Origin of the sequence: Paraburkholderia sp. A3BS-1L (genome assembly GCF_051125215.1) — a bacterium.
Classification (GTDB): domain Bacteria; phylum Pseudomonadota; class Gammaproteobacteria; order Burkholderiales; family Burkholderiaceae; genus Paraburkholderia.
In genome coordinates this window covers 512,220-626,547 of the sequence record NZ_CP120446.1, presented here as the reverse complement: position 1 = coordinate 626,547, position 114,328 = coordinate 512,220, and the positions used below count along the sequence as shown (strand labels likewise).

Here is a 114,328-nt window from a genome sequence, read left to right as displayed (position 1 = left end):
TTTCGCCTTCAACCTGATCTGGGTCGGCCTTGCTATCCGACTGGCTGCTCCACCGTACAGTCTGAGCGCAGCTGCCATCGGGCTCTACAGCCTTGCCGGCGTCCTCGGACTCTTCGTCACCCGCATAGCCGGTCGCCTCGCGGACCGTTTCGGCAGCCGTGCAGTTACACTCATCGGACTGGCAGTGGCAGCACTCTCGGCAATCTCACTCACTACGGCGCTCGGCCACCCAGCCTGGTTGGCGACGGCGCTGGCTATTTTCGATGCTGGATGCTTCGCTGCACAGGTGGCAAACCAGGCAAGCATCGTCACCATCAACCCGGCACGCTCCGGCTCATTGAACGCCGCGTACCTCACGCTCTATTACGCGGCTGGCGCCATCGGCACGGCCATCGCGGGGACAATCGTAGCGAACGTTGGTTGGAGCGCAATCACCGTCATCGCGGCCACTGCGGCAGCGACCGCTGCGTCCATTAGCGCCATCCCGTTGGAACCTCGCAGCCAATCACCCTATAGCCATCTATAGCAGGGACTGCGGCAACAACGTTACCGGTACGGCGCTCCCGATCACGCCCGAAGAGCTTGAGCATGCGGACGATTCGAAGTCGTCGCGCCAAGGTCGACAGGAAAACCGCAAACGGCCGGACTCGGCCGGTAAGCAGGCGCTCGCGGGGTGACTGCGAACGCCTCTTCATGGCCGGCTAGCGCCCGACGACCAAGGGTGGCGATCGCCGCGGGCGCGGCTTCTCATGCAAAAGGCATAAAGCGACCCTCAGGCGACATTCGCGAACGCACGGCGGAGGTCTGCATTCAGACAGCGACCAGTCATTGGGCGATTCAAATCCGCTAACCACCGTTCGCGATGCTAGAGATCGATCACCAACTCACGCGAAACAGCACGGGACACGCAGATCATCAGTGACCGGTTTTCCTTTTGCTCGTCGTCGCTGAGCACGTAATCGCGATGGTCTGCCTCTCCTGACAGCAACGCCACTTCGCAACTCCGACAGAGGCCTTCTCTGCAGGAATGTGTAGCGTGTACGCCGTGGCGCTCGAGGCATTCTAGAATTGACTCGTTAGCTTCGACGACGCATGTAAGACCCTGTCTGACGAGGACGACGGAGAACGACCCTTTGTCCGTCGCGCCTTCGTCTTTGACAGGTGCAGCGAATCGCTCGAAATGAATCCGCTCCGGAGGAAGGTTTACTGTCGCGCCATACGCTGCGACCGCGTCCATTAGCCCTGCCGGTCCGCAGCAGTAAACATGCTCTTCCGGTTGCAAGTCATGCATCATTTCGCTGACGCCAGTCAGGAGGTGCCCTGTTTTTTCGTCGTCGGCGAACAAATGGACAATTCCGCCGAATGAGTGCAGTTCATCGAGCCACCCGGCCTTTGCGCGCGAACGCACGCAATAGTAGAGTTCCCACGGCAGTTGGTGACGCACGCACCAGCGGATCATTGAAAGTATTGGCGTGATGCCGATGCCGCCTGCTATGAAACGATGGCGCTTCGCGACAGGAGACAATCCGAACAGCTTTCGCGGCTCACCGATCGACAACGTGTCGCCCAACCTCAGCTGTTCGTGGATATAAGTGGAACCGCCTCGTGACGTCGTCGATCGTCCGACCCCGAGGCAATACCGCGAGCGGTCCCAAGCCTCGTTGCACAACGAGTATTGACGCGTCATGCCATCAGGCAAATGGACATCAACATGCGCTCCCGGTTCGAACGGCGGAAGCGGCGAGCCGTCAATGGAACGTAAATCGATTCCGATTATTCCGTCGGCCTCGATCCTAAGAGCCGTCACCTTCGTCTCGATCATGTCAGTTCTCCGCTCCGGCTCTGGCGCCGGCCTCACGTTCTTCTTCAAGCCGGGCGTTCACGACCGCGCGAAACTGCGAAAGTGCCGAATCAATACCGAAGGGCGTCATTTCAAAGTTGGGATCCAGTTGCAGATTCCTTTGCTGCGCCATGATGATGTCCCGGTCTTCGTCGAACGCGTCGACAACGGACTGGTGGACCGAGCGTGTGACCTCGGGCTTGTCGGTTGCGAAGTTGTGGGGATGCGCGAAGAAGTAATGGGTGGAGGTCTCGGTTTCGGGCGTCAGCGCTTGGCATCCGCGGAATTCAGCCGCATCGACTCGAATACCATCGCGTGCCCCCGTGCCTGTGGGCGCCATGCCTGAGTCCATGCGTAGAATAGCGGGCAGCGTGAAGTCGTAAATATTCCATCGATCTACTTTTCCGGGCCAGCCTTTCACAGCCGCCGCGAACGGCGGTGCATCGGTGTTCAGCACCCAGCGCGTAATCCGCACGCCGTTTTCAATACGCTCGACTTTAGGCTGCGCTTTCGCGTAGTCCTCAGAGCCGCCGAGCGTGGTCGGATGAACGAAGGGCAAGTGCGAGAAGTCGAGAAGGTTGTCGCAGATGAGTTGGTAGTTCACGTGGTAGTGGATATACCCTGGCAGGCTGCGCCATGCAGGATCATCGACCCAATGTGTATCAGGGATGGAGTTCGGGTCGGCAAGCGCGGGATCGCCCATCCAGATCCAGATCCAGCGATGCCGCTCCACGACGGGGTAGCTCCTGACTTTCGCTCGCGGTGGAATGCGCTGCTGCGCGGGCGCTTCGACGCAGGCGCCGGCGCTGTCGAACTTCAGTCCGTGATACATGCACCGAACGCAATCGCCTTCACGACGGCCGACGGAAAGCGGTGCACCGCGATGGCAACACCGGTCTTCAAGGGCGACGATGCCTCCGTCATCCTTGCGATACATCATCACTGGCTTTCCCACGATAACGCGCGAGAAGAGCGCGTCGGACGCGACCTCGTGTGACCAGGCGGCCACATACCACGTGTTCTGAATGAACATGATTGTCTCCATAAATTCTGTGTCTGCGCCGGTTAACCGGTCTCTTGACTGCAAGATAGATTTGGCGCGATGATGCGTCAAGTTAATGACATTAATAGTCGGAATGCATCGCATGCATATCAGAGACCTCGATCTGAACTTGCTGGTGGTGTTCGACGCCTTGCTCCGCGAACGAAGCGTGACGCGTGCTGCGCAAGATATTGGGCTGACGCAAGGAGCGATGAGCCACGCGCTTAATCGACTCCGGACATTCTTCGAAGACCCGTTATTCGTCAAGACAGCGGACGGCATGATGCCCACACCGAAGGGTGACCAATTGGGCGCGACGATCGCGGAAGTCATCGCGACGATTCGGGAAAACATCGTGGCCGAAGCTGGCTTCGACCCTCTCACGGCTCAGCGTGCTTTCGTGCTCTGTATGACGGACATGGGAGAACTGGTCTTTCTACCACCCCTAATCCGCCGCCTCCGCGAGCTCGCGCCGCGTTGCACGGTGCGTTCGGTACAGGTGCCGCTAGAACAGATTGAAGGCATGCTCTCCTCCGCTGAAGCGGATCTGGCGCTTGGCTCGATTCACGCCGCGCCAGAAGGTCTTTATCAGCAACAGCTATTCATGCATTCATTCGTGACCCTGGTGAGTGTTCGAAACAGGAAGGTGGGCAAGACACTGACGCGTGCCCAATTCGAGTCGATGCCGCAGATTGTCGTCTCGCTGACCGGACGAGCCAGCGCGGCGTACGATAGCGCTTTCGACGCGTACGGCATAAAACGAAACATCTTTCTCACCACTCCGCATTTTTTGACAGTGCCGCATCTGATCGATGCCCAACCGGACCTCATCGCGACCGTCCCTCTGGAACTAGGACAAGTCTTTTCGAAGTTGGGAACCGTCCGGATGATGCCACCGCCCGTCGAACTGCCCCCTTTCGCGCTGCGTCAACACTGGCATTCCCGGTTGCATGCAGATCCAGCAAACGTCTGGCTACGCCATCTCATTAAAGAGACGTTTGAGAATTATCCGAAGATAGGTCGATAGGACTAACGCCAACGGCCGCTCTTGTTCTGCAGCCCGACGTTTGTGGAGTCGACGCGAGCGGCACTTCATGGCCGCACTGGAACGTTGCCGCTTCACAGGAGCTCAACCAGCACGAGATTCGGCCGCTCCCGACCGCGCGTTCCCTGCCGACTTCAGTCAGCGCGTCGCATCCTCTGGCTTGGGGCTCCTTGCTGAAACGAAGCGGCTTTGTACAGCGACAAGTTGGTCGTCAGTGGTCGCCACCAGCCACAAGCGTGAATGCTTCGCGATTTGCCGGTTGTGGTCCTTCAATGGGCCCAGTGCGGCAGCGGCCTTCCAGGCCACCGGGCCAATGCGGCTGCTCCTGCCCGACGCCGCGCCTACCAGCAGGCAGTAAGGTCCAAGCGGAAGTGATACGAACGGGAGCGCCGGACTGGCGCGTACGCGCCAGTCGATGAAGGGTGTATCGCTGATAAGCAGCGGCATGGGCAAGCCGTAAAGCACACTGAAATCGTACAGTGCCAGTTGCTCGCGCATGCCCGCGTAAATACGCCGGATATCAGCGACGACCGCCGCGCGGATTTCATCCTCGAACATTGGCTCCTGCTCATAGCGGGCCAATGCTTCACGTGCGTCCAGCTGATAGGCGCTGAACAGCCCAAGCTCCACGCAGTCCTGCACGGCGCGTTGGACCTCGGCCACAGAGCCGGCTTCTTCTGGCTTGCCTAACTGCGCTGCACGCAAGAACCGGGCAAGTCCCGCCTCCTGGATCACAGGGCCAGCCGCAGGCGCATCCCCGTCAGCGTCCTCGTCGAGCGGTACATAGACATATTTTTCGGCCGCAAAGCGCGATTTCTTACCTTCATCGAACTTGATTTCGCCATCGATGCAGTCCAGATAGCGAGTACCGATGCGACCATGCTCCCAGACCCAATTCTTCAGGAGCGGGCGTAGTGGATGCAACGTGTCGTGGTCAGCCATTGAACCTCCCAGTGCCTTCGTATAGTCACACGTGGGCGCCTGTTTTGTCGAGGACACGGCAAGCACTCTGACGGATCGGCCTTTTGGAATCGAAATAAAGCAGCCCTGCTGTCGAAGCTACGACCGGCGTGATCGCTCGACATCGACCCACTGCTGACCACGGGAGCCAACTTCGCCGTCAACGGCGGCATGCACATGCATTGAGCGGCGGGCCGATGTGCCAGGCCAGTTGATGCAGATCAGTCGGGGGACGTTCGCGCGGCGGCGCGAGGCTGAGCCTCCGTCGCCGCGCCACGAATACAATCAAAAGGAACGGAAAGCCGCTGTGAGTCCGGCTGTCGGCTGGTCGCCGTCACCACGGGCGCTTCGACGTCCGCGCAAGACTCGAAGGCGTTCGGGGGGGCGAACTGGGTAAGCGGTTATGCTCTGCAGCGCATAGACGCTTGCCTTGCCGCTACCCCGTCTACGGCCACCAAGACAAAGGTACCCACATTGTCGCCGCGGCGGTCACTTAACCATTCCCCCAACTGACGACGGTGTGCTTTCTCCGCACCTTCCTGGAGTCACAGCCGCGCCGTCGTTCGCGTCGAGCCTTGCGGCGGCTCGACGGGTTGGCGCCGAGCCGGCGTGGCATACAGGAGGCCGGTCAGCAGCAGGCTGGCGATCGCGAGGACCACGTAGACTGCGTAGCCCCGTGCGTAGCCGATCGCCCCCATCGTCTGTGCGACGTGGCCTAGAATCGGCGGTACTACGAAGCCGCCCAGCGCACCTAGTCCGCCGACCCAACCGGCCGTACCCCCCACGGCGTCGGGGACGTAATGCGGCACGAGTTTGAAAACGGCCGCGTTCGCGATCCCCATCCCCGCCGCTACCAGTACCTCGCCGGCCGCCGACATGCCGAAGCTCTGCGACAGCGTCATCATGACGGCACCGGCGAGCAGAAGTCCATAGGCGGCGAACGCGACCTTTTCGCCGCCGAACCGATCCGACCAGCCCCCGGCCGGCACGCGAATCAACGACGAAAAGAGCGAGAAGCCAGCGGTCAGGCCGAGCGCGACCCAGTGCGGCGCACGATAGAACGTTCCCCAAAATGTCGGCAGCCAGGCGGTCAACGCAAGAAATCCTCCGAAGGAGGTGAAATAGAGCGCAACGAGCGGCCAGGTGCGCCAGCTTGCCGCGGAGTCGATCAATGCGCGGGAAATGCTGGGCGCCGGGAACAGTTCCTGTCCATACGTCTTTGCGGCCGCGCTTGCCTGTGCTTGCGGCGTGCCTCGGCGGCGCAACTGGAAGTAGGGTGCATTGAAGCCGAGCGCGACATAGAGGCCGATTCCAGCAAGCACGATGATGAGCGAGACGAAGTAACCGACCCAAAGTCCGCCTGCCGCGATGATGAGCGGCAGAACGATCGCCACGAGGCCGGGCGAGGTATTGCCGAATCCTGCGTAGAACGACAGCGCTTTGCCCTGGCGTTCCTTGGGAAACCAATAGGAGACCTGCCCGATGCCGACCGAAAATGTGGCAATGCCACACCCTCCCAATGCACCGAACAGCAGCAGCCAAGGGTAATGCTCGGGCGTCAGATGCGTCGGATACAGGGAGAGCAACATCCAGTAGAGCCCGCCGATGCCGACGACCGACGCAAGCAGCAACACGAGGAACGGAGTCTTCCCTCCGTTCAGATCGACCCATGCGCCGAACGGAATGCGCAGCAGCGATCCAGTGAGCATCGGCATCGCCACGAGCAGGCCAACCTGTTCGGGACTCAGTTGCATGCCTTTGATGAAGCTTTGCGCTGTTGGCCCGAACAGCGACACGGCGCCAAAGCCGATAAAAAAGCCAACGGTCGCTCCGATCAACGACCGCCGCGTGCTGCCGCGGACGCCTGGCCCGCCTGATGTGCCTGATTGCATGCCTGCTCTCCATGCCGAGGATCGATGCCCGCAACGCGCTTTCATGCATTGCCCAGTCTCAATGACATCCTAGGGGCGAGAGCGTCTATGCCTTTGTTCTATATCAAAAAATGGAGATAGGTGGAGACAGCGATGGAACGGGAAGCCTTCAAGCTATTTATTGAGGTAGCGGAGGCCGGAAGCATCAGGCGGGTTGCCGCGCTCCGGCAGACTGTCCAGTCCAACGTCAGCAGGCAGATAGCCGAGTTTGAGCGCGAATGCGGGGGCCGCCTGTTCGAGCGGACTGGTCGCGGTGTGAAGTTGACCGGGTTCGGAAAACGAATTATTCCGAGAATTCGCGCCTGGATCGCGGACACAGACCAGCTGTTCAATGAGATTCGGAATTCTTCAGGTTCGCCATTCGGCGAAGTGCGAATTGGTATCTTGCCGTCGACGGTCCATCCGCTGATGACGACGCTATGTGAGCGCATCAACACAGCTTATCCAGACATTCGTCTGAACGTTCGCGAGAGCCAGTTAGGTGAGGTAGAGACGTGGCTGGACAGCGGGCGCGTAGACCTCGCTATCCTTTTCCACGCAGAGCGTGCCATGACGACGGAGCGGCTTGCGACTCTCGCGACAATCGAAACCTACCTCGTAGGTGCGCCTGGCTCACCTGTGCTTCAGAAGGAAACAGTTGAATTCCGGCGCCTCGAGGGTTTGCCACTGATATTGCCAGGGCGTCCAAACCGTCTGCGAAATCTGATGGATGACGAAGCTCGTTAACACTCCGTAATATTCGCTTCAAACTGCAGGGAGCCAGAAATAGCCCGCGATCGCGGGATGAGATCTACCCCCCGCTTCGTGCGGGCCGATGCCCCACACTGAACTGCCGCGGTCGATGAGTCTGGCATCGCACTGCTGCGTGGCTGCGCGAACGACGTTTATTGGCCCGCCGCGTTTTTCACTGCGCACTGCGCCTCGACCCTTTCGCCGTCACCGAACTTGAAGGTGGCCAGAATCGACGAGCCGACCGTGAGCGGCTTCGTCGCCTTTTCGAACATCACGTGATAGCCGCCCGGCGCAAATGCGAGCGTTCCATTGGCGGGTACGGTCGCCTTGTCCACCATGACCATCTTCGAGGTGCTGCCACTGCTTTGTGTCTGGTGCAGCATGGACATGCCGAACGCGTCTGTGCCGACGCCTACGAGATCGACGGGCTTGTCGCTCATGTTCATGAGCTTGAAGTAGCCACCCGAGGGCGTGTCGCCTGGCATCGAGCGAATCCAGCAGTCGGACACCATCATCGAGCCGGACGAAGCTGCGAAGGAGGGCAGTGCGGCTGCGACGAGAGGCAGCGCGAAGGCAATACGGCAGAGAGTGCGGCGCATGAGAGGATCTCCTGTTTTGCGTTGACGAAAATATGGTCTGGCGTCCAGTCGTTCGATTGGTGTCAGACGGTTTGCGATACCGGGTTCGGTACGGTAATCAAGGGTAAGGGCGGGCGCTTCAGGCTGCGTCCAGCAGTTCGCGAAGATCGTGAACCCAGGGCGTGGTGACCTGGCCGTCGCGTGCATAAAGCCGCAGCTTGCCGGTCGTGTCGAATACGAGACTCGCGGCGGTATGGTTCATTGTGTAATTGTCGTGGGTCGAGCCGGGTACCTTTTGATAGACCAGATGGAAGTCAGTGGCCATCTGCTTGAGTTGGGCCGCGTTGGCCGGGCGCAGCGCGCGGAACGACGGATTGAACGCGGCAGCGTATTGCGCGAGCACGGATGGCGTGTCGCGCGCCGGGTCGAGCGAGACGAACAGCACTTGCACGCGTTGGGCGTCTTGCGGCCCGAGTTGCTGCAAAGCCTGGGATAACTCAGCAAGCGTGGTCGGGCATACATCCGGGCAGTGCGTATAGCCGAAGACCAGCACGACAATCCTGCCGTGATAGTCGGCAAGGGTGCGGATCTGCCCGTTCGTATCCGGCAGCGAGAAGTGATCGGCGAATTGCCGGTTGCCGGTGATGTCCAGGTTCTGGAACGAGAGCACGGGCTTTTGATCGCAGCCGGCGAGCAGCGTCGTGCCAAGGAGTGCGCCGGCCACCAGGGCCGGGATGAAGAATGGCGCGCGAGATGTTCCGCGCGAAATGCGAAGCCAGTTGAACATGATGTTTCGGGTTGGCCATGCACGCGCTGAGGTGTGCAGCCAGCAAAAATGAAGTTCGAATCGCTAATGCATGAGCGCGCGCGTGAAAACACGCGAGCTGTCCGGGGACGCAAGGCGCAGGCTCACAGGCAGCGGTGCCTCGACAGAGGCGGACGTGTGCTCTGTTCGCGGAGGGCGTAGATGGGTCAGGTGCGACGCGGAGGGTCCCGCGGATGTCCGGCCTGGAAGGTGAACGTGATCAGGACAGCATCGATTGCCGGGGCGGCGAGCGCTCGCTGGCCAGATGGCGGCCGGGGCTGCTCTGTCGCCGTGAGCGAAGAGAGTGCCGGATGCGTGCCGAGAAAGTCGCAGTAGCCACACCTGGCGAGCGTAGCCGTGTGGTGGCACGGTTGTCCCTGCTGCCCAGCGGATGCCGTCGAGCCCGAACAGAGCCTGGCTACCGGCGACTGCGCCTGACGCGACGCCAGAACCTGGCTGGCTGCCGGCAGACAGACGACCAGCCACATGGCGAGCAAGGCAAGCCATGTGGTCAGGCGTATGCGTGCGGCGGCGGACGAGTGCATGGGCGCATGGTAACGCAGTCAGGCGCAGTCGTCCCGGATCGCGGCGCAGCCGTAGCGAATACCCCGCCCTCAGGCGGTCAAGGGTGGCACGATCGCGGCGAAATGCCGCAAACGGGCACACGTTTGCGCCTGGGCGCATGACCATCAGTTATGCGCAGGAACGGTCACGAAGCCGAGCTTTGTGAGACCGCCACGCTGCGCCGCCGACATCACCTGCGCGATCTTCTCATAGGCGACCTTGCGGTCGGCGTTCAGGTGCAGTCCGGGTTGGGTTGAGGTTTGCGCCGCGGCGACAATCTTCGCTCCCGGCGCCTTGTCGTCCACGGCGGCGCCGTCCCAAAGCACGGTGCCGTCCGCTTCGATCGACACGTCGATCCGAGCGGGCCTGGTGTCCTCCTTCCGGCTGCTCGCGTGCGGCAGACCGATCTTCACGGCGTGACGGATCACGGGAACCGTCACCATGAAGACGATCAGCAAGACCAGCATCACGTCGACGAGCGGCGTCATGTTGATCTCGTTCATCTGGCCATCGTCTTCTTCGCGGGAAAATGGGCTCGTTGCCACGGCGTGCCTCCGCCTCAGCGGGCGCGTGCCGCGACGCTCAGCGTGCTTTGGGTGGAAGCCATACGCGCACCGGTCACGAAGAATGCATGCAGATCGTGCGCGATGCGATTGAGTTTCGTGACGATCGCCTTGTTGGCCCGCGTGAGGGCGTTGTAGCCGAGCACCGCCGGAATGGCGACGAAGAGGCCGAACGCGGTCATGATGAGTGCTTCGCCCACGGCGCCAGCCACGGCGTCGATCGAGGTCTGACCCGTCGTACTGATCGTAAGCAGTGCGTGATAAATACCCCATACCGTGCCGAACAGGCCGACAAACGGTGCCGTGCTGCCTATGGAGGCGAGCACCGCGAACCTGCTCTGCATTTTCGCCACCGAGTCATCCATCGTGTCCTTCAGGCAGCGCGTGATCCAGTCCGACACGTCCATGCGGTCATGCAGTTGCGGCTGATGATGATGTTCGGCGGCTTCATGGCCAGAGCGCGCGAGCGCAAGTAACGGATTGTCGTCGGACGTGTCGTTGCCGAGTTTGCGCATGCTGTCGGCAATGTCGTCCGCATGCCAGAACGCGTGGGGACTTTCCTTCGGCGCCAAAGACAGTCGAAGCCCGACAGAATATGCAGACTCGCGGGCGAGGGTTCAGCAATATGACGCCGGGGTGTACAGTCTGTGCTTTGGTGCGCGGCAAAGCTCCCGCTTTATTCTGCATACGACAGTTACCGTTCTGCGCGCAGTGGCCCGCCCGCCGTGGGAATCAGCTATCAGTTCGCGAGCATTTACTCCCCCATCTCCTCGCCGGCGCTCACCGACCGACGTCATGCGATGCTGATGAGGTGCAGCATGGCACACGCTCACCCGCAGGAATCCTGATCCGCGCTCGGCTTGAAGTCGGAAATGGCTTCGACCCTGTTCCGGCCGAGCCGCTTGGCGCGATACATAAGGCGATCTGCGAGCCTCAATGCGTCTGCAGGGGTAGAGTCGTTAAAGGGCCAAACGGTCACCCCTACCGAGATCGTGAGTTTTTCGAATGGTGTCACGCTTGCCTGTTCCACCCGTTCACGAAGTCGCCTTGCGATGGCCACCGCGTCCTTGATCGAGGTATCCGGCAAAATCACCAGAAATTCTTCGCCACCAACGCGGCAGGCGAAGTCGTCATGTCGCAAGCTCTCACGAATAAGGCCGGCAAGACTGATCAATGCGAGATCCCCGGTATCGTGCCCGTGTGCGTCGTTGATACGCTTGAAATGATCGATGTCGATTGCCAGTACTGAGAAAGATCGTCTTCCCTCTTTCAGCAACCTGAGGGTGTCATTGAGCGCCCGGCGATTGAACAGCCCGGTTAGTGGATCAGTCTGCGCCGCCTGACTCAATCTGCTCAGTGTCTCCTGTGTCACGGCAATACCGGCGAGTAACGCACGTCGAATGTTTTCCGCCTCAAAGTACCAGGCATCGATCTTTCTGACTTGCTCCAGGATGCCGGGGGAGGGCGCAGCGTTTGCGCTTCTGGCCAGTTCCTCGAGTGGGCGTGTGATCATCGAGGAAAATAACCAGATCACGAGAACCCCAAGAAATCCGAGCGGTGCCGAACTCAGCAGCATTTTAAGAAGGAGTTCGTCGAGTGGCGCAACGGCCGCGTCAACTGGTAATTCCACGACGACGCCCCAGTTTGCGGCAGAAATTGACGCAAACCCTGTAACCATTTCGAGACCTTTGGCACCCAAAATAAGTCGGCCTCCGCTTTTTCCGGCCAGCACGGCATCAACAACTTCGCTTCTTTCGAGTCTGGTACCAAGCCGTCCCTGATCGGGTGCGTACAACAGATCCCGGTTAGCGTCGAAGATATACACGCGTGCCTCGTTCCGATAAAAATGCCGTGCTATAAGCGTGTGAAGGACCCCCACATCATGGAGATAAATGGCGCCGCCCACGAATCCACGATATTTGTTGCGTCGCGAAATAATCGGATACGAGATGAGCACCATGAGATTTCCGACCGTCGAATGGAAGGCTTGACTGACAAGCGGTCGACGCGCACCTAGAGCCGCTCTCGCACCCGGGGAAGTATTCATTCGGCCGCCAAGTTCAAGTGTGTCGGGGACTGCGTCCAGAATGCGTCCGTATTCATCGACGATCGCAACGGAGTTGAACGCCATATCCTGCGCCTGCAGCCTTTGTACTTCTGCGTGGCGGAGCATCGCGTCATCGAAATGCTTGTCGAGCAGGCCGGAGCTATACGCTAGTCGCCGCTGGGCGTCGCGCAGAAAGCCATCGATGCTCGAAGCAACTTTTTCCACATATGCGCGATTCGACTCGAGCGCATTGCCAATGAGGACGTCTCGCTGTACACGCCTCGCCGCGATCAGACCATTTGCTAACGTGGCAAGTGCGGTGAGGAGCGCAAGCCCAAGGATCAGGCGATGCAGGTCGAGCCTGAACAAACGTGGGTGATGCATGATGCGGCGGTCTCCCGATTTCGAGTGCTTTTCTTCCGCGCAAGGTCGTGGCTTGAATGATTTCTGTAGCAGACTACAGCAAAAATGCTTCCGGGCATCGGTTTGCCACTGCTGAAGCGGACCTTATATCAAGCGGCGTCGGCAGCCGCCCGACTGTACAGCATTATGACGAGCGCTGGTCTTAACCTCACAACCGTGTTCGGCGAAGGGACACGACGCGTGCAGCAGGTGTCGAACGGGATGACAATCCGCCACTTGCCGGAACGGGCGTTCCATGCGAGTGAGAGCGACGACGGGCAGAAGGTTATGAACATCGACCTGTACTCTCCCTGACGTACAACAAGCACGTCCGCGACCGGTGCAACGAACGCCCTCGTTCCCACGGAGTAGTGCGCGGCACGATTACCACTGCGCTGTCTTCCTTTCGGTCCCCGCGAGAGGACTGAACGTATGGCCGGTGCCATATGAGGTGACACATTAAGGCGCCGCGAAGTGCATCGCGAATGACGTCGCCTGCTTGCAAGGCGTGTGCACCTCAGGCTGTCCGTTGCAGCTCATCGAGAAATGTTGCCCGCCACCAATGCACATCGTAGCGTCGTATCGAATCCATGAGCGCTGCATGGCGGCTTACGCGCTCATCGAGAGGCATCGTCAGCGCTCGCTGCATTGCCTGGGCGATACCCTGGATGTCGTAAGGGTTGACATGCAATGCCTCCGTCAGTTGCTCAGCGGCGCCGGCGAATCGGGAAAGAACGAGTACGCCAGGATCGCCCGGGTCCTGGGCGGCGAGGAACTCCTTGGCGACAAGGTTCATGCCATCGCGCAACGGAGTGACCATTGCAACCCGGCTCGCCCGATACAGTCCCGGCAAGCGGCGCCGCGCAACGCTGCGACGTATATACCGTATCGGCATCCAGTCCAGTTCTCCATAATCGCCGTTGATGGCGCCGCAAAGGCTGTCCATTTCCTGGCGCAATTCGTCATATGCGTTGACGTCCTCGCGGCTTGGTGCCGCGATCTGGATCAGTGTTGCCCGACTGCGGTTCTCTGGATAGCGATCGAGCAGCGCCCGAAAAGCTCGTACTCGTTGGGGCAATCCTTTCGAATAGTCGAGCCTGTCGACGCCTACGATCAACTCACGGCGCGAATACTCGTCTCGCATGGTTGCATACATGTCCTTGCTGTCGCGAGCGTCGGCAAGTGCTGCGAACTCGTCGACGTCGATGCCGATCGGGAACGCGCCGACGCGCAACTCGCGACCGAAGGCGCGCAAAATTCCGTCGCCAGGACGTTCGGCGCGCGCCTCCGTTTCCATGTAGCGCACAAGATGAGTCAGATCAGACTTTGCCTGAACGCCGACGAGGTCATAGCAGAACAAGGAACGCATCAGCCATTCGTGCTCGGGGATGGCAGCAATAATCAACGGGGGAGGAACGGGGATATGCAGGAAGAATCCAATCCGGTTTTCGCAGCCCAGCGCGCGAAGCTCCGCGGCAATGGGAATCAGATGGTAGTCATGGACCCAGATGACATCGTCTGGCTTGAGAAGGCGGAAAAGCTGCTGCGCAAACAGCTGATTAACCTGTCGATAGCCAGCGGCGAAACCTTCGTCGAATTGCGCCAGATCGAGGCGATAATGAAATACTGGCCAGAGCACATTGTTTGAATATCCACCGTAATACGTTTCGTACTGCTGGCGATCTAGGTCAACCGTAGCTAACTGGATTTTGCCGCTCGCCTGGATACTTGCGTGCGCATGGCCGGTGTCGGTCCTGGTCCTTTCCACGATGCGTCCGCTCCACCCGAACCAGAGCCCCCCCGTGCGCCGGAGGCACTCCCTGACTGCTACCGCGAGGCCTCCCGCGGCTGGCTTGTTTGGATCCGCAACGCGATTTGACACCACTACTATCCGGCTCATGTGGTCTCCTGCTTTTTTAAATGTGTATATTATTGACTGTTCCCGAGCCGGCCAGGCGTCAGCGGTGAACGGAGCAATTTGCACGATGTTCAGGTCTGCTATGGATTCACGCGCTCTCTTCCTGCGACAATGCATGCCCGTATCATCTGGCGCGTCGTCCTGGACTCGGGGCCGACAAGCACGTGGAACGTGTCGCGTAGGCGCTGATGCCGCCGCGCCGGACGTTCCACGCAGCGAAGGAATGAATCATGCGAAGGCGTTCGTCGATCTTGCAGGCGCGCTCGGTTTGCGATGTGGTGAGGGTTCGAAAGCTAAGGCCAATAGGACGTGGCGCAGGAAGTTGCGATCTTAAGTCAACGCGTTGCAAAGCATGCGTTCCGCCCACCTTCGTTTGCCTGCACAGTCTCTCAAATCGACGCTCGATGGCATTGTGGTCTATGTATTATGACTTTATCTTATCACAGCGTGACATGATCGCATCTGGCGCTTCGTCATGATTACACGGGTATCCAAATTGCTGCACCTGTGCTGGGGCACAGTCTGCGGACTCCTTTGTCGGCAGCATCGTGCCGGTGATCGTTGCTTCTGATCGCGCGGAACCTTTACCTCCGATCGCCGACCAATCGGGCTTGCATTGCAGCTATATGCAGTACGTTCATTGACAAGATTCACGGGGAAACCAATGAAAAGCTGGCTGGACCTCAATTTCTTTCTCGGTATTCCTGCAACCCGCTGGTGCTACGCGCTGGCAGCGACTGCCATCGGCTATCTGGTGCTGGGCATGTTGCTCAGGGTGGCCATCGCACGACTCGATGCATGGTCGAAACGTACTTCAACGTGGGTCGATGATGGGCTCGTCGAAGTGCTGCGCGGTACGCGTCAGTTCCTGCTCTTCGCTGCTGCCGTGCTCGCGGGAACACAGTTTCTCGCGCTCACGCCAGTCTGGAGCAGCAGGATCGACAGACTCTGGTTCCTTGTAGTGGGTTTGCAGCTCGCACTGTGGCTCAACCGGGGCGTGGGGCTGTGGACGCATCACCGGGTCCGGCGAACGCTTGCACATAACCCCGTACTGACGACCATGACGTCATGGGTTTTGCGCGCCTTGTTGTGGTCGGTGCTGCTGCTGGCGATGCTGGCCAATATGGGCGTGAACATCACGGCGTTTGTCGCCAGTCTGGGTGTGGGTGGCGTCGCCGTGGCGCTGGCTGTTCAAAGCATTCTCAGCGATCTCTTTGCGTCGCTGGCCATCGGACTGGACAAGCCGTTTGAGATTGGCGATTTCATTACCTTCAGTGATGTGGCCGGCACTGTCGAATATATTGGCCTGAAAACCACACGCATTCGCAGTATCAGTGGCCAGGAGATCATCTGCGGCAATACCGGGTTGCTGAAGAATGTGATCAACAACTACAAGCGCATGACCGAACGGCGCATCGTATTTACCTTCGGCCTTACGTACGAAGCGACGCCGGAGCAATTGCGCCAGGTGCCGGAGCGGGTGAAGCAGGTGGTCGAGGCAGCGGGCTCCGCCCGCTTTGACCGCGCACACTTCAAGGGATTCGGGGCGAGTGACCTGACGTTTGAAGTGGTGTATTACGTCACTGATCCGGGGTACAACCTCTACATGGACATCCAGCAGAAGATCAACCTGGGCGTGATGGAATTCACGCGCGAACTGGGGCTGGGCTTTGCATTTCCGTCGCGGACGATATACATCGCGCAGCCGCCGGGCGAGAAGGAAGCCGAACAACCCGTTTGCGCTCACTGACAGCGGCTGGAATGCGGCTGGCCACTGTGCGATCGGTGGGGCAGTGGAGAGCTTCATGTAAAATCCGTAAAGGGTGTTAGCTGCATGGCGCAGCGGGACAGGCTATCTGCGCTGGTCGGGCCGCCACGCAGGAGTTCGCACGCCAATGCAACGAGACCTGAAGCCACTGAAACTTCCGCCTGTCGAACGAATTGCCCACAAGGCATTCACCGCGCTCGAGCACTTTTTACATATCGAGGCTGCGAGCGGCATTATCCTGCTCATGGCCGCTGTCACTGCGCTCGTCTGGGCCAACTCGCCATTCGCCCATGCGTACCACGCGCTCTGGGAAACGCCCCTCGTTTTCAGCGCAGGTCATCATACTTTCAGCCATCCACTGCACTTCTGGATCAACGATGCGCTGATGACGGTGTTTTTCCTCGTGGTTGGAATGGAGATCCGCCGGGAAATTCACGAGGGATCGCTAAGAGACGTCAGGCAGGCGATGTTGCCCCTCGCCGCGGCGATAGGCGGCGTTGTTGTGCCTGCAATGGTCTATTTTGTGGTGAACCGCTCTTCCGGGATGGTCGTTGGATGGGCGGTCCCCACCGCGACCGATATCGCCTTTGCGGTTGGCGTGCTGGCGCTGCTTGGCCGCGCAATCCCTGGCAACGTGCGAATTTTCCTGCTGACGCTCGCGATCGTGGACGACATCATCGCTGTACTCGTCATTGCGTTCTGCTATTCGTCCGGTTTCGACTATGTCGGGTTCGTAGTCGCGGCTGCAGGCATCCTGATGGTCCTCGCCATGCAGCGCCTGGGTATCGGCGTGGCGCCTGCGTACATCGTTCCCGGTGTGCTCGTCTGGCTCGGTTTTCATGTGAGTGGCGTACATCCCACACTAGCCGGTGTTGTGCTCGGGCTTCTGACGCCGGTGGTGCCGGGCCGACGGCGGGAGCACGCGCTGGTCGAGTTGGCCCGTGCCGCAGGAAGTGTCACGGATCGGGGCACAGACGCGAACAGCGACCTGGACCGACTTGCAAGCCCAATGCAGACGCTGCGCCTGGCGCAACGCGAGTTGCTGCCGCCCGTCGTGCGGATACAGTGGGCGCTGCATCCGTGGGTCGCTTACGGAATCATGCCGCTTTTCGCGCTTGCCAACGCGGGCGTGAGTTTCACAGGCCTGGATCTGGTGCGACCGGAGTCCCTTCGCGTGTTTGCCGGCGTTGCGCTCGGGCTGGTGATGGGCAAGCCGTTCGGCGTCTTCTGTGTGAGCTGGCTGCTGGTCAAGTCGGAATTATGTCGGCTGCCCACGGGTGTGACATGGTCCGGCATTGGACTCGTTGCGATTCTCGCGGGTGTCGGCTTTACCATGTCGGTGTTCATTGCTATGCTGGCGTTTCACGAACCTCACGTTCTCGCCGTCGCCAAGCTTGGCGTACTTATTGGTTCGCTTTTGGCCGGGATTTTCGGCTTGAGCTGGGGCATCGTGTACCGCAGAGGTCTCTGCAAAGGTATGTCAGAGCCGGCAGGCCGCACTGCGGCCGGGTAACACGCGGGATCGGGAATCCGTCGACATGCAGCGCGGCAGCGCCCCGCTGGTGGGAGAGAGCTTGAAAGCCATCCACATGATCGTGCCGTTATTCGTTTGTCTGGCGCTGGTTGCATGCTCGCGCAAGGAAGGCGTCTTTTCTCTGGCGCCCGCGTTCAGCGCTCTCTCAGATGCGCAGGAGACGATAGTAGCGGAATGTATCGCGTCTTACTGGAAACAATCGACACGGCACCTGACCATGACGTCATCACGAGGCGTGGTGCATATCAGTGCGCGCTCGTACTTCAGGGGGATTCCATTCGGGGCACGACTGCAGCATAAGAGCCATGGAACTGTCGTCGAATTCTATGAGAGGCGCACGGTTCCCCGTCGCTATCTGGCTCTTCTCCGGGGTTGCGTTCAATTGAATCGGGGCGGTGCCAGTGCGGATCGCGCTCAATGAGACTCGTCGCTCGCGGCTCTTCGTGGGGCACAAACCGGAACGACTCTCGTTAATGCATCGCCCGTTGCTGCGGCGATTTCACATGATGCGAGCGTGCAGACGGTGTGGAAACAGGATTGACGCTGGTACGGGTGAGATAGCGGGCATTATGCTGGCAATAGACATGGCCGTGAATATTCAACTCATTGAACGGGCATCGACTCCAGTACGTCTGCCTGCGGCATGCGGGCCGCGATTGGGAAATACCTGGGGAGGCTGCGTTGGACCAATACAGCATGGCTATCACCGTCGGCGTGATCGTGCTCGCTATCGCGGCGGTTGCGGTTGCTGTTCATTATCGTCGCGAACGGCGCCGGGCCAGTCTCCTGCGTAATCTGGATCATCAAGAGTGGTATCGATGAATCGGGTCGGACATCAGGCATCGTTGCGAGCTTGATTGCGAAGTCCAGTTGAGCAGGCCATTTCTGGCGATGCCTTGTGCTTCAGGCACCGATGCGCCCAGGAGATGATTTATTCCTGAACCGGACGACGGGGAGACTGCATTGACCTATGACTTTGCTGAAACGGATCTCGCGCACCTTCGTGACATTGTCTGCCATCTCGAGCATTCAGCGCATGGCGGATGTGCTCCTGACGTGGGCAAGGCATTGGGTGTGAATTACTGGCGCTCAAGGGTGCAGGAGATCCTCGCCACACCACGGGTGCCCATTCATCTCGAGAAAGAAGCCAGGGATCTGCTCGACCGCCTGGATCGCCTGAACTCATGACGCCATAATGCGAAAGTCCGGCAGGGAATATTAGTTTGTTTTTCGCAAATTCCTGCCGTTTCCTGTTTCGAATACTCATTATCCATCCGTCAATCCATTTCGGACTGCGAATGCAGCCGCTTCCGTTCGATTTGCAGAATGGGTCTTGGTCAGTATGGCCCGGATGTGGTTGGCGATAGTGTTGGGACTGACGAAGAGCCTTGCGGCGATTTCGCGATTGCCGAGTCCGCTTGAGACGAGGCGCAGTACCTCAGCTTCACGTGTGCTCAAACCTGCCGGCCAGGCGCGTGCGGGCACCGGTTCAATGGTACGTCGAGCCCTGTCGATCTCCCTGGTCAGCTCATACATGCCCATGCGCTCCGCGGCAGCATGGGCGTCTTGCAGCAGCCCACGAGCAGCGTCGATGTCACCGCCCGCATTGCGGGCGATTCGCATCGACGCGTAGCGCAGGCGTGTGCGCGCGAGTGCCGGTTCGGCACCCTGTCGCATATTCATGGCCAACGCAGACTCGAAATGACGCTGGGCTTCCTGCCAGTTGCGCTGCGTCGTTGCGAGCATGCCAAGCAGGGACGCCGCCGCGCCGAAGCATCCGACCGTCGTCCCGATCAGGAGGTTGCGGCCCGCGTATGGGAGGAGCATGGAATACAGGACACCGGCGTGCGGTTTGTCGTCGAGACGGGCGCACACCTGGGCCAGATACGCCAGGCTTGCTGCACGCAAGGCGTCGTGGCGGATAGCAGCAAATGCATCAACTGCGAGTACCTCGAACTCGCAGCGTGCCTCGTCGAGCAAACCGATTTCGGCGTAGAGCAAAGCGAGACCGGGGCGCCACAGGCCTGACTTGGGAACTGTGCGCACAAACGCCCGCACGAGGGGAGTCAGTTCGCGCAGGTGACCCTGCTCGCAGCGCAGCGTGAACATCTGTATGCCGTAGACGCCAGACGCGTCCAGCCCCGGCATGCGGCGACCGATCTGCAGCGCCTGTTCAATCAGGTGCCCGGCGTCGTCGAACCGGCCTTGCAGGAGTGCACAGGTTGCGCGTGACGTGGCAGCAACGTAGCGCATGAATGGCTGGCGTAGTTCGTCGGCTTGCCTTTCAAACTGGTCGAGGTGCACGAGCCACGTCGATAGATCACCGAGTTCCATCATTTCGAATAGCTGCCACGCCTTTACATCGAGCGCGAGCGGGAGATTGCCCGTGCCCTGGGCCAGATCGAGTGCTTCCCTGATGTCGCGCAGCCTTTCCCCGCTGCGCTCGGGTTGCCAGCGTATCGATAACGTTGAGGCCAGCGTTGATGCGAGCGCAATCTTGTCACCACCGCGTCGCGCGATGGCTAGCGCCTGATCCCGCACGATCGCGGCCTGGGTATCATCGCCGCTGAAAATCAGCGCACGCGCAAGCGCGCTGAGCAGCTTCGCCCTCCCAGCGCTGTTACCGCTATCCTGGGCGGCGAGCGCTTCACGCAGCAATTGTGCCGCGCTATGCCCGGGGAGACCCGGTGACCACGTAGCCATTTCGAAGCCGATCGCCGCACGCATCATCTCTTCGGGCTGTCCTGCGCCACGTGCAAGCGACATCGCCTGGCCGAACGTTTCGCGTGCCTGGAGATAGTCACCCAGTAGCGTGAGCGACTCGCCGAGCGCGTTGAGAAGTCTGCTCCTTGATGCCGGGTCATCTGCTCCGATCATGCTCGCTGCCTGCAGCGCAAGCCGGTAATAGCGGGCTGCCTCCTCATGGGCGAGCAGCCGCGTCGCACGTTCCGCTGCGCGGCGGGCGACATCGGCCGCGCGGGCAGCGTCCGCCACGGGCAGGGCATTCGCATAGTGATGCGCGAGCACCGACAGGTGCTGGCCACCGTCGTCCGAGTCCAGCTCCTCGATTGCGCGAGCGATTTGCAAATGCAGGCCGCATCGGGTGAGCATCGCAATTTCGTCATACAACGTCTCCCGGATCAACGCATGCGAGAACTGGAAGCAGCCCGGCTGCTCGCCGGGTTCGATGATGTGTGACCTGAGCGCTTCCTCGATCGCCTCGTTGAGATGAATGGCGAGCGTTTCGTCTAGCAGGTGTCGCAACAGCCGAAGCTCGAATATCCGTCCAATCAGGGCAGCGCGCTCGAGCACGCGGTTGGTCGGCTGGGACAGACGGTTCAGGCGTCGCCCTATTACCTGCTTCACGCCTTCCGGGATACGAACACAAGGTGCAGGGCGCGGCTCGGCCAGTCGTCTTGGCATGCCGTGTTCCAGGGTGCCTTCTTGAATCAGCAGACGAATCGTCTCCGCAATGAACAGCGGGTTGCCTTCAGTCTGACTGTGGATCGCGTCGAGAAGGACCGGCGTGATGCCCTTGCCGCCCGAAAGCGCGACCATGGCCTCAGTTTCGCGACGGTCGAACCCGGCAAGGTGAAACCGGTGGAAGTGAGCGTATCGGGCCAGATCGCCAAGTGTGGCCGACAGCGGGTGCTGGCGATCGAGTTCGACGTCCCGATAGGTGGCAACCAGCAGGATGCGGTTGTCAGCAACTTCAGGGGCAAGGAATTCGAGAAAGGAGAGCGACGACGCGTCGGCCCAGTGGAGGTTGTCAAAGATCAGCAGCAACGGTTCGGTTGCCGCTGCGAACTTCCAGAAGCCGGCCCATGCGTCGAACAGGCGGAAACGCTGCTGCTGCGGATCGGTTGTCGGCAGCAGAGGCGCCAGGCCGACGATGCGCTGCCGGATTTCGGGGAAAATTTCCGCAATGGGCGCAGCCATGGTGACCGGCACGGAGCGCAGCATCTCCTCGTCGTGGCTTGCCAGCCACGCGCGCATGATCTGCAGCCACGGCCAGTATGGCGGCGCGCCTGGCTGCTCGTTGCAACGTCCCCAAAGCACATGCACACCGCTGGCCTGGCGCGCCAGCGCCTGCGCAGTGTGCGACTTGCCGATGCCGGGCTCGCCGGCCAGCATGGCGAACGCCCCATGGCCGTTCACCATTTGCCCGATCAGACCGGCAAGCGCGCTGAGTTCGGCTTCGCGGCCGATAACTGGCACGTGCACCGTCTCCTGCGGTGCTGTGCAGTCCACAAGACGGGTGCCGCAGGCGTCACAGAAGCGGGCGTCAGCGCGGTTGTCGCGGCCGCAAAGCCGGCATTGCATCGGGCCCGCCTATGGCGCCTGGATGAAAGCTTCGGGCCGCAGCTCGCTCACTTCCACCACCACGTCTGCCGGCAGGCCGGCTTGCCTTGCGGCTTCGCGAATGGCTTCGACACTGGGTGCCTCATAGAGGCAGTACGTCTTTCGTCTGTCCGCGGAGAGAAAGGAGAACAGCCAGTTGACGCCGCTCGCGTCGTTAATTTCCTTGAGCAGCGCCGCGTCTGCGGCGCTGAGTTCGAGCTCGTCGGCAAACTGGCGTTCAATCAGAAATAGCGCCATCGCTTTCTCCTGAGTGACAAGATACTTACAACGCGACCTTTATACGTTGTAGTGAGGCTGACACTACGCGTCAAGTAGGTGCCCGGCCCGCCGTAGTCAGAATCGACTATCGGGCCTTGCGGCGGTCACTTCGCAAGTTGATCAATCCTGCGGATGGCCGGTGTACACGGGCGCGCTTACAGTAAGCGTCATGAACATTGCAAGGAGATCGACATGTTCGACGACGATCTGGCGGTGTGGTGCGCAAGCCTTCTGGGCGAGGTCATCAAGCCGGGCGACGCGGGCTACGACGACGCGCGACGGGTCTACAACGCGATGATTTCGAAACGTCCACGGCTGATCGCGCGATGTGCTGATGTTGCCGACGTCATCGCTTCCGTGAACTTTGCGCGCGAGCATGGACTGCTGCTGGCAGTGCGCGGTGGTGGGCACAACGGCGGCGGTCTCGGAGTCTGTGACGATGGACTTGTGATCGATCTTTCGGCTATGCGCGGCGTTCACGTTGATCCTGCCGCGCGCACCGTGCGGGCAGAGGGCGGCTGCCGGCTGCGAGATGTCGACCATGCGACGCACGCGTTCGGGCTCGCCGTGCCAGCCGGCATCATCAGCACGACTGGCGTCGGAGGTCTGACGCTCGGCGGCGGGATCGGCCACCTGACGCGGCGCTGCGGGCTTTCCATCGACAACCTGCTGGCAGCCGACGTGGTGCTCGCCGACGGAAGCTTTGTCACGGCGAACGGGCATACGCACCGGGATCTGTTCTGGGCATTGCGCGGTGGAGGTGGCAACTTCGGCGTCGTGACCTCGTTCGAATTCGGACTGCATCCCGTATCCACCGTGATCGCCGGTCCCACGTTGTGGCCGCTCGAGCGGGCAACCGAAGTTATGCGATGGTACCGCGAATTCATCGTCAATGCGCCGGACGAACTCAATGGCTTCTTCGCGTTCATGACCGTGCCGCCTGTGGCGCCGTTTCCCGAGCCGCTGCACCTGCAGAAAATGTGCGCCGTCGTCTGGTGCTGGAGCGGCGATCCCGGACAGGCGGAAACGGTGTTCGCGCCTGTGCAGGCGACCGGGCCGGCGCTGCATGGGGTGCATGCACTACCGTTCCCGATGCTGCAACGCGCGTTCGATGGCCTCTATCCCCCCGGTTTGCAGTGGTACTGGCGCGCGGACTTTTTCAACGAATTGTCCGACGAAGCCATTGCGCTGCACGCGCATTACGCTACGCAGTTGCCGACGATGCATTCGACCATGCATCTTTACCCCATCGACGCAGCGGCGCATCGCGTGGACCGCAACGAGACGGCGTTCAGTTACCGGGATGCCCGCTGGGCAGCGGTATTCGCCGGCGTCGATCCCGATCCCGCGAATGTGGAGTGCATCAGCACGTGGGCGCGCGACTATCAAACGGCGTTGCATCCGTACTCGTCTGGCGGCGCGTACGTGAACTTCATGATGGAGGAGGGCGCGGATCGTGTGAAAGCATGCTTTCGCGATAATTATGCGAGTCTTGCCGCGATCAAGCGGAAATTTGATCCCGACAACCTGTTCCGTGTGAATCAGAACATCCCGCCCGCGTAGCGTGCATATCCGAACCCAGGCGAAGTTTGCCAGCTGCCGGGGGCGATTGAGCGCATGGTTGATCGCCGCCGTCATCCTGGACCTGGCCGACAGTGTGATGAGCATTGTTTCGAACCAGGGCGTTAGCTCGTCCAGCACTCGTGACGCTTGCTTTTGCCGCACACGCACATCAGGAGGCTTGTCACAGGGCCGTTTCTCAATCGCTCAGACCGCGCGCCGACACGCTGGAGCGGTTCTTCAGTAAGCGGACTGGAGCGCCGCCCATGCAGTTCGTATATTCGACGACGCGTGCGCGCCCAACGGGGCACGTCAGATTTTCCGGGCGGTTTTCACACGATGCGAGCTATTAACGTAGCTTGCCTAAATATTAGGCCCAGAAAATTCTGCAAAGTCAGCGCACGATGTGTCGATGTCGGCGGAAGGTAGTAGTTCAGTCTGTTTGGCCTTCGCCGCGAGACAAACTAACCCAGGAAAATCGACCACGAAACCGGCGTAACTTCAAATCCGGCTTCGCATTCATGTGTTCATTCGGGTATAAGGTTTGCGCCACGTTCAACGTGGCGTATATGGACGGCAACCACGAATGGAACCGAAATCGAGCGGTTCTGACACGCCAGTGACCTGTGACGAAAGCGCGAATCCTGAAGTGACACGCCACGTTGACGGTTCGGTTTCGATGCTGGATTTTGCAAGGAGGCCGATGATGCAGGCTCGGCGACGTTTCATCTGCGGGTGTCTGGGGGCCATCGCCGGCTGTACGCTCTTTCCTTCGCTTGCTCCTGCAAGGCTGATCGACATTCTTCCACCGGCCGATCCGGCCGACGGCGTGACCTTTCGGGTCCTTTGCTTCCATGACGTGCGCGACAATCTGCGCGCCGAGTTCCGAACGAATGGCCTCATCGATCCGTATGCAGTCGATACCGGCACGCTGACGTCGATCTTTTCGTGGCTGGAAGATAACCACTATCAACCCATCACGATCGGCGCGATTCTGGCTTCACGCACGGGCGGCAAGCCCTTGCCGCCGCGTCCGGTGCTGCTGAGCTTCGACGACGGCTTCAAGAGCCATCACGACAAGGTCTTGCCGCTGTTGAAGGACTTTCGCTATCCGGCAGTCATGGGCATCGTGACGTCATGGATCGATACGCCTGTCGACAGTGGCATTCGTCTTTCGGACACCCTTGTCGTGCCGCGCGATACCTTCATGTCGTGGGACGAGGTTTGCGACGTGGCAGGGTCGGGGCTTGTCGAACTGGCGTGCCATACGCACGACCTGCACCACGGCGCCATCGCCAATCCGCAGGGCAACGAGTTGCCGGCGACGACATCGCACCTGTACCTCAAAGACCAGCGGCGCTACGAGACAGACGCCGAATTCCATGCGCGTGTCCAGTCGGACCTGGCTAAATGCATGGCGCAAATCAAGGCGCAGACGGGCGCTTCCGTTCGGGCAATGGTGTGGCCTTACGGGGCACAGAATCTTGCCGTGCGCACTATAGCGTCGGATCTTGGCATGCCCACGCAGTTCACGCTCGAGGATGGCCCAAACACGCGCGATGTGCCGCTCAACCGGCTGCGCCGAATCCTGGCGACGTACGACATCGACGTTGGCGGTCTGGAGCGCTCGATGCGCGAACCCGCGCAGAACCGCGGGGAAATCAACCCGGTGGAACGGGTTGCGGTCGTTGCACTGGACGACGTGTACGACCCGTCACCTGCCGCGCAGGAAAAAAACTTGGCGAACTGATCGATCGAGTGTACGCATTGCGTCCGAGCTCCGTATACCTCCAGGCGTACTCGGACCCCAGACGTTCCGGGTTCGCACGCGCGGTGTACTTTCCGAACCGGCACCTGCCGATGCGCTCGGATCTGTTCTCCCGCGCAGCATGGCAGTTGAACACGCGGGCTCACGTGGAGGTCTACGCGTGGTTACCGGTGCTCGCCTTCGCGATCCCCGCGAAGCTCGACAGGCGGATGGAGTTCGTCACGGCGGCAGGCGGCTCAGTCCTTTCGATCCCGCTGCGCGGGCGTATGTGCGCGAACTGTACGAGGACCTCGGCACATATTCCGCATTCAACGGCGTGCTGTTCGGCGAGGACGCGATGCTCACCGATTACGAGGACGCAGGGCCGCATGCGCGACAGACGCTTGCCCGCTGGGACCTGCCGCAGAGTATTGAACAGATCCGCTCCAACCCCGGCCTCGCGAAGCGTTGGGGCGACATGAAGACCCGGTATCTACTCGACTTCACGAAGGAGCTCAGGAAAATCGTGCTCGACAGCCAGAACAGCGACGAGGTGCTGACCGTACGTACGATATTTCCTGATGCCCTGCTCGATCCAGTTGCGGGACGGCGCTACGCGCAGAACTATTAGGCGTTCCTCGCCACGTATGACTATGTCGGGCTGCTCGCCATGCCTTCTCGCCAGGGCATCACTTCGGTGGACCACTGGCTCGATTCGCTGAGCGAAAACGTGCGGTCCGTGCCGAACGGCGCTCACCGGACGGTCTTCCTGCTCGAAGCGGCTGACGCCCATACCGGCGCGCGTATACCGACGGGGCGTCTCGTGAACCAGATGCGTCATTTGCGCATGACCGGGGTGGTGAGCTACGGTTACTATCCTGACAGCTTCGCCCGCGATCTGCCGCAGGCTGTTGCGCTCAACGACGTTCTGTCGACACGATCGCAACTCAACCCTGATTCCATCAAGGCGCTGTTTCAGGCGAGCACCAGCGGAACCTTGTACCGCTGACGCAAGGCACACAGCAACTAATTGTTCCGTTCGACGCGCAGATGGCGCGTATTGCGCTCGATCGATATCAGGACAAGCAGCAGCGTGAGGAATCCCGTCAAGGCAAGCAGCGTTCCCAGCGAAGCCCTGAACTGCTCGCTCCTGTCGTGCGCGACCTCGAGTGCACGCTCGGCCGCGGCGATGCGCTCGATTTTGACGCGGGCGTATTGATTCATCGCCGACGCTACATACCGTTCGCGATCGTCCCATTCCCACGTTGCTGCATGCTGGCTGGCACGCGTGACGACCTCCGAAAGCTTGTTCAGGAACTGCTGCCGGTCGGGCAACGGGACGTTGCCCAGCCATGCGTTGAGCAACGGCTGGCTCGCGTTATCCCCATTCAGGACCTGACGCAGCGGGGCCGGGATCACGAGGCCCGCCGCGGCTTGGACGCTTACGTCCGGCATGCTGCCGTTCGCGCTATCGCCGGAGATGGCATCGTTGGCCGCCTCGGAGCCCGGGAGCGAGGCGAGCACATCGGCCACGCTCACTGACGAATCCGCGGCTGCGCTGTGTTTGCCAGGAACCGCGAGTGCGAAAATGACAGCGGTGATCGCCATCACGGCTGCTACGAGGGCGACGAGGCATAGTGCGCGGGCCGTGCCGAGCAAGCGACGCTCCAGCCTTTCTGCAAGCTTCATTTCAATCCCGTTGATATCGGTAGAGGCGCGCCGTTGGCATCGAACTCACGGCTCGCGCAGATAGCGCTCCGACAATGCCTCGTACAGCGGTGGTGCAAAAAAGCGCGAGACGCGGCTCGCGATGAGCGCGGTGGCCATCAGCGAGATGACGAGCGCATGGCCGTTGATCATCTCGATGACGATCACGAATGCCGTGATCGGACTCTGCGTCACCGCCGCGAGATAGCCGACCATGCCGAGCGCAATCAGCATCGACAACTGCATCTGCGAGAACGCCATGTGCAAGGTATTGCCGATGCCAGAGCCGATGGCCAGCGACGGCGCGAACAAGCCACCGGGTGCGCCCGGCAGGTACGATCCCACCATCGAGATGAGTTTGAGGATCGGATAGGCCGCGCTGACATGCGCAGTGCCTTCCAGCATGCCGCGCGCCTCGGCGTAGCCGCTGCCAAACGTGTGACGGTGCGACAGCACGCCAACGACGGCGATGACGAGGCCGCATAGCGCCCCGAACAGCACCGGCCGTTGCGCGCGCATCTCGAGCAGCATGCGCGGCATCCAGCGCCGGGTATTGAGCAGCAGCCAGCAGAAGCTGCCGCCCAGCACACCCGCAAGCACGCCGGTCAGCACGACGGCGACGCTGAGCCACTGTGGCAACCCGGAGCCGATATCGATCGTGCCGAAATACACATAATTGCCCTGGAGACCCAGTGAAACGACGCCGGCGAAGATGATGGCCGTGATCAGCACGCCGCTCGTGCGCTGCTCGAAGCTGCGCATGAGCTCTTCGATGGCGAACACCACGCCGGCAAGCGGCGCATTGAATGCCGCGGACAGGCCCGCGGCTGCGCCTGCGAGTGCCAGCCTGCGTTCGAGCACGCCCGGCCGGATGGTGAGGAAGCGCTGGGGATAGAAGCGCCTCAGACTGAACATCAGGGCGGCGCCGACATGGATGGTCGGCCCTTCGCGGCCAATCGTGAACCCGCCGAGAATGGCGAGGAACGAGATGAAGATCTTGCCCACGAGGATGCGCAGCGTGAGCAGTCGCGGACCGAGTTCGTTTGGTCCGTGCAGCATCGCAATGACTTGCGGGATGCCGCTGCCTTCGGAGCCGGGAAAGAATTTTCGCGTGAGCCAGACCGTCACTGCACCCGTTGCAGGCGCAACGAGCAGGGGCAGCCAGAACCGCTCAGCCGCGTAATGCAGGAACAGCGCGTAGCCGAAGTCGATCAGCTTTGCGTAGAGCACGGCGACAAGGCCGACTGCGATCGCGCCCAGCCAGAACACGCCGTAATGGAGCCACAGCCGGTTGGCGCGCTGTAACATTCGCCTGTCGATCAGCCCGAAGATTCGCACGATCTGTATCCCCTGTTTGTCGATTGTCGTTGTACGGATGGTACAGGCGTTTCCTTCAGTTCGCGCCAGGGCGCAAAAAAGTCAGGCACGGCGCAGCGGCGGCGCCTTCATGCTGGCCGCGATCAGGAGCCAGCAGAACACGAGCCCCGAGCACGTATAGAACACCGCGCTCGCGCTACCGTGCTTGAGCAGCCAGCCGCCCACCACGCCGCCGAGCGCGAGCCCGATCGACTGGGTGGTGTTATAGACGCCCGTGGCCGCGCCCTTGCGGTTGCCCGGTGCGAGCTTGGACACCAGCGAGGGCTGCGAGGCTTCGAGAATATTGAATCCGAGAAAGTACACGAACAGCACGGTCGCCACGATTGCTATGGTATGCGCAAGCGAGCCGAGCAGAAGCTGGCCGATCAGGATAAGCCCAATGGCCGAGCACAGCACAGCCTTCATCTTGCCCCGCTTTTCCGCGGCGATGATGGCGGGCACCATCAGGACGAACGAGACGCCCATCACCGGCAGATAAATCTTCCAGTGTGACGCCACAGGCAGGCCCGCGTCCACGAGCAGGCGCGGCACGACGAGAAAAAGCGCGGTCTGCGTGGCATGCAGCACGAGCACGCCGAAGTTCAGGCGCAGCAGTTCCACGTTGTGCAGGACTTCGGCGAACGGCGCGCGCACATGCACGGGTTTGGGCGCATCGGGCACGATCCACAGCACGACGCCCACGGCGAGAATCGAGAACACGCCCACGAGGGCGAACAGGCCGCTCATGCCGATCCAGTGGAACACGATGGGCGCGCCCACGATCGCCACCGCGAAGGACATGCCGATCGAGCCGCCCACCATCGCCATGGCCTTGGTGCGGTGCTCCTCGGAAGTGAGGTCGGCGATGAACGCGAGCACCGCCGAGGAAATCGCCCCCATGCCCTGAATCACCCGCCCGACGATGATCCACGAGATGTCATGCGCGAAAGCCGCCACGAAACTGCCGATGGCGAAGATCAAGAGGCCGATGATGATCACGGGCTTGCGGCCCATCTTGTCCGAAAGCCAGCCATAAAAGATGTACAGGAGCGACTGCGTGACGCCATAGGCCCCCAGCGCGATGCCGACGAGCAGCACGTTGTCGCCGCCGGGGATGGTTTTCGCGTAGACCGAAAACACCGGCATGATCATGAAGAGGCCGAGCATGCGCAGCGCGAAGATCGCGGCGAGCGACACGGTCGCGCGCTTTTCGGGCGCGCTCATGCGTGAAGGGGGACTCGATGATGTGGAGGAGGCACGCATGTGGTTCAACCGAAAAAAAACCCAGCTTGAGGCTGGGTCAGGGGAGCCGCCGCCGGGGCGGCGACGGCAACTGGACGTTTAGTTGGGCACAACGGTGTCACGACAATTCACAACGCGCCGCTGAAAGCGTATCGTGATAAATGATCACGACATGACATTTACGGGAAATTTACGCCGTTATTCTTAAGAGAAACTTAAATTCATTGATCGCGGTATGCCAACATACCCGATGGATCGGGCGCGTATGAGCGTTCATGGCAACGCGTCGCCAACGCGAGAAAATACGTTGGCATTGGGCAATATTGCCGCCTAGACTGCATCATGCAATGAAAATTGCGGCGCTATGCATGTCCACACGGAACGGGAGCCTCTGATGAGCCTGAATCGATCCTGCGCGGCAATCCTGCTGGCTGCGCTGCTTGCCGGATGCCATTCGGCAACGACGGTACCGCAAGCCAATGGCACGGCGAACATGAACGCCGCCACGACGCAGCCCGTCACCGGGGCAGCGACCTCAGTCGACGAACTGAACAATCCCAACAGTCCGCTCGCCAAGCGCAGCGTCTATTTCGATTTCGACAGCTATGACGTGAAGAGCGACTATCTGCCGTTGCTGCGCGCCCATGCCAACTATCTGCGCAATCATCCGGCCCAGCATGTGCTGATCCAGGGCAATACCGACGAGCGCGGCACGGACGAGTACAACCTCGCGCTGGGCGAACGCCGCTCCGAAGCCGTGTTGCACGATCTCGAGTCGCTCGGCGTGTCCGGCTCCCAGCTTGAAGCCGTCAGTCTTGGCAAGGAGAAGCCCGTTGCGCTTGGTCACGACGAGGCGTCATGGGCCCAGAACCGGCGCGCCGACCTCGTTTACCGTCAGTAGTTCGTATCATTCTGGCTGGGCGCCCTGGCGCACCCAGCCATTCACATGTCCATGAAGTAGGGGCGTACATCCATGTCCTCTGCCCATGTCTGGACGTCCAGGATGTCTTCGAAATCCACGGGTAGCCCGTGGTACATGGAGCAAAAGCCGTTCGCCGTCCGGTAGACGATCACCCATGCGCGGTTGTCCTCGCCGGGTCGGGCGAACTCCAGGGCATGGTGCAGCTTCGCGTAATGCAGTGCCGCTTCGATGCGGCTGCGGACCGCGCGCCATTCAGTCTTTAGTTTCATGACGGTCCTCCTCGTCTGCGCCGCGCGACGCTACTTCGCGCTGCAACGCACGCGCATCGCCGTGCGGCCCGCGCGCATCGTTGTTCGCACGAGCCGGGAAAATGCGGATGCTGCTGGCGACGGCATCCGCAATGTGCTCCTTTGCAATGACGCCGCTGACTCGCAACGGCCCCGATAGACCTCCAGCGACGACGACCGCCATCGTCGCCCTGTGCTGCCGCAACTGGCTGATGACGTCGAATGCGGCATCGGACTCGTCGACGACGATGTAGTTGTGTTGTGCGAGCCGGCCCAGCGTCACCGTCAGGTCGTCGCGACTCACGGCGCGTCGCAGGCCGGTATTGATGCGAAGCACGCCGTTTATCTTGCCATCGCGTGTGACAACCACATGACGAAAGGCCGGGTCGCCTGGCGAGCGAAGCAGATTCCGGAACGGCACGGCCTCGTCGAGCACGAGGACATCGGTCTCCATGACCTGTGCAGCGCTTTGCACCAGAAACATGTTGGCATGCAAGGCATTGGGAATGACGTGCCCCCGGCGCGCAAGCTTCAGCGTATAGATGCTCTCGTGCGAAAGCAGGCGGCGGGTGCCCAGGCTAAACGCGACGGCAATGATCATCGGCAGCACGATGTCGTAGTCGCGTGTCATCTCGAAGATCATCGCCACGGCGGTCATGGCGGCGCCGGTTCCCGAGCCGACCATGGCGCCCATGCCCACCATGGCAAACGCCGGAGCGCTGACCGGCACGCCCGGCAGCATGAACTGGAATGCCAATGCCAGCGCGGCGCCCAGTGTCGCGCCGATGAATAGCGACGGAGAGAAGACCCCACCCGACGATCCGGAGCCGAGACTGACTGAAGTCGCGAACGTCTTCGCGGCAGCAAGCAGAAGCAGAAACAGGCCGCCCTGCAGTTGTCCGTAGAGCGTCGCCTGGATCGACGCGTAACCCACGCCTTCGACGTAATAGTGCCCCGCGTAATGCATCAGCGCGTACATCAACGCACCGACGAGCAGCATGCCGAGCGCGTGGCGCCAGTAGCGATTACGGATGCGATTGAAGCCGTCCTCCGCCCAGTGCAGCGCGCGTATCAGCACGGCCGCGGCAGCGCCGGTGACCACCCCGAGCAACACGTACAGCATCATCGTGAGGGCGCTACCCGGCTGATTGGGCAACGCGCCCAGTTGCGCGGGCACCAGGAATGCGGGTTCCACTCCGAAAAAGAGTCGCCCGACGAACGTGGCTGTCCCGGTCGCAAGGGCAACGGGCAGAAACGTGTTGATGCTGATCTCCGGCATCATCAGCTCGGTCGCGAAAAGTACGCCGCCGATGGGGGTGTTGAAGGTGGCGGCGATCCCTGCGCCCGCGCCGGCCGCGACGAGGGTGATGCGCTGGCCCGCAGCCATTGGCATCGCCTGGCCGAGTGTCGAGCCCAGCGCGGAACCAATCTGGATGATCGGGCCTTCCCGGCCCACGGCCGCCCCGGTGCCGATCGCAAACGCCGACGCGAGCGACTTGACGACGGCGACGACCGGCCGGATCACGCCGCGTTTGAAATAGATCGCGTCCATGACTTCCGGCACGCCGTGCCCCTTCGCCTCGGGCGCGAAGGTGCTGACGAGCCAGGTGACGACGAGCGCGCCTGCAACGGGAACGAGGATCACCCAGGCGCCCCATGGCGCAGCGGGCGTGAACCGGCTCGCATCATAGGAAAACGACAGGCGGCCGAGAAAGAATGCGTTATGCACGGCACCAATCAGGCCGCGAAACACGACGGCCCCGAGTCCGGTGACGATGCCCACGAGGAAGGCATAGAAGCACAACAGATAGACGCCGACCGGCGGTGCGTCGTCGTCGGTCGGGGTGGTTGGCACCACGCGACCCGCCGCCACCGGCACGGCCTGGCGAGCGTTCTTGTCAGTCTCCTGGTCATTGGCTCCATCGTTCATGGCTACCTGCTCCCGGTTGCCGTGCAGCAGTTGCCTGGCGGGTGCTGCCAACTGGTACTGTTCGTGCGCGCCATCATGTCCGATGTCTCGCTGCTGCCCGGCGAATTGCGAAGAGTGAGCAGAACGATCACGATACATATGGCGGCCCGGTACTACGGGCGCCTTGCCTGCGCTATGTTCTCTCCCCCCTGAACGCCCAGCCAAAAGACTGGACTTCCGACTTATGTGACGCGGCGAGCCTCATCAGGCAACGCTCGCCCGCAGGCGTCAGATGCACCTGGACCTGCCGGCGATCATGAGCGCTCTGCACCCGGGTAACCAGTCCTGCCGCCTCGCAGCGCGTTACCAGTGCGACGGTCCCATGCGACGAAGCCTGCAGACGCTCAGCGAGTTCGCCCACAGTGGCCCAGTCACGGTCGGGAAACGCGCGGGTGTGCAGCATCAGCATGTACTGGAGGGGCGTCACGCCCTCCGCATGCACAATTGCCTCGGAAAAGCGCAGGAAACGGCGCAGCCGATAGCGGAATTCGGAGAGCTCCTCCAGGTCGGCTCTCGTGACCTTTTCCGTCACCTTGCGGGGCTTCGGTGGCATAGGCTGCCCCATGTTTTACGGCATTGAACTGGGAAAATGTCACTATGTGACATAAAATATAGCCTCAGTTACGTGGTCGTGCAAAATCTCATTGTAAAGGAGTCGCGGTTTCAGGCGCGCTTGCCTGAAACCGCCAGGCGCGGAGGTATGAAACGCATCGCGTTGTTCGCGTCGTCTGTGCTGATCCTGCTTTGCGTCTCGAGTTCAAGCTACGCCGATGAGCTTTCAGTCGCTGGTGGCACAGGAGCTTCGGGTTCGTCATGTGATCACCTGGAACGCGACGGGGCGTCCTGCTCGTTTGCAGTGCTGGATTCACCTGGTATTTTTGCGGTACGACATGCCGGCCAGGGCAGGGGTGGTGCGTCGTATTTTCCGGTCATACCGCGCGGAGCGGGGCAATTCGACGTCGACGGTTCAAAATTGGGCGGTGAACATTTCCGCTGGCATTTTCCCTGATCGTCGGGATCGCCCGGCGTGCCCCAGGTGTGTCAAAGCGGCGTTCATGTTGTCGGCGCTGGCGCGGGCGGCGTGAATGGCTTGTCTGGAGACACGTTGAGCAGTTGCATCGTCTGGGTCGCGATGTCCACGAACGCGGGTCCTGCTACCGCCCCGCCAAAATGCGAGCCCCTGCGCGGACGATCGATTGAAACGGCAATGACGACGCGAGGCCGGCGCGCCGGAATGATCCCGACAAATGAGGCCCGGTACTGACTCCGGTCGTAGCCGCCATGAACCCAGCGGTATGCCGTGCCCGTCTTTCCGGCAACCGTGTAGCCTTGAACCGCGGCTTGTGGCGCTGTTCCTCCGGCGCTGACGACCTTTTCCATCATGGCCCGGATCTGCCTTGCGGTGCGCGCCGAATAAACCCGGTGCCCACGAGGTGGCGCCAGCAGGTCGTGGATCGTCGCCGGCACGAAGACCCCGTCATTGGCGAATGCCGTATAAGCCTGTGCGAGCTGCAGCAGCGATGCGGAAAGCCCATACCCGTAGGACATTGTCGCCTGTTCGATCCGGCGCCAGTGTTCCCATGCGCGTAAATTCCCTGCCGCCTCCCCTGGCAGTCCTGCATGTGGTGCTTTTCCGAGTCCGACCTGGTGAAAATTGCGCCACATATCCGCAGCGGGCATCATCAGCGCGATCTTCGTTGTGCCGACGTTGCTCGACTTCTGGATGACACCAGCGACCGTGAGCGTGCCAAAATCGTCGTCGTCGTGGATGGTCGCGCCGTCGAGGCGAAGCCGGCCGCCGCCTGTCGTCACGACGGAGTCCGGCGTGATGCGTCCCTCCTGAAGGGCCAGCGCGATCGTGACCGGCTTCATCACGGACCCCGGCTCGAAAACGTCCGTTACGGCACGGTTGCGCATGGCGAGACCGCTTCTGCGCGTCCGGCTGTTCGGATTGAAGCTGGGCCAGTTCGCCATGGCGAGGATTTCCCCCGTGTGTGCGTCGAGTACGATGGCAGACCCGGAGCGCGCATTGACGCGTGTGACGGCGTCGCGCAGCGCCTGGCAGGCCGCATACTGGACCGGCAGATCGAGCGAAAGTCGAACGTCCGCGCCGTTGCGAGCCGGTTGCTGTGCGAGGTTCGCAATGGCTTGTCCCCTGGCGTTATGGAGCGTTCGCTTCCAGCCGTCCACACCATGCAGCAGGTGATCCGCGGAGCGTTCCATACCCTCCTGGCCCTTCCCGTCGATACCCGTGAAACCGACAACGTTCGCTGCGACTTCGGATTCGGGATAGAAGCGGCGATAGTCCTTCTGGGCGAACACACCCGGCGCATCCACACGCATTGCGCGCTCTGCCATCGCGGTCGAAATCTGTCGCCTGAGATAGACGAATTGACGGTGCGAGGCATAGGCATGCTCGATCGTGACCGGGGCGATGCCCAGGATGTGGGCGAGCGCGTCGATCTGCGAAGCGGACGCCGGCGCACCGGCGGCTATGGCGTCGAGCCAGACCGTGCGTGTCGGGATGTCCATGGCAAGAGGGCGCCCGTCACGATCGAGAATGCGTCCGCGCGAAGCGTGGGTATCACGGTCGCTGACCTGCCGGATTTCGCCCTGGCGCTGGTAAAAGTCATCGTTGACACATTGCACCCATGCGGCCCGCACGGCGAGCGCGAGAAATGCACTGGCAAAGACGAAGCCGGCGAAACTGGAGCGACCGCGCTGAAAACCACCGCGACTCAGCGCGTGACGGGAAAAGCTGAGGTAATTGCGTGTACGCGACATTGAGTCGTCTCAGTCTCGTGGGCTATCCTTGTCCAGGACGTCAGCCGGCGTGAGGCCGGCACCGCGTGGCGATTCGTACCGAACCGCGATGGGCGCAAAACCCGCTGGTCGAACCCTGCTGCAGGATCGGGTTCAGGTTGTCGGCTTGACATGATCGCCTGAGACCCAGTAGTTCATCTGTCCGCGAGGACCGTTGATCAAAACGGCGTCCGGATCATCGACGCCGTCGTCGGTTATCGTGCACGTCTTCGTGCCGTTGGGGATCATTCTCACCTGCTGGGCAGTGGCTAGTCTTGCCAGCCGGGCAGGTGCGAGCGGGTAGAGATGGCTATAGATGTCGTAGCTGATTGTACCCGGCGCATCCCCTTCGATGCTCACCGGCACACCCTGGCTGCAGATGTGTGCGCTGGCACTTACGGTACACGCGCTGAACAGTACAAAAAGGATGGTTCGTTTCATGGACAGGTAGCCTCTGCTAAATCAAATCGCACTGACGCGTAACCTTACTTCAGGCATCTTGCGGAAAGTTTGGAGTTTGGCAGCAGCGGACAAAGAATTATATGTTTCTCCGGGAATTTTCGTTTTTATTTCACAATATGACATTTATCCAGCGCGTCATGGGATCTGGGGAGGGACTGCAAAACTCATTCTCCTTCGTGCAGGCCGCGTATAACTCGTCGTGTCAGCGCTCACAATTTGCCGTGACGTGAGCAAACAGTGTCGTGAGTAGCACGTGTTCTCATCAAACCCTTGCCGCGCGGTCCCGTATTGCCAACTCAACCCCGTCCTCAAGCAGTTGTGCCCCTCGTGCATCCTGGACTCGCTCGAGCAACGCAACCGCGAGGCCCGTTGACGGGCAACTCGCCGACACCGGGTTCCTCGCCATGCTGCTTTACGACGTACGCGCGCGACGCGAGGCCGGGAAGCTCAGAACACGGCGTGCGCACGCTGGCTTCGCGATGGGCAAGACACGTGAAACGTTCAACTTCCACCGGGTGTCCGAGCAGAATCGAGCCTACACCCACGACCTGGCCGCAGGCCCTGGAAGCGCTGCGTGCTGCTGGTCGGTGGAACATATCCCATCTGGCGCGGGCTCTGGGCCACTGCGCGGCCCGGCAGGGGCGTTCAGCAGCCTTATAGTGTGATGCTGTGTCCGATGTTACAGGGTGCGCCCCCAGGCTTGGGCCAGGAGCGGCACAAAGTGCCATTCAGTCTGCATGATTCGTGGAGCGATACGGGGCGTCGGCAGAGTTGCATGGCACGCCTTCACACTCCCGTTAACCGCTCATGCCACGAGAACGTGTAGCCGTCCAGACGTGGCGCGCGACCATCAAATCTTCATCTGTCGGAATCACCCAGGCGGAGACCCGGCTTCCCGATGTTGTGATGCGCGGGCCGCCTGCTGCGTTGGCGCTTTGGTCGAGATCCAGGCCAAGCCACGCCATGCCCTCGCATACGAGCCGTCGAATTTCGCTGGCGTGCTCCCCGATTCCGGCAGTGAACACTAGCGCATCGATACCACCGAGGGCCGCCGCCATCGACCCGAGTTCGCGCTTGATGCGATACACAAAGAGCGTGATGGCCTGAATGGCCGACGGGTGATCGCTGGCCAGCAGGACCCGCATATCGTCGCTTATGCTGGAAACACCAAGGAGGCCTGAATCGTGATAGAGAAGATCGCTGACCTCGTCTGCGGTCATGCCTTTCTCCTCGATCAGGTGTAGCACCACTCCCGGATCGAGATTGCCGCACCGGCGGCTCATCGGCAAACCATCAAGCACGGAGAAGCCCATGGTGGTCGCCACGCTTTTACGCTCGTGGAGTGCACACATGCTTGCCCCGCTGCCGAGGTGGGTCACTACAACACGACCATCAGCGACGGCATGCCCGACGACGTCAGGGAGGACACTCGCGATGTATTCGTACGAGAGGCCGTGAAATCCATAACGTCGTATCTCTCCCGCGCTCAATCTCCTCGGTAGCGCGAAGGCAGCTGCCACCTCTGGCTGCGTGTGGTGGAATGCCGTGTCGAAACATGCAAACTGCGGCAGTAAGGGGTAAAGCTAAAACAAGGCCAGGATTGCAGCAAGGTGATGGGGCTGATGGAACGGTGCCAGCGGAATTAGGCGGCGAAGTTCTTCGATGACCGGCGCGTCGATGCGAACCGGCGAAACATAGCGCAATCCGCCATGGACGACCCGATGTCCCGCCGCGACCAGTCGATGATCGTGAAAATGGCACTCGATCCAGCGGAGCAGCTCGGACAGCGCGTCTGCATGAGTGATTCCGTCGACATATTCGTCAATCAGGACTGCATCAATGCGCTTCTTCGCCGTGAAGTGCAAACGGTCTCCGATTCCCTCGAATTCGCCGTTGCAGAGGATGCCTGTCCGTTCCGGCCGAAGATGGCCCGGAAAGACAGAGAACTTTATGCTTGATGAGCCGGAGTTCAAAACGAGGATTGCGTCATTCATGCACTTTCCCAAGATGCGCGACGGGGATCCAGCGGCGCGACGCCACATGAGCCTGGCCACACAATCCCCCGGCGTCATACTAGTTGTCGCCTCTGAACTTTCTTATCAAGAAGAGTCAGAGGTACAAGTTGAAGACGAAACAAATGTATTCTGTTGAGTTCAAGGAGCAGGCGCTGTTGAAGGTCCTGCAGCGCGGGAACCGGACGGTTGGAGCCGTGGCCGACGAATTGAACGTGAACGTACTGACGTTAAGGAAATGGATGAGAGGCAGCGCCACCGCGAACCGGAGCTCGAGTTCTGGACACGCAAGACGTCCGGAAGACTGGTCGCTGGAAGAACGCCTGATGGCCTTGCAGGAGAGCCACGGCCTGGTGGACGAAGCCTTGAACGGCTGGTGCCGGGAGCGCGGCCTGTTCGCGCATCATCTCGTGCAGTGGCGAGAGGATTTTTGCGCCGGCGGCGCAGCCGCTAGCCGACGTGAGAGCGCCCAGGAAGTGCGGGATCTGAAGCAGGCCAATGTGCAGCTGCAGCGTGAGCTCAAACGCAAGGAGCAGGCGCTGGCTGAAGCTGCGGCGCTACTGGTGCTGCAAAAAAAGTACCGTGCGCTCCTCGGGGCCGAGGCCGAATGACGGCCCCTGAAGAGCGCAAGGCATTGATCGGCCTCGTCAACGAGGCGACCCTGGCCGGGGCTCGGCAGGCGCACGCGTGCAAGATCCTGGGGCTCAGCGCGCGCACAGTTCAGCGCCGGCAGCGCGGCGAACCTGACGCGGTGGACGGGCGCTCGTTACGGCACCACGAGCCGCGCCACAAGCTCTCTGCCGAGGAACGCGCCGAGCTTCTGGCAGTCGCGAACTCGGCCGAGTTTGGTCATCTGCCGCCAAGCCAGATCGTGCCGCGACTGGCAGACCAGCAACGCTATATCGCCTCGGAATCGACGTTCTACCGGGTACTGAAGGCCGAGAAGCAACTCGCCCACCGGCGCAGCGAACGGCCGGCCCACGCTCGCAGCAAACCGCGTTCGGTTTGCGCCGACGCGCCGAACCAGTTGTACAGCTGGGACATCACGTATCTGCCAACGACGGTTCGCGGGCAGTATTTCTATCTGTATCTGTTTCTGGACGTGTTCAGCCGAAAGATAGTCGGTTGGCAGGTCTATGCGGAGGAAAGCAGCGTACTGGCCAGCGAAGTCCTCAGGGACCTCTGCGCGCGCGAAGCGATACAGCCCAACCAGGTGATTCTGCATTCGGATAACGGCGGCCCGATGAAAGGCGCGACGATGCTCGCCACCCTCCAGGCGCTGGGTGTCATGCCGTCGTTGAGCCGCCCGGGCGTAAGCAACGACAACCCTTATTCTGAATCTCTGTTCAAGACCCTGAAGTACCGGCCTGCTTACCCGCTCAAGGCGTTCGACACCCTGCTCGCCGCGCGCACCTGGGTGGGCGCGCTGGTGCGCTGGTACAACCACGAGCATCGTCACAGCGCGATCCAGTTCGTGACACCGGCGCAGCGCCATGCCAACCTCGACCAGGACATTCTGGATCGACGAGCGGCGCTTTATGAGACTGCACGGCAACGCAACCCGCTGCGATGGAAAGGCCCCACGCGCAACTGGCAGCGGGTACATGCCGTGCACCTGAACCCGGATCGAAGCGACAACCAGGGCGTCGCCCCAAACCGTCGCCAGGAGAAGAAGGCCGCCTGAAATTTAATCGTTGAGGCGACAACTAGCTTGAAAATTTCCGCAACCGGCTTGTGCGCGCGACTTGTCAAGATGATCGAAGCCGATGCGCCACGAACCATACCGGCGTTGCACCTCTACCGATCGTCGAACTGACTCGCGGGCATGATTCGCGCCTTAACAGGCTGCTGAAGTGCCGCTGAAACATGCCATCCCGCGGAGTTCGAGAAGAGTTGATGGATGGACCGCCATTTTTGCTCGACCCGCGTGATAGAGAACGACGCGCTGGCGTAGATGGATCGACTGTCCACGGAGAGGTACGAGGCAGACGTAAAAGGTCAACAGCCGAATAAGGCGCGTACAGACGCACACAGGCGCCATCGTGACCACTTCGCAATCGGCAATGCCGCGTCGGCAGCGTCAAACGCTAACTGCGACGCACGCGGAGCCGTTCGATTGTCTACCGCAGGAGAACGAGCGGTTCGCCGGAATGGCAAGGGAGGTGGGCGTGCGCAGGTGCACAGCAGATTGACAAGGCACCTGGTTTGGCGGTGCCACCGCTACGCGGCTTAGGGGGCGTAGTCGCCCAACACCGGGAGCCACTGCAAGTCGCCCGTCATAACAATCACGTCTCGCGTTCCAGCTCTGCCGAGCGCCAAACTTCTGGCGGTTTCTGGCCCGCACAGACTATCTCCGGGGACAAGGTGGAATTATGTCACAGCATGACCTAAAATGGATTTTGACGGTGAAAATGAAAAGGGGCCGCGCCCGTACTCGCCTGTAATGGTCCGTGTATGCGTGGCCAGATGCCGGCGCGAATGCGAAACTGGCTGTTTGCGGTGTAGGCAGGTGTCGAGAGAAGACGATCAGGCACCGTGCCGTGCGCCCCCGGTAATACCCGGGTTGGCCTGTGATTTCCGCAGGCTCACCAGGTGGCGTTGGATTGAACGGCTACATATTGGAGTTTCCTCATAACGTTCCAGCTCATCCTCTCTCTCCTGAACTGCCTTATCACGAAAGCGGTTCAGGCATATCAAACAAAGCGAATCCAGACGTTTCGTTCCGACAGGGGGCGGTGATCACCGGCAACAACCGGAGGGCGGTTTCGTGCATGCCATTGATCTTCGGATTACCGGTTGATCGAAGTTAACCTCATGTGGGAGACCCAGATGAGAAGACTTACCCCTGAGGGCCGACGGAATCGCCGGCTCGTGCTCAAAGCAGCTCTGGCCGCCGGGGTCACGCAGTTCGCTGCTCCATTCATCATCAAGGCACGCGGCGAGGTCCCGGTTAAGATTGGGCTGGACGATCCGCTCACTGGCACCTACGCGGAGCTCGGCAGGAATGAGCAGGTTGGATGCGAATACGCGATCGAACAGATCAATGCCCACGGCGGTATTCTGGGCAGGCCGATTCAATTGATTGTCGAGGACTCGACAAGTGCCGATACCGGAACCGCCGTACAGAAAGCGCGCAAGTTGATCGAGCGCGACAAGGTGGACTTTCTGCTCGGTAACGTGAATTCTGCAATGGCGCTCGCGATCGGCCAGGTATCAAACGAGCTGAAGACGCTGCATATCGTGACTGGTGGGCACACCGACGCGGTAACGGGCACGGATTGCCACTGGAACGTCTTCCGGGTGTGCAATACGACGAGAATGGAGACGGATTCAGTATCAAAGGTGCTCTTTGATCGCTATGGGAAGAAGTGGTTCTTCATCACGCCGGATTATGCCTTCGGCCATACCCTGCAAAGCGGATTCGAAGCCAGTCTGAAGAAGTTTGGCGGCACCGAGGTGGGTGCGGCACTCGCACCGCTTGGGACGACTGATTATTCATCATATCTCATAAAGGCACAGGCCGCGAACCCGGACGTCATCCTGTTTCTTACCGCGGGACAGGATGCCGTCAATTCGCTCAAGCAGGCAGTTCAGTTCGGGCTTGAAAAGCATTTCCACATCGCAGGCGCACAGCAGGAACTCGAGGTGCTGGAGGGGTTGCCGCCGGATGCGCGTATTGGTACGTGGGTATTCGAATGGTATTGGGATCAACCGAACGTGCCTCAGGTCGCCGAGTTCGTGTCCGGTATTCGCAAGAAAGCAGGGCGTGTTCCCACAGCGAGACACTGGTTCGGCTACGTTGCAGTCAACAGCATCGCCCTCGTCGCCAATCAGCAGAAGACGCTGGATGCCGTGAAGCTCGCAAAAGCGCTGGAAGGCCTCAAGCTGCCCCCCGACGTTGGACTCATGCCAGACACGCCGTTCTACCGCGCGGGAGACCATCAGTTGATGCCCGACCTTTATGTCGGTCACGCGGTGTCACAGGGGCCAAAGCCAGACGACCTTTTTCATGTCGACCAGATCGTCAAGGGCGTCGATGCTGCATTGCCGGTTGAAGAGACCGGTTGCCATATCCGCTGGACCTGACGAAGTAGCGGGCCATCGAGGTGTCCGGTGTCGGACCGGCAGCAGGATGCCTGGCAAGGCATTGATCTCGAATGCGCATGCGATCTCAGGGGACGGTATGTCTGAGTTGATCCTGTACAACGTATTTAATGGCGTCGTCATTGGCGCGTTCTATGCGCTCATGGCGCTCGGCCTGTCGTTGATCCTGAACCTGAGTGGAGTGATCAATTTCGCCCATGGGGGGTTCCTTGCGGTTGGCGCGTATCTGGCGTATACGATCATGCCGTACGTGGGGTTCTGGGGAGCACTCGTGGTCGCACCCTTGCTGACCGCTGGACTCGGGGTCGTCATTGAATACGTTCTCATTCGCCGTATCTATGGTCGGGATCCGTTATATAGCCTGCTGCTCACTTTCGGACTTGCCTTCATGTTGCAGGACGGCATTCGTTATATCTGGGGCCCGCAGACATTGCCCTATGGAATTCCGGACGCGCTGAATCACCCGTTGGACGCCTCCCTGTTCTTCCTCACAGGGTACAGGCTTTTCATGCTCACCCTCGTGGTAAGCGTCGTCGCCGCGCTGTTCGTGTTCCTGAAGCGCACGCGTTCAGGAATGCGTATCCGCGCTGGCGTCAGCGACCTTGAAACCGTCGCGACGCTGGCAGTCAATGTGCGATGGTTGCGCAGCCTGAATTTCGGCCTCGGCATTTTTCTCGCAGGCCTTGCTGGCGTGCTCGCCGCCGGCATGCTCGGGCTGGAACCCACAATCGGCGACTCGCTTATCATGCCAAGTTTCGTCGCCATCATTGTCGGTGGCCTTGGCAGCCTGCCTGGTACCTTGCTAGGAGGGATTCTGATCGGCGTGGCATCCGGGTTGACGTCGGTCTTTTTCCCATCGGCGACAGAGGCCGTGATCTACGTGATGATGGGGCTTGTGCTGCTCGTGCGCCCGCGGGGACTGTTGGGCGAAGAAGGGAGGGTTCAGTGACGACCCCAATGAGAATCGGGCGCGACATCCTGATCTGGCTGGCGCTGGCGACCATGCCGTACTGGATTGGGTGGCTGGGCGGCTATACGGCGCTTGGCACGCGGGTACTTGTGATGGCGCTGGCCGCGATGGCACTCAACTTCCTGCTCGGATTCACAGGCGTACTCTCGTTCGGGCACGCCGCGTATTTTGGACTCGGCGCGTACGGTGTCGGGATGACAATTCGCTATCTCGTTCCGAGCACGCCGCTCGGCATGCTCGTTGGCGTTGCGGTGGGCACGGTGGCGGCCGCGGTGATCGGCGCATTGATTGTCAGGCTTCGCGGCGTCTATTTTGCGATGGCGACGATCGCGTTCGGCCAGGTCTTTTACTTCATCGCATTTCGGTGGAATGCTGTCACGGGAGGCGACGACGGATTGTCCGGGTGGCATCGCATTCCGCTTCACTTTGGCCATTACACCATCGACATTCTCGGCAACGGGCTTGCGTTTTATTACTTTGTGCTCGCCTGCTTTGCCGTATCTGTGGGCATCATGGCCTTGTTACTGCGCTCGCCGTTTGGCCGCACCCTGCTTGCGATCCGGGAAAACGAAAAACGTGCGCGATTCCTTGGCCTGCCTGTTGAGCAGCATATCTGGATATCGTTCGTGATTTCGTGCTTTTTCGTAAGCCTTGCGGGCACGCTCTATGGCTTGCTCAACAATTTCGCTGATCCGCACGGTCTGCGCTGGGATCAGTCAGGAGAGTTCGTCATCATGGCCGTGCTTGGTGGTATGCGCTCCTTGTGGGGACCGCTAGTCGGAGCAGCTGTTTTCGTGCTGGTTCAGGACTATATTTCCAGCCGGACCGAGAACTGGATGTCCTTCATCGGGTTGCTGTTTATCCTCGTCGTACTCTTCTTCCCGCGGGGAATACTCGGCTTGCGGCATGCGAAGGAACGGTCATGAGCCTGCTCGTTGTGGATCACCTGTCGCATCGCTTTGGAAATCTTTGCGCAGTGAACGACGTTTCGTTGACTGTGGAGGCAGGTGAATTGCGCGCCCTGATCGGCCCGAACGGCGCTGGCAAGACCACCGTCTTCAATCTGATCAGCGGATTCTTTCCGCCGACGTCCGGCCGGATCATATTTGACGCACGTGACGTGACCGGGCTTGCCCCGCACCGGCGTGTGGCCATGGGAATGGCGCGCACCTTTCAGATCACCGAGGTTTTTCCTGAACTCTCGGTACGCGACAACGTTCGTATTCCCGTTGAACTTCAGGCCGGCATGCGTCTTTCGCCGTGGCTTTCCAGAGGGGCCAGGGCGGCGCTTGGCGAACAGGTCGACGAGCTGATCACTCTTGGTGGTCTTGGAAAGCGAGCGGACAGACTTGTCGGCGAACTGTCACTTGGCGACCAGCGCGCCGCAGAAATTATCATGTCGCTCGCGCTCCGGCCCAAACTACTGCTACTCGACGAACCTACCGCCGGAATGGGCGATCAGGAGACCTACGACGTTACGCAGTTGATCCGGCGGCTGCACCGCGACCGCTCGCTGGCAATGGTTTTGATAGAACACGACATGCGTGTCATTTTCGAACTGGCTCAACGGATCATGGTGCTTGCCGAGGGACGGACTCTGGCCGAGGGAACACCCGAACAGATTGCCGCGGACGAAGCGGTCCAGACCGCCTATCTTGGGGTGGCACAATGAGCGTGCTCGTTGCCGAAGGGCTTCAGACATGGTATGGCAAGAGCCATATTCTTCATGGCGTATCGGTCGCGGTAAACGATGGCGAAATTGTCGCGCTGCTCGGGCGTAATGGAGCCGGCAAAACGACAACGCTGCGCAGCCTTGTCGGACTCACCAGGCCACGCGAAGGGAGGGTGACCATAGGAGGACGCGATACGACCTCGTGGCCGCCATACATGATCGCGGCGCTTGGGGTGGGTTATGTGCCCGAGGGGAGACGGGTATTTGCCAACCTGAGCGTGGAAGAGAACCTGCTGGTCCCCAATGGGCGTACTGGTCCCTGGACCCTTGATCGGGTGTACGGGCTTTTTCCCCGCCTGCGCGAGCGCCGTCGCAGCAGGGGCAGGCAATTGTCGGGCGGCGAGCAGGAAATGCTCGCGATTGCGAGAGCATTACTGCTCAATCCGCATATCCTGCTACTTGACGAACCATCCCAGGGCCTGGCCCCACTCATCGTGAGGGAGGTATTTGCCATCGTTTCCGGCATGCGCAGGGAGGGAATGTCAGTACTGCTCGTCGAGCAGAACGTGCGCGCTGCTGTGGAGATCGCCGATGTGGCTTGCGTGCTCGATGATGGGCGCGTTGCATTTTCGGGGAGCGCCCGCGATTTCGCCGGCGACGACGAGCGCGTGCGCAAACTGGCGGGGGCAAGCTCGGCCGATTGGGGTAAGGGAGGCAGTTCGGAAAACTAACCATTTTTGCAATCATTTACCACGAGCGGAATTAAAATCTGGCTGGTCGCGGACCAGACTATCGGCGCCTTTCATCCTTCTCGATGGATGATGGCTTGCTTGCGACTTGCAGGGAAAGATTGTGTGTCGCACGCCTTCGCCCACACGGAACAGACTTTTGCACTACCCGGCGAGTCCGCCTATATTTTATATCACGTGGTGATCTTTCCAGGTCGCCCGTCTTCCAGCGAGGAGGGGCCTATGCCACCGAGAAACCAGGAAGTGATGGTGAAGGTGACGAAGACCGATCTGGAGGAGCTTTCGGAGTTTCGTTACCGGCTTCGCCGTTTTCTTCGAATCTCGGAGGAAATCGCGCACGCGGAAGGCGTCACGCCGCTGCAGTACACACTTATGCTGCATACGTGCGCGTTCCCGGGTCGCGACTGGGCGATCGTAAGCGAGTTGGCCGATCGTCTGCAGGCGTCGTCGCACGGCACGGTCGCGTTGATTTCGCGTTGCGAGGCTGCGGGACTTGTCACCCGCGTGCCAAGTACACACGACCATCGGCAAGTGGAAGTGCATCTGACGCCCTCGGGTGAGCGCCGCCTGCTCAGGCTCGCGGCCTCGCACAAGTCCGAGGTGCAGTCTTTAGGTTGGCCGTTTCACAAAGGGGCGACATAGCGTCTCCACTACAACGCTGGAGCACCGAACCTTGCGCTAGCGTTCGCGAAATCGACCGCGTCTGCAGCCGACATCGTGACCTGCGGTGAAAACAGGCGAGAAGCATCGTGTAGTGTGTGACAGGTGCGATTCATCTGCCATCGCTTCTGATGACATCGTCCCACCTGGTATGCGATGTCATCCTACGAACACGTATGCGGGAATTGGCGTTAAACGCGAGCTTGCGCCGATGTCTGGTTTTGAAGGCCTAAAGTTCTGTATGCACAGACTGACGTCCGGCGCCAGCTACACGCTGTCGATCACAACGAGAACGCTGCATCGAACACGGTCGAGAAGCAGTCGATCGGTATCCCGGGTCCACCAGCGGGCGAGTCGGCCCGCTTTGTGATGCCCCACGACGATGAGGTCGGTCTTGAGGAGTTCGGCAAAAGACGGAATCTGTTCCATCGGGTCGCCGATCGCGAGATGGCCGCGGGCGAACACGCCTCGGGATAAGAGGTCCACTACCCCCTCCTGAAGGATCTCTTGCGCCGCCTGGTGCTCAATCGCGCTGATATTGGCGACAGGCGCATCATAGCTTGCTGCCCAACCCAACAGGTCGACCACTGCGAGCAGGTGCGCTTCGGCATTCAGTTCGCGGGCGAGCGCCGCGCCCTCGCGGAGCGCCATCCGTCCTTCGCGGGTTGCGTTGTAGCACAGCAGAATTCGACTGTAGCTTGCCATGTTCATACCCCCTTTTGCTACGGCAAGAAGGGCGGTCACGCCCCTTCGTCTTAAGCCACGGCATCATGTAAATCGTGCGCAGCGTGGATCGCCAACACCCGGCGGAGGCTCGGTAGCTGCGACGACACCCACCGCGCCGCCTGTATGGGCTGCAGCGAGGGGGGAAGAACAGGAGCCTCGCTCTCGCGTTCAAGCTTCCCCGTGTTCGTCCTTTCCGATGACGACGCTCGTAGACGACGCAAACATGAATCGCGGCACGTCCAGGTTCTGCGGGGCTGGCTTGTCCTTGAAGACACGTCCAGCAAGGTCGTACGTCGAGCCGTGGCATGGGCAGAGGAAGCCACCGGGCCAGTCGTCCGGGAGGCTAGGTTGCGCACCGGGCTGGAATCGTGGGATGGGGGTACAGCCGAGATGTGTGCAGACGCCGACTACAACGAGCACGTTCGGGTGTTCGGGGCGGGACCGGTATTCGTTGCGGCAATAGGCCGGTAGTGGCATCGAGAATGGATGCTCGGTGTTGGGGTCGGCGACCATCGGGTTGGCCCTGACTACGGCTGCAAGCATGTTCGGGGTGCGGTTGACGACGAATACCGGCTTTCCGCGCCACGCGACCGTCATCATGGAGCCGGGCACAAGCGCGGTCAGGTCGACATGCACCGGGGCACCGCGCGCCTTGGCGCTTTCTGGCGGTGCAAAGGAGTCGACGAAGGGGACAACGGTCGCAGCACCAGCGATGCCGCTGGCCACCGTCGTTGCAATCAACCATGTCCGACGCTGGCTGTCGAAAGGTTTCACGAGATCAACTTTCATCATAAGCTTCGTGCATCGATGCTACGGTTCTACACCTTCACGAGCTGCCTTGCGGGATCAGGATGTCTGCGATCGCTGCACAGGCTTGTGCCGCGGCATCACAGTTTGCAGGCTGGGGCGCTATTCACATGGCGTCACCATTCCACACCCTTTACATTGACCACAAGAAGAGCTCATGGACGTGTGCGGCCGGGCTAATTCGCACGTCACGGGATTCGCTCTTGCCGCCATAGAGCGCTGTTACGCGATACCGGCCATCCGGTAGCGACGCGAGCAGAAATGGGCCTGCTGCGATTGTTTTCAGTACGGCGTGGCCGTGCATGTCGGATATCTCAACCTGAATGTTGGCAAGGTACACGCTCCCGCCAGGCCCCTTCCCGGCGAACTCGAGCGTGAGTGGATAGTGGTGCATCGCGTCCTTGATGGCGGTTGATTCACTCAGGCCGATGCCGCCGCTCAGAAACGTGACATCGCCCTGATGCTGCATGGGGGGAAGGAGGTCTGTCGCGGCGAACGCGTATTGCGTCCAGGCGACGAGTGCCAGAGCGGTGAAAAGCGGCTTTATCATCGAAGCGTGTTTCATATGGACCTCCAGGGAACAAGCGACTAACTAGCCCATATCAAGGGTCACGAATATACGTTCACCATTGCGCAAAACCAGCAAGGCAACCGCATTGCCACTTTTTTTGACTTTCTGCCGGAACTGATCCGGGCTCGAGACGCGCGTGTTGTTGACCATAAGAATGATGTCGCCCGGTTCGATCCCGGCGAATGCGGCAGGGCCGACGCTCTTTTCGACGCGTACACCTCCCTTGGCACCGACCTCGCGTCGTTCGTCGGGGGTCAATTCGCGGACTGTCAATCCGTCCGGAGCGGTGGCCTGGGTAGTTGACGCAAAAGTGTTTTCGTTGAGTCGGCCGAGTACGACCACCGCATCGTGAACGGTGTTTCCCCGCCAGTACGCCAGACGTACTGGCGAGCCCGGCTTGAGGTCAGCTACGGTCACCGGCAATTGCGCTGAATCGGTAATCGCGACACCGTTCATCTTCAGGATCACATCGCCTGGCCGAAGACCTGACTTTGCAGATGGCCCGTCTGGTTCGACGGAACTGACAAGCGCACCTTCTGGCTTGGCCAGGCCGAACGATTGCGCGAGCGGACCGCTGACATCCTGGATGGTGATGCCGAGCCGTCCGTGTGGAGCCTTGCGGAACTGTTGCAACTGCCGCTCGACCTTCATGGCTTCGTCGATTGGAATCGCGAACGCGAGGCCTTCGGCATTGCTGACCGCATCGTTGACCGGTGTCTCGATACCAATTACTTTGCCGTCAAGACTGAAAACCGGGCTTCCCGCGTCGCCACTTCCTTCGGTCAGATCCGTCTGGATAAGCGGTATGTACGAATCCTGTGGGACTGCTCTCGACATGTTACTGATAATTCCGGCCGTCACCGTGTCGTTCAGACCGTATGGGGAACCAATGGACGCCACCCACTGACCCGCCTTCGCGTCGGATGCCGAACCGATTGTGACAGTCGTCAGGCCCTTCGCAGGAATCTTGAGTAGCGCAATTCCGCTGGCCGGGTCGTTACCGACCAGTTCTGCCCTGAATTCATGGCCGTCCCTGAGTGTCACCCGGATTCTGGTGGCACCGCTGACAACCTGTGAATCAGTGAGAATATATCCGCCAGGGTTGATGACGAAGCCAGTGCCGAGCGTTTGCGACGAGGGTCCCGTAGTGCCGCCGAACTCGGATGAAAACTGCTGGAACAAGCGGGAAAGTGGATTATCAGCGTTTCCCCCCGGCGGCCAGAGCTGTCTCATGCTGGCTTGCGGCTTTGCACCCGTTGTGCTGATGTTGACCACGCCTGCGCTGTTGTCGCGAGCGAGAGCGGAAAAATCTGTCACGATCTTTGGCGTCTGATTATGCGGGGACCCTGCGACACGCTCTGATACCCCGACGGATTGGTGCAGCGTTAGACCCGGCTGCGCCATGCAGCCTTGCGACATTGCCGCGACCATCAGAATCGCCAGGCGTTTCAGATTGCCGGACGCCATCTCACTACTCCCGTCGCGGTCGCGCCAGATGCATTGAGCCCACCGGGTGAGACGCCTGGGCGCGATCTTCAAATGCAATAACGTCAATCTAGGCGGGGATCGTTAAATGGACCTTAAATCGAATACGGGGGCGTGGTTGGTCAGACGCGCGTCTCGGCGAACTCGATGTGAGCATGGAGAAATTGGGGCGCGTGCCCGATATCCGATGGCTTCAAGCGGTCATGGGGAAAAGGCAAGACGCCTTGAAAATGAACACGGTGATCCAGGTGGTCTACCACCCAACGTGGAAGCTTTTTGCAGCACGAAATTTCTGCATATACCTTAAGCATGTTTTAATTCTGCCAACCTACTTTCGAGTCGTGGAGCGCGACATTCACTGTCGCGTGTGCCGGAAAGGCCGGTAAACGCAGTCCTCATTGCCTGGAAACGGCGGCGGTCGCAAAATGTGAGGGAGACGTCATGCGGAACGTATTGCATAACTGGATCCTGATTGGAAGCAACGCGTACGACGAGTACACGTTTGTGCCATGGCTGGAAAAGAGTGTCTACCGGCGTACGGTCGATCTCAGTCGGGTCTGTATTCAGTGAATTGATCCTGGAGGCAATGGGAGGTTATTCATGAACGTCCATGCTCAGGTATTTGCTGATCGTATGCGCGGCAGGCTTGTGAGACGCGCTATCTCGCATGCCGACTTGTTCAGGCGGTGGAACATCCACCGCGCCTTGCCAATCATCGTCATCGGGATCGTTCCCTCCGCTTGAAAGACTGGCAGGACAGGTTGATTGCCTGGCTCAATTTTCGGTCGGCAAAAGCAGTCGTCGCGTAATATTGGATTCACATGCGCCTTCCTTGATCCATTGCAGCTGACTGCGGCAGGCTTACGGAAACAGGTCAGTGCGCGATGCAGCCAGGTTGCCCTTCCCAGCCCTTGGCGCGGGCTATCATTGTCTGTCGATATGGTTACTGAAGGGGACGTCATGCTCACCCCAGCCCACGGCAAGCTTCGCGAAGCTGCCCTCGACTATCACGAATTTCCGACGCCCGGGAAGATCGCGATCGCGCCGACCAAGCAGATGATCAACCAGCGCGACCTCTCGCTCGCGTATTCGCCGGGCGTTGCGTTTGCGTGCGAGGCGATCGTCGAGAATCCGCTGAACGCCGCGCGCTTCACGGCGCGCAGCAACCTCGTGGGCGTCGTGTCGAACGGCACGGCCGTGCTCGGCCTCGGCAACATCGGGCCGCTCGCCTCGAAGCCGGTCATGGAAGGCAAGGCGGTGCTGTTCAAGAAGTTCGCCGGCATCGACGTGTTCGACATCGAGCTGAACGAGACCGACCCGCACAAGCTCGTGGACGTGATCGCCGCGCTCGAACCCACCTTCGGCGGCATCAATCTGGAAGACATCAAGGCGCCGGAGTGCTTCATCGTCGAACGTGAAGCGCGCAAGCGCATGAAGATTCCGGTCTTCCACGACGATCAGCACGGCACGGCCATCGTGGTGGCGGCTGCGTTCACCAACGGCCTGAAGGTCGTGGGCAAGGACATCAAGCAGGTGAAGCTCGTCGCCTCGGGCGCGGGCGCGGCGGCGCTGGCTTGCCTCGACCTGCTCGTCGACCTCGGCCTGCCGATCGAGAACATCTACGTGACCGACCTCGCGGGCGTGGTCTACAAGGGCCGCACCGAGCTGATGGATCCGGACAAGGAGCGCTTCGCACGCGAAACCAGCGCGCGCACGCTCGCCGAAGTGATCGAAGGCGCCGACATTTTCCTCGGCCTGTCTGCGGGCGGCGTGCTCAAGCAGGACATGGTCAAGCAGATGGCCGCGAAGCCGCTCATTCTCGCGCTCGCCAATCCCACGCCGGAAATCCTGCCGGAGCTCGCGCTCGAAGCGCGCCCGGATGCGGTGCTGGCCACCGGCCGCACGGATTACCCGAACCAGGTGAACAACGTGCTGTGCTTTCCGTTCATCTTCCGCGGCGCGCTCGACGTGGGCGCGACCACCATCACGCGCGAGATGGAAATCGCCGCCGTGAATGCGATCGCGGAACTGGCGCGTCAGGAGCAGAGCGACGTCGTGGCCACGGCCTACGGCATTCAGGATCTGCAATTCGGGCCTGAGTACCTGATTCCGAAGCCGTTCGATCCGCGCCTGATCGTGAAGATCGCGCCGGCCGTCGCCAAGGCCGCGATGGATTCGGGCGTGGCGACCCGTCCGATCGAGGACATGGACGCCTACATGCAGCACCTCCAGCAGTTCGTCTACCACAGCGGCACGACCATGAAGCCGATCTTCCAGATCGCGCGCGCCGCCGATCCGGAGAAGAAACGCATCGTGTTCGCCGAGGGCGAAGAGGAACGCATCCTGCGCGCGGTGCAGATCGTCGTCGACGAAAAGCTCGCGAAGCCCATCCTGCTCGGCCGCCCGGCCGTGATCGAGCAGCGCATCGCGCGCTATGGCCTGCGTCTGGCTGCGGGTCAGGACTACACGGTCGTCAACACCGACCACGACGAGCGCTATCGTGACTTCTGGCAGACCTACGCGAAGCTCATGGCGCGCAGGGGCATCACGGCGCAGATGGCGAAGCTCGAAATGCGCCGCCGTACCACGCTGATCGGCGCGATGCTCGTGGAGCGGGGCGAAGCCGACGGCATGATCTGCGGCACGGTTAGCACGACGCACCGCCATTTGCACTTCATCGACCAGGTGATTGGCAAGAAAGAGGGCTGCAACGTCTACGCGGCGATGAACGCGCTGGTGTTGCCGAACCGCCAGATTTTCGTGGTCGACACGCACGTGAACGTCGACCCGACGCCGGAGCAGCTTGCCGAAATCACCATCATGGCGGCGGAGGAGGTGCGCCGCTTCGGCATCGAGCCGAAGGTCGCGCTGTGCTCGCATTCGAACTTCGGTTCGAGCCTCGCGCCCTCGGCACAGAAGATGCGCGATCTGCTGGAGATCCTCAAGGAGCGCGCACCGGACCTTCAGGTGGACGGCGAGATGCACGGCGACGTCGCGCTCGACGCGAACCTGCGCCGCGAGATCCTGCCGGAGTCGACGCTCGAAGGCGACGCGAACCTGCTCGTCATGCCGAATATCGACGCGGCGAACATCTCCTACAACCTGCTGAAGACGGCGGCGGGCAACAACATCGCCATCGGCCCGATGCTGCTCGGCGCAGCCAGGCCCGTGCATGTGCTGACGGCTTCGGCCACCGTGCGCACAATCGTCAATATGACCGGCCTCGTGGTGGTCGATGCGGGCGTCGCATGTACATCGCCCCGGAGCCCATGAATAGACGTTGGGTATTCAAGAAGGACCGAATGGCTGAACCGAGGTGGCCGATTCACCTCGGAATTTGTCGTGCCGCTTGCTGATCTCCAGTTCACCAAAGACTTCGTGGCCGATGCCGGAAGGCAACGCGTGCTTTCCGAACGGGCCGTTGCTTCAAGTTGTCGCGCTTGTGCGTGAGGCGAGCTGTAAGGCTAAAGAGAATACGGGATCGCAAATATAAGCTGCTGTTAATCTGCTCTGCGTATAATGTGTGAGTGGTTTGACTACGCGAAGGAGATATTTCGATGCGAGTCTCTCGTCGTCAGTTCGTCATGGTCGCGGTTTCGATAGCGTCCTCCGCCATGGTTCCGAAGACATCGCGGGCGGCCGCACCTGTCCTGTCCGAGAATGATCCCACCGCCCTGTCATTGGGCTACAAGACGGACGCTGCGGGGGTAGACAGGGTAAAATTTCCGAGGTACCAGCCCGGCGAAGCATGTGCCAACTGTCAGCTTTATCAAGGGAAAGCTGGATCGCAACAGGGGCCATGTCCGATCTATGGGGGAAAACTCGTCGCCGCGAAAGGATGGTGCAACGCCTATGTCAAGAAGGCGTGATTCGGGTCCGCACCGGGCTGCTTTTCCCCAGGCATATCATCTTTGAACGGCGCCGCCGCCGCATAGCACGTGTTGAAAACCCGGTAAGTGGATAACATCCGTGCGTGGCCAGTTCCAGCTGCTGGCGATGGCTCGAATCGGCCGTCGCCAGCGTTGTATCGACTTCGAATGTTGCGTGGTGAAGTTGCTGATCCCGGCCAGTCACTGCACCAACTTGCTGATCGCCGGGCGCGACATGGCGGGGGCCATGGTGCAAATGACTCGTCAGGCCGAGATTCTTCCTATCGATCTGGATACCTTATCGATTGAGCAGGATGGCATACCATACAGCGAGCGCAGCGGTATCTTTAAGCCCGAGCAAAGAGAAATTGAACTGATCCTTGCGAATACGATGCATCAATTCGATGCCTGAAATCGTGGTTACGTCATTCCTGAATCCTTTGAAGCCGAGCATCGCGTTCGTTCTGGACTTGATGTTTCGATGGTCCTGCTCGATCAAATTGTTCCCGTACTTCGAGGACCGGATATTCGTGTCCTCAGACAGCAGGCCATCGGCCTTCATCTCGTGCACGGCGCGGTGCAAGGCGGCGTAACCATCGAGCGTGATCGTCTCCGGCGGCTGGCCCTGATGTTTGATTGCCTTGCTGAAAAAGGCTTTGGCTGCGACCACATCGCACTTCGCTCTGAGCATGAAGTCTACCGTCTGGCCGGCTTGATCTACCGCACGGTACAGATAAACCCATTTGCCACGAGCCTTCAGGTAGTTTCGTCAACACGCCATGACCGCCCAGTGGGTGCGCCAACACGATTCCAGTGCTTGACGAACTCCGGCGTGAAGCGCTTCACACAACGCATAATCGTAGCGTGCACAAGCGACAAGCCGCGCTCGACATCATCTCGACGAGATCGCGCAGGCTGAGCTTGTAGCGAAGGTACCAGCGCACGCAGAGAATGATGATCTCCCGATCAAAATGCCGCCCATCAAACAACGCCTCCAGGCCTTTGCGCTTGCTCATCACTAGCCGCCAGATTGTTGGGCTGAAGACTTTAACCGATTCGCCGAGCCTATTTGCACCAGAACCGGCGTGCGCAGGTGCACAGCAGATTGACAAGGCACCTGGTTTGGCGGCGGTGCCGCCGCTACGCGGCTTAGGGGGCGTAGTCGCCCAACACCGGGAGCCACTGCAAGTCGCCAGAGAGTAACAATCGCGTCTCGCGTTCCAGCTCTGCCGAGCGCCAAACTTCTGGCGGTTTCTGGCCCGCACAGACTATCTCCGGGGACAAGGTGGAATTATGTCACAGCATGACCTAAAATTGATTTTGACGGTGAAAATGAAAAGGGGCCGCGCCCGTACTCGCCTGTAACGGTCCGGGTATGAGTGGCCAGATGCCGGCGCGAATGCGAAACCGGCTGTTTGCGGTGTAGGCAGGTGTCGAGAGAAGACGATCAGACACCGTGCCGTGCGCCCCCGGTAATACCCGGGTTGGCCTGTGATTTCCGCAAGCTCACCAGATCGCGTTGGATTGAACGGCTACATATTGGAGTTTCCTCATAACGTTCCAGCTTATCCTCTCTCTCCTGAACTGCCTTATCACGAAAGCGGTTCAGGCATATCAAACAAAGCGGATCCAGACGTTTCGTTCCGACAGGGGGCGGTGATCACCGGCAACATCCGGAGGGCGGTTTCGTGCATGCCATCGATCTTCGGATTACCGGTTGATCGAAGTTAACCTCATGTGGGAGACCCAGATGAGAAGACTTACCCCTGAGGGCCGACGGAATCGCCGGCTCGTGCTCAAAGCAGCTCTGGCCGCCGGGGTCACGCAGTTCGCTGCTCCATTCATCATCAAGGCACGCGGCGAGGTCCCGGTTAAGATTGGGCTGGACGATCCGCTCACTGGCACCTACGCGGAGCTCGGCAGGAATGAGCAGGTTGGATGCGAATACGCGATCGAACAGATCAATGCCCACGGCGGTATTCTGGGCAGGCCGATTCAATTGATTGTCGAGGACTCGACAAGTGCCGATACCGGAACCGCCGTACAGAAAGCGCGCAAGTTGATCGAGCGCGACAAGGTGGACTTTCTGCTCGGTAACGTGAATTCTGCAATGGCGCTCGCGATCGGCCAGGTATCAAACGAGCTGAAGACGCTGCATATCGTGACTGGTGGGCACACCGACGCGGTAACGGGCACGGATTGCCACTGGAACGTCTTCCGGGTGTGCAATACGACGAGAATGGAGACGGATTCAGTATCAAAGGTGCTCTTTGATCGCTATGGGAAGAAGTGGTTCTTCATCACGCCGGATTATGCCTTCGGCCATACCCTGCAAAGCGGATTCGAAGCCAGTCTGAAGAAGTTTGGCGGCACCGAGGTGGGTGCGGCACTCGCACCGCTTGGGACGACTGATTATTCATCATATCTCATAAAGGCACAGGCCGCGAACCCGGACGTCATCCTGTTTCTTACCGCGGGACAGGGCGCCGTCAATTCGCTCAAGCGAGAATGAAAGGCGACGTTGCCACTCAGACACCTGCCAAAAAATTCGACTCATTGGAAATATAAGCATTCCTTCCTACATATTGAGAGTCTTTCCATCCCGATGTTCTTATCGCGACAGAGCCCAACTAAGGAGACTTCACATGACTGTTCCAGACGTGACACACGGTTTGCGCAGGGAGGCACGCATTATCAGCTTGCTCTTTGCCAGCACCACCAGCATGATCGGCTCCGGATGGTTGTTTGGTGCCCTGCATGCCGCAAAGATCGCCGGCCCCCTCAGCCTGTGGAGCTGGATCATTGGCGGGATCATCATCATGCTCATTGCCCTATGTTTCGCCGAGCTCGCCGCCTTATTTCCGCGCGCGGGCGCTCTGGTGCATATGAGCCACGCCAGCCACGGCGATGGGCTCGGGCGGATTTGGGGCTGGATGCTGTTCTTGTCCTATATCGCGGTTCCGTCGGTTGAGGCGGAAAGTATCGTAACCTACGCCAACAACCTTTATCCGCACTTCCTTCAGGCAGGTAATAGCGGCGTGTTGACGTCACTAGGATTTCTTGCCTGCGCGGTGCTGGTCGGTGTTTTCGCGCTGTTTAATCTTCTGGCCATTCGTTGGCTGCTGGCGATTAACAATACGATTACCTGGTGGAAGATCGCGGTCCCGCTGTTGACTGCAATTATTTTGATTTTCGCAGGTATGCACCAGATGGGTCCCTTGTGGCAGGCGCATGACTCGAGCGTGTGGCATGCCGCGTCCAGCAGCTACGATCCCAATGGCGTCTTTATCGCCTTACCAGCTGCGGGGATTGTTTTCAGCTACCTCGGATTCCGCACCGCAATCGACCTGGGTGGTGAAAGCGCCAACCCGGGCCGCAACATCCCCTTGGCGGTAATTGGCTCCGTGCTGCTTGCGGGGGGTATCTACATCCTGCTGCAACTGGGCTTTTTGTACTCGGTCAAGCCGCAGGATGTCGTCAATGGCTGGGGCAACATCAATTTTCCGGGAGTGAAGGGCCCCTTTGCTGGTCTGGCCGCGATGCTCGGTTTTACCTGGCTAGCCACGCTGCTCTATATTGACGCGGCCATCTCTCCGGCCGGTACGGGCTTGATTTATGTGACGGGCGGTTCACGGATTCTGTTCGCCAACGGCGAAATGAAGGCTGGCCCGCAGTTTCTGACCAAACTCAACAGCGCTCAAGTGCCGTGGGTGTCGGTAGGGCTGATGTGGGTGATCGGCGTACTCTTTCTGTTGCCCTTTCCGGCTTGGCAAAAAATGGTCGATTACATCAGCGACATCACCGCGCTGACCTATGGTCTCGGGCCGATCGTGCTGCTGATTTTGCGGCGCGACCACCCTGACCTGCACCGGTCATTCCGTCTTGGCGCGGCGGGAATTTTGGCCCCGCTCGCCTTCGTCTGTTGCGACCTGATCATTCTGTGGAGCGGTTTTGTCACCGTGACTTGGCTGTTTGGGATCGTGTTCGTCATTTTTGCTCTTTATCTGATTTACTACTTCCTCATCGCGCACCAGTCTTCCGCCGACTTTGGCTGGAGCCATATCTGGTGGCTCGGGGTTTGGTTCGTTGGCATGTGGATCATCTCGGCGCTCAGCGGGAAGGACCTCGGCGGTAATGGAACGATGGGATTTTGGACCGCTGTCGTCGTGACGACGATCTGGAGTCTCGTCGTGATCGAACTCGCCAAGCGTTCGGCGCTGCCCGCCGAGCAGACGGCCAAAATACTCGCTGCGATCGAGCGTACGATGTAGTCGATGTGTTCTTCGCCGGGCGTTGCACTTCGACTCGACACCTTCGCCGTCGCTGAACCTGAAGATCGCGGAAATGGCCGAGTCGACCGTGAGCGTCCGCGAGAAATCCGCGGCGAACTGCGTGTTGCTGCTGACATCGAGATTCTGGAACGAGAGCTGGATTTTCGCGTCGCTGCCCCGAACGGCATTGCCACTGGGAGCGCACATACAACTATGGGGAATCGGGAGTAAGCGGCTCGGCAGGGCCGGTCCCCCGATTCGCGCGCGCGTGGCGCATGATGTGAGAGCGTGGGGAAGTGCGGGCGATGCGCTGGTTGCCGCGACCGCCAACCAAAAAATCTCTGCCTTATGCTCTGCAGCGCATAAACGCTTACCTTGTTCGTCCTCCAAATTCGCCAGCAATGTCCGGTGGAACAGTTTGTGACGCGCTCTCAGATCTGCATACCGATTTGAATCGATCACATAGCGTGGAGCGACCAGGCCCAGTACAGGGGAGCGCCGCTGGCACACGCTGCGAGCTCATCCTTCCCGGCAGAGTCGGTCGAAGCTCGCTGGATGTGCAGGCCGGCATGAGGCGGCCCCTGCGCATGAACGTTACCGGCGGCGCAACGCGCGGGCTTGAGCATCGCGGGGCAACCTTGGGTGCGCCGATGCGCAATCGATCATGTGTTAGACGAGGCGACCGTCGAAATCTGCTGGTTTGTGGAAAAAATCCGATATGGCGCCGTCCGTCGCGTACCATTTCGCATTACCACATGCCGCCGAACATCGGGCGCTCCGTCAACGAGGCTTCAGTTTGCGGTCACGGTCGGAGGTCGTCAACCCGATAAATACGGGCATCGCCAGCAGTACGAGCGGCAACTGGACGCTCGCTCCTGCGATGATCGCAATCGCAAGCGGCTGGAGCATCTGGTCGCCAGAGCCGCTGATGGCAGCGCTCAGCGGCACAAGTGCGAGAATCATCGCGAGCGTACTCATCGTGATGGGTCGGAGGCGATTGAGTGCCGCTTCACGCAGCGCCTCCCGAACGCCCATTGTTTGCCGCAATATCTGATACTCGGACACCAGGAAAATCGCCATTTCCGTTGCGATACCGATGATCATCACCATACCCATCATGGCTGTAATGTTGAGTTCGACCCCGGTCGCCCAGAGTCCGATGAACACGGCTCCGGTTGAGACGAGCGAGGTGGCCATGATGATCAGCGGAATGACCAGATTGCGATAGAGAAACAGCAGCAGGACGATCTCGGCGGCAACCGCCGCCGCGAATACCTTGATCATTCCCTGCACCGCCATCTGCTGCTGCCTGTATGCGCCGCCAAACGTATAGGTCACGCCTGCCGGGATCAGGCCAGGCCGGTCCAGCGCGCTGCGGACCGCCGCGATGGTCGAACCGAGATCGTGCGATCCGCTGATCTGGGCCGTTACTGCGACGATTTGCCGAAGGTTGTCGCGCGTCAATTGCGGCTGTCCCGAGATGAAATGCGTCGACGCTACCGTGCCCAGCGAGAAAATCTGGCCGGTCGGCGCGCGAATCGGCAGATCGCCGAGCGTGTCGCGATAGATCGGCATCTGTGGTGCGCTCAGCCAGAGCCGGACGCCCACGTCCTGGACCGTGCCGAGATAGCGGGTGACGACCGCGCCGTGTAGATAGTGGTAGACCTGATCCCTGATCTCGTCCGGCGTCATTCCCTTGAGCGCGGCCGCAGCCGGGTCGACATGGATCTCGAGTGCGTCGCCGGCGGGCACCACCCCATCGTCGACCGACGCGGGCTCGACGCCCGGCACCCTGCTGATCGCATCGGCCACCTTCCCCGCCACCTTGCCGAGGACAGTAGGGTCCTTCGCGCTCAACTGGATCACGACAGGCTGCCGGCGGCCCACCATGTCCCCGATCATGTCGCTCATCAACTGGTGCGTGTCGAAATTGATCCCGGGAACGAGTTGCGTAACCTTCCCTGATATGTCGTCCATCACCTTCCAGATATTGGGTCGACCGGACGGATCCACGAGACGAACGAAGAAGTCCCCCTGATAGGTTTCGGTCAGGTCGCCCCCGAGTCCGGCGCCGGTGCGGCGTGAATAGGTATTGACGTAGGGATTGCTTTTGAGGATCGCCTCGACCTGCTGCAACTCACGGTTGGTTTCGGCGAGAGAAGTTCCAGGCGAGGAATAGTAGTCGAGCACGAAGCCGCCTTCGTCCATGCGTGGCAAGAAACCTGTGCCCACGTGGTGGTACGCGAGATAGCCTGCACCGCCGAGGACGAGCAGTCCCGGCAGGATCAGCCATGGTGCCCGAAACAGCGCGTCGAGCAGGCGCGCATGCGTGCGCCGCAGCCAGGTGTCCTTGTCATGTCCGGGATCTGTCCACGCGGTAAAATCGACCATCGCCCGGGCAAGCAGCGGGGCCGCAAAGGCGGTGAGCAGAAAGGAAATGATCAGCGATGACGCCATCGTCACCGACAGGAATTTGAAGAACGCGCCAGTGACTCCCGACAAAAACGCCAGCGGGATAAAGATGATGGTGGTCGCGAGCGTCGAACCGAAGAGGGGTGACAGGAATTCCCGCGCGGCATGCAGAACGCCAGCGTGCGGGTCTTCCTGATCCGGATGGCCGGCGCGACGTGCGATGTGCTCGATCATCACGATCACGTCGTCGATCAGGAGGCCAATCGCCGCAGCGATGCCGCCGAGCGTCATGATGTTCAGGGTCATGCCGAACAGCCACAGGAGCAGCACGCTGCAGAGTACCGACATCGGCACAACGATCATCGCGACCGCGGTGACACGCCAGTTGCGCAGGAATGCGAACAGTACGCCTGCTGCGAACACGAGCCCGATCGCGATGGCTTCCTCCAGTGCGGCGATCGAGGAGCGTACCAGTTGTGTCTGGTCGTACCATTTGTACAGATGGATCGCCTTCGACTGCGTTTTCATGAACGTGTCGAGATGTTGGCTCACGAGCTTCGCGAGGCTGAGGGAGTCGGCGCGATCCTGCTGGTACACGTCGAAGGTCACGGCCGGGTGGCCGTTGTCATTCACGAGCAGCCACCGCGGCACGGAACCCATCTTGACCTGCGCGATCTGCCACAGCGGTACGACGCCACCTTTGCCGGTGCGCACGGTTGCGTTGCGCACCGAGTCGAGCGAGGTGAAGGCGTTGTTGCTGACCGCCAGATAAAGCAGGGCGTTGTCTTCGAGCCGACCAACAGCCGACACGGTGTTGGTGGCCGAGAGAGCGTGGGCGACGTCGGCAAGTGTCAGCCCATAGGTTTGAAGGGTTTGCGGCGTGACAGACACCTCGACTTCCGGTGTCTGGCCACCCAGAACGCCAACGCGGCGTATGCCAGGGATGCCCGTCAGCATCGGCAGAATCTGATATCGCGCGATCTGCCGCAGGTCGGCCAGTGGGACCTGATCGGAAAGCAGCGCGTACGACACGAACGGCATGATCACGTTCGGGCTCATCTGAATGGCACTGTAGGCTGTGCCTTTCGGAAGATCGGGCAGCTTCTGCGCGAAGGCGGAATCGACGCTCAGGAGCGCGCGATTCATGTCCGAGCCCCACGGGAAATCCACGAAAATCTCGGCCGAGCCACGCGATGTCATCGACGATACGCCCACGGCGCCAGGAACCGCGCGCGCCGCAGCCTCGAGCGGCTCCGTGACGTCAATCAGCATCTGTCTGGCGGGCATGCTTCCCGCGTCGACCTCGATGCGGATGCGCGGGAAGCTGGTGAGGGGAAACAGGCCGACCGGCAGGCCGACCGCGGCATAGACGCCAGCCAGCGTCAATATGAAAGCAACGGCGAGAACGGGAAGACGATTGCGGTGCAGCCACCTCGGGAACGTCATTTCGCCCCCTTCTGGCCCTGCACCGCGACTCGCATCTGCATACCGTCATCGAGCTGGTGGTTACCGGACAGAACGAGCGGCTCGGTGGCATTCAGTCCGCGACCTTGAATGACGTCTTTGTCGCCCTGCGCGTCAGCAATGCGTATCGTGACTTTGCGCGCTTTCATTCCATTGGCCTGCACGACGTACGGATTGCCGTGGTCGTCGACAAGAATCGCCGCGTGTGGGACCACGTAACCCTGCGTTTCGCCGACGGTGATCGTCGCATTGGCAGCCTCTCCGGGCAGTAGGCGATCTGCTGGCAGGGAAATTTCGACGGGAACGAGGTCGGTGGCAGGATCGATCATCGAGCCGCGCTGCAGGACGGTTCCCGGCCAGGTCCGGTGCTCGCCGACCGCAGTGACTCGCGCGGCGTCGCCATGGTCGATGAGCGCTGCGTCAGCAGGCGCGACGCCGACCTTGAGCACAACGCCCTCGGGTTTCGCGAGGTCGACCAGCGGTGTGCCTGTCGAGGCGAGCGTGCCTGGTGACGCAGCAAGATGCAGCACGATTGCGCGAAATGGTGCGCGCACGACACTGGAACCGCCGGCTCCCTGAGCTTCGAGCGCAGCAAGGTTCGCCCGTGCATCGGCCTCTGACTTTTGCGCATCCGCGAGCTGCTGCGCAGTCGCCAGATGTTGCCTGGACATCTGCTTCGTTCTCGCGGCGAGCTGCTGCGTGACGTTCAGCGCCGAGCGGGCCTGCGACCAGGCTGCGGTCGTTTGCGGGCTCGGTGTAAGTTGCAGCAGCGGCGCGCCGGCGGCCACTTCCTCGCCCTCCCGGACATAGACAGCCCCAACCGTCGCGGACGTCGGAGCCATCATGGTCCGGCTTGCCGCCGCGGAAGCCTGAATGAGGCCGTATGCGTTGATCGTGCGCGGCAGGCTGCCCTGCTGCAGGGCAGTCAACGTGACGAGCACGCTCGGCCCGCCGGTGCCAGCCTGCGCAGGGGCGGTGTGACCCAGCCAGAACAGGGTGGCCGCGCCAAGCATCCATCGATATTTCATGATTACCTCACGGAATCGGGCGGAGCCATCCGGGTGGAGGGGAGTCCCAAACCCAGCTCCAGTGCGAGAGCGATCCGGGCCTCGTCGAGTCCGCGCTCGAGAGCGAATACGTCAAGACGCCGGTGGATCGCTGTCGTTTCGTAGTCTGCCAGCGCGCGTTGATCGAGATTGTCCTGCTCGTAGGCTTTCCTCGCCGCCTGCGCCTGTGAATCGGCCGCAGCGGCATCCTGGCGGGCCTTCACCAGATAGTTGCTGATGCGCGTGCTTCGCGCCTGAAGGGCGAGGGTGCTGGACGCGCTGTCGTGGAGCCGGCCCTGATACTGTTCATGCAGCAGGCGCCGCGTGGCCCGCGTTCGGGCGACCTGGCCCTGGTTGTGGTTGAAGATCGGGAGATCGAAGGTTGCGGTGGGCCCGGCCGAGCGCACGTCCGAGGTGTCCGAGTTCCACGCGCCGCCAAGGACGAAGGCTGGAAACTGTCCGAGGATGGCCGCGCGCACGTTTTCGTCAGCAGAGCGATAGCCGAGCTGAAGCGCGATCAGGTCGGGACGTCGGGCCGGAACGCTGGAGATCAGCGCGTCGATATTGGCGGGCATCGCCGGGATGTGGGGCTCGTCAATGGCAAACCTGACATTGGGTTTCATGCCCAGCAGAGCATCGAGGTCCTTCCAGTTCTTGAGTTGTGTCAGTTGCAGCGAAGCGAGCGCATGTTCGGCTGATGCCTTCGATGCCAGCAGTGGTGCGAGCGCGGACAGGCTCAGGCTTCCCGCATCTACCGCAGTGCTGACCTGCGAGGCGGCGTCCGAGATTGACGCGAGCTCGGCTTCGGTGCTGCTGATCGAGTGTTCGCCCCAAAAGAGATCGACGGAGAGGAGGCGGGCCTTCTGCGCGACCTGCCACTCCTTCCAGAGCAGCTCCGCATTAACCTGGGAAACATGCGCGCGAGCGGCTGACACGCGAGCCCGATATGTCACAAGTGAAGCAATGTCCTGGCTCAGCGAAGCGACATATGCGCCCGTGGTGCCAGGGCCGCCGAGCAGGGCCGCATAGCTCAGGTTTACCGATGGATTGGGCAGTAGCGAGCTCTGTATCAGGCAGGCCTGCGCAAGGTCGAACTCACCGCGTTCGGCGAGAAGCTGCGGCGCGTTGAGTATCGCGAGAAGGCCGATCTGATCCACGCTCAAGGGTTTCCGGATATCGATCGTGGGCGAGTCGGTTCCGGGTGCTGGCGCGGGCAAGGTATGCCTGATGTCGTCGATGCGACTGGCGAGCCGTGCTTGTTCAGGGAGTGGTAACGGGTGATATGACGCGCATCCGCCGATCACGAGAACGCCTGTCAGTGCGCCCAGGATAGTCGAAAATCTTCTTGCCATCTTCCGCTGTCGTGATATGCCGGCGATGTTGTGCCAGATTATCCGAACGCCATCATTGCGTTGCAGTTGACCCGAAGCGCCTGGCGTGTCACGCAAAAATGACTTTGGACCCGGAATACGTCGAAGCATAGGGCGTGAACGGTTAACGCTGCCTTAAGAGAGCGCGGCCACGATAGCGCATAGCATGCGACTCATGCCTGCGTGCCAGCTCACGAACAGAGATGAACTGTCTCCCGTAGCTCGTTCTTTCTGCTGTTCTACTCGTCAATGGAATACGCCACGGCCGCTAATTGCCGGCAAAGCGACCTGGCGCACGGGAAGAGTCTGTCGCGCACGCATCCGACGGTGGTTGCTATTCTTCAGCAACGCGTTGCTGTTTTGAAGCGCTGGCGGCTGGTCCTGCAACTACCGGCTGCCCAGTGCGTTCATCTGGAGCCGCCGACGCATATGTTTCAACTTGTGTCCCACCCGCTGGCTTAGTTGGCGGCGCCAACAATGAGATTGGCACGCATGTCGTCATGATAATGGCCTGGCTCGTTGCAAAACACGATATACCGACCTTCATTCAGCGCAAACCGGCCTGTCACGGTCTCGCGCGGGCGAAGATCCTCGATGCCCTCTAATCCTTTCACTTTATCTTCGTCGACCTGCTGGGTTTTCTTGTCATAGGGCAGCGCCCCATCGGGGCCTGACCACGGTGCGAACAGGAACTCGTGCTCCGTATTGCGAGATATATTTTTGACCGTAAATTCAACGGGACCTGGTGGGATCCTCGACGGACTCAATGTCAACGACATGTGTCCGTTGCTTCCATCCGAGAGCTTGACGATGACTTTGGCCGGCGCACCCGCCACCGCGAGCGACGAAACGAGGCAGATTCCTGCCAATGCGAGCAACTGAAGTGACTGCCGTGACATGAGTTCATCCTCCATTGCTTCGACGGACTACGGTGGCGACGCCGTGGCGCTACCTCAATGGTGACAGTACGTCGTGTTCCAATTGGAACCGTAAATTCGATGGCCGGACTCCGTCGTACTGGCCGTCGTTCCACCGATGCCCGTTGCGGCTCCTGTCATGCCGCTCTGCGCAGCAACGCGCGCTTCTGCAGCCTGGATATCGCTGGGATATTTCGGGTCTTTGCCGCGTCCCGGATAGTAACCGGCGTGTTCGAGCTGAATCAGCTGAGCCCGCACCTGAGCGCGGGTGAGCGGTCCATTGGATGATTGACCGAATGAAACGGCTGGTACCGTGAGTGCAATGGCAATAGCGATGACCTTGATGTTGGTCCTCATGATATGTACCTCCCGGTCTGTTGCAGCTGCGAACGAAGTCGTCAGCAGTCACACTATCAGTATGGGACGGCAAGCTTAAAACTTGGTTAACGTGTTCGTCGTCGCTCCGGAGCCTGCTCAGGCATCTCCCGACGCGCAGTCGCTGACTAGCAACACAGGGACATTCGCTTTGTAGAGCACCTTGTCGGCGACTCCTCCGAAGATTCTCTCAAGCGCAGTTGGATCGTGGCGTTCCACGACGACGACATCAGCCTTTGTCGAGGAGACAATACGACAAATTACATCGGAGACGGGTTCACCAGAAGCATCAATCATCAAGGTGTCGCCATCAACTCCGTAATTAGAAAACAGGTCCTTTGCATGTCGTAGTTCCCGCTCGGCTTCTTCGTGCAAAAATGAGCGAAAGATCCTCTCTTCGCTGATTTCAAGGATGACATCGCCCACGGCGAGGTGATGGTCCACCACAAAAATGGCAGTGATTTTCGCGTGCGCAGCGCGTGCCATATCTACCGCTTCGCGCAAAGCGACTCTGGAGGCACCTCCTTCGCCAAGCGCGACAAGAATCGACTTAAACAACATCTTTGCTCTCCAATGAGGATATGGGTGAAACTCCTGCAAGCCTGATCCGAACAGGCCGATGGCGGATGCCAGGCCGCGAGACGTGCATGCCGGCCTAAGGGATTTGCAACCCGATAAGGAGTGCATCCATATGAGACTATCCATATCCGGAATCTGGCAGATTCGACACGTCGTTTCAGTCTTGCATGGTCCCTGGCGTGAAGATGCGCGCGGCAATTGGATACGTTTTGGTCGCGAGTGCTTGCGTTTTCATCAGGTAGTATGCCGTACCCGTACGCTGGCCTCGTGCACCGTCTGCGAAGCTACGGTCCGAAGGTGGCTCCGGAAAGTGCTCAGGCTCTGGCTGACGCATGAAGTCAATGCCCGGTGCGGGCGGCTGACGACTGCTCCCTCGCCGAATCGAGAAGCAGGTCGAGTTTGACGTCGACTTTCTGCGTCTCACGAATCAGATAGTCCTGCAATGCCTGAACGCGAGATTCAGCAGACTTCTCAGCAATCTCGTGCAACTGTTTCATTTCATTTTCCATCCGGCGAGCTTTGATTTGCGCCGCGAACTCAAGCTTTGCAAGACTCATCGTATAGACCATGGTAAGCGCACCAATCGCAGCCAGAAGGATGACACCGAGCGGCGCATTGACTTTGGCAACGGCAACATTCAGCGCTGTAGGGTCTGAAAATGTTTGCCAATTCAGTATTGCGAACAAACAAAGTACTATCAGAGCTATCGCGATTAAAATTGTCCTGACCCTCATGCCAACCTCCGTCCTTTGTTGTGTCGTGGTCGTATCATCAGGTTTTACGATTTCTGCGGCGATTTCCGACTACACACTATTCCGCGAAGTAAAAGACAAGCTCTTTCGGATGATTCGTACTGATCTTTACGCGCCTGACCAGTGTATTCCCGTTAAACGCGGCCGTAACACGATACGTTCCCGATGGCAAATGTGCGAAAAGAAGTGGTCCGTGTGAAAGAACGTCGAGAACCAGTTTTCGGTGAGCGTCTTCTGCACGCACATGTACGTCGGAGAGAAACTCGCCCGTGCCCGACCGTGCAAATGTCAGACGAAGGTCGTACTCCTTTCGAACGCGATTCATCGCCTGCTGTGAGCTGGAGCCTATGCCGCCAGACACGTACTTCACACCAGATACGCTGACCTGCTGCTCTTGACGTTGAATTGCCTCCTGCGGTAACGCGGCATAAGTGGCCGTCATCGAGATTGCAGCGCATATGCCCGCAACTATCCGTTTTGTGTATTTCATCGACTGTCCCAAGAAAAAGCGAAATGGCACAACGCGCCAGAATCGCCGAAACGAATCAGCGCTCTTACAGTTCGACAACATTCCGGTGCGGTGGTTCGTTGGTCGCGTCGTGCGGCGCAGGAGCGACGTTCTATCAACCATGCTGAGGTCATCAAGTTTGTTCACTGGCGGCCGCCGTCTCGAACCTGTTGTCGACAGTACGTTTCCTCTGGCGCAAGCTGCCGACGCCCATCGACGCATGGAATCGGCGGAGAATGTGGGGAAAATCATCCTGACGACGAGTTGAATTGCGGCGACAGGCTGTCGGATACGCTCCGACTTGGGCGGCTGAAACCTGTCGCGTTTCGGCCGAGCTTTGCCGCTCGACGTCCGATCGGCGCGAACCTCGATACGTGCGGCAGCACGCGACCCACTTGAGCCCTTGGATGGGCGTTGTTGCAGAAATCCGGGCGCTTCCAGCTGGACTGACGTTTACCTGCAACGCTCGGGTTGACCAGGATGTTAACTTCGCATCGAACTGCGTAGATTCTTGCTTTTTTTCGCCGAGAAGATGCGCAAGGACGAACGCAAGGCCAGCGAACCCAAGGGGGTGTACCGCGTCCGGAACTGGCGCGATTACAACGCGGGCTTGATCGCAAGAGGCGATGTAACCATGTGGATTGATGAAGGCGTACTGACGCAGGTATCCGAGGCTGGCCCGACCAGGCGCGGCCGACCACGTGTCTACAGCGATGCAGCGATCCAGATGCTGCTTGGCCTCAAGCAGGTTTTTCATCTGCCGCTGCGCGCACTGCAAGGCTTCGCCCAGAGCTTGCGCATGCTCGCCTTTCCGAGCTTGCCGGTACCGAACTACACGACCTTGAGCCGTCGCGCGCAGACCCTCAAGGTCGCATTGCCCGCGCAACGTCCCCATGAACCCATGCATCTCGTGATTGACAGCACCGGACTGAAGGTCTACGGCGTATGCGCAACTAAAGAGCGATTTTCTGATCCTCGCAGGTTGTGTTAAGGCAATGCTGATCAAGTCCACCACTCATGGCGGTCATGCGTTATAGCGTGGACATGCAACGGTAAAAGCAAAAAACGATGAAGCAACTGACACTGGCGATGGCGGTCGATCAATGCTCGGGATTTGGTGCGCAGCGCAAACCTACGCGACGTGAGGTGTTTCTCGATGAAATGAACAGGCTCGTTCCGTGGGCCGAACTGTGCGTGGTGGTCGAGCCGTATTACCCGAAACGCGGCAACGGTCGGCCGCCAATCGCGCTGGAGCGCATGTTGCGAATTCATTTTTTGCAGCACTGGTTCAACCTTGCCGATCTTGCGTGCGAAGAGGCGCTGTACGACAGCCTTAGCCTGCGCCGTTTTGTGGGCATTGACCTCGGCAGTGAGACCGTTCCGGACGCGACGACGCTGCTCAAATTCCGGCACCTGCTGGAAGAGCACAAGCTGGGCGAGCGAATCTTCGCCGAGGTCGGCCGGGTGTTGCAGGCACGCGGAGCAAAGCTCAAGAGCGGCACGATTGTGGATGCCACCCTGATCGGCGCGCCTTCTTCGACGAAGAACAGGGAGAAAGCGCGGGACCCCGAAATGCATCAGACGCGTAAAGGACAGCAGTGGTATTTCGGAATGAAGCTTCATGTTGGTGTGGATAGCCAGAGCGGACTGGCACATCGCGCGGTCGTCACGGCGGCCAACGTGCACGACAAACACCCACTGCCACAGCTTCTGCATGGGCAGGAGCAGCGCGTCTATGGCGACAGCGCGTATGCGAGCCAGAAAGCACTGATCCATGGCAAGGCCCCGAAGGCCCGCGACTTCACGAATCAGCGCACGCGCCGCAAGGACAGCGTCGATGAAGTGGCGCGTCGCAAGAACCGCAACAAGTCGAAGATTCGCGCCCGCGTCGAACATGTGTTTGCTGTGGTCAAACGGTTGTGGGGTTTCACGAAGGTGCGCTATCGGGGTCTGGCGAAGAACGCTAATCGCGTCTTCGTTACGCTCGCGCTGGCGAACCTTTACCTTTCGCGAGGTCGATTTACGGCACAGGTGCGCCCGTAATGGGCGAAACACGGGCGAAAAGCCCGCGCAAAGCGCCCGCGGCGCGAAAAAACGAACCGGAATGACCATCTTCATTGGTGATTCGGAAAGTTTACGCATGTGCCATCACGATCAGCTGCGTTTACACGGCTTGATCAGCATTGCCTTAAAGCGGACATCCCACAAAAACGGCAGAGGATCTGCACGATGCCAGCAAGACGCACGAACGTCCATCCGGCAACTGCCGCTGACCGACGTCGTTGACCGCGACACTCCCGGCTCGACGCCGGTCAGCATCACCGCACCCGAGGGCGGCACCATCTATCACACGGTGCCGCTTTCAGACCAGTTCACAGCACTGATCGCAGCGATTGACGCGGCCAACGCTGTAGCCGGTTGCCCGAAGCTCAAACTGACCGAGCGTCTGAATCGCGCGAAGGGCGACGCAAAGGATCTGCAGGCACAGCTGACGATTCGGTGGCTCGTGAGCTCGCTATGCTGCGTCAGGTGTTAAGCCTGCGCAAGGACCTGGCCGCGCTGCGTGGCGGTAGCGTCCTGCCGTTGCAGCCACGCTAGATCGGGGCGGTGGGCGTCTTCGCTCGAAACGGGCGCCTTGGCTGCGTCGACCTAGTGCTTGCGAAGGTTCCCGCTACGGGTCACCCGGCGTAGTGACGCATCAAATTCGATCGTGGTTCTGTGACACCAGTGAACGCGTCAAGGGCGGGCGAAGCCCGGCGAGGTGAACCCTTGACGTGCGATGGTTTGACACGCTCCAGCATGGTCGGAAGCCCCGGCTTTACCGGGCTTCCGACCATGCGAAACCTGCGGCGAAACATGGACACTCCGATGGTCGATCTGTCCACTTTTAGGCTAACCAAATGGACATCCTGCTGACTGCCTATCCCAGTATTTTCAAGGCTTCAGCTGATGTCCATTGTCTTTCTCTTGCGCATAACGGCGAAGGCGAGTGGAAGGTACGCAAGCATGGCTGGTCCAAACGTCGCACGTGGCGCAAGGTGCACCTGGCGATGGATGCGAACACGGGCCAGATCTGCGCCGCACTGATGACCCATCAAGACGAAGGCGATGGCGAAGTTCTGCCCGATTTGCTTGACCAGATTCCTGCTGATGTGGCGATTGATACCATCGGAGGCGATGGCGCCTACGATACCAAGGCGTGCCATGCACGCATTGCGGCGCGTGGAGCTGCCCCGTCGATTCCGCCGCGTGAAGGGGCGACGCCATGGCAAGCCGGCACGCCTGGCGCCGCTTGGCGCAATGCCACCATCGACGCAATCGCAAAAAGCGGCAGGCGTGAATGGAAGCGGGCCAGTGGCTACCATCGCCGCTCGCTGGCTGAGACACTCATGTACCGCCTCAAGATTCTCACGGGCTCCAGCCTGTGGGCTCGCGAGATCGGTTCCCAGGCAACAGAGGTATCGATTCGTGCAGGTGTCCTCAACCGCATGGCGGCCCTCGCACGCCCGCAGTCCGTCCGCATCGGCTGATATCGAAACTCAGGGGGCATGTTGCCTCTACGCCTGATTAACGCAACAAAGCCATGAGAAAGGGCTGGCACGTCGGCCAACGCGTGTGCTGCCGTCAGCGATACCGAGACGCGAGTTCGGCCCCGCGACCGGCATCGAACAGGCAGCGATTTGCGTTCGCAACCGCGGAGAGCCTGTCCCTTTCCTCCAATGCTGGGATGCAGATCGTGTCGCCTTGCCGGAGGCCGGCCAAGGATGCCTTGACGACATCGGCCGGCTCCATCACCGGCACATTGGGCCTGAGGATTGGCTTGCCGTCGATGTCATGGAATTCTGTCCTGACGACTGCGGGACAAAGTGCCTGTACGTGAACACCCGTGCCCAGGAGTTCAGCCGCGAGAAGCTCGCTGAAGGTCGTGACGAAGGCTTTCGTGGCAGCATACACCGAGCGCTTCGGCATAAACGGGTGGTTCAGGCTTCCGCTGAAGCTGAGCATGGAAGAGACATTGATGATGGCGCCTTCTCCGCGCGCAATCATCGCAGGAAGTGCTGCATGCGACAGACGCATGACCGCAGTCACCTGCACGGCGACCTCCTCCCCGGCACGGTCGATCGAGAGGTCGACGAACGGCATGTAGGTCTGAAAACCGGCATTGTTGACCATCAGCGATACATCCCCAGCCCGGATCCGTCGCTCTACTGTGTCAAGGCCTTCCGACCGCGCCAGATCTGCGACGATGATTTCCGCAGAGGCACCGCCGGCCTCGATCTCGCGGGCAACAGCTTCGAGCCGGTCGCGTCGCCGGGCGACGAGCACGACGGCATACCCGTCGCTGGCCAGGCGCTCGGCAAAAGCTTTGCCGATCCCGGAGGATGCGCCGGTAATGACAGCGACGCCCAAAGACCTTCCGGTGGAATTGATCATGTCCGTCCTCCCAAGCCATCAAGCGGTGTGAAACCAATGGGCTTCTGATCGAAATGGTTTTCGAAGAGCTTATAGGTGCCATTGGGACACAGCCGGGTGAAATGCACCGCGCCCCGTACTCGCCCGGACGACTGCTGGCTGACCCTCAGTGTGCCCGTGGCTAGGATGGGTTGCAACCGGAGATCAACGTGCTCGGCTCACGCATTTCAAACACTGCATTTCATCGGATAACAACAGTGCTTGCATACCGCTTGCATTTGGATTGCCATTTCTACGGCAAGCGGTTGCAGACGAAATAGAGATGCACAACGCGGCCAATGCACGTGCCTGAGCAACTCTCGGATGGCTGGTTGGGGTCGCAAGTACGCATCGTCAGACCCGACATTCGCGGTCGTTGAGGTTCGATTGACGGGAGTACAACCTTAAGCTGCCTCACAAAGGGGCGACACCTGAACGTCCGCAAAGGCCGAAAAGGCGTCCCTCAGGCGGAAGGTCGGCAGGGACGTGTGTGTCGCTGAGCGCTCCACGACATTGTCAGGCCCGCGGGATTTTTTCTTTAACGCAACGACCACTGATCAAGCTTGAACATTCAATTCTATTCGCTTCACTACGTACCGCAACCCTTCGGTTGTTTCGAACCCAACAGCCGCCTTCCTCGCCGGGCAGGTTTGCTCTGAATGTGCAAGGATAGTGAACCGCCCCGGGTTTCCCGGAGGCTGTTTTGCCTGAGTCACGCCGCGATGGCGGACCCAGCGAGTTTTGAATAATAAGCGGCTTCTGCCTCGGCAGGTGGAATGTTGCCGATGGGGCCGAAGAGCCGACGATTGTTGAACCAGTCAACCCATTCGAGCGTCGCCATTTCAACGGCCTGCGGATTGCGCCACGGACCGAGGCGATGGATCACCTCTGCCTTGTACAAGCCGTTGATCGTTTCAGCCAGTGCGTTATCGTAGGAGTCGCCCACGCTGCCCACTGACGGCTCGATGCCAGCCTCGACCAGCCGATCCGTATAGCGGATTGATACGTATTGCACGCCGCGGTCGCTGTGATGGATCAGCCCGTCCTGCTGCACCGGCTGTCGCTCGTACAAGGCCTGCTCCAGTGCGTCCAGAACGAAGTCAGTGCGCGCCGAACTCGACACACGCCAGCCGACAATGCGTCGGGCGAACACGTCGATGATGAACGCGACATAGACGAAGCCCTGCCAGCTCGATACATAGGTAAAATCTGACACCCACAGCGCATTGGGCCGTTCAGCCGTGAATTGCCGCTTCACGAGATCCTTCGGGCACGGCGAACCATCGCTCACTGTCGTGCGTACCGTCTTGCCCCGCACCACACCGCGCAGGCCCATCTGCTTCATCAGCCGCTCGACCGTGCAGCGCGCCACGACAATGCCTTCCCGCTTCAATTGCGTCCAGACCTTGTCCACACCATAGACCTGGAAGTTTTCTTCCCATACGCGCCGGATCTCATCCTTGAGCATCCTGTCGCGCCGGACCCGCGGTGGCGCCAGGCTAGGATCGGCGCGGCGGCCCACGTGCTTGTAGTACGTCGACGGTGCGATCGGCAGCACCTTGCAGATCGGCTCGACCCCGTAGACGTGCCGATGATCATCGATGAACGTGATCATCACTTCGGTCGGCGGTCGAGCTCCGCCTGTGCGAAATACGCTGACGCCTTGCGCAGGATTTCATTGACCTGCCGAAGCTCACGCACTTCCCGCTCCAGTTCCTTGATCCGATCCTGCTCCTGCGTGCTCGCGCCCGGGCGCAAACCCCGATCCCGCTCTTCCTTGCGCACCCAGCTACGCAGCGTCTCGCCCGAGCAGCCCAGCTTCGCTGCGATCGAGGCGATCACTTTCCATTGCGATTCGTGGTCGCCCTGATGTTCCAGTACCATTCGCACAGCCCGCTCACGAACTTCCGGCGAGTACCTTGGGGACTTCTTCTTGGTGTTTTCCATAGCTCCATTTTCTCAAGAACTGGAGCCTCCGGAAATCCCGGGGCGGTTCACTGCCCGTACCGAGCAGCAAGCTGCATCGCTCGAGGAAACCGCTGCGAGCATGACGCAACTGACCGAGACCGTAAAGCAGAATGCCGACAACGCGCGGCAGGCGAATACACTGGCGACGAACGCCGCTGAGATGGCTGATGGAGGCAACGAAGCCGTGCAAGGGATGGTTCGCACGATTGGCGAGATCAGCGGCAGTTCTACCAAGATTTCGGAAATCACCGGCATGATCGAAGGCATTGCGTTCCAGACTAATATCCTCGCGCTCAATGCGGCAGTCGAGGCAGCGCGGGCCGGTGAGCAGGGCCGCGGGTTCGCCGTGGTGGCAAGCGAGGTGCGTAGCTTGGCGCAGCGCTCGTCAGCTGCGGCGAAGGAGATTAAGGAATTGATCGAGTCGTCGGTGGCCATGGTTCGAGGCAGCGCGCAACAGGCGTCGGACGTCGGCAAAACCATGGGAAGGGTGAGGCAGGCGATCAAACAGGTATCGGATATCGTCGGCGAAATCACGACTGCCTCCGAGGAACAGAGCCGGGGCATTGACCAGATCAACCAGGCGGTCAACCAGATGGACAAGACGACACAGCAGAATGCGGCACTTGTCGAGCAGGCTGCCGCTGCTGCCCAATTGCTCGACGAGCAGGCGCTCAGATTGAAAGATGCTGTCTCTGTTTTCAAGGTTGCCGAAGCGCAAGCCACGCAGGCCGGCTAATGGGTGTCGCGATAGTGGAGTCAGGACGAGTAAGCCCAGTACGTGAACCAAAATTAGAGGCCGGGAATTCTTCGTAGATTCCGTGTGCATGATGCATTTTCGGAGGCTACTTGAATATTTGTGATAGCACGATGCCGAAAGATCCCTTACATGGAGACCACGTCATGTAAGAAATGCAAACGATCCAAGTCACTACGCCGGAGGTAAGCTGGGATGCGATTGAGCGGCAGACCCGAAACGACCTCGCGGCACTCTACCGCTTGCTCGCGCACTTCCGGATGACAGACATGATCGACACGCATATCTCGGCGCGCTTGCCAGGAGATGGGCTGCCCTTTCTGATCAATCGCTACGGCAGCCTGTTTCATGAAATTCAAGCCTCGGACCTCGTTAAGGTCGACTTCGCGGGCAATGTGATCGACGAGCGCGCGGATGCGAATCCCGACCGGTTTCGGGTGAATGCCGCAGGATTCACGATTCATTCTGCCATTCATCTGGCACGCCCAGATCTTCATTTCGTCATCCATACGCATACGTCTGCCGGTATCGCGGTATCTGCCCAACGGAACGGGCTTCTGCCGATCAGCCAGCACGCGCTGAAGTTTTACGGCCGGCTCGCGTACCACGACTATGAAGGCATCGCCCTCGATCTCGGTGAACGCGAGCGTCTAGTCCACGACCTCGGCACGCGAAAGGCGATGATCCTACGCAATCACGGCCTCCTTGCGGCCGGCGAGTCAGCCGCAGAAGCGTTCCATGAAATCTACATGCTCGAGCGAGCGTGTCAGGCGCAGATTCAGGCGATGTCCGGCGGAGCGAGCCTCATCGTTCCCGGCGCCGACGTATGCGAGCGTACCGCGCGGCAGTTCGAAATGGACTCGTCGAGCGGAATCATCGATACGGCCTGGAGTGCCGAGTTGCGCCTGATCGACGATGCCTGCCCAAACTATCGCGCGTGACATTCGACGCGCCGCGCATTTCATTGAAACAATAGGCACGCATCAACGTGGAGATAGCGTTGATGGGGGGAGGTCTGCAAGCAAACTGCAACCCAGCACGAACGGCATCACGCGGTTTGCTCGCAGCCAGGGCGCGGCGCATAGCTACCATAGTGTGCTGCATCAATTTGAGGAATAAGATCGCTGTCCGGCGCATCAACAGATCGCTCGAGACGCAAGTCCGCAATGCCTTCGCATGAGCCGATTCATCGTCAACAGCAGTGTGATCGAAGCGCCATTTATGCAGTGTGGCTGCACCTCCGCTTTCCGCTGAGCCATGAAGCTGACTGCGCGCCGTATCGTTGCGTGCACGTCGGGCACGCCGGGCATGAACGCGCCCCATTGATGTTTCGACACGCCCGCGTCCGCGATCAGCCGCGAACCGCGCTGCGACAGCGCGTGTGCGGCGGGTTGTAAAGTCTGGACAGGCTGCCACAGGACAGCGGGCATCACCGAGGTAGCGTGCACATCGGTCGTACCCACGATTTCATCGGGCGACGTATCGGCAACGAACGTGCCGCGTCCCGTCGCCGACGACACATACCCCTCCAGCGCGAGTTGCTCGTAGACCTGTGTGACGGTATTGCGCGCGATACCCAGTTCGATCGCGAGCAGCCGCGACGACGGCACCTTGCTGCCCGCGGGCAACTCACGCATGAGGATGGTCTGTTGCAGCAGTCGATGCAGCTGACGATAGCCCGGCTGTCCGCTGCTGCGATCGAGACGCTGCGCCAGCCAGTCGGACAACATGCTCTCGCGCATGAATTGGCTCCTGATGTTTTACTGAAATGGCTCTGAAACTAGGAGCCAAAATAAATTATAGTCTCTACATGTGCCGCCAGAGATGCGAGCGCCAAACAAATCCACCAAAATCCACCACAACCGACTGCGCAAACACATATCCGCAGGACAGGAGATACGCGATGGCAATCGATGCAATCGTCGCAAACATGGATCATGTCTGGTCAGCGATTCATGATGGTCAAGATTCCGAAACAACGAACGAGCAGCGCACAGCGATAAAACACTTGCTTCAGCGCTTTCGGGACGATGGTTATCCGCTGTTGCTGATGAGTGAAATGGACGCCGGGCATTTGAACAGTGCAATAAGTTCCACGCTGGGACAGGACGGCGTGATGTACTTTTCCGCGATCCTCTCATCGAAGCCAGGGGCCGAACGCTATGCCGTTGCGCTTCACACACTGGAGACGCCCCCGTATCGTGTCATGGCATTGAGCAGTAGCGAGCGAGAATTGCAGGAGGCACGGAGCTTCGGCATTGCCCGTTGCTTATATCTCGAAGATGCATTGAATTGTATACCCATATAGAAGTCTGCTTTGCGAGCCGTCGCTCAAGGGAGAAGAAGCGTGGCTTAGCCTCACTGCGGACACCGAATTCAAGTACCTCATCGTATTGTCGTAGTGGGCGACGGAGCTGCAAGTCTTGAACTCGCCACGCGACGCGGAAACGGCGTCAGCAGGGAAGGCCGCGCGCAAGTGGTCCTCGTGGACCGCAGCAGATGCGGGCGCCATTTATATTATCTCAAAGCCGCACAGTATGATTTGACATAAATCTAAATTGTCGACGTTAATTCGCAATCCTATATTATTAAAAATAAGCAGTGTCGGGGTTTAGAGTTCCGGCCATATGAAGCCTGTAGCGCGTCAGCCAGCTCGAATATCAATGAGCATGCTGGACACGAAGCAACTTATGTATTCCATGCTGCGCCAGCGTCAGCGGCGCGCACGGACTGAGTGGGGACTCCGGCTCGATACGTACGGAAAAGTCGACGTCGATGCCATGAGATGAACATCCGTCATCCCAGCAGCTGCGTGTGCGGGGTGACCTTGTAGCCGTGGGACAAGACGAAATCACCTCGTAAGGTACGTTCGGCGAAGGATCCATTCACGACCGCGCATAGTTGCCTGCCGCAAAGCCCGGCTGCTCTGCCGGCCGAGACGGGCCGCACGTTGATGCATTGTGACTCATAGGTTACAATGACGCACATGACAAAGCTGATCATTACCCCCGAATTCGACGCCTGGCTTTCCCGCGTACGGGATCGTCAGGCTGCGACGGTGATCACTGGTCGGCTCAAGCGTGCAGCGTTAGGCAACCTCGGATACTGGCGTGCGGTCGGCGACGGCATCTCGGAGATGAAGATCGACGTCGGTAAGGGGTATCGGGTCTATTTCACGCAGCGTGGCGACGTCCTGGTGATCATTTTGTGCGGTGGGGACAAGTCCACGCAGTCCGCAGACATCAAGCGGGCGAAGGCCATCGCGAAAGAGCTGGAGGATTGAAATGAAAGTAAGCGAGCTGATGGAGTTCGACGCTTCGAAGTACCTGAAGGACGAAACGGACTACCGGCTGTACCTTGCGCAAGCGTTCGAGGGCGGCGACCCGGTCGAGATTCAGGCGGCGCTCGGGGACGTTGCCAAGGCGCGAGGCATGACGGCGCTCGCGCGCGAGTCGGGCATTGCGCGTGAGGCTCTGTACCGGGCGCTCTCCAACAAGGGGAATGCGGAGTTCGCGACGATCATGAAGGTGATCGGGGCGATGGGCCTGCACCTTACGCTGACGAAGCCCGAGGAAGACCTGAAAGCGAAACTCAAGGCAAAGGCTGCAGCGAAGCCTGTCGCGGCGAAGAAGAAGGCTGCGACGGTCGCGAAACGTGGCGTCAGCACGGCGACGAAGGCTCGTGCCGATGCTACGGCCCGCAAGACCGCCAAAGGGCGCACCAAGGCCAGCAGCGCCCACGCGCACGCCTGAAGCACCATCCCACTCGCAGCCACGATCCGCTGACACCGGCCTCGCAGGCTTCGTCGCCTATGCGACATCGAATAATGGATAAGAACAATCGGGCTGCGTCTCGCAAAGAGATGCTGAAGCGCGGCATTCTGCCGGGTGCCTTGATTGGCATCGCAGGCGAGATCGGGTATGTCTCGGGCTGAGTTCGGACGCTTTACGAAGCGCATCCGCCGACTGACGCAGGATCAGCGGCGAGCTGGGTGCAGGCCTTCGGATCGTGTTCACTTCCAGAGTGATTCGCGCAGTACAAGATGACATTTGGCGAATCGCCTGCGGTCTCGCTGCGGGACCGTTCCTGACTGAACTGAGCGCCTCCCGTGAATGTGGCTCGTTTAGTGATTTTGCATAATTCCATTGATCGCATTTCTATAGGGATACTAATCATATGCCATTGACGCAAAGGGTCGGTCGCACAGCAGGAACCGGCGCGGGTGGCCCGTTGCATGTCCTCCCCATCAGCTCAGATTCGGCCAATTCGCTCGAGCACGTTGCCGGGGCCGTCGCACACGGGACGGCGCCGCCCGTCCACGAGTCCTGTGCCGTGGCATAGATGTCGTTGAAGATCTTGTGCAGGCCAGCGTGGGAGGAGGGCCGTGGCGGCCACGGTCCCGGAGGCAGGCAAGACAAACTGGTCGGCACCTGCCAGCACGGGTGTCCGGCCATTTGCTGCATCCAGAAATCTGGATATCACCGATCGGGCGTCGCCAACCAGCAATCCGCTCCTGGCGCCGCGCGCAGACAAATTCGACGACTTTAAAAAGCGGGCAACCAGTTGATTCGAGGTCGCCCTGCGATCTTTGTGCGAACAGCGCGTCAGGCCTCGCAGACAATTGCCGATAGTATCAGCGGAATGACCTGTTGAATTTCTGCATGACCGCCCGCTTTTCGCACGAGTGCTTCGACAGCGTCGGTCGAACCAAATACCACCGCTCCGTAGACTGGACCCGAGGACGTCTTGGCACTTCCGGGTTTGAAGAATGGGTCACCCGGCTGGTATCCAAACACTGCGCGAACTCGCAGTCCGTAAGCCGTGAGATCCGTCGTATGCGTGGGCCGAAACGCATTGACCGAGTCCGCCTCGACGTGAATCGGGGTGGGGTCAATCGACTGATCATTGATGAGGTTGGCAATGAACGCGTGTGGATTGGATTTGCACGCGAACTGTTCGTCGAGCGTGCGCCCGAACGCCGACGTTGTGCAAATTCCGGCACTCGTTATGACTGCGGAAACCAGAGGGACGAGAAGGCGCTTGTTCATGGCAGACCGTGGAATGCACCCGGCTCGATATCGTTACCTTGCGACACGCGACCACGTGTATTCGCGAAACGATGCGTATGCGGGTGCGGGGGATATTGCATTTCGTTTCTGGAAACCATTCGAGCGTGCTGACTGCCTATGCGCAAGGATGGCTACTACAACGCAACCTGCATGATGTCGAGCGCTGCACGAGGTGACGTGCGTTCCAGTGAATGGCGCAGATCGTCCGGTAACTCCGATGTCTCGGCTGCCGTAAATCCGATCTTCTCGAAATAGCGTTCGGCGCCTGTGGAGTCGACGACCAGTGACTCGATTCCGCACTCGCGCGCATCGGCGACGAGCAGCGAAAAGATGAAGTCGCCGAGCCCCGCGAACCGCGCGCGTCGTGCGACGGCGATGCATCGAAGTAACCCGACCTTGCCATAGTGCTCCAGGCCAGCGCATCCAATGATGCCGCCACTGTCCCTGGACACCAGATGGCGATCGATGTGTTCGCGGACGCCCTCGACCGGCAATTCGCAGGTACGCAGCAGATCCTCGACCTCGGGGAGGTCTTTCTTCGTTGCATAGCGGGGGCGCATCACACCATCTCGACAAGCAAAACACTGGTGTCGATGCTATATCGCCGCGGTCGTTCGTGCGCCCAGGGATTCTTCGTAAGGTCATATCGGGACGTCTGGTGCGAACGAGAAAGTGCTGCCGCGACCAGGGCGGCATGCGATATGAATCTCTCCACCCATCAATCGCACAAGTTCGCGCGCATGGTGTACTTCACGCCCAATGCGTGTTGAAGCTTTCGTACAACGGACAGCGGCGCCATGAAGAGCAGCAGCGCCAGCTCAGCATCGCCGCGCTCAGGCGTCGCGCATCCGCGCCGGGATTCGAGATCACCCCGACCGGCCAGACACCCTGAAAACCTACTGTATCCTTAGTGTTTCTCGTGAGGTCGGAAGATGGCATGAAAAAAAAGAATCTTGAATTTGAAGACATGCGGGCGACGGTTTCACCGCCAGGGGGTTACGTCTGGTGGGGCGACCGCAGGGATCTGCTGGCTACAGCGGCTCACGCGGCCGGTTTCGGGCGGATCGAATGATTCTGGTCGACCCTCCCGAGTCGTCAGCGGCCATGCCACCGCAAGGAGATAGGTCGGTACAGTTGCCCGCTGCATCGCCACTTTCACAGGCGTCTGATCAGCCCTTTCGGAGATTGTCATCGCTGACCACGCCCTGTACAGCATGGTTACCTGACTGTGCGGAGGGGTGGATTAAACGGGCATTGGCGACAGCCTGACGCATACAAAGAGCCCGCATCTGCACGTATCGTGAATATGGCAAACGACGACGACCGTGGCGGATCACGGAGCCACGAACAACGATTGGAGAATTCCATGCGCATTACGCTCCATCTCGACACGTTCGACCGCATTGACCCGAATGCCTATGCGATCCTTTGGATCGACAACGAAACCTGCAAGTGGTCCCGCGAAGGTCATGCCGGTCTCCAGCTCCCCGAATGGGGAATGCTGCGGGTCGAAAGCCCCGGCGTGCTGGTTTGCGGTCAGCATGATGCGCGCCCTCTATTCACCCTCGAAGGTCTTGCACTGGAAGGCCAAACTGGTCCGTTTGAGGGAGAATCAGGCGAGGCACTCTGGCACTGCGAAAACGGGCCACGCATCGCAGGACACTGGCATGTACAGTGCATCGACAAGGATGCAGTGCCTGCCGAGCACAGCGTGTTCGCAGAGGACGAGGTCTAAGGCGAATCTCAGGCCGCCGGCGGTACAGAATGCGCCAGGAGGCTCAGGGCGGCCCTGAGCTGTTGAGGCCAGAAGGGGCCATTCAAACGAAACGGCAGGCGTTGCGCGACCTGACGTCGGCCTGCGAGCGGCCGAAAAGTGAGTGACGCCGACGCCCGCATGTCCGACATGCGCCTGTGATCACGGATCGTTCATGGCCGTTCTCCGCCCAATACAGACGGCACGCGCTGCAGCTACCTTCGAATGCGAAAGGCAGACGCAGCACTTCCCTGATTTGACGCATGGATAATGGTTGCCAGCATGAGATCGCGATGATGTTCGGCGCTTCGCGCGCAACGGTCTGGGACTACCTGGACCGTGCCCGGCGTGCGCAACTGGACTTCGGGAAAGGTGTTGCCATCGGTCGGCAGTCGCCGCGCGCCGCCAACAAAAACGCCACCCGCAGGTGGCGTTGCTCGTGCCCGGGGGCAGTATGGATCAGTCCTGCCCGGATTCGGCCGTGCGACGCGCACGCACCCTCAGCGTGGCCCGGTAGATCGGCCGGGCGGGCTGCTTCGGCAGCGTACCATTCGCGATCGCAGCCTCGGTGTGTTCGAGGACCACGGCAACGCCGCGCTTCTGCATGGCGACCACTTTCGGGCGCAGCCTGCTAGATGCGTTCAAAGCCATAGAATCCTCCTTCGTCAGTGGCGGGGCGCGTCACACACCGGAACGACGCACCGAACTCGCCGCGGGCAAACCGCCGCGACATCTTATTATGGAGCGAGTCAAGCTTGCCGTTCTGCGGGGCGTAGAAATACTGGCGCACGGCCGGAAACGCGAGGGCATGGCCCTCGACGGCCACGGCCAGCACTTCCATGAACTGCCAGATCATGTCGGGCTCCGGCAGCGGCCACGCGCGCGGGTCGAACATCGTGTCCCGGTCGGCCCCTGCGCGCAGGAACTTGACGATGCGCGAACCGGGCGCCGGGATGAAGCCGTTGTTCCACGCGACGGCTGCCTCGCGCACGAAATCGGGGTCGTTGCCGGCATACGCCATGACGTCGGCGAAGAATACGAGAAACCGCGTGCCGGCGAAGTCGATACCGACTGCCTCCATCGTCGAATCAATCGGCAACGGTTCGTTCACGACGATGGCGTTGTCCGGCGGGTTCGGAAAAAGGCGCGCGATCAGCGCCGGGGTCACATAGTCGATCATGCTCGGGTCTGGCTGGTTTCTGCCAATTGTATATAGGAGCGCCAGATCCGCGACACGCGGGCGGCAGCCGGCGGCGCAACAGCGATGCGCTGAAAGGCCCACGACAGTGCGTCTGCGCGCGATCGGCGGTACTGATCAAGTCGCTGCTGGAAGTTTCCGTTGGAAACGTCCAGGCGGGCGCCGAGCAGGTCAACCTTGCCGGCAAGACAATTGCTGAGCTTACGGAGGCCATCTCCAATGTCGCGACCATTACGAGCGAAATAGCCCATTGCGCACGCGAACAAAGCCGCGCGATCGGTGAAGTTAGCCAGGCGGTTTCGCTGATGGATCAGTCGACCCAGCAGAATGCGGCGCTGGTCGAAGAACTCGCGGCCGCGTCGGAATCGCTTGGTACGCAAGGCCGCGATCTAGGCGCGACAGTAGGTTTCTTCAAGCTTGGTGTCTAGGAGAGGGTGTTCGATGATGCAGACGGACAGACCCGGTGTCCTGGCTCGCTGATAAAACGCAAGCCAGATCCCGACAAATGTACACGCGACGGGCGAGTTCTCTGACCTAAACGCGCTCCTGTTGGTTGGCCGGAGTCACATTCCCAGCAAGCACGAGCCGTTGTGGTGGCAGGGCACCGACCTACTTCCGTGTGGTCTGGATCGTCGAGAGCTTGCCGTCAGCGCCTCTTGCCTGGTCTTTGCGACAACCGCGCGTCAACGTTGAAGGCTGTTGGCGTTCTTAGTTTCTGGGAGTGGACGAAAAGTGGGGGAGCGTTCAGTTCTGTGTTAAACGACCTCGGGCGACCTGAAGTGCGGAAAACGCTTCATGAAACAGCTCTGCAACCTGCCGTCAAGCAACTCCACGCGAGTCTGGAGTAAATAGTGCGCGCCCTTCATGGACCAACGCATCTGTTGTCGCTTTGATAAGCGACGATTGATCAAGTGATTCATGACCGACTCCGCAGACGCCGACGAAACGCGTCGTCCCTCCGTACGGGCACGTTGATAGTCGACCAGATCCGTTTTGTTATGCTCCAGGAATGTGAGCAGGTGGCCCGTTGCCCGATAAGCTGTCCCTGAAGTGAGTCGGTAGAAGAACGGTAGTTGTCCTGAAGCGATAGCGAGAGTGGCGCTCATTGTGCGGAGCATCTCGATTGCGGTCTCACCGCGACCGCGCCACAGCGCATCGCGTACATTGGTGAGGAGGCGCTCCGATCGCTGGACGATTTCCGGTCTTTCGGAAAAGTAGTTATATGCACGAATAGAAGTCCGTATCGCGTGCAGTTTCATGCTGACGTGAAACCAGTCAAGAATCCTCGGCGATACCCGAGGGGCTACTGATGTCACCAGCGAGCGCATTCCGCGGGCCCCATCCGAGATAACATCGATCATGGTAGATGGCACCCAGCCACATTGGTCAAGGGCGCCTGCCACAAGAACCCGGGTCAAGCTTGGCCGCTGCAAAGCAGACACAAATCTTCGGGATACTAGGCCATCGCGCTCGACCCTGCCGGCAATGACTTCGAATTTGCGGACTTCCTGGAACTGGTTGGCGCTCAATACCGTTCCGTCAATCGCGATCCGCAGGTGGCCGGCTCTGTTGCTGTCGCGTTTGCGCGCGCCAGCTAGCCATCCGATCCGAAATTGTTCATTCTCAACGTATTCTCCGCACTGAACGGTGTCTTTACGGACTGTACTGTGCGACAGCTTCTTTAGTCCCGCCAGGTCGGCGACGGAACGCGCGGCCTCGCGATAGGAAACGGATGCCCCGTGTTTCGCACACAGGTATGTCAATTCTGGTGTGCGTCGCGTCGGCAGAAGGGGCTCAATTGAGCACTCTGAAAATCGTAGATCGATAGAGTCCCCGTTTTCGTCGTACGGCTCAGGGGTGCACAAGCAGGATATAACTCGCGGCACCTTGACCTGAACCTTGCCAATTGCGGTCGCAAAGGTCCGGGAACGCCAATCCTTGATGCGCCGATAGCTGCCGCATTCTCTGCAATTCCGACGAAGCCTGTCATAGGTGTTGATCTGATCTTGCGCTACAAGTTGCTGCAGGGCTGCCAGAATCTGGCGACCTTCGACAAGAGACAACCCGAAATCGGCAGGCGTTGCGTCAATCAACGGCCGCTGCACCGTGCAAACAACGGTCGTGTTGCTCGTTCCCTGCCGCTGCAGAAGAATGTTCCAACCTAGTTTCATGGCCGTCTCCCCAGCGGGTCAACGGTTGCAGTGTAGTCTATGCCTACCTCCCCCGGATTTTGTCCACTCCCGGAAATTGCGAGCGACAACACCTGCATTATCGCTGGCTCAGGCCCCGGTCGATCCACTTAGCCTGCTGTCCGAATTTGCGCGGCCACCTCTATTAAGGCTGAGTTGTGCAATTCTGGTCGTGGCGCAATGGTTTCCGGTGCATCAGGAATGCGGAGGCCTCAACCGGAATGCGGCCTGGCTTCCGCAGTCAACCCGCGAAGCCTCTAGTAAAGTGGGATAGACGGATAATCCAGGTGACATTTTACTTCCCTGACGCCGGGTATGTTTTCGGCGGCAATCCGAATCGCCTCGCGCTCGTCCTCGCTCTTGATGACGCCCCACAAGTGGGCAACGCCGTTGGTGACGATTACGTTTTGTGGCTGCAATGCCCAGCGGTTCCGGCCCAATTCAGTCAGGATGGCTTGGCGTATTTCCGAATCACTCCGGGTGATGCTGTTACGCAAATCAGGCCCAACGCTTGCCAGTACACGAATGAGGCTCGCGCGACTGACCAGCCCCGTCACCTTGCCATCTCGCAGCACGGGGACACGTCTGATTCGGTGCCGGTCCATCAACTCGGCGATCTCGGCGAGCGGCGTCTCTTCTGTTGCAGTGACGACGTCAGTCGTCATCACCTCACTTAGGCGGCGCGAGTGTTCCTTCACGTATTCGCTGGCTAGCTCCCGCGTCGAGGTGAAAAATTCCGACAACCGCCCGCGCCGCTTCATCCCAGTCCCGATTTCAGTGCGGTGCAGCAAGTCTCCCTCGGTTACCATGCCTACCAGTTTGCCGTCCCTGTCAACGACAGGCATCCCACTGATGCGATGGTCAGCCAACATTTTCGCAGTTTCCTGAATGGTCATGTCGGGCCGCGCCAGGACCACTGCCGTCGCCATTACGTCGATTGCACGCATTGCATTCTCCTCTGGTACGAAGTCATGGCGTGCAGTGAGTCCCTTTCGCCCAGAAATCAAGGCGGCGCCATATCGCCATGAAAGCCGACTTATTTTTTATGATAGATTTGGTCGATACGCGCAATTTGACCTAAATCAATGCGATCGCCGACATCAGACATGCCTTGCCCGGGAATTTTAGGATAGGAAATGTCGTTTGCAGGATCAGCAAACAGCATCAGGAATTCGTGAAACGCGGCTGCCCTGAACGCTTTGAGCGCCGTCACCAACGTGCCTTCGGGAAGCAATGCGCCAAACACGCACTGCCCCTGTGACGAGCCATACACGCTTGATAGCCCGACTTTTTGCAAATTCCCTGTCTTTAGTGACCCAGTACTGCCGGGATTATTTGCGCCATGGCACAGAGCGCATTCCGCGGCAATCCCGGCGGGCGGACGTTGATTCGGCATCGTTGATCAATGTCAACTTAGCCTGACAAAGCAGCCATAGACTCCATTTCACGGGAACCTGCGAGTTCCGGTTTTGGAGACCATTTCATGAACATATTCCGCAAGTACCTCGCCTTGACGATAGCGGGCTCTACCCTTTCGCTCGTCGCCGCACCCGATTTGGCCCATGCCGCTGGCCCGTCCGTCCACATCACCATGTACGTGCTGCGCGGCGAACAAGCACCGAAAGGAGCCGATGGTCACGGACACGACATGATCGCGCCAGCGAATATCGTACTCAAGGCAGGGCAGCCAGTCGATTTGACCATCATTAACTATGATGAGGGGCCTCATACGATCACAGCCAGGAAGCTGGGCGTCGACATTATGGTCGCCGCTGGGCATGAGCAGGCGGATGAAACGGTCACGCCTGTAACCACGCACTACACGTTCACCCCGACGCAGAAGGGCGTCTTCAGGTGGCATTGCCTGATTCCCTGCGACAAGGGTGGCAAATACTGGGCGATGTCGACGGGCGTCGGCGGTGACGATCAGGTTGGCTATATGGCCGGCTACTTCATCGTGATGTGACTCCTGAATGCAAACCGGCGGGACCCGGGGAAATATATTTCGCAATATGCTTCAGAAAGTTACAGCGGGCGAGATTTTAGGAATATTAATCAAATGCCCGATCATTCGTTTGAAGTGGGTTGACGATCTGGTTGTGGAATTCGTACAGGTCAGCGCGTGGCGCGATCCTGCTGCCTAGACGGCAGCAGGATCCACTGCGGGGACATCAAAAGGGCATCACTTTTGGCTAAGACCGTCCCGGGGTCGCACCGGAAACTTTGCTGAGTGCAGTGAAAGCACGAGATACTCGTACAATCATGCTGATCATCCGGCGAGCCTTCAAAACCTTGCCTGGATTCGTGTGTTGATCCAGGTATGGCGCTTGCGCACCTTCCGGTACTTTAATTGCCACGAGAAGTGGAACGGCAGGACTTTCCGCGTCAGCACTCCAGCCTTGGGCGTGCACAACATGACGCTCGTCACACGTGACGCTACGTTGAACGCTGCAAAACAAAGCGGTCGGTCGACTCTCAGTTGAGACCGTAGCGGCCAATGCGGGGCGGGAACAAACGAGAAATTTGACGCAGGGGCTAAAGGGGTCTCTTGCAGCGTATCAGTCCGGCTGCGGAAGTCTGTAGCAGGAGCGGCTTCGCCGCAGGCCATGGCTGGTCATCCATCTTGAATCGGTGTGTTTTCCATCATGACCCGCTCGCAGCTTTGACATCGACGTGATGCCTTCGGCGAACGGACGAACGCTCGACATACACTGCACTTACGGTTCGGTTCCGACGTCGGATTTTGAAAGGAGGCCGATGATGCAGACTCGGCGACGTTTCATCTGTGGGTGTCTGGGTGCCATGGCAGGCGGTACACTCTTCCCATCGTTCGCTCCCGCAAGGCTGATTGACATTCTTCCACCGGCCGATCCGGCGGACGGTGTGACCTTTCGCGTGCTGTGCTTCCATGACGTGCGCGACAACTTGCGAGCGCAATACCATACGAACGGCCTGACCGATCCCTACGCGGTCGATACCGGCACGCTGACGTCGATTTTTTCATGGCTGGAAGACAACCATTACCACCCTGTCACGATCGGCGCGATTCTGGCTTCACGCGCAGGCGGCGCTCCGTTGCCGCCGCGCCCGGTACTGCTGACCTTCGACGATGGCTTCAAGAGCCATCACGACAAGGTCTTGCCGCTGTTGAAGGACTTCCGCTATCCGGCAGTCATGGGCATCGTGACATCATGGATCGATACGCCTGTCAAAAGTGGCGTTCGTCTTTCGGATAAGCTGGTCGTACCGCGTAACATCTTCATGTCATGGGATGACGTGCGCAACGTGGCCTCGTCTGGGCTGGTCGAGCTGGCGTGCCATACGCACGACCTGCACCACGGCGCAATTGCCAATCCGCAAGGCAATGAGTTGCCGGCAACAACATCGCATCTGTACCTGAAAGATCAGCAGCGCTACGAAACGGATACCGAATTCCATTCGCGCGTGCGGTCGGACCTGGCCACATGCATGCAGCAAATCAGGGCGCAGACGGGCGCTTCCGTGCGGGCGATGGTTTGGCCTTATGGAGCACAGAACCTTGCCGTGCGCACTATTGCGTCGGATCTTGGCATGCCCACGCAGTTCACGCTCGAGGACGGCCCGAACACGCGTGATGTGCCGCTCAACCGGCTGCGCCGGATTCTGGCGACGTACGATATCGACGTTGGCGGTCTGGAGCGCTCGATGCGCGAACCCGCGCAGAACCGCGGGGAGATCAACCCGGTGGAACGCGTTGCCGTCGTTGCACTGGACGACGTGTACGACCCTTCACCTGCCGCGCAGGAAAAGAAGCTTGGCGAGCTGATCGATCGAATGTACGCATTGCGTCCAAGCTCCGTATACCTCCAGGCGTACTCGGACCCCAGACGTTCCGGGTTCGCACGCGCCGTGTACTTTCCAAACCGGCACCTGCCGATGCGCTCGGATCTGTTCTCTCGTGCAGCATGGCAGTTGAACACGCGTGCTCACGTGGAGGTCTACGCGTGGTTACCGGTGCTCGCCTTCGCGATCCCGGCCAAGCTTGACAGGCGGGTGGAATTCGTCACGGCGGCAACCGGCAGCCGCCTGCCGCCCGGTGCCTCCGGCGTGCGGCGGCTCAGTCCTTTCGATCCCGCTGCGCGGGCATATGTGCGCGAACTGTACGAGGACCTGGGCAAGTATTCCGCGTTCAACGGCGTGTTGTTTGGCGAGGACGCGATGCTTACCGATTACGAGGACGCGGGGCAGCATGCGCGACAGATGCTTGCCCGCTGGGATCTGCCGCAGAGTATCGACCAGATCCGCTCCAACCCTGACCTGGCGAAGCGTTGGGGCGACATGAAGACCCGGTATCTGCTCGACTTCACAAAGGAGCTCAGGAAAATCGTGCTCGATAGCCAGAACAGCGACGAGGTGCTGACCGTTCGGACGATATTTCCCGATGCTCTGGTCGATCCACTTGCGGGACGGCGCTACGCGCAGAACTATGAAGCGTTCCTCCGCGCGTATGACTATGTTGGGCTGCTCGCCATGCCTTCTCGCCAGGGCATCACTTCGGTGGATCATTGGCTCGATTCGTTGAGCGAGAACGTGCGGTCCGTGCCGAACGGCGCTCACCGGACGGTCTTCCTGCTCGAAGCCACCGACGCCCATACGGGCGCACGCATACCAACGGGGCGTCTCGTGAACCAGATGCGTCATTTGCGTATGACCGGGATGGTGAGCTACGGGTACTATCCCGACAACTTCGCCCGCGATCTGCCGCAGGCTGTTGCGCTCAACGATGTTCTGTCAACACGATCGCAGCTCAACCGTGATTCCATCAAGGCGCTGTTTCAGGCCAGCACCGGCGGAACGCTTTACCACTGACGTACGACACGCGGTAGTCACGAGGAGGAGAGCCAGCCTTGGCGACAGCGAACCGCCGAATCCTGATCTGTGGCGCGGGAATTGCCGGACCATCCCTGGCTCACCGGCTATTGCGGTACGGTTTTGAACCCACGATTATCGAGCGAGCCAATTCGTTCCGCGATGGTGGCTACATGATCGATGTGTGGGGTACCGGATATGACATCGTCGAGCGCTATGGTCTGTTGCGACCGGTGCAGGAGCGTGCCTACCAGTTTGACAGTCTGAAGTTCGTCGACGGGCGGGGACGCGAAGTGTCGGGATTTGGCGGGGCCGTATTGCGCAAGGCACTGAGCGGGAGGTTTTTTAGCATTCCGCGCGGCGACTTGGCGCGAACGATCTACGACACGATCAGTGAGCGGGTCGAGGTGCTGTACGGGGTCTCCATTCATTCGATGATCCAGAACGCGCAAGGCGTCCTGGTCGAGCTCTCGAGCGGACAGAGGCGATGCTTTGATCTGCTGATCGGAGCAGACGGCTTGCATTCTCGTGTGCGCGAGCTGGTGTTCGGCAAGGAGGCGCAATTCGAAAGATATCTCGGCTACATCGCCGCGTCGTTCATCGTCGATGGTTATCCGCATCGGGATGAGGCCACCTATGTGAGTTTCGCAAGGCCGGGCCGCCAGATCAGCCGATATGCCATGCGCGAAGGCCGAAGCGCATTTCTGCTGGTGCTTGCAGAGATCCCGAAGCCCGGCGTTGCCGCTCACGATTTGGCGGCGCAGAAGGCCCGGCTTCATGCGCGTTTTGCCTGCGATGGTTGGGAAACACGTGAGATTCTGGCGCAACTCGATACCACGCGTGACCTGTATTTCGATGCAGTCAGCCAGATTCGCATGCCGCGTTGGACGAGGGGCAGGGTAGCGCTGCTGGGGGATGCCGCGCATAGCCCCTCGTTGTTGGCGGGGGCAGGTGCAGCCTTTGCGATGCTTGGCGCCTATGTTCTGGCGGAGGAATTGAACGCCGCAAACGGGGATTTCGCGCGTGCCTTTGCGGCGTATGAGCAGCGCCTGCGGGGCTTCATGTTGCGCCAGCAGGATGCAGCTGCGCGTTTCGCGGGCTCATTCACGCCGCGCAGCCGTATCGGACTTCTCCTGCGCGATTGTGTCGTGAACCTGATGAACGTCCCGCAGATTGGCGCGTGGCTTGCGCCGCGCATGCTGGGAGAGCGCTTCCTGTTTCCTGGCGATTAGCCTTGGTAATTGACTGGCATCCGGCGGTCACCGTTGTCCTTCCGTTCGACGCGCAGATGGCGCGTATTACGTTCGATCGACATCAGAACGAGGGCTTCGCTGGGAACGCTGCGTGCACTGGCGGGATTCCTCACGTTGCTTCTGAACTGCTCGCTCCTCCTGTCGTGCGTGACCTCGAGGGCACGTTCGGCGGCGATGCGCTCGATTTTGATGCGGGCGTATTGGTTCATCGCCGCCGCTACGAACCGCTCGCGATTGTCTTATTCCCACGTTGCTGCAAGCTTCATTTCAATCCCGTTGATATCGGTCCAGGCGCGCCGTTGGCATCGAACTCACGGCTCGCGCAGATAGCGCTCCGACAATGCCTCGTACAGCGGTGGTGCAAAAAAACGCGAGACGCGGCTCGCGATGAGCGCGGTAGCCATCAGCGAGATGACGAGCGCATGGCCGTTGATCATCTCGATGACGATCACGAATGCCGTGATCGGACTCTGCGTCACCGCCGCGAGATAGCCGACCATACCGAGCGCAATCAGCATCGACAGTTGCATCTGCGAGAACACCATGTGCAAGGTATTGCCGATGCCGGACCCGATGGCCAGCGACGGCGCGAACAAGCCACCGGGCGCGCCCGGCAGATACGATCCCACCATCGAGATGAGCTTGAGGATCGGGTAGGCCGCGCTGACATGCGCAGTGCCTTCCAGCATGCCGCGCGCCTCGGCGTAGCCGCTGCCAAACGTGTGACGGTGAGACAGCACGCCAACGATGGCGATGACGAGGCCGCATAGCGCCCCGAACAGCACCGGCCGTTGCGCGCGCATCTCGAGCAGCTTTCGCGGCATCCAGCGCCGGGTATTGAGCAGCAGCCAGCAGAAGCTGCCGCCCAGCACACCCGCAAGCACGCCGGTCAGCAAGACGGCGACGCTGAGCCATTGTGGCAACCTGGAGCCGATATCGATCGTGCCGAAATACACATAATTGCCCTGGAGACCCAGCGAAACGACGCCGGCGAAGATGATGGCCGTGATCAGCACGCCGCTCGTGCGCTGCTCGAAGCTGCGCATGAGCTCTTCGATGGCGAACACGACCCCTGCAAGCGGCGCATTGAACGCCGCGGACAGGCCCGCGGCGGCCCCTGCGAGTGCCAGCCTGCGTTCGAGCACGCCCGGCCGGATGGTGAGGAAGCGCTGGGGATAGAAGCGCCTCAGGCTGAACATCAGGGCGGCACCGACATGGATGGTCGGTCCTTCGCGGCCAATCGTGAACCCGCCGAGAATGGCGAGGAACGAGACGAAAATCTTTCCGGCGAGGATGCGCAGCGTGAGCAGTTGCGGCCCGAGTTCGTTGGGTCCATGCAGCATCGCGATGACCTGCGGGATGCCGCTGCCTTCGGAGCCGGGAAAGAATTTTCGCGTGAGCCAGACCGTCACTGCACCCGTTGCAGGCGCAACGAGCAGCGGCAGCCAGAACCGCTCAGCCGCGTAATGCAGGAACAGCGCATAGCCAAAATCGATCAGCTTCGCGTAGAGCACGGCGACGAGGCCGACGGCGATCGCGCCCAGCCAGAACACGCCATAGTGGAGCCACAGCCGGTTGGCGCGCTGTAACGTTCGCCTGTCGATCAGTCCGAAGATGCGCACGATCTGTATCCCCTGTTTGTCGATTGTCGTTGTATGGATGGTACAGGCGTTTCTTCTGGTAGTGCCGGCGCGCAAAAAAGTCAGGCACGGCGCAGCGGCGGTGCCTTCATGCTGGCCGCGATCAGGAGCCAGCAGAACACGAGCCCCGAGCACGTGTAAAAGACCGCGCTCGCGCTGCCGTGCTTGAGCAGCCAGCCGCCCACCACGCCGCCGAGTGCGAGCCCGATCGACTGGGTGGTGTTGTAGACGCCCGTGGCCGCGCCCTTGCGGGTGCCCGGCGCGAGCTTGGACACCAGCGAGGGCTGCGAGGCTTCGAGGATATTGAACCCGAGAAAGTACACGAACAGCACGGTCGCCACGATTGCTATGGTATGCGCAAGCGAGCCGAGCAGAAGCTGGCCGATCAGGACAAGCCCAATGGCCGAGCACAGCACGGCCTTCATCTTGCCCCGCTTTTCCGCGGCGATGATGGCGGGCACCATCAGGACGAACGAGACGCCCATCACCGGCAAGTAAATTTTCCAGTGCGACGCCACGGGCAGGCCCGCATCCACGAGCAGGCGCGGCACGACGAGAAAGAGCGCGGTCTGCGTGGCATGCAGCACGAACACGCCGAAGTTCAGGCGCAGCAACTCCACGTTGTGCAGCACTTCGGCGAACGGCGCGCGCACGTGCACGGGCCGGGGCGCATCGGGCACGATCCACAGCACGACGCCCACGGCGAGAATCGAAAACACGCCAACCAGCGCGAACAGGCCGCTCATGCCCACCCAGTGGAACACGATGGGCGCGCCCACGATCGCCACCGCGAAGGACATGCCGATCGAGCCGCCCACCATCGCCATGGCCTTGGTGCGGTGCTCCTCGGAAGTGAGGTCGGCGATGAACGCGAGCACCGCCGAGGAAATCGCCCCCATGCCCTGAATCACCCGCCCGACGATGATCCACGTGATGTCGTGCGCGAAAGCCGCCACGAAGCTGCCGAGGGCAAAAATCACGAGGCCGATGACGATCACCGGCTTACGGCCCATCTTGTCCGAAAGCCAGCCATAAAAGATATACAGGAGCGATTGCGTGACACCGTAGGCCCCGAGCGCAATGCCGACGAGCAGCACGTTGTCGCCGCCGGGAATGGTTTTCGCGTAGACCGAAAACACCGGCATGATCATGAAGAGGCCGAGCATGCGCAACGCGAAGATCGCGGCGAGCGACACGGTCGCGCGCATTTCCGGCGCGCTCATGCGTGAAGAAGGAGTGGGCGACGTCGAGGAGGTGCGCATATGGGCAATCGAAAAAAAAACCCAGCGGAAACGCTGGGTCAGGGGAGTTGCCGCCGGCACTCTACCGGTGGTAACTGGACGTTTTCAATCCGGCAAGCTGAGGATACAACGGTGTCATACCCGTTTCTGATGCACCCACTGAAAGCATATTGCAATAAATGGTCACAGCATGACATTTTGCCAAGTTTAAGCCGCAATACTTAAAGGAAGCTTAAATTGCAGTGGACTAGACTAAATCTGACAGTGGTTGGTTTCTCATGCTGGCGCGCGTTGGCGCGGAGGGCGTAGCCCGTAGCGCAATGCGCGCCGCGAACAGCAAGGAGTCCGCCATGACTCAGGAGCAGAAGGTAATTCGTGCCAAGGTCGGCATACTTGAGTTGGCCCGGCAGCTCGGCAACGTCAGCCAGGCCTGTCGCGTGATGGGTTACTCGCGCGACAGCTTCTACCGATTTAAGGAACTGTACGATCGAGGCGGTGAGGCTGCGCTGCAGGAGATTTCCCATCACCGGCCGTTGCTCAAGAACCGCGTAGATCCGCAGATCGAGGCCGCCGTTGTCGAGCTGGCCCTCGAATTGCCAGCCTACGGCCAGATCCGTATCGCCAACGAAGTCCTCAAACGACATGCCCTGTCCGTTTCGCCCCAAGGCGTCCGTAGCATCTGGTTGCGCCACGATCTCGAGACCATGTCGAAGCGCCTGAAGGCCCTGGAAGCCAAATCCGCCCAGGAGGGTTTGGTGTTGACCGAGGCGCAGCTCGTCGCGCTCGAACGCGCCAAGCACGAGAAGGAAGTGCACGGCGAATTCGAGTCAGAGTGTCCAGGCTACTGCGGCGCGCAGGATACGTTCTATGTCGGCAACCTCAAGGGCGTAGGCCGTGTCTACCAGCAGACTTTCGTCGACACCTACTCGAAAGTTGCATTCGCCAAGCTCTATGATCGCAAGACGCCCTTGCCGGCGGCGGACCTGCTCAACGATCGCGTGGTCCCGTTCTTCGACGGCTTCGGCATCCCGCTGCTACGCGTGCTGACAGACCGCGGTACCGAATACTGCGGCAACCCCGAGCATCACGAATACGAGCTGTACCTGGCTGTGGAAGACATCGACCATACCCGAACAAAGGCCAAGTCGCCGCAAACCAACGGGATCGTCGAGCGACTGCACAAAACCATGCTCAACGAGTTCTACCGCATCGCTTTCCGCAAGAAGATCTACGAATCGATCGCTACCTTGCAGACGGACCTTGATGCGTGGCTCGACCAGTACAACAATGAACGGGAACATCAGGGACGGTGGTGTTACGGCAAGACGCCGATGCGCACCTTTCTCGATTCGCTGGAACTCGCCAAGGAGAAACTCATTCCCCATTGACCGCTTCCTCTCTATCGGCCCGACTACCTGTCAGATCGAGTCCCGGCTAATACACTTAAATTTATCGCTTCAGGTGCGCGGTTTTGCCGGAGGATCCGGTTACGCGAGAGCATTCGTGAAATCCAACACCAACGCGGGAAAATACGCTGGCATCCGGGCATATTGCCACCTAGACTGCATCATGCAATGAGAATAGTGGTGCTACGCATGTCCACCCGGACCGGGAGCCTCGGATGAGCCTGAATCGATCCTGCGCGGCAATCCTGCTGGCTGCGCTGCTTGCCGGATGTCATTCGGCAACGACGGTGCCGCAAACCAGTGGCACGGCAAACACCAATGCCGCCACGACGCCGCCCGTCACCGGGGCAGCGTCCTCAGTCGACGAGCTGAACAATCCCAACAGTCCGCTCGCCAAACGCAGCGTCTATTTCGATTTCGACAGCTATGACGTGAAGAGCGACTATCTGCCGTTGCTGCGCGCCCATGCCAACTATCTGCGCAATCATCCCGCCCAGCATGTGCTGATCCAGGGCAATACCGACGAGCGCGGCACGGACGAGTACAACCTGGCGCTGGGCGAACGCCGCTCCGAAGCTGTGTTGCACGAGCTCGAGTCGCTCGGCGTATCCGGCTCCCAGCTTGAGGCCGTCAGTCTTGGCAAGGAGAAGCCCGTTGCGCCTGGCCACGACGAGGCGTCGTGGGCCCAGAACCGGCGCGCCGATCTGGTTTATCGTCAGTAGTTCGTATCACTATGGCTGGGCGCCGTGGCGCACCAGGCCATTCACATGCCCATGAAGTAGGGGCGTACGTCCATTTCCTCTGCCCACGCATGGACGTCGAGCATGTCTTCGAAATCCACGGGCAGCTCTTGCCACATGCAGCAAAAACCGTTCGCCGTCCGATAGACGATCACCCATGCGCGATTGTCTTCGCCGGGCCGGCTGGATCCCGGGGCATTGTGCAGCTTCGCGTAATGCAGTGCCGCTTCGATGCGGCTGCGGACCGCGCGCCATTCAGTCTTTAGTTTCATGACGGTCCTCCTCGTCTGCGCCGCGCGACGCTACTTCGCGCTGCAACGCACGCGCATCGCCGTGCGGCCCGCGCGCATCGTTGTTCGCACGAGCCGGGAAAATGCGGATGCTGCTGGCGACGGCATCCGCAATGTGCTCCTTTGCAATGACGCCGCTGACTCGCAACGGCCCCGATAGACCTCCAGCGACGACGACCGCCATCGTCGCCCTGTGCTGCCGCAACTGGCTGATGACGTCGAATGCGGCATCGGACTCGTCGACGACGATGTAGTTGTGTTGTGCGAGCCGGCCCAGCGTCACCGTCAGGTCGTCGCGACTCACGGCGCGTCGCAGGCCGGTATTGATGCGAAGCACGCCGTTTATCTTGCCATCGCGTGTGACAACCACATGACGAAAGGCCGGGTCGCCTGGCGAGCGAAGCAGATTCCGGAACGGCACGGCCTCGTCGAGCACGAGGACATCGGTCTCCATGACCTGTGCAGCGCTTTGCACCAGAAACATGTTGGCATGCAAGGCATTGGGAATGACGTGCCCCCGGCGCGCAAGCTTCAGCGTATAGATGCTCTCGTGCGAAAGCAGGCGGCGGGTGCCCAGGCTAAACGCGACGGCAATGATCATCGGCAGCACGATGTCGTAGTCGCGCGTCATCTCGAAGATCATCGCCACGGCGGTCATGGCGGCGCCGGTGCCCGAGCCGACCATGGCGCCCATGCCCACCATGGCGAACGCAGGAGCGCTCACCGGCACCCCCGGCAGCATGAACTGGAACGCCGATGCCAGCGCGGCGCCCAGCGTCGCGCCGACGAACAGTGACGGAGAGAAGACCCCACCCGACGATCCGGAGCCGAGACTGACCGAAGTCGCGAACGTTTTCGCGGCAGCAAGCAGAAGCAAAAACAGGCCGCCCTGCAATTGGCCGTAGAGCGTCGCCTGGATCGACGCGTAACCCACGCCTTCGACGTAATAGTGTCCGGCGTAACGCATCAGCGCGTACATCAACGCACCGACAAGCAGCATGCCGAGCGCGTGGCGCCAGTAGCGATTATGGATGCGGTCGAAGCCGTCTTCCGCCCAGTGCAGCGCGCGTATCAGCACGGCAGCGGCAGCGCCGGTGACCACCCCGAGTACTGCGTACAGCATCATCGTGAGGGCGCTGCCCGGCTGATTGGGCAACGCGCCCAGCTGCGCGGGCACCAGAAATGCGGGTTCGCCTCCGAAAAAGAGCCGCCCGACGAACGTGGCTGTCCCGGTCGCGAGGGCAACGGGAAGAAACGTGTTGACGCTGATCTCCGGCATCATCAGTTCGGTCGCGAAAAGTACGCCGCCGATAGGCGTGTTGAAGGTGGCGGCGATCCCCGCGCCCGCACCGGCCGCGACCAGCGTGATGCGCTGGCCCGCAGCCATCGGCATCGCCTGGCCGAGTGTCGAGCCGAGCGCCGAACCAATCTGGATGATGGGGCCTTCCCGGCCCACCGCCGCTCCGGTGCCGATCGCAAACGCCGACGCAAGCGACTTGACCACGGCGACGACCGGCCGGATCACGCCGCGTTTGAAATAGATCGCGTCCATGACTTCTGGCACGCCGTGCCCCTTCGCCTCGGGCGCGAAGGTGCTGACGAGCCAGGTGACGACGAGCGCGCCTGCAACGGGGACGAGGATCACCCAGGCGCCCCATGGCGCCGCAGGTGTGAACCGGCTCGCGTCATAGGAAAACGACAGATGGCCGAGAAAGAACGCATTGTGCACGGCGCCAATCAGGCCGCGAAACACGACGGCCCCGAGGCCGGTGACGATGCCCACGAGGAAGGCATAGAAGCACAGCAGATAGATGCCTATCGGCTGCGCTTCGTCATCGGGCAGGGCGGCCGGTAAGGCGCGCCCCGCCGCGACCGGAACGGCCTGGCGAGCGGCCTTCCCAGTATCCTGTTGCCTTATCCCTTCGCTCATGGTCCTGTGCTCCCGGCTGCCATCGGTTGCTTTGCGGCGCTCGCCTGACTGTGGTCGTTAGCTGGTGCTGTTCATGCGCGCCATCATGTCAGCGGTTTCGCTGCCGTCAAGCGAGCTGCGAAGCGCAAGCAGGAGCACCACAATGCTCCAGACCGTGACGACCAGGATATCCCAGCCAAAGCCGATCACTCCGCGTCCGCCGCCGATTCCGCCAAGCCACGAAAGCACCCAGAGGCCGCCGAACCAGGGCAGCAGCCATGCGATGTGCTTCCAGCCGAAGTCGTGAACGCTGCGGCGCGCAATGAAGTGATAGTGGACGGCGTAAATCACGAAGCCGATCGCCACAAGCGTGAACAGGAAATTGTTGGTCTTGAACCCGGTCCAGTAAATGATGAGGTTGCTGCAGATAAAGGCGAGCGGGGCGATGATCGCGGCGCCGCTCATGCGGAACGGCCGTTGGAGATCCGGCAGATTGCGCCGCAGGACCAAGAGCGCGACGGGACCGAGGCCATAGGTCAGCACGGTGACGGAGGTAATGTAGTTGACCAGTTGCTGCCACGCCGGGAAGGGCAGCAGAAACAGCACGCCAACGACCCACATCACGAGCACGCTGAGCCACGGAATCCTGTTGCCGTTCAGGCGCGTGAGCGCGCGCGGGCCCGCGCTCAGCTCACCGGTGGCGAACAGGACGCGCGAGCCGCCCGTCATGTACATGAGGCCGGTGCCGCCCGGCGAAACATAGGCGTCGATGTAAAGCAGCGTCGCCATCCAGCCCAGCCCGAGCGTGGCCGCCAGTCCGGCAAACGGCCCCATTTCTCCCTGGAAGCTCAACTGCGCCCAGCCGTGCGCGAGGTCGCCGGGCGAGAGCGCCATGATGAACGCGACCTGGAGCAGGATGTAGACGACGGCGGCCAGCACCACGGCACCTATCACGGCAAGCGGAATATTGCGGTGCGGGTTGGCGGTCTCCCCGCCCAGGTCGATGGCTGTGCGAAAGCCGAGATAGCTGAAAACGATGCCGGCGGCCGGCAATGCCGTGAACATGCCCGAGAGCTTGTAGGTGCCGGGCGCCGCGTGCATGACGTCCCAATGGGTGCTCGCGGCGATCAGCCCAACGATGGTGGCGAGCGGCACGAAGATCTTCCACCACGTGATGGTGGAGTTCACGTTGAGGAGCCAGCGCACGACCATCAGATTCAGAAGCGCCATGACGCCGAGCAGCGCGGCACAGGCGATAAATCCTGTCAACGTAAGCAGCCCGGAGCTTCCCGGGCGGATAAACCAGGGGAGATAGTTGTTGGCATAGGTGACGATGGCCTCCGCTTCGACTGCGGGCACGGGCACATAGGCCAGAAAGAGCAGCCAGCACCAGATGCGGCCGAGCCCTTCGCCGTGGCTGGCGTGGCTCATGTGGACCAGCGCGCCGCTGCGCGGGAAGAGCGCGGCGAGCTCGGCGAAGCACAGCGCAATCAACATGATGATGATGGCGCCCAGTATCCAGCTGGCGATGCTGTACGGCCCCGCGATCCGGGAGGCGTGAAATGCGCCGAACAGCCAGCCCGAGCCGATCATGCTGGTGGTGCTGGCAAACAATAGCCCTACGATTCCGGCATCACGCCGGAGCTTGCCTTCGAGGGTCAGGCTTGAGGGTGTGCTCATGCTGAACTCCTTGCTTTCAGTCACCCCTGACCGTCTGCGTTGTTCTTGTGCCGTGTGTAGCATTCTCCTCTTTGACACGCTGGCCGGAGACTACGGGCTGTTGTAGCTTCGTGCTATTCCCCTTTGTCCCTGAATGCCCAGCCAAATGACTGAACCTCCTGCTTGTGAAATGCGGCCACCTTCATGAGGCATTGCTCCCCCTTGGGCGTCAGGTGCACCTGTGACTGACGGCGGTCGTATGGGCTCTGTACGCGGGAGACAAGCCCGGCCGCCTCACAGCGGGTGACCAGCGCCACGGTTCCGTGCGACGAAGCCTGCAGGCGTTCGGCGATTTCGCCCACGGTGGCCCAGTCGCGGTCGGGAAACGCGCGTGTGTGCAGCATGAGCATGTACTGGAGAGGCGTTATCCCCTGCGCATGCAAGAATTCCTCGGAAATTCGCAAGAACCTGCGCAGACGATAGCGAAACTCCGAAAGCTCCTCCAGGTCGGCCCGTGTCACCATTTCCGTTACTTGACGGGGCTTCGGTGGCATAGGCCTGTCCATATTTCGGGGAGTTTAGGTGGGGAAAGGTCACTATGTGACATAAAATATAGACGCAATTGAGTTGTCGTGCAAAACACGATTGTATAAGGGAGCGCCGCGCCGCAACGACTGGACAACGCGCTGGCTTCGCCTGCCGGCGGTTCCTCGGTGTTCATTTCCATCGGCGGTGTGTGGGGCAGCTCGCGGTCGCAATGGTTTTTCCCCGGCCTTGCCGCGCGGACAGCGGCAGTTCGAAGTCGATTCCTCAAAGCTACGTGGTCAACGCTTTCACTGGTACCCGCCAAAGCCACGCGCGTGGCGGGGCGCCCTGTTGCGTTATTGATCGGGTCGCAAGCGTCTATGTCCACGCAGGATGTCAGAAATGGCGGCGAAGCCTGGTTGGTGCTGATGCCTCATTCGTCCGCCGCTCGCTTTCGCCTGGCACCTGGCTGATTTTTTTGTGCTTGGCTTCCCCGCTGGTCGGCAGCGTTCATGTTGTCGTTTTGCTGCGCTCCGGCGAAATGCGTCGTGCTGGCCGTACCCGGTTCCCGGGAGTGGCTGCGCTTCCGGGAATTGAGGATGTGCGATTCTACGGAGACTTACCTTCGACAATCCATGCTCGCGCTGTTGCCGCATCGCCATTTAAATATACCCGGACATCACCAGGGATCATGAATCGAAACGCAGTCAGTGCAATTCGGATCCATTCGACGTTCGTGACGACGGCAACGCGCTCCCACTGTGTGATGTGTTGCATACCGACCTTGAAGTCCTCCCATGCCGCACCCGGGTCCATTCCAGAAAAGTCGGGTCCCAATTCATAGTAGCAGCGGACCTTTGGGTGACTGCGCAGTGTTGCTTCCAGCGCTGGAAGCAACACGTCTTCATAGTCCTTTCTCGTAACACGCCCCGTGGCGACGAATCCTGCTACGCCGTCCGGCAGGCCGGTAACAATCTCGATCATGATCGTCCCCTTCTCGTGATTGGGTGGTGCTTGTCAATGCGGCCGATAGGGCTCGATGAAGCTCTAACCCATCCCCTTATACAGAAGTATCGTAGCCGTCGCGCAAGATCTGGATGGTGATCACGGCATCCATGACCCGCTGCATACCGATCCACAGCGTCTTCGCGCCCGGTTCACCGTCGCTCTTGCGCCCGAGGAATCCACCCAGTGATGCGATCATCCGTATCATCTGGTTGAGCGTTGGTGGCTTTTTCGGGCGTGGCTTTTTTGAGAGTACGTGAGCGCCATGTATCTCGTCAGCCGCAAAGAACAGTGACGCATCCAGCTCCGGACACGTCCTGCCCACACGCATGAGCCGTGCAATACGCCACGATACGACCATGTACAACGCGAGTGCCTTCTCGACCCGCTCCATCTGCGAGAGCTGCAGCGCCTCAACCCGGCAGGCGTTCTTCAGGATATTGAAGTACATTTCGATCTCCCACCTCGCCCGGTACCAGTCAATGAGTTCGATGAGCGCATCCGCATCAGCCGCTTCGCGGTTGGTCACAAGACGCCAGATAACGGGCGTGGCGCCCACTGGTGCATCCACCTCGCACGCCTCGACGCAGGTGAGCGTGATACCGGCCCGCCCGGGCAGCGTGATGCGCTGGCTACGCAGTTCCTGCCTTACTTCCCGCGCCTTTTGGCCACTGCGCCCGGGCAACACGAAGCTGATATGGCCGAGCACGTTACCCGCGTGCACCTTGTCCCACAGCTTTTCCTCATCCTTCAGGGCACGATTGTGCTGGGAGCGGATCAGCCAGTCAGCCGGTTCGCCCAGTTCCTGCGCCCGCTTCATGAGCGCCGCGATATCACCTTCCCGATCGGCCACATACACCAACCGCGTCTCAGGTAGTGCTCGCGCCTGTTCGGCCACGATCTCGTAGCTTTCGATCCACCGTATACTTTCCCTGACACCACCGCGTTTGCCGTTGGCTTCGCGCGGCTCACGCGCCCACATCCAGGAATTGACGACACCCAGCGGCTCCCGATCCGGTGTCACCGCATAGGTCGCGTGAAGATACATGCCCACCTGCGCTTCATAACTGAGCGGGCCAGCGCCCTCGATATCCTGGCCGTTAAAGTTCAGCTCCGTCGTATCGGCAATGCACAGCACCACCGGCAATTGCCCCATGCGCGCTGTGGTGCGATCCCAATGCGGCTGCATCATGTCGCGCCACTCAATGCGCTCATTGCCCAGAAAGCGATAGGCCGCCATCGTCTCGGCCCACCCCTCGCACGCACCGGGAATGCTGGCTGTCGGCCGGCTGGCAAACCGTTTGAGCAGTTCCTTCGCGCGCCGGTCTCGCCGTGGATCACCCAGATCCAGCGTTTCGAATTCCTCGTCCACCCACACCCCCGCATCGTCCCGAATTTTCATGCAGAAAATCCGAGAGTAAACAGGAAATCCGCAGCGTTAACAATCGCTTTTTTGCTTCGTCACCTGCACTGTGCCTTTCCGCTTGCGGTGACTTGTGTATAAGGGCATGGCTCTAACCGGGGAGACCCTTCGCAAGGCATAGATCCCATCATCTGGACCACATCCCCCTCGTCCTTACGATAGTCGACTCCGCTATCGTTGCCAAATCGCCGGGAAAAATGGGGAAGAAGGGCCCGGAACCGATGGCGTTTGCTTCCTCTTCCTCATAGTGCTTGCGCGGGTTGTCGCGGCTAACCGCCATTGCGCGACCACTCCGGATGATATCTGTCGCGCCTGTCTGTCTCGCGCGCTCCCACAACTTGAACCGGTCACGCCGCAAGCGCTCCGTATGTTTCAAGGAATGGACGTTGCGGGTACCTGCTTGCGCCGACGTTCGTGCGAACGCCGAAGCAGTGAGCGATTTGCGATGGTCCGCCACGATGCCCGGTATGGGAATCTGCGTCCGCATTCGTGATGGAAGGTCGTCGCTCACCTGCGCCAGTGGAACGCAATTTTTCAATTTGCTCGGCCAGAGCGACATCTCAGTCGACGCTCCGGCTGTGCCGCGTCGGAGTGACCAGGGTTTGCTGCAAGTCCCGTGCGCCGAATTGCGGAGTGCAAGGAATGGAACAAAATGGACTCGAAGCATTTGTCGCCCTCTGGCTCGCTGCCAGCGTCCTTTCTGCGGCTTGGGTTACCTGGGACGTGACAGGAGGCGGACGGCATCAACGCATGACGGTCATGGCGGTCGTCTGGCCGTTGACCATGTTGTACTGGGGGCCGCCAGGGCTAGTCTTTTATGTTTCCTTGGGGCGTGCCGTTCGCGTGACGGCGAGCAGGAGTCACGACGAAGATGACAAGTCAGTGGCTCCGATGTGGCATGCAGCGTTCAAAGGCGCGATGCACTGCGGCGCGGGCTGCGCGCTCGGCGACTTTATTGGTGAATGGGTAGCATTCGGTACTACTTTCAGAGTGGCTGGCTCGGCACTGGGCGGGAAACTGCTTCTCGCGTTCGTGCTTGCCTACCTGATTGGGATCGCCTTCCAGTTTTTCTCGATCGCCCCGATGCGGGGACTTGGTCTGCGCGACGGCATCGTCGCTGCCGTGAAGGCCGACACGCTTTCACTTGTGGCCTACGAGATGGGTATGTTCGCGTGCATGGTGGCGTTCGCCATGGCGTTTCCAGGGCTCGAGCCGATCAATTTACGCTATTGGATTCTCATGCAGCTGGCAATGCTGGCCGGATTCATTACCGCGTATCCGGTGAACTGGTGGCTCATCAGTCACGGCATGAAAGAAAAGATGTGAAGAGATTATTCGATCTCGGGACAGGAGAGGTGGTGACTGTAAACGTGCCGAAGCGATGTTGCAGGGCAAGGAAGGTGATCGTGGTCGAGTGGCCAGGGACAATCGTCGCTTTATCGAAGCGGCGCTGTGGATAAGTCGCATGGGCACCCAGCGATGCGGCGTGCCCGGCGGAACTCGGCCACTGGCACACCGTGCACACGTGATTCGCGATGGCGACGCCGAGGTGTCTGGCAGCTGGACGTTTGATCGAACTGGCGATACTTCAGGCTGTCGTCTGCCTTTCGAGGAGGTCGTCGAGGGCTTGTACGCTACTTTGGCTTGCCATCGCTGCTGGCGAACCGGTCCCGGGTGCGGACCAGCGGCTGGCCGCAAAGAATGGTCATGCCGTGATGTAAATCAAAAGAATACCGGCTGGACGAATTAGCCTTTGGTCAAGTCAAGTTGTGGAACATCGGATGATGTGGTTTGCCGCAACGCGGCGGGGGCAGCTTCGAATGGCTGCTCGTGCTTCTAATTGTCGCGGCTTGGGCTGTGGTGCCCGGTTTGGTTAGCCGGTCCTCACCTTGCCAACGGTAACGAAGTACTCGAAGCCGGTCGGCTCCTGGCATACTCGACGACCGCTGCGCGTACGGTGAGATCGACGCCGACGAATCATAAAACGGGCGCGCAGACCTGGAGCGCCCAGAAGTGCAGGCCGTGCTTCGCGGGCGCGGTTTCATCACGTTAGCAGGGGAGAGATCATGAACAGACAGGTTTTGGCGGCCTTGGCGGCCTCTGCGCTTGCGCTCGCATCCATCCCGGCATGGGCGCAATCCACCAATAGCACCGACACATCTGCGGCATCGGGTTACGGGAGGGGTTACGGCATGGGCCCCGGAATGATGGGTGGCTACGGAACGGGAGCATGGCAGCGCGAAACGGGCGATGGCCGTCCCCATGGGCCGGGCGGGTGGTCAATGGGACCGGGCATGATGGGCGGCTTCGCAGACCGTCCTGTCGATTCAGCCTGGGAGGGCGGTGTTTTCACCCATGCACAGGTCGCGAAGTATTTGCGTGAGAGCGCCGCTCAGGGCCACGTCGACACCAGTGCCAACGCCATTACATATGGCGGGACGGAGATCACCATCAACATGGTCACGGTGCAACCGGGACATGACGACCAGACCTTTGAGGTCGCCGGTCTCACGAATCCGACACTCGTTGTTCCGCGTGGCGCGACGGTTCATCTGAATCTGGTGAACATGGACTATGGCGGCAATATGGAGCACGGCCTGATCATCACCCCAGCTCCACCGCCATACCCCTATATGTCGATGATGTACACGGGGGCCGGCCTCGCGCAGGTCGAACCACTTCTCCCATGGCGCAGCAAGAAGGATGTCGGACAAGCTAGGTACGCGGCGCTCTCGACAACCTTCGTCGCTCGCGACGCTGGCACCTACTGGTACGTTTGCCCGACCCCTCGGCACGCTGAAGAAGGCATGTACGGAAAGTTTGTCGTGCGTTGACTCGGGTGGGCGTTGTACACCAACGGCGTTAATGAAGCAGGCGCCTGTTTGAGGAGCCGAAGCGTTCGGAGTCGAAGCGCTGCTTACTGGGGATGAGGGGTCTAGTGAACGAGCGAGGTACGGTCCGGGTGAGCTTCATGGCTGCCTGCCACCCGACGCGATCACCTCAAATCGCCCCTGAACTGCACTTCGACAGGGCGCAGGTCGACCGGCGGGTTCCGGGGAAACATTTGCACCTGAGCACCGGCGCGATCGTGATGGAGACACTCGGGACTCGCCACTGTAGTGCCGTCGCTTGTGACAAGAAAGCCGAATACGTCGCGTGTGTGGGGCAACACGTCCGCCTTCAACTTTCCCTTTGTCTTGAGTTCAAAAATATCCTACGCTGGCCGGAAGGGTTGACATCTTCCAGCCGTTCGACTTGAAGACAACGTAGATAAAAAATGATCCTCGGTCCACGATTGCCCGTAATCGCGCTGCTTGCTTCAGCTGGCCTCACCTTTACGCCAGCCCTCGCACAGAGCGAGGATGGCACCCGCATTGCCATGCAGATTTGTTCCGGCTGCCATGGTGTAGGCGGGCGTAGCGAATCGCCGATGTTTCCGCAGCTCAATGCGCAGACCCCCGAATACATCGAAGCCCAGTTGAAAGGATTCCGCGAGCACGCGCGCGGTGAAAACACTGCCCGCGATTACATGTGGGGCATTGCCGCACTGCTGGACGACGCCGCTGTCCAGTCGCTGGCCGACTATTTCTCGCACCAGCCGGCAACGCGAGGCGCGAGTGGAGATGCCGCCTTGACGGCCAGGGGACAGAAAATCTTCGAACGTGGGGTGCCGGATAAGGGCGTGCCGGCTTGCGCAACATGTCACGGCGCGCAGGCCCAGGGAGCCGGCACATTCCCACGGCTGGCCGGGCAACACAAGGAGTATCTGTTGCATCAGATCGAGGTTTTCAAAAACGGTACGCGTGGCAATGCGCCTGTGATGAGTGCAGTGGCACATACCTTGAATGACGAACAGGCTAAGGCCGTGGCGATCTACCTGCAATCCAAATAAGATATTCCCCGCATGACGGGGCGGCGGACTCTGAACAAGTTATTCCGTATGCCAGATGATCTTGATCAATGCGCCGTTGCCACGGCACAGCGAGATTCACTCATGGCTAAATGATTCGCCTTCGCTACCGATGCCGTCAAGGAAGAGTGCAAGGCGGCGACACCGCAGGGGGAAAAATGATCACGACGTCCGCTCTTGCCCGCGACCGAACATGCTGCTACCTGCTTCGCCGCGCCTGGATTGCTGTAGTGGCGGCACTTTGCCTGCTCCAGGCTTCTGCAGCCCATGCATTGCCCATATTCGCACGACAGACGGGGCAAAGTTGCGTGGCGTGTCACGCCGGCGGGCAATTTCCTGAACTGACTCCCTACGGGCGGTGGTTCAAGTTAAATGGCTACACCATCGGCAAGCGCACGATTCCGCTAGCAGCAATGGCCACTGCCGATCTGAGTAACACACGCAATAACCTCGACTCTAACGGGATGCCCATCAATCCCAAAAACGGCCTTCCAATGTTCGATTCGGCCAGCATCTTCCTCGCAGGGAAAATTACCGATCATATTGGCGGATTCGCTCAGTTCACATACTCGAATTACGATCACCAGAACGGTGACGGCCGGTGGCAGGGTCGCTGGGGGTCGGACAACACCGACTTCCGTTTTGTGGACAGTATCATCGGGGACACCAGCGACCTGATACTCGGCCTGACCGTGCACAACAATCCCACCGTGCAGGACGTGTGGAATAGCGCGCCGGCGTGGAGCTACCCCTACATTTCCTCAACGATTAGCCCGGTTGCCCGCATTGAGAACCTGCCAATTATCGACGGGGCACTGGCCCAACAGGTCGTAGGCACGGGCGCCTATATGTATTGGAACAAGACGATTTACGCGGAATTGACGGCGTACAGCACGGCAGATGGCATCTGGTCGTTCCTGAGCCATGGAAACAGTGCGGGCGACCCAGCTCACCCGCAGATCTATCTGCGCGGGTACAACCCATACGCGCGAATCGCCTTTACCCGTGACTGGGGTCCACATAGTGTCATGCTAGGCGCGTTCGGGTTTAACGTGAACGTCTATCCCAACGATGCAAACGATTTCCCGATATTCGTGCAGGGCGTAACCCGCTATCGGGATATTGGCGCGGACGCGCAGTATGAATACATCCTCGACCCGCATACGATTACCGCCCAGGCGCTCTATGTCAAAGAGAATATCCACGACCCGAACAATTTCGTTCTGGGCGACAGCACGTCGGGGAATCTGAACAGCCTGCGGCTTAAGGCGTCATACGTCTACCAGAACAAATACGGTATAAGCCTTTCATTCTTCAATACGACGGGTAGTTCTGATAGCGTCGCCTACGCCGGCAGCGTGAATTTCTCCCCCAATACGCAAGGCTGGACGCCTGAGATTTTTTGGATCCCGGTGCAATACCTTCGCATCGGCTTACAGTATACGCATTTCACCAAATACCTTGGCGCGAGCAGCAACTACGATGGTAACGGGCGCAACGCAAGTTCCAACGACACGCTGTTTCTATACTTGTGGGCGGCGTCCTGGTGATACACGTTTGCTCCCGCACGCGGCTTTGTCGAATTGATGAAGATGGCATGTGTTCTTTCAAGGCGTAAAGGATTCCTTGTTATTGGGTGCGAGGTAGCTTACGCCAGGCCATTCCCGCCAGGTGAAACGGCGCACCCGAAGTGTGGCGCGATGACAGGCCGCATTCATGCTGAACGGGAACGACTGGATACCGTCCGCTGAATGTCGCCTTGTCTCGATGGAGAGGCGCGCCGGCGAGGCCGTGCGGCCTGGTATGGCGCAGCACGGCGATTCGCTCCTTCGTCACTTCACTCGCATCTATTGAGAAGCGCAAAGCACTTGATGACCCTCGCTTCCACGCGCTCGTGCGCCACTCATCCGAAGGCGGGGTAGACGGGCCGCCGGCTTTGACTACGCGAGCCGATGAAATTTGCGCAGTGCCCTCCGGAAGGTCAGTTAGCTCGAATTCGTCGATGGGGGTGCCGGGCATGCCCTTTCCTGGCCAGATGCACGTGTCGAGGCGCTGCTTCGGCGAACCCTGCACGAATACCTTCACTTGGCCATCCAAAAGGTTGCGCGCCCAGCCGGCAATCCTCATCTTTATCGCGCGCATGACTGGTTGCATCCTGTCGAGCTGTTCGCGCGCGAGACGCGCCCAGAACGACTCGGGGCGCGCCTCGCCTCTTCGACGAGCGCGCGGGAGACGGCCATACCCGCCGATTTGCAGGGCGAGGCGCAGCGAATTGACCGAGATCAGTCGAGATGCGCATCCAGCGCTTATCCTGGACGAATCGAACCCGTGCCATGCGGAGCAACGACGTGCCCATTTGCGCCACCGACCCGAATATCTCGACGACGCCTGCAGACCAGGCCGTGCCTGTTGGCGCTGCACGCGTGAGCGCCGTGCGCGGCGCAGTGGTGGACGTCGTGTTCGAGACGGGCCCTCTGCCGGACGTGGAAGACGCGCTGTGGATCGTGGGCGACGACCGCTCGCGACTGACGGCCGAGGTGCAGGCGCATCTCGGTCCCACAGCATTGCGCGCGCTCGCCTTGCAATCGACGGCCGGATTGCGGCGCGGCGCGCGTGTCGAGCCCCAGGGCGGGCCGCTAGAAGTTCCGGTGGGCGAGGCGGTACTCGGCCGTCTGCTCGATGTGAGCGGCGCCACGCACGACGGCGGCGCACCGCTCGACCCTGCGGCGCCACGCCGTCCGATCCATCGCGCGGCGCCTGCGCTCGCCGCGCTGCGCGGCTCCGCCGAGATCTTCACGACCGGCATCAAGGCGATCGACCTGCTCGCGCCGCTCGCGCAAGGCGGCAAGGCCGCGATGTTCGGCGGCGCGGGCGTCGGCAAGACCGTACTCGTGATGGAACTGATCCACGCCATGGTCCAGCGTTACCAGGGCATCTCGGTGTTCGCGGGCGTGGGCGAGCGCTCGCGCGAGGGCCACGAGATGCTCTCCGACATGCGCGGCTCCGACGTGCTCGCGCGCACCGTGCTGGTGTATGGCCAGATGAACGAGCCGCCCGGCGCGCGCTGGCGCGTGCCGCTCACGGCGCTCACCATCGCCGAATATTTTCGCGACGAGAAACGCCAGAACGTATTGCTGATGATCGACAACGTGTTCCGCTTCGTGCAGGCGGGCGCGGAGGTATCGGCTTCGCTCGGGCGCATGCCGTCGCGGGTGGGCTATCAGCCGACGCTCGCGAGCGAGGTGGCCGCCTTGCAGGAGCGCATCGTCTCGGTGGGCGGCGCGGCGGTGACGGCCGTGGAGGCCGTCTACGTGCCGGCCGACGATTTCACCGATCCGGCCGTGACCACCATCGCCGCGCACGTGGACAGCATGGTCGTGCTCTCGCGCGCGATGGCCGCCGAGGGCATGTATCCGGCCATCGACCCGATTGCGTCGTCATCGGTGCTGCTCGACCCGCTGGTGGTGGGTGCGGAGCACGCGGCCATCGCGACCGAGGTGCGGCGGCTCATCGAACATCATCGTGAATTGCAGGACGTGATCGCGCTGCTTGGGGTGGAGGAGCTGGGCGCCGAAGATCGCCTGCTCGTACAACGCGCGCGCCGCCTGCAACGTTTTCTCACCCAACCGTTCACGGTGACCGAGGCGTTCTCGGGCCAGCCGGGCCGTTCGGTCTCGATCGCGCAGACGCTCGCGGGCTGCAAGGCGATTCTTGCCGGCGAGTGCGACGAGTGGCAGGAGCGCTCGCTTTTCATGGTCGGCACGCTCGACGAGGCGCGCGCGAAGGAGCGCGCCTCGACGAGCTTGCCCACGACACCCACGGCGGACGCGCACGCGGGAGCCCCCGCATGAACGACGCGCTGCTCGACCTCACGATTGCCACGCCGCTCCAGATGGTGGTGAACCACGCCATGGCGCGCGCCCTGCGCGCCGAGGACGAAAGCGGTTCGTTCGGCATCCGGCCCGGTCATGCGGACTTCATCACGATGCTCGCCCCTTCGGTGGTGCGCTGGGCCGCGCCGGACGGCGCGTGGCGCTTTTGTGCCGTCGACGGCGGCGTGATGACCGTAGCCGGCGGCCGTGTGGTGGCGATTGCGTGCCGCGAGGCGATAGCCGGCGATTCGCTCGAATGGCTGGAGCGCGAAGTGGCGCGCGTGCGCGCGGCCCAGCTCGACGCCGGGCGGCGCGTGCGCGTGGAAACCGTGCGACTGCACGCGCAGGCGGTACGGCAGATGGTGCGGTATCTGCGCGGTCCGGTCGTGCCCGACGGGCAGGACATTCCGGCGCCGCGGGAGCACCGGCGATGAGCGGTCCAACACATGAGCCCGATCACGTTGCCCGTGCGGCGCGCGAGGCTGCCGTGCGCGAGTCGCGCGGCCGGGCCCAGCCCGAACCGTCGCTCGGCAGCCGCCTCGGGCAGATCGGAATTCTGGGCTGGACCATCGTGTTGCCGACGCTCGCGGGCCTCGTGATCGGCCGCGTGCTCGACCGGCTATTCGGTACGCGCGTGTTTTTCTCGGCGCCGCTGCTCATGCTCGGCGCGGCGGCGGGCCTCTGGTTCGCCTGGAAATGGATGCATCGACAGGATTCTTCAGGATGACGGAACATGTGACGATCTGGGCCTGCCTGGCGGGCCTCGCCGCGGGCGGCGGGGCCGGCGCCGCGCACTTCGCGGCGCTGCGCTGGAATACGCGGCTGCTGGTGGCGGGCCGCATCGGCTTCGCGCTCGGCGCACAGGCCGTGCGCTGTCTGCTGACCGCGCTGGTGCTGTTCGCGCTCGCACGCGCGGGCGCCCCGGCGCTGCTCGCGGGCATGGCGGGCCTGCTGCTCGCGCGCCACGCCGTGATGCGGCTCGCGGCGGTGAAGCGATGAAAACCTCGCCGCTTGCCACCGCGCCGCTCTGGCATCTCGGCCCGTTGCCGATCACGGCGCCCGTGGTGGTGACATGGGCCATCATGGCCGGCCTCGCCATCGCCGCCGCGCTGCTCACGCGGCGGCTCGCGCTCGTGCCCTCGAAGGCGCAGACCGTGCTGGAGCTGTTCGTCACCACGCTCGACGCGCAGATCCGCGACACCCTCGAAGGCGATCCCGCGCCGTACCGCGCGCTGATCGGCACGCTCTTCGTGTTCGTGCTCGCGGCGAACTGGTCCTCGCTGCTGCCGGGCGTGGAGCCGCCCACCGCGCATATCGAAACCGATGCCGCGCTCGCGCTGATCGTGCTGGCCGCCACCGTCTTTCACGGCCTGCGCACGCGCGGGCTGCGCGGCTACCTCGCGACCTTCGCCGAGCCCACCTGGGTGATGATCCCCCTGAATGTCGTCGAGCAGCTCACGCGCACGTTCTCGCTCGTCGTGCGCCTGTTCGGCAACGTGATGAGCGGCGTGTTCGTGGTGGGCATCGTGCTCTCGCTCGCGGGGCTGCTCGTGCCGATTCCGCTGATGGCGCTCGATCTCCTCACGGGCGCAGTCCAGGCCTACATTTTCGCGGTGCTGGCGATGGTGTTCGTCGGCGCCGCGGCGGGCGGCGCGCAGGCCGGCGCCGGCCATGGCGCACAGGAACAACCATGAACCTCATCGAAATCGTCAGCATTGCCGCTGCCGCACTCGCCGTCTCGTTCGGCGCCATCGGGCCCGCGCTCGCCGAGGGCCGCGCCGTCGCGGCCGCGATGGACGCCATCGCGCGCCAGCCCGACTCCGCGGGCACGCTCTCGCGCACGCTGTTTGTCGGTCTCGCGATGATCGAAACGATGGCGATCTACTGCCTCGTGGTCGCGCTCCTGCTGCTGTTCGCCAATCCGTTCGTCAAGTAAGGCCGCGGCCATGCATATCGACTGGTCGACGCTTGCCTTGCAGACCGTCAATGCCCTCGTGCTGGTGTGGCTGCTCGCGCGTTTCCTGTTCCGGCCCGTGGCGGAGATCGTGGCGGCGCGCCAGAAGGCCGCGCAGGCGCTGCTCGCCGATGCCCAGGCGTGCCGGAGCGCGGCGCAGGCCGAGCAGCAGGCCGCGAGCGCTCAGGCCGCGAAGCTCGCGGCCTCGCGTGAGGCGGTGCTGGAGGCCGCGCAGGCCGAGGCGCAAGCAGGCAAGGACGCGCTGCTCGCCGCAGTGCGGGCCGAGGCTGCGCAATTGCGCGCCGATGCCGCTGGCGAGATCGAACGCGCGCGCGCCGCGCAGGCACGGGCGATTGAAAACGATGCAGTGCGGCTTGCCGTCGAGATCGCGGGGCGGCTGCTCGACCGTTTGCCGCCGCAGGCGCGCGTAGCGGGTTTTATCGACGGCACGGCCGGGGTGCTGGCCGCCTTGCCGCCGGAGACGCGCGCCGGATTCGCCGCGCCGGGAGAGCCGCTTGCGCTCGCCGCACCGCGCGCGCTGAGCGCCGCCGAAGAGGCGGCGTGCGTCACGGCCTTCGGCGCGGCGCTCGGCCGGCCCGTGACCTTGCAGGTGCGCGAAGACCCGGCGCTGATCGCCGGGCTCGAACTCACAGGCTCGCACGCCGTGGTGCGCAACCACCTGCGTCATGATCTCGACGATATCCGCGAGACCTTGCTGGAGCACGCCATTGAGCGCCGCTGACACCTCGGCCGAGGATGCCCATGGTGCCGATCTGGCGGGCGAGGCCGACCGCTGGTTCGAGCGTCAGCACAGCGCGCTCGCGCGCGTGCATCCTGGCGCCGATGCAAGAACGTTCGGGCGCGTGGAGCGTATCGCCGACGGCGTCGCGCATATTTCGGGACTGCCCGACGTCGCGCTCGACGAGACGGTGCGCTTCGCAAGTGGCGCGACGGGCTATGTGCGCACGCTCGACAGCGAACTCGCGAGGATCGTGCTGCTGGACGGCGCGCAAGGCGTGGCGGCGGGCGAGCGCGTCGAGCGTACAGGCGCCGTGCTTCAGGTGCCGGTGGGCGAGGACCTGCTCGGTCGCGTGATCGATCCGCTGGGCCGGCCGCTCGATCGCGGCGCACCGCTTGCCGCCAGCGCGTGGCTACCGGTGGAGCGGCCTGCACCGGCCATCGTCGAGCGCGCCGCTGTGACCGAGCCGCTCGAAACCGGCATGCTGATCGTCGATGCCTTGTTCGCGATCGGACGCGGCCAGCGCGAACTCATCATCGGCGACCGCGCGACGGGCAAGACCTCGCTCGCCGTCGACGCGATCGTCAACCAGCGCGCGAGCGACGTGGTCTGCGTCTACGTCGCGGTGGGGCAGCGCGCCACGGCGGTCCAGCGCGTGATCGACGCCGTGCGCGAGCGCGGCGCGCCGCAGCGCTGCGTGTTCGTGGTCGCGTCCTCGGCGGCGTCGCCGGGCATGCAATGGATCGCGCCGTTCGCGGGCTTCTCGGTGGCCGAATACTTCCGCGACCGCGGCCAGCACGCGCTCGTCG

Annotated in this window: 98 protein-coding genes, 12 pseudogenes and 1 other annotated feature (2 of these 111 only partly in view); of the genes and pseudogenes, 55 read left to right on the top strand and 55 right to left on the bottom strand. The window is 60.6% G+C overall.

All coding sequences use genetic code 11. The features are described 5' to 3' along the window. A protein-coding gene (locus P5W99_RS38520; protein ID WP_434667184.1) for an MFS transporter crosses the window boundary here: on the top strand, positions 1-526 show its 3' portion. It extends 677 nt beyond the left edge of the window; 526 of the gene's 1,203 nt are visible here — the last part of the coding sequence; its start codon lies beyond the left edge, outside the window; its stop codon occupies positions 524-526. Between the two features lie 339 nt (positions 527-865). Here P5W99_RS38520 and P5W99_RS38515 read toward each other — a convergent pair whose 3' ends face one another. Both P5W99_RS38515 and P5W99_RS38510 read right to left on the bottom strand, forming a co-directional pair. Next, positions 866-1,822 (bottom strand): PDR/VanB family oxidoreductase, encoded by a 957-nt coding sequence (locus P5W99_RS38515; RefSeq protein WP_434667181.1) that lies wholly within the window; start codon positions 1,820-1,822, stop codon positions 866-868. Position 1,823: 1 nt separating this feature from the next. Further along, positions 1,824-2,873, bottom strand: coding sequence for a Rieske 2Fe-2S domain-containing protein (locus P5W99_RS38510; RefSeq protein ID WP_434667179.1), 1,050 nt, complete (start codon positions 2,871-2,873; stop codon positions 1,824-1,826). A gap of 112 nt (positions 2,874-2,985) precedes the next feature. On the opposite strand from P5W99_RS38510, the gene P5W99_RS38505 reads away from it, so the two are divergent. Next, on the top strand, positions 2,986-3,909 hold the full coding sequence (locus P5W99_RS38505; RefSeq protein ID WP_434667177.1) for a LysR family transcriptional regulator: 924 nt from the start codon (positions 2,986-2,988) through the stop codon (positions 3,907-3,909). Between the two features lie 156 nt (positions 3,910-4,065). On the opposite strand, the gene P5W99_RS38500 is transcribed toward P5W99_RS38505, so the two are convergent. Then, positions 4,066-4,869, bottom strand: a complete 804-nt coding sequence (locus P5W99_RS38500; protein ID WP_434667174.1) for a hypothetical protein — start codon at positions 4,867-4,869, stop codon at positions 4,066-4,068. Positions 4,870-5,432: 563 nt separating this feature from the next. Further along, positions 5,433-6,779 (bottom strand): MFS transporter, encoded by a 1,347-nt coding sequence (locus P5W99_RS38495; protein WP_434667171.1) that lies wholly within the window; start codon positions 6,777-6,779, stop codon positions 5,433-5,435. A gap of 132 nt (positions 6,780-6,911) precedes the next feature. Here P5W99_RS38495 and P5W99_RS38490 point away from each other — a divergent pair, with 132 nt between their 5' ends. Then, the gene (locus P5W99_RS38490) at positions 6,912-7,544 is read left to right on the top strand and encodes a LysR family transcriptional regulator (protein WP_434667168.1); all 633 of its coding nucleotides are present in this window, start codon (positions 6,912-6,914) and stop codon (positions 7,542-7,544) included. A 158-nt stretch (positions 7,545-7,702) separates the two neighbouring features. Here the strand turns inward: P5W99_RS38490 and P5W99_RS38485 are convergent, their stop codons facing one another. The 6 genes and pseudogenes from P5W99_RS38485 to P5W99_RS38460 all read right to left on the bottom strand — a co-directional run bounded on the left by P5W99_RS38485 (position 7,703) and on the right by P5W99_RS38460 (position 12,491). Beyond that, a complete protein-coding gene (locus tag P5W99_RS38485; protein WP_434667165.1) occupies positions 7,703-8,149 on the bottom strand; it encodes a copper chaperone PCu(A)C in 447 nt (148 codons plus the stop codon). Between the two features lie 118 nt (positions 8,150-8,267). Further along, positions 8,268-8,915 (bottom strand): SCO family protein, encoded by a 648-nt coding sequence (locus P5W99_RS38480; protein WP_434667162.1) that lies wholly within the window; start codon positions 8,913-8,915, stop codon positions 8,268-8,270. Positions 8,916-9,100: 185 nt separating this feature from the next. After that, positions 9,101-9,421 (bottom strand): DUF2946 family protein, encoded by a 321-nt coding sequence (locus P5W99_RS38475; protein WP_434668410.1) that lies wholly within the window; start codon positions 9,419-9,421, stop codon positions 9,101-9,103. Between the two features lie 201 nt (positions 9,422-9,622). Next, entirely contained in the window at positions 9,623-10,042 is a 420-nt protein-coding gene (locus P5W99_RS38470; protein ID WP_434667159.1) for an ExbD/TolR family protein, read from the bottom strand. Positions 10,043-10,056: 14 nt separating this feature from the next. Further along, a pseudogene (locus P5W99_RS38465) lies at positions 10,057-10,644 on the bottom strand (MotA/TolQ/ExbB proton channel family protein); the annotation flags it as partial. Positions 10,645-10,889: 245 nt separating this feature from the next. After that, positions 10,890-12,491 carry a diguanylate cyclase gene (locus P5W99_RS38460; protein WP_434667156.1) on the bottom strand — a complete coding sequence of 534 codons (1,602 nt, stop codon included), beginning with the start codon at positions 12,489-12,491 and terminating at the stop codon, positions 10,890-10,892. A gap of 84 nt (positions 12,492-12,575) precedes the next feature. Here P5W99_RS38460 and P5W99_RS38455 point away from each other — a divergent pair, with 84 nt between their 5' ends. After that, complete coding sequence (locus P5W99_RS38455; RefSeq protein WP_434667153.1) at positions 12,576-12,824, top strand: hypothetical protein; 249 nt, start codon at positions 12,576-12,578, stop codon at positions 12,822-12,824. 202 nt (positions 12,825-13,026) lie between these two features. Here P5W99_RS38455 and otsA read toward each other — a convergent pair whose 3' ends face one another. Then, a complete protein-coding gene (otsA, locus tag P5W99_RS38450) occupies positions 13,027-14,409 on the bottom strand; it encodes an alpha,alpha-trehalose-phosphate synthase (UDP-forming) (RefSeq protein WP_434667151.1) in 1,383 nt (460 codons plus the stop codon). 682 nt (positions 14,410-15,091) lie between these two features. Here otsA and P5W99_RS38445 point away from each other — a divergent pair. The 5 genes from P5W99_RS38445 to P5W99_RS38425 all read left to right on the top strand — a co-directional run bounded on the left by P5W99_RS38445 (position 15,092) and on the right by P5W99_RS38425 (position 18,917). Then, positions 15,092-16,177 carry a mechanosensitive ion channel family protein gene (locus P5W99_RS38445; RefSeq protein ID WP_434667149.1) on the top strand — a complete coding sequence of 362 codons (1,086 nt, stop codon included), beginning with the start codon at positions 15,092-15,094 and terminating at the stop codon, positions 16,175-16,177. A 145-nt stretch (positions 16,178-16,322) separates the two neighbouring features. Further along, entirely contained in the window at positions 16,323-17,708 is a 1,386-nt protein-coding gene (gene nhaA / locus P5W99_RS38440; protein WP_434667146.1) for a Na+/H+ antiporter NhaA, read from the top strand. Between the two features lie 25 nt (positions 17,709-17,733). Then, positions 17,734-18,150, top strand: a complete 417-nt coding sequence (locus P5W99_RS38435; RefSeq protein ID WP_434667144.1) for a hypothetical protein — start codon at positions 17,734-17,736, stop codon at positions 18,148-18,150. Positions 18,151-18,425: 275 nt separating this feature from the next. Continuing rightward, a complete protein-coding gene (locus tag P5W99_RS38430) occupies positions 18,426-18,551 on the top strand; it encodes a hypothetical protein (protein WP_434667141.1) in 126 nt (41 codons plus the stop codon). Between the two features lie 141 nt (positions 18,552-18,692). Next, positions 18,693-18,917, top strand: coding sequence for a hypothetical protein (locus tag P5W99_RS38425; RefSeq protein ID WP_434667138.1), 225 nt, complete (start codon positions 18,693-18,695; stop codon positions 18,915-18,917). A 78-nt stretch (positions 18,918-18,995) separates the two neighbouring features. Here P5W99_RS38425 and P5W99_RS38420 read toward each other — a convergent pair whose 3' ends face one another. Both P5W99_RS38420 and P5W99_RS38415 read right to left on the bottom strand, forming a co-directional pair. After that, complete coding sequence (locus P5W99_RS38420) at positions 18,996-22,052, bottom strand: AAA family ATPase (RefSeq protein WP_434667135.1); 3,057 nt, start codon at positions 22,050-22,052, stop codon at positions 18,996-18,998. Between the two features lie 9 nt (positions 22,053-22,061). Continuing rightward, positions 22,062-22,328 carry a DUF4242 domain-containing protein gene (locus tag P5W99_RS38415; protein ID WP_434667132.1) on the bottom strand — a complete coding sequence of 89 codons (267 nt, stop codon included), beginning with the start codon at positions 22,326-22,328 and terminating at the stop codon, positions 22,062-22,064. A gap of 213 nt (positions 22,329-22,541) precedes the next feature. Between P5W99_RS38415 and P5W99_RS38410 the strand changes: the two genes are divergently transcribed. Then, positions 22,542-23,912 carry an FAD-binding oxidoreductase gene (locus P5W99_RS38410; RefSeq protein WP_434667129.1) on the top strand — a complete coding sequence of 457 codons (1,371 nt, stop codon included), beginning with the start codon at positions 22,542-22,544 and terminating at the stop codon, positions 23,910-23,912. A 703-nt stretch (positions 23,913-24,615) separates the two neighbouring features. Then, a pseudogene (gene pgaB, locus P5W99_RS38405) lies at positions 24,616-26,665 on the top strand (poly-beta-1,6-N-acetyl-D-glucosamine N-deacetylase PgaB). A 17-nt stretch (positions 26,666-26,682) separates the two neighbouring features. Here the strand turns inward: pgaB (P5W99_RS38405) and P5W99_RS38400 are convergent. The 3 genes from P5W99_RS38400 to P5W99_RS38390 form a co-directional block, all read right to left on the bottom strand. Then, positions 26,683-27,345 (bottom strand): hypothetical protein, encoded by a 663-nt coding sequence (locus tag P5W99_RS38400; RefSeq protein ID WP_434667126.1) that lies wholly within the window; start codon positions 27,343-27,345, stop codon positions 26,683-26,685. 45 nt (positions 27,346-27,390) lie between these two features. Next, positions 27,391-28,671 (bottom strand): chloride channel protein, encoded by a 1,281-nt coding sequence (locus P5W99_RS38395; protein ID WP_434667124.1) that lies wholly within the window; start codon positions 28,669-28,671, stop codon positions 27,391-27,393. 111 nt (positions 28,672-28,782) lie between these two features. Beyond that, positions 28,783-29,982 (bottom strand): MFS transporter, encoded by a 1,200-nt coding sequence (locus P5W99_RS38390; RefSeq protein ID WP_434667122.1) that lies wholly within the window; start codon positions 29,980-29,982, stop codon positions 28,783-28,785. A 373-nt stretch (positions 29,983-30,355) separates the two neighbouring features. Here P5W99_RS38390 and pal (P5W99_RS38385) point away from each other — a divergent pair, with 373 nt between their 5' ends. Continuing rightward, the gene (gene pal / locus P5W99_RS38385) at positions 30,356-30,862 is read left to right on the top strand and encodes a peptidoglycan-associated lipoprotein Pal (protein WP_434667120.1); all 507 of its coding nucleotides are present in this window, start codon (positions 30,356-30,358) and stop codon (positions 30,860-30,862) included. A 41-nt stretch (positions 30,863-30,903) separates the two neighbouring features. Here the strand turns inward: pal (P5W99_RS38385) and P5W99_RS38380 are convergent, their stop codons facing one another. The 3 genes from P5W99_RS38380 to P5W99_RS38370 form a co-directional block, all read right to left on the bottom strand. Beyond that, positions 30,904-31,152 carry a hypothetical protein gene (locus tag P5W99_RS38380; RefSeq protein ID WP_434667118.1) on the bottom strand — a complete coding sequence of 83 codons (249 nt, stop codon included), beginning with the start codon at positions 31,150-31,152 and terminating at the stop codon, positions 30,904-30,906. Next, the gene (locus tag P5W99_RS38375) at positions 31,136-33,100 is read right to left on the bottom strand and encodes a chloride channel protein (RefSeq protein ID WP_434667115.1); all 1,965 of its coding nucleotides are present in this window, start codon (positions 33,098-33,100) and stop codon (positions 31,136-31,138) included. The genes P5W99_RS38380 and P5W99_RS38375 overlap by 17 nt, the downstream gene beginning before the upstream one ends. Positions 33,101-33,272: 172 nt before the next feature. Then, entirely contained in the window at positions 33,273-33,692 is a 420-nt protein-coding gene (locus P5W99_RS38370; protein ID WP_434667112.1) for a MarR family winged helix-turn-helix transcriptional regulator, read from the bottom strand. A 147-nt stretch (positions 33,693-33,839) separates the two neighbouring features. On the opposite strand from P5W99_RS38370, the gene P5W99_RS38365 reads away from it, so the two are divergent. Beyond that, positions 33,840-34,148 (top strand): hypothetical protein, encoded by a 309-nt coding sequence (locus P5W99_RS38365; protein WP_434667109.1) that lies wholly within the window; start codon positions 33,840-33,842, stop codon positions 34,146-34,148. Positions 34,149-34,192: 44 nt separating this feature from the next. Here the strand turns inward: P5W99_RS38365 and P5W99_RS38360 are convergent, their stop codons facing one another. The 3 genes and pseudogenes from P5W99_RS38360 to P5W99_RS38350 form a co-directional block, all read right to left on the bottom strand. Next, a complete protein-coding gene (locus P5W99_RS38360) occupies positions 34,193-35,923 on the bottom strand; it encodes a peptidoglycan D,D-transpeptidase FtsI family protein (protein ID WP_434667106.1) in 1,731 nt (576 codons plus the stop codon). Between the two features lie 132 nt (positions 35,924-36,055). Next, positions 36,056-36,382: a hypothetical protein gene (locus P5W99_RS38355; RefSeq protein ID WP_434667104.1), complete on the bottom strand. Its 327-nt coding sequence runs from the start codon at positions 36,380-36,382 to the stop codon at positions 36,056-36,058. Between the two features lie 818 nt (positions 36,383-37,200). After that, a pseudogene (locus tag P5W99_RS38350) lies at positions 37,201-38,397 on the bottom strand (acetate/propionate family kinase). Between the two features lie 143 nt (positions 38,398-38,540). Here P5W99_RS38350 and P5W99_RS38345 point away from each other — a divergent pair. The 7 genes and pseudogenes from P5W99_RS38345 (at position 38,541) to P5W99_RS38315 (ending at position 46,552) form a co-directional block, all read left to right on the top strand. Beyond that, positions 38,541-40,099: pseudogene (locus tag P5W99_RS38345) on the top strand (IS3 family transposase). 1,145 nt (positions 40,100-41,244) lie between these two features. Beyond that, complete coding sequence (locus P5W99_RS38340) at positions 41,245-42,501, top strand: ABC transporter substrate-binding protein (RefSeq protein ID WP_434667102.1); 1,257 nt, start codon at positions 41,245-41,247, stop codon at positions 42,499-42,501. Between the two features lie 97 nt (positions 42,502-42,598). Next, positions 42,599-43,468: a branched-chain amino acid ABC transporter permease gene (locus tag P5W99_RS38335; protein WP_434667099.1), complete on the top strand. Its 870-nt coding sequence runs from the start codon at positions 42,599-42,601 to the stop codon at positions 43,466-43,468. Positions 43,469-43,476: 8 nt separating this feature from the next. After that, positions 43,477-44,415 carry a branched-chain amino acid ABC transporter permease gene (locus tag P5W99_RS38330; protein ID WP_434668407.1) on the top strand — a complete coding sequence of 313 codons (939 nt, stop codon included), beginning with the start codon at positions 43,477-43,479 and terminating at the stop codon, positions 44,413-44,415. Next, entirely contained in the window at positions 44,412-45,161 is a 750-nt protein-coding gene (locus tag P5W99_RS38325; RefSeq protein ID WP_434667097.1) for an ABC transporter ATP-binding protein, read from the top strand. The genes P5W99_RS38330 and P5W99_RS38325 overlap by 4 nt, the downstream gene beginning before the upstream one ends. Next, positions 45,158-45,892, top strand: coding sequence for an ABC transporter ATP-binding protein (locus P5W99_RS38320; RefSeq protein WP_434667095.1), 735 nt, complete (start codon positions 45,158-45,160; stop codon positions 45,890-45,892). Before P5W99_RS38325 ends, P5W99_RS38320 begins: the two co-directional genes overlap by 4 nt. A 240-nt stretch (positions 45,893-46,132) precedes the next feature. Beyond that, positions 46,133-46,552 (top strand): MarR family winged helix-turn-helix transcriptional regulator, encoded by a 420-nt coding sequence (locus P5W99_RS38315; protein ID WP_434668404.1) that lies wholly within the window; start codon positions 46,133-46,135, stop codon positions 46,550-46,552. Between the two features lie 285 nt (positions 46,553-46,837). Here P5W99_RS38315 and P5W99_RS38310 read toward each other — a convergent pair whose 3' ends face one another. From P5W99_RS38310 to P5W99_RS38295, 4 genes are all read right to left on the bottom strand, one after another. After that, positions 46,838-47,275 (bottom strand): universal stress protein, encoded by a 438-nt coding sequence (locus tag P5W99_RS38310; RefSeq protein ID WP_434667092.1) that lies wholly within the window; start codon positions 47,273-47,275, stop codon positions 46,838-46,840. Between the two features lie 189 nt (positions 47,276-47,464). Beyond that, positions 47,465-48,085 (bottom strand): ubiquinol-cytochrome c reductase iron-sulfur subunit, encoded by a 621-nt coding sequence (petA, locus tag P5W99_RS38305; RefSeq protein ID WP_434667089.1) that lies wholly within the window; start codon positions 48,083-48,085, stop codon positions 47,465-47,467. Positions 48,086-48,236: 151 nt separating this feature from the next. Continuing rightward, positions 48,237-48,668 carry a carboxypeptidase-like regulatory domain-containing protein gene (locus P5W99_RS38300; protein ID WP_434667086.1) on the bottom strand — a complete coding sequence of 144 codons (432 nt, stop codon included), beginning with the start codon at positions 48,666-48,668 and terminating at the stop codon, positions 48,237-48,239. Between the two features lie 27 nt (positions 48,669-48,695). Next, positions 48,696-50,141 (bottom strand): trypsin-like peptidase domain-containing protein, encoded by a 1,446-nt coding sequence (locus P5W99_RS38295; RefSeq protein WP_434667084.1) that lies wholly within the window; start codon positions 50,139-50,141, stop codon positions 48,696-48,698. A gap of 978 nt (positions 50,142-51,119) precedes the next feature. Between P5W99_RS38295 and P5W99_RS38290 the strand changes: the two genes are divergently transcribed. Both P5W99_RS38290 and P5W99_RS38285 read left to right on the top strand, forming a co-directional pair. Further along, a complete protein-coding gene (locus P5W99_RS38290) occupies positions 51,120-53,432 on the top strand; it encodes an NADP-dependent malic enzyme (protein ID WP_434667081.1) in 2,313 nt (770 codons plus the stop codon). Positions 53,433-53,716: 284 nt separating this feature from the next. Further along, complete coding sequence (locus P5W99_RS38285) at positions 53,717-54,028, top strand: high-potential iron-sulfur protein (protein WP_434667078.1); 312 nt, start codon at positions 53,717-53,719, stop codon at positions 54,026-54,028. Positions 54,029-54,326: 298 nt separating this feature from the next. Here P5W99_RS38285 and P5W99_RS38280 read toward each other — a convergent pair. Further along, positions 54,327-55,044: pseudogene (locus P5W99_RS38280) on the bottom strand (IS6 family transposase). Positions 55,045-55,820: 776 nt separating this feature from the next. Between P5W99_RS38280 and P5W99_RS38275 the strand changes: the two are divergent. Both P5W99_RS38275 and P5W99_RS38270 read left to right on the top strand, forming a co-directional pair. Further along, positions 55,821-56,540: an ABC transporter substrate-binding protein gene (locus tag P5W99_RS38275; protein ID WP_434667076.1), complete on the top strand. Its 720-nt coding sequence runs from the start codon at positions 55,821-55,823 to the stop codon at positions 56,538-56,540. A 133-nt stretch (positions 56,541-56,673) separates the two neighbouring features. Continuing rightward, positions 56,674-58,299, top strand: coding sequence for an APC family permease (locus tag P5W99_RS38270; protein ID WP_434667073.1), 1,626 nt, complete (start codon positions 56,674-56,676; stop codon positions 58,297-58,299). Between the two features lie 780 nt (positions 58,300-59,079). Here the strand turns inward: P5W99_RS38270 and P5W99_RS38265 are convergent. The 8 genes from P5W99_RS38265 to P5W99_RS38230 all read right to left on the bottom strand — a co-directional run bounded on the left by P5W99_RS38265 (position 59,080) and on the right by P5W99_RS38230 (position 67,656). Next, the gene (locus tag P5W99_RS38265) at positions 59,080-62,157 is read right to left on the bottom strand and encodes an efflux RND transporter permease subunit (RefSeq protein WP_434667071.1); all 3,078 of its coding nucleotides are present in this window, start codon (positions 62,155-62,157) and stop codon (positions 59,080-59,082) included. After that, positions 62,154-63,203: an efflux RND transporter periplasmic adaptor subunit gene (locus P5W99_RS38260; protein ID WP_434667068.1), complete on the bottom strand. Its 1,050-nt coding sequence runs from the start codon at positions 63,201-63,203 to the stop codon at positions 62,154-62,156. Before P5W99_RS38260 ends, P5W99_RS38265 begins: the two co-directional genes overlap by 4 nt. A gap of 2 nt (positions 63,204-63,205) precedes the next feature. Further along, the gene (locus P5W99_RS38255) at positions 63,206-64,378 is read right to left on the bottom strand and encodes a TolC family protein (protein ID WP_434667065.1); all 1,173 of its coding nucleotides are present in this window, start codon (positions 64,376-64,378) and stop codon (positions 63,206-63,208) included. Between the two features lie 671 nt (positions 64,379-65,049). Then, positions 65,050-65,490 carry a hypothetical protein gene (locus tag P5W99_RS38250; protein WP_434667063.1) on the bottom strand — a complete coding sequence of 147 codons (441 nt, stop codon included), beginning with the start codon at positions 65,488-65,490 and terminating at the stop codon, positions 65,050-65,052. A gap of 54 nt (positions 65,491-65,544) precedes the next feature. Continuing rightward, a complete protein-coding gene (locus tag P5W99_RS38245) occupies positions 65,545-65,865 on the bottom strand; it encodes a DUF4148 domain-containing protein (RefSeq protein ID WP_434667060.1) in 321 nt (106 codons plus the stop codon). A 117-nt stretch (positions 65,866-65,982) separates the two neighbouring features. Beyond that, positions 65,983-66,444 carry a universal stress protein gene (locus P5W99_RS38240; protein WP_434667058.1) on the bottom strand — a complete coding sequence of 154 codons (462 nt, stop codon included), beginning with the start codon at positions 66,442-66,444 and terminating at the stop codon, positions 65,983-65,985. 356 nt (positions 66,445-66,800) lie between these two features. Beyond that, positions 66,801-67,196, bottom strand: a complete 396-nt coding sequence (locus tag P5W99_RS38235; RefSeq protein ID WP_434667055.1) for a hypothetical protein — start codon at positions 67,194-67,196, stop codon at positions 66,801-66,803. Positions 67,197-67,272: 76 nt separating this feature from the next. After that, the gene (locus tag P5W99_RS38230) at positions 67,273-67,656 is read right to left on the bottom strand and encodes a carboxypeptidase regulatory-like domain-containing protein (protein ID WP_434667053.1); all 384 of its coding nucleotides are present in this window, start codon (positions 67,654-67,656) and stop codon (positions 67,273-67,275) included. Positions 67,657-67,879: 223 nt separating this feature from the next. Between P5W99_RS38230 and P5W99_RS38225 the strand changes: the two are divergent. From P5W99_RS38225 to P5W99_RS38205, 5 genes and pseudogenes are all read left to right on the top strand, one after another. After that, positions 67,880-67,990 (top strand): annotated as a pseudogene (locus P5W99_RS38225) (zinc-binding dehydrogenase); the annotation flags it as partial. 264 nt (positions 67,991-68,254) lie between these two features. After that, positions 68,255-68,665 (top strand): annotated as a pseudogene (locus tag P5W99_RS38220) (transposase); the annotation flags it as partial. Positions 68,666-68,790: 125 nt separating this feature from the next. Next, positions 68,791-69,765, top strand: a complete 975-nt coding sequence (locus P5W99_RS38215) for an IS5 family transposase (RefSeq protein WP_434667051.1) — start codon at positions 68,791-68,793, stop codon at positions 69,763-69,765. A 61-nt stretch (positions 69,766-69,826) separates the two neighbouring features. Continuing rightward, a complete protein-coding gene (locus P5W99_RS38210; RefSeq protein ID WP_434667048.1) occupies positions 69,827-70,258 on the top strand; it encodes a hypothetical protein in 432 nt (143 codons plus the stop codon). A gap of 442 nt (positions 70,259-70,700) precedes the next feature. Beyond that, positions 70,701-71,252, top strand: a pseudogene (locus P5W99_RS38205) (IS5 family transposase); the annotation flags it as partial. A gap of 94 nt (positions 71,253-71,346) precedes the next feature. On the opposite strand, the gene P5W99_RS38200 reads toward P5W99_RS38205, so the two are convergent. Both P5W99_RS38200 and P5W99_RS38195 read right to left on the bottom strand, forming a co-directional pair. Continuing rightward, positions 71,347-72,156 carry an SDR family NAD(P)-dependent oxidoreductase gene (locus P5W99_RS38200; protein WP_434667044.1) on the bottom strand — a complete coding sequence of 270 codons (810 nt, stop codon included), beginning with the start codon at positions 72,154-72,156 and terminating at the stop codon, positions 71,347-71,349. A 730-nt stretch (positions 72,157-72,886) separates the two neighbouring features. Then, positions 72,887-74,121 (bottom strand): IS3 family transposase gene (locus tag P5W99_RS38195; RefSeq protein WP_434667041.1). Its coding sequence is split into 2 segments (ribosomal slippage): positions 72,887-73,818 and positions 73,818-74,121, totalling 1,236 coding nucleotides; the frame shifts between segments, so codons are not numbered across the junction. After that, positions 73,715-73,831, bottom strand: a sequence feature (AL1L pseudoknot). It overlaps the preceding gene by 117 nt. Positions 74,122-74,170: 49 nt before the next feature. Between P5W99_RS38195 and P5W99_RS38190 the strand changes: the two are divergent. Together P5W99_RS38190 and P5W99_RS38185 are read left to right on the top strand one after the other, a co-directional pair. Further along, a pseudogene (locus tag P5W99_RS38190) lies at positions 74,171-74,878 on the top strand (methyl-accepting chemotaxis protein); the annotation flags it as partial. A 173-nt stretch (positions 74,879-75,051) separates the two neighbouring features. After that, the gene (locus P5W99_RS38185) at positions 75,052-75,837 is read left to right on the top strand and encodes a class II aldolase/adducin family protein (RefSeq protein WP_434667038.1); all 786 of its coding nucleotides are present in this window, start codon (positions 75,052-75,054) and stop codon (positions 75,835-75,837) included. Positions 75,838-76,185: 348 nt separating this feature from the next. Here the strand turns inward: P5W99_RS38185 and P5W99_RS38180 are convergent. Further along, positions 76,186-76,638 (bottom strand): annotated as a pseudogene (locus tag P5W99_RS38180) (GntR family transcriptional regulator); the annotation flags it as partial. Between the two features lie 161 nt (positions 76,639-76,799). Here P5W99_RS38180 and P5W99_RS38175 point away from each other — a divergent pair. From P5W99_RS38175 to P5W99_RS38165, 3 genes are all read left to right on the top strand, one after another. Continuing rightward, positions 76,800-77,204: a hypothetical protein gene (locus tag P5W99_RS38175; RefSeq protein WP_434667035.1), complete on the top strand. Its 405-nt coding sequence runs from the start codon at positions 76,800-76,802 to the stop codon at positions 77,202-77,204. A gap of 678 nt (positions 77,205-77,882) precedes the next feature. Further along, positions 77,883-78,179 carry a type II toxin-antitoxin system RelE/ParE family toxin gene (locus tag P5W99_RS38170; RefSeq protein WP_434667033.1) on the top strand — a complete coding sequence of 99 codons (297 nt, stop codon included), beginning with the start codon at positions 77,883-77,885 and terminating at the stop codon, positions 78,177-78,179. A 1-nt stretch (position 78,180) separates the two neighbouring features. After that, positions 78,181-78,648, top strand: coding sequence for an addiction module antidote protein (locus tag P5W99_RS38165; protein WP_421028818.1), 468 nt, complete (start codon positions 78,181-78,183; stop codon positions 78,646-78,648). 852 nt (positions 78,649-79,500) lie between these two features. Here P5W99_RS38165 and P5W99_RS38160 read toward each other — a convergent pair. Further along, complete coding sequence (locus tag P5W99_RS38160) at positions 79,501-79,944, bottom strand: hypothetical protein (RefSeq protein WP_434667029.1); 444 nt, start codon at positions 79,942-79,944, stop codon at positions 79,501-79,503. 155 nt (positions 79,945-80,099) lie between these two features. Then, positions 80,100-80,525 carry a GNAT family N-acetyltransferase gene (locus P5W99_RS38155; RefSeq protein ID WP_434667027.1) on the bottom strand — a complete coding sequence of 142 codons (426 nt, stop codon included), beginning with the start codon at positions 80,523-80,525 and terminating at the stop codon, positions 80,100-80,102. A 377-nt stretch (positions 80,526-80,902) separates the two neighbouring features. Between P5W99_RS38155 and P5W99_RS38150 the strand changes: the two genes are divergently transcribed. Beyond that, complete coding sequence (locus P5W99_RS38150; RefSeq protein ID WP_434667024.1) at positions 80,903-81,037, top strand: hypothetical protein; 135 nt, start codon at positions 80,903-80,905, stop codon at positions 81,035-81,037. Positions 81,038-81,331: 294 nt separating this feature from the next. After that, entirely contained in the window at positions 81,332-81,700 is a 369-nt protein-coding gene (locus tag P5W99_RS38145) for a DUF3564 family protein (protein WP_434667021.1), read from the top strand. A gap of 477 nt (positions 81,701-82,177) precedes the next feature. Here P5W99_RS38145 and P5W99_RS38140 read toward each other — a convergent pair whose 3' ends face one another. Continuing rightward, a complete protein-coding gene (locus P5W99_RS38140; protein ID WP_421028812.1) occupies positions 82,178-82,369 on the bottom strand; it encodes a hypothetical protein in 192 nt (63 codons plus the stop codon). Then, positions 82,350-82,886, bottom strand: coding sequence for a hypothetical protein (locus tag P5W99_RS38135; protein WP_434667018.1), 537 nt, complete (start codon positions 82,884-82,886; stop codon positions 82,350-82,352). Before P5W99_RS38135 ends, P5W99_RS38140 begins: the two co-directional genes overlap by 20 nt. 146 nt (positions 82,887-83,032) lie before the next feature. On the opposite strand from P5W99_RS38135, the pseudogene P5W99_RS38130 reads away from it, so the two are divergent. Further along, a pseudogene (locus tag P5W99_RS38130) lies at positions 83,033-83,344 on the top strand (methyl-accepting chemotaxis protein); the annotation flags it as partial. A 327-nt stretch (positions 83,345-83,671) separates the two neighbouring features. Here the strand turns inward: P5W99_RS38130 and P5W99_RS38125 are convergent. The 3 genes from P5W99_RS38125 to P5W99_RS38115 all read right to left on the bottom strand — a co-directional run bounded on the left by P5W99_RS38125 (position 83,672) and on the right by P5W99_RS38115 (position 86,501). Then, the gene (locus P5W99_RS38125) at positions 83,672-85,087 is read right to left on the bottom strand and encodes an ISKra4 family transposase (RefSeq protein WP_434667016.1); all 1,416 of its coding nucleotides are present in this window, start codon (positions 85,085-85,087) and stop codon (positions 83,672-83,674) included. Between the two features lie 275 nt (positions 85,088-85,362). Continuing rightward, positions 85,363-86,052, bottom strand: coding sequence for a CBS domain-containing protein (locus P5W99_RS38120; RefSeq protein ID WP_434667013.1), 690 nt, complete (start codon positions 86,050-86,052; stop codon positions 85,363-85,365). 89 nt (positions 86,053-86,141) lie between these two features. Beyond that, positions 86,142-86,501, bottom strand: a complete 360-nt coding sequence (locus P5W99_RS38115; RefSeq protein ID WP_434667010.1) for a hypothetical protein — start codon at positions 86,499-86,501, stop codon at positions 86,142-86,144. 87 nt (positions 86,502-86,588) lie between these two features. On the opposite strand from P5W99_RS38115, the gene P5W99_RS38110 reads away from it, so the two are divergent. The 3 genes from P5W99_RS38110 (at position 86,589) to P5W99_RS38100 (ending at position 91,185) form a co-directional block, all read left to right on the top strand. Further along, positions 86,589-87,071 carry a hypothetical protein gene (locus tag P5W99_RS38110; RefSeq protein WP_434667007.1) on the top strand — a complete coding sequence of 161 codons (483 nt, stop codon included), beginning with the start codon at positions 86,589-86,591 and terminating at the stop codon, positions 87,069-87,071. A gap of 794 nt (positions 87,072-87,865) precedes the next feature. Beyond that, positions 87,866-89,953: a poly-beta-1,6-N-acetyl-D-glucosamine N-deacetylase PgaB gene (gene pgaB, locus P5W99_RS38105; protein ID WP_434668401.1), complete on the top strand. Its 2,088-nt coding sequence runs from the start codon at positions 87,866-87,868 to the stop codon at positions 89,951-89,953. 38 nt (positions 89,954-89,991) lie between these two features. Further along, positions 89,992-91,185: an FAD-binding domain gene (locus tag P5W99_RS38100; RefSeq protein ID WP_434667004.1), complete on the top strand. Its 1,194-nt coding sequence runs from the start codon at positions 89,992-89,994 to the stop codon at positions 91,183-91,185. Here the strand turns inward: P5W99_RS38100 and P5W99_RS38095 are convergent. From P5W99_RS38095 to P5W99_RS38085, 3 genes are all read right to left on the bottom strand, one after another. Continuing rightward, positions 91,182-91,415, bottom strand: coding sequence for a hypothetical protein (locus P5W99_RS38095; RefSeq protein ID WP_421029080.1), 234 nt, complete (start codon positions 91,413-91,415; stop codon positions 91,182-91,184). The genes P5W99_RS38100 and P5W99_RS38095 overlap by 4 nt on opposite strands. A gap of 102 nt (positions 91,416-91,517) precedes the next feature. Then, complete coding sequence (locus P5W99_RS38090; protein ID WP_434667001.1) at positions 91,518-92,828, bottom strand: chloride channel protein; 1,311 nt, start codon at positions 92,826-92,828, stop codon at positions 91,518-91,520. Between the two features lie 80 nt (positions 92,829-92,908). Beyond that, entirely contained in the window at positions 92,909-94,069 is a 1,161-nt protein-coding gene (locus P5W99_RS38085) for an MFS transporter (protein ID WP_434668398.1), read from the bottom strand. A 368-nt stretch (positions 94,070-94,437) separates the two neighbouring features. On the opposite strand from P5W99_RS38085, the gene P5W99_RS38080 reads away from it, so the two are divergent. Further along, the gene (locus P5W99_RS38080; protein WP_421028684.1) at positions 94,438-95,475 is read left to right on the top strand and encodes an IS481 family transposase; all 1,038 of its coding nucleotides are present in this window, start codon (positions 94,438-94,440) and stop codon (positions 95,473-95,475) included. A gap of 233 nt (positions 95,476-95,708) precedes the next feature. Beyond that, a complete protein-coding gene (gene pal / locus P5W99_RS38075) occupies positions 95,709-96,215 on the top strand; it encodes a peptidoglycan-associated lipoprotein Pal (RefSeq protein ID WP_434666999.1) in 507 nt (168 codons plus the stop codon). 41 nt (positions 96,216-96,256) lie between these two features. Here pal (P5W99_RS38075) and P5W99_RS38070 read toward each other — a convergent pair whose 3' ends face one another. The 6 genes from P5W99_RS38070 to P5W99_RS38045 form a co-directional block, all read right to left on the bottom strand. Further along, positions 96,257-96,505, bottom strand: a complete 249-nt coding sequence (locus P5W99_RS38070) for a hypothetical protein (RefSeq protein ID WP_434666996.1) — start codon at positions 96,503-96,505, stop codon at positions 96,257-96,259. Continuing rightward, on the bottom strand, positions 96,489-98,453 hold the full coding sequence (locus P5W99_RS38065; protein WP_434666993.1) for a chloride channel protein: 1,965 nt from the start codon (positions 98,451-98,453) through the stop codon (positions 96,489-96,491). The genes P5W99_RS38070 and P5W99_RS38065 overlap by 17 nt, the downstream gene beginning before the upstream one ends. Before the next feature lie 57 nt (positions 98,454-98,510). Continuing rightward, on the bottom strand, positions 98,511-100,112 hold the full coding sequence (locus P5W99_RS38060; RefSeq protein ID WP_434666990.1) for an APC family permease: 1,602 nt from the start codon (positions 100,110-100,112) through the stop codon (positions 98,511-98,513). A 113-nt stretch (positions 100,113-100,225) separates the two neighbouring features. Beyond that, positions 100,226-100,657 (bottom strand): MarR family winged helix-turn-helix transcriptional regulator, encoded by a 432-nt coding sequence (locus P5W99_RS38055; protein WP_434666987.1) that lies wholly within the window; start codon positions 100,655-100,657, stop codon positions 100,226-100,228. A gap of 568 nt (positions 100,658-101,225) precedes the next feature. Then, positions 101,226-101,600, bottom strand: a complete 375-nt coding sequence (locus P5W99_RS38050; protein ID WP_421029088.1) for an STAS/SEC14 domain-containing protein — start codon at positions 101,598-101,600, stop codon at positions 101,226-101,228. 76 nt (positions 101,601-101,676) lie between these two features. Beyond that, entirely contained in the window at positions 101,677-103,023 is a 1,347-nt protein-coding gene (locus P5W99_RS38045) for an IS4 family transposase (protein ID WP_434664743.1), read from the bottom strand. Positions 103,024-103,686: 663 nt separating this feature from the next. Between P5W99_RS38045 and P5W99_RS38040 the strand changes: the two genes are divergently transcribed. The 5 genes and pseudogenes from P5W99_RS38040 (at position 103,687) to P5W99_RS38020 (ending at position 108,504) form a co-directional block, all read left to right on the top strand. Next, the gene (locus tag P5W99_RS38040) at positions 103,687-104,370 is read left to right on the top strand and encodes a DUF4396 domain-containing protein (RefSeq protein WP_434666984.1); all 684 of its coding nucleotides are present in this window, start codon (positions 103,687-103,689) and stop codon (positions 104,368-104,370) included. 55 nt (positions 104,371-104,425) lie between these two features. Further along, a pseudogene (locus P5W99_RS38035) lies at positions 104,426-104,604 on the top strand (transposase); the annotation flags it as partial. Between the two features lie 506 nt (positions 104,605-105,110). Next, positions 105,111-105,878 carry a hypothetical protein gene (locus tag P5W99_RS38030; protein ID WP_434666981.1) on the top strand — a complete coding sequence of 256 codons (768 nt, stop codon included), beginning with the start codon at positions 105,111-105,113 and terminating at the stop codon, positions 105,876-105,878. Between the two features lie 443 nt (positions 105,879-106,321). Continuing rightward, positions 106,322-106,936, top strand: a complete 615-nt coding sequence (locus P5W99_RS38025) for a c-type cytochrome (protein ID WP_434666978.1) — start codon at positions 106,322-106,324, stop codon at positions 106,934-106,936. Between the two features lie 176 nt (positions 106,937-107,112). After that, on the top strand, positions 107,113-108,504 hold the full coding sequence (locus P5W99_RS38020; protein ID WP_434666975.1) for a cytochrome C: 1,392 nt from the start codon (positions 107,113-107,115) through the stop codon (positions 108,502-108,504). Between the two features lie 79 nt (positions 108,505-108,583). On the opposite strand, the gene P5W99_RS38015 is transcribed toward P5W99_RS38020, so the two are convergent. Continuing rightward, positions 108,584-109,081: an acylphosphatase gene (locus P5W99_RS38015; RefSeq protein ID WP_434668395.1), complete on the bottom strand. Its 498-nt coding sequence runs from the start codon at positions 109,079-109,081 to the stop codon at positions 108,584-108,586. 206 nt (positions 109,082-109,287) lie between these two features. Between P5W99_RS38015 and atpD the strand changes: the two genes are divergently transcribed. The 8 genes in view from atpD to P5W99_RS37975 are tightly spaced (at most 10 nt apart) and all read left to right on the top strand, a layout consistent with a single transcriptional unit that may run on beyond the window. Further along, positions 109,288-110,805, top strand: coding sequence for a F0F1 ATP synthase subunit beta (gene atpD, locus P5W99_RS38010; RefSeq protein ID WP_434666972.1), 1,518 nt, complete (start codon positions 109,288-109,290; stop codon positions 110,803-110,805). Beyond that, positions 110,802-111,260 carry a F0F1 ATP synthase subunit epsilon gene (locus P5W99_RS38005; RefSeq protein WP_434666969.1) on the top strand — a complete coding sequence of 153 codons (459 nt, stop codon included), beginning with the start codon at positions 110,802-110,804 and terminating at the stop codon, positions 111,258-111,260. Before atpD ends, P5W99_RS38005 begins: the two co-directional genes overlap by 4 nt. Further along, positions 111,257-111,553: an AtpZ/AtpI family protein gene (locus P5W99_RS38000; RefSeq protein WP_434666966.1), complete on the top strand. Its 297-nt coding sequence runs from the start codon at positions 111,257-111,259 to the stop codon at positions 111,551-111,553. Before P5W99_RS38005 ends, P5W99_RS38000 begins: the two co-directional genes overlap by 4 nt. Continuing rightward, positions 111,550-111,825 carry an N-ATPase subunit AtpR gene (locus P5W99_RS37995; protein WP_434666963.1) on the top strand — a complete coding sequence of 92 codons (276 nt, stop codon included), beginning with the start codon at positions 111,550-111,552 and terminating at the stop codon, positions 111,823-111,825. Before P5W99_RS38000 ends, P5W99_RS37995 begins: the two co-directional genes overlap by 4 nt. Then, positions 111,822-112,520, top strand: coding sequence for a F0F1 ATP synthase subunit A (locus P5W99_RS37990; RefSeq protein ID WP_421029098.1), 699 nt, complete (start codon positions 111,822-111,824; stop codon positions 112,518-112,520). The genes P5W99_RS37995 and P5W99_RS37990 overlap by 4 nt, the downstream gene beginning before the upstream one ends. Beyond that, positions 112,517-112,762, top strand: a complete 246-nt coding sequence (locus P5W99_RS37985) for a F0F1 ATP synthase subunit C (protein ID WP_410852683.1) — start codon at positions 112,517-112,519, stop codon at positions 112,760-112,762. The genes P5W99_RS37990 and P5W99_RS37985 overlap by 4 nt, the downstream gene beginning before the upstream one ends. 10 nt (positions 112,763-112,772) lie before the next feature. Then, positions 112,773-113,522, top strand: a complete 750-nt coding sequence (locus P5W99_RS37980; protein WP_434666959.1) for a F0F1 ATP synthase subunit B family protein — start codon at positions 112,773-112,775, stop codon at positions 113,520-113,522. After that, positions 113,509-114,328: the 5' portion of a F0F1 ATP synthase subunit alpha gene (locus P5W99_RS37975; RefSeq protein WP_421042787.1), read on the top strand. It continues 743 nt past the right edge of the window; 820 of the gene's 1,563 nt are visible here — the first part of the coding sequence; the start codon lies at positions 113,509-113,511; its stop codon lies beyond the right edge, outside the window. Before P5W99_RS37980 ends, P5W99_RS37975 begins: the two co-directional genes overlap by 14 nt.

Excerpts from the sequence above, each read along its gene's own strand:
- pal (WP_434667120.1), top strand. The coding sequence starts at position 30,356 with ATGAGCCTGAATCGATCCTGCGCGGCAATCCTGCTGGCTGCGCTGCTT.
- P5W99_RS38355 (WP_434667104.1), bottom strand. The coding sequence starts at position 36,382 with ATGAAACGAACCATCCTTTTTGTACTGTTCAGCGCGTGTACCGTAAGT.
- P5W99_RS38485 (WP_434667165.1), bottom strand. The coding sequence starts at position 8,149 with ATGCGCCGCACTCTCTGCCGTATTGCCTTCGCGCTGCCTCTCGTCGCA.
- P5W99_RS38210 (WP_434667048.1), top strand. The coding sequence starts at position 69,827 with ATGACCATCTTCATTGGTGATTCGGAAAGTTTACGCATGTGCCATCAC.
- P5W99_RS38155 (WP_434667027.1), bottom strand. The coding sequence starts at position 80,525 with ATGCGCCCCCGCTATGCAACGAAGAAAGACCTCCCCGAGGTCGAGGAT.
- P5W99_RS38395 (WP_434667124.1), bottom strand. The coding sequence starts at position 28,671 with ATGTTACAGCGCGCCAACCGGCTGTGGCTCCATTACGGCGTGTTCTGG.
- P5W99_RS38390 (WP_434667122.1), bottom strand. The coding sequence starts at position 29,982 with ATGCGTGCCTCCTCCACATCATCGAGTCCCCCTTCACGCATGAGCGCG.
- P5W99_RS38005 (WP_434666969.1), top strand. The coding sequence starts at position 110,802 with ATGAACGACGCGCTGCTCGACCTCACGATTGCCACGCCGCTCCAGATG.
- P5W99_RS38030 (WP_434666981.1), top strand. The coding sequence starts at position 105,111 with ATGAACAGACAGGTTTTGGCGGCCTTGGCGGCCTCTGCGCTTGCGCTC.
- P5W99_RS38320 (WP_434667095.1), top strand. The coding sequence starts at position 45,158 with ATGAGCGTGCTCGTTGCCGAAGGGCTTCAGACATGGTATGGCAAGAGC.
- P5W99_RS38020 (WP_434666975.1), top strand. The coding sequence starts at position 107,113 with ATGATCACGACGTCCGCTCTTGCCCGCGACCGAACATGCTGCTACCTG.
- P5W99_RS38175 (WP_434667035.1), top strand. The coding sequence starts at position 76,800 with ATGGCAATCGATGCAATCGTCGCAAACATGGATCATGTCTGGTCAGCG.
- P5W99_RS38160 (WP_434667029.1), bottom strand. The coding sequence starts at position 79,944 with ATGAACAAGCGCCTTCTCGTCCCTCTGGTTTCCGCAGTCATAACGAGT.
- P5W99_RS38455 (WP_434667153.1), top strand. The coding sequence starts at position 12,576 with ATGCTTCCGGGCATCGGTTTGCCACTGCTGAAGCGGACCTTATATCAA.
- P5W99_RS38400 (WP_434667126.1), bottom strand. The coding sequence starts at position 27,345 with ATGAAGCTTGCAGAAAGGCTGGAGCGTCGCTTGCTCGGCACGGCCCGC.
- P5W99_RS38375 (WP_434667115.1), bottom strand. The coding sequence starts at position 33,100 with ATGAACGATGGAGCCAATGACCAGGAGACTGACAAGAACGCTCGCCAG.
- P5W99_RS38315 (WP_434668404.1), top strand. The coding sequence starts at position 46,133 with ATGCCACCGAGAAACCAGGAAGTGATGGTGAAGGTGACGAAGACCGAT.
- P5W99_RS38240 (WP_434667058.1), bottom strand. The coding sequence starts at position 66,444 with ATGTTGTTTAAGTCGATTCTTGTCGCGCTTGGCGAAGGAGGTGCCTCC.
- P5W99_RS38040 (WP_434666984.1), top strand. The coding sequence starts at position 103,687 with ATGGAACAAAATGGACTCGAAGCATTTGTCGCCCTCTGGCTCGCTGCC.
- P5W99_RS38055 (WP_434666987.1), bottom strand. The coding sequence starts at position 100,657 with ATGGACAGGCCTATGCCACCGAAGCCCCGTCAAGTAACGGAAATGGTG.
- P5W99_RS38120 (WP_434667013.1), bottom strand. The coding sequence starts at position 86,052 with ATGCGTGCAATCGACGTAATGGCGACGGCAGTGGTCCTGGCGCGGCCC.
- P5W99_RS38290 (WP_434667081.1), top strand. The coding sequence starts at position 51,120 with ATGCTCACCCCAGCCCACGGCAAGCTTCGCGAAGCTGCCCTCGACTAT.
- P5W99_RS38170 (WP_434667033.1), top strand. The coding sequence starts at position 77,883 with ATGACAAAGCTGATCATTACCCCCGAATTCGACGCCTGGCTTTCCCGC.
- P5W99_RS38325 (WP_434667097.1), top strand. The coding sequence starts at position 44,412 with ATGAGCCTGCTCGTTGTGGATCACCTGTCGCATCGCTTTGGAAATCTT.
- P5W99_RS38080 (WP_421028684.1), top strand. The coding sequence starts at position 94,438 with ATGACTCAGGAGCAGAAGGTAATTCGTGCCAAGGTCGGCATACTTGAG.
- P5W99_RS38330 (WP_434668407.1), top strand. The coding sequence starts at position 43,477 with ATGAGAATCGGGCGCGACATCCTGATCTGGCTGGCGCTGGCGACCATG.
- P5W99_RS38115 (WP_434667010.1), bottom strand. The coding sequence starts at position 86,501 with ATGCCGAATCAACGTCCGCCCGCCGGGATTGCCGCGGAATGCGCTCTG.
- P5W99_RS38480 (WP_434667162.1), bottom strand. The coding sequence starts at position 8,915 with ATGTTCAACTGGCTTCGCATTTCGCGCGGAACATCTCGCGCGCCATTC.
- P5W99_RS38340 (WP_434667102.1), top strand. The coding sequence starts at position 41,245 with ATGAGAAGACTTACCCCTGAGGGCCGACGGAATCGCCGGCTCGTGCTC.
- P5W99_RS38235 (WP_434667055.1), bottom strand. The coding sequence starts at position 67,196 with ATGAGGGTCAGGACAATTTTAATCGCGATAGCTCTGATAGTACTTTGT.
- P5W99_RS38025 (WP_434666978.1), top strand. The coding sequence starts at position 106,322 with ATGATCCTCGGTCCACGATTGCCCGTAATCGCGCTGCTTGCTTCAGCT.
- otsA (WP_434667151.1), bottom strand. The coding sequence starts at position 14,409 with ATGAGCCGGATAGTAGTGGTGTCAAATCGCGTTGCGGATCCAAACAAG.
- P5W99_RS38200 (WP_434667044.1), bottom strand. The coding sequence starts at position 72,156 with ATGATCAATTCCACCGGAAGGTCTTTGGGCGTCGCTGTCATTACCGGC.
- P5W99_RS38285 (WP_434667078.1), top strand. The coding sequence starts at position 53,717 with ATGCGAGTCTCTCGTCGTCAGTTCGTCATGGTCGCGGTTTCGATAGCG.
- P5W99_RS38095 (WP_421029080.1), bottom strand. The coding sequence starts at position 91,415 with ATGAACCAATACGCCCGCATCAAAATCGAGCGCATCGCCGCCGAACGT.
- P5W99_RS38110 (WP_434667007.1), top strand. The coding sequence starts at position 86,589 with ATGAACATATTCCGCAAGTACCTCGCCTTGACGATAGCGGGCTCTACC.
- petA (WP_434667089.1), bottom strand. The coding sequence starts at position 48,085 with ATGAAAGTTGATCTCGTGAAACCTTTCGACAGCCAGCGTCGGACATGG.
- P5W99_RS38515 (WP_434667181.1), bottom strand. The coding sequence starts at position 1,822 with ATGATCGAGACGAAGGTGACGGCTCTTAGGATCGAGGCCGACGGAATA.
- P5W99_RS37980 (WP_434666959.1), top strand. The coding sequence starts at position 112,773 with ATGCATATCGACTGGTCGACGCTTGCCTTGCAGACCGTCAATGCCCTC.
- P5W99_RS38085 (WP_434668398.1), bottom strand. The coding sequence starts at position 94,069 with ATGAGCGCGCCGGAAATGCGCGCGACCGTGTCGCTCGCCGCGATCTTC.
- P5W99_RS38000 (WP_434666966.1), top strand. The coding sequence starts at position 111,257 with ATGAGCGGTCCAACACATGAGCCCGATCACGTTGCCCGTGCGGCGCGC.
- P5W99_RS38070 (WP_434666996.1), bottom strand. The coding sequence starts at position 96,505 with ATGAAACTAAAGACTGAATGGCGCGCGGTCCGCAGCCGCATCGAAGCG.
- P5W99_RS38410 (WP_434667129.1), top strand. The coding sequence starts at position 22,542 with ATGTTCGACGACGATCTGGCGGTGTGGTGCGCAAGCCTTCTGGGCGAG.
- P5W99_RS38300 (WP_434667086.1), bottom strand. The coding sequence starts at position 48,668 with ATGAAACACGCTTCGATGATAAAGCCGCTTTTCACCGCTCTGGCACTC.
- P5W99_RS38365 (WP_434667109.1), top strand. The coding sequence starts at position 33,840 with ATGAAACGCATCGCGTTGTTCGCGTCGTCTGTGCTGATCCTGCTTTGC.
- P5W99_RS38165 (WP_421028818.1), top strand. The coding sequence starts at position 78,181 with ATGAAAGTAAGCGAGCTGATGGAGTTCGACGCTTCGAAGTACCTGAAG.
- P5W99_RS38360 (WP_434667106.1), bottom strand. The coding sequence starts at position 35,923 with ATGTCGCGTACACGCAATTACCTCAGCTTTTCCCGTCACGCGCTGAGT.
- P5W99_RS38505 (WP_434667177.1), top strand. The coding sequence starts at position 2,986 with ATGCATATCAGAGACCTCGATCTGAACTTGCTGGTGGTGTTCGACGCC.
- P5W99_RS38510 (WP_434667179.1), bottom strand. The coding sequence starts at position 2,873 with ATGTTCATTCAGAACACGTGGTATGTGGCCGCCTGGTCACACGAGGTC.
- P5W99_RS38050 (WP_421029088.1), bottom strand. The coding sequence starts at position 101,600 with ATGATCGAGATTGTTACCGGCCTGCCGGACGGCGTAGCAGGATTCGTC.
- P5W99_RS38490 (WP_434667168.1), top strand. The coding sequence starts at position 6,912 with ATGGAACGGGAAGCCTTCAAGCTATTTATTGAGGTAGCGGAGGCCGGA.
- P5W99_RS38150 (WP_434667024.1), top strand. The coding sequence starts at position 80,903 with ATGAAAAAAAAGAATCTTGAATTTGAAGACATGCGGGCGACGGTTTCA.
- P5W99_RS38460 (WP_434667156.1), bottom strand. The coding sequence starts at position 12,491 with ATGCATCACCCACGTTTGTTCAGGCTCGACCTGCATCGCCTGATCCTT.
- P5W99_RS38370 (WP_434667112.1), bottom strand. The coding sequence starts at position 33,692 with ATGCCACCGAAGCCCCGCAAGGTGACGGAAAAGGTCACGAGAGCCGAC.
- P5W99_RS38065 (WP_434666993.1), bottom strand. The coding sequence starts at position 98,453 with ATGAGCGAAGGGATAAGGCAACAGGATACTGGGAAGGCCGCTCGCCAG.
- P5W99_RS38125 (WP_434667016.1), bottom strand. The coding sequence starts at position 85,087 with ATGAAACTAGGTTGGAACATTCTTCTGCAGCGGCAGGGAACGAGCAAC.
- P5W99_RS38435 (WP_434667144.1), top strand. The coding sequence starts at position 17,734 with ATGCAGCGCGGCAGCGCCCCGCTGGTGGGAGAGAGCTTGAAAGCCATC.
- P5W99_RS38310 (WP_434667092.1), bottom strand. The coding sequence starts at position 47,275 with ATGGCAAGCTACAGTCGAATTCTGCTGTGCTACAACGCAACCCGCGAA.
- nhaA (WP_434667146.1), top strand. The coding sequence starts at position 16,323 with ATGCAACGAGACCTGAAGCCACTGAAACTTCCGCCTGTCGAACGAATT.
- pgaB (WP_434668401.1), top strand. The coding sequence starts at position 87,866 with ATGCAGACTCGGCGACGTTTCATCTGTGGGTGTCTGGGTGCCATGGCA.
- atpD (WP_434666972.1), top strand. The coding sequence starts at position 109,288 with ATGCGGAGCAACGACGTGCCCATTTGCGCCACCGACCCGAATATCTCG.
- P5W99_RS38245 (WP_434667060.1), bottom strand. The coding sequence starts at position 65,865 with ATGAGGACCAACATCAAGGTCATCGCTATTGCCATTGCACTCACGGTA.
- P5W99_RS38380 (WP_434667118.1), bottom strand. The coding sequence starts at position 31,152 with ATGAAACTAAAGACTGAATGGCGCGCGGTCCGCAGCCGCATCGAAGCG.
- P5W99_RS38045 (WP_434664743.1), bottom strand. The coding sequence starts at position 103,023 with ATGAAAATTCGGGACGATGCGGGGGTGTGGGTGGACGAGGAATTCGAA.
- P5W99_RS38495 (WP_434667171.1), bottom strand. The coding sequence starts at position 6,779 with ATGCAATCAGGCACATCAGGCGGGCCAGGCGTCCGCGGCAGCACGCGG.
- P5W99_RS38215 (WP_434667051.1), top strand. The coding sequence starts at position 68,791 with ATGAAGCAACTGACACTGGCGATGGCGGTCGATCAATGCTCGGGATTT.
- P5W99_RS38250 (WP_434667063.1), bottom strand. The coding sequence starts at position 65,490 with ATGTCACGGCAGTCACTTCAGTTGCTCGCATTGGCAGGAATCTGCCTC.
- P5W99_RS38430 (WP_434667141.1), top strand. The coding sequence starts at position 18,426 with ATGGCTATCACCGTCGGCGTGATCGTGCTCGCTATCGCGGCGGTTGCG.
- P5W99_RS38015 (WP_434668395.1), bottom strand. The coding sequence starts at position 109,081 with ATGAGGATTGCCGGCTGGGCGCGCAACCTTTTGGATGGCCAAGTGAAG.
- P5W99_RS38140 (WP_421028812.1), bottom strand. The coding sequence starts at position 82,369 with ATGGCTTTGAACGCATCTAGCAGGCTGCGCCCGAAAGTGGTCGCCATG.
- P5W99_RS38260 (WP_434667068.1), bottom strand. The coding sequence starts at position 63,203 with ATGAAATATCGATGGATGCTTGGCGCGGCCACCCTGTTCTGGCTGGGT.
- P5W99_RS38185 (WP_434667038.1), top strand. The coding sequence starts at position 75,052 with ATGCAAACGATCCAAGTCACTACGCCGGAGGTAAGCTGGGATGCGATT.
- P5W99_RS38270 (WP_434667073.1), top strand. The coding sequence starts at position 56,674 with ATGACTGTTCCAGACGTGACACACGGTTTGCGCAGGGAGGCACGCATT.
- P5W99_RS38500 (WP_434667174.1), bottom strand. The coding sequence starts at position 4,869 with ATGGCTGACCACGACACGTTGCATCCACTACGCCCGCTCCTGAAGAAT.
- P5W99_RS38445 (WP_434667149.1), top strand. The coding sequence starts at position 15,092 with ATGAAAAGCTGGCTGGACCTCAATTTCTTTCTCGGTATTCCTGCAACC.
- P5W99_RS38265 (WP_434667071.1), bottom strand. The coding sequence starts at position 62,157 with ATGACGTTCCCGAGGTGGCTGCACCGCAATCGTCTTCCCGTTCTCGCC.
- P5W99_RS38420 (WP_434667135.1), bottom strand. The coding sequence starts at position 22,052 with ATGCAATGCCGGCTTTGCGGCCGCGACAACCGCGCTGACGCCCGCTTC.
- P5W99_RS37990 (WP_421029098.1), top strand. The coding sequence starts at position 111,822 with ATGAAAACCTCGCCGCTTGCCACCGCGCCGCTCTGGCATCTCGGCCCG.
- P5W99_RS38145 (WP_434667021.1), top strand. The coding sequence starts at position 81,332 with ATGCGCATTACGCTCCATCTCGACACGTTCGACCGCATTGACCCGAAT.
- P5W99_RS38230 (WP_434667053.1), bottom strand. The coding sequence starts at position 67,656 with ATGACGGCCACTTATGCCGCGTTACCGCAGGAGGCAATTCAACGTCAA.
- P5W99_RS37985 (WP_410852683.1), top strand. The coding sequence starts at position 112,517 with ATGAACCTCATCGAAATCGTCAGCATTGCCGCTGCCGCACTCGCCGTC.
- P5W99_RS38295 (WP_434667084.1), bottom strand. The coding sequence starts at position 50,141 with ATGGCGTCCGGCAATCTGAAACGCCTGGCGATTCTGATGGTCGCGGCA.
- P5W99_RS37995 (WP_434666963.1), top strand. The coding sequence starts at position 111,550 with ATGACGGAACATGTGACGATCTGGGCCTGCCTGGCGGGCCTCGCCGCG.
- P5W99_RS38060 (WP_434666990.1), bottom strand. The coding sequence starts at position 100,112 with ATGAGCACACCCTCAAGCCTGACCCTCGAAGGCAAGCTCCGGCGTGAT.
- P5W99_RS38475 (WP_434668410.1), bottom strand. The coding sequence starts at position 9,421 with ATGTGGCTGGTCGTCTGTCTGCCGGCAGCCAGCCAGGTTCTGGCGTCG.
- P5W99_RS38335 (WP_434667099.1), top strand. The coding sequence starts at position 42,599 with ATGTCTGAGTTGATCCTGTACAACGTATTTAATGGCGTCGTCATTGGC.
- P5W99_RS38415 (WP_434667132.1), bottom strand. The coding sequence starts at position 22,328 with ATGGCGCTATTTCTGATTGAACGCCAGTTTGCCGACGAGCTCGAACTC.
- pal (WP_434666999.1), top strand. The coding sequence starts at position 95,709 with ATGAGCCTGAATCGATCCTGCGCGGCAATCCTGCTGGCTGCGCTGCTT.